107 protein-coding genes, 2 other RNA genes, 3 pseudogenes and 1 riboswitch (2 of these 113 only partly in view) are annotated in these 110,526 nt (G+C 67.8%); of the genes and pseudogenes, 47 read left to right on the top strand and 65 right to left on the bottom strand.

Annotation, left to right across the window (positions count from 1 at the left end; genetic code table 11):
* The 10 genes from addA to FHS98_RS09670 form a co-directional block, all read right to left on the bottom strand.
* Window positions 1–1,802, bottom strand: partial view of a double-strand break repair helicase AddA gene (gene addA, locus FHS98_RS09715; protein WP_167103626.1) — the 5' portion only. 1,612 nt of this gene lie to the left of the window's left edge; 1,802 of the gene's 3,414 nt are visible here — the first part of the coding sequence; its start codon is at window positions 1,800–1,802; its stop codon lies beyond the left edge, outside the window.
* The gene (gene addB / locus FHS98_RS09710; protein WP_167103623.1) at window positions 1,799–4,747 is read right to left on the bottom strand and encodes a double-strand break repair protein AddB; all 2,949 of its coding nucleotides are present in this window, start codon (window positions 4,745–4,747) and stop codon (window positions 1,799–1,801) included. Before addB ends, addA begins: the two co-directional genes overlap by 4 nt.
* Window positions 4,740–5,507: a nucleotidyltransferase family protein gene (locus tag FHS98_RS09705; protein WP_167103620.1), complete on the bottom strand. Its 768-nt coding sequence runs from the start codon at window positions 5,505–5,507 to the stop codon at window positions 4,740–4,742. Before FHS98_RS09705 ends, addB begins: the two co-directional genes overlap by 8 nt.
* Complete coding sequence (locus FHS98_RS09700; protein WP_167103617.1) at window positions 5,504–6,508, bottom strand: aminoglycoside phosphotransferase family protein; 1,005 nt, start codon at window positions 6,506–6,508, stop codon at window positions 5,504–5,506. The genes FHS98_RS09705 and FHS98_RS09700 overlap by 4 nt, the downstream gene beginning before the upstream one ends.
* Window positions 6,493–6,954 carry a tRNA (adenosine(37)-N6)-threonylcarbamoyltransferase complex ATPase subunit type 1 TsaE gene (gene tsaE / locus FHS98_RS09695; protein ID WP_167103614.1) on the bottom strand — a complete coding sequence of 154 codons (462 nt, stop codon included), beginning with the start codon at window positions 6,952–6,954 and terminating at the stop codon, window positions 6,493–6,495. The genes FHS98_RS09700 and tsaE overlap by 16 nt, the downstream gene beginning before the upstream one ends.
* Entirely contained in the window at window positions 6,951–9,299 is a 2,349-nt protein-coding gene (locus FHS98_RS09690; protein WP_167103611.1) for a sensor histidine kinase, read from the bottom strand. Before FHS98_RS09690 ends, tsaE begins: the two co-directional genes overlap by 4 nt.
* 181 nt (window positions 9,300–9,480) lie before the next feature.
* On the bottom strand, window positions 9,481–10,446 hold the full coding sequence (locus FHS98_RS09685) for a 2OG-Fe(II) oxygenase (RefSeq protein ID WP_167103608.1): 966 nt from the start codon (window positions 10,444–10,446) through the stop codon (window positions 9,481–9,483).
* 48 nt (window positions 10,447–10,494) lie between these two features.
* Window positions 10,495–13,671 carry a TonB-dependent receptor domain-containing protein gene (locus tag FHS98_RS09680; protein WP_243847952.1) on the bottom strand — a complete coding sequence of 1,059 codons (3,177 nt, stop codon included), beginning with the start codon at window positions 13,669–13,671 and terminating at the stop codon, window positions 10,495–10,497.
* A 295-nt stretch (window positions 13,672–13,966) separates the two neighbouring features.
* A complete protein-coding gene (gene ahcY, locus FHS98_RS09675; RefSeq protein WP_167103605.1) occupies window positions 13,967–15,376 on the bottom strand; it encodes an adenosylhomocysteinase in 1,410 nt (469 codons plus the stop codon).
* Between the two features lie 121 nt (window positions 15,377–15,497).
* On the bottom strand, window positions 15,498–16,058 hold the full coding sequence (locus tag FHS98_RS09670; protein ID WP_167103602.1) for a YqgE/AlgH family protein: 561 nt from the start codon (window positions 16,056–16,058) through the stop codon (window positions 15,498–15,500).
* Between the two features lie 97 nt (window positions 16,059–16,155).
* Here FHS98_RS09670 and FHS98_RS09665 point away from each other — a divergent pair, with 97 nt between their 5' ends.
* Both FHS98_RS09665 and FHS98_RS09660 read left to right on the top strand, forming a co-directional pair.
* Window positions 16,156–17,118: a glycosyltransferase family 2 protein gene (locus tag FHS98_RS09665; RefSeq protein ID WP_167103599.1), complete on the top strand. Its 963-nt coding sequence runs from the start codon at window positions 16,156–16,158 to the stop codon at window positions 17,116–17,118.
* 77 nt (window positions 17,119–17,195) lie between these two features.
* A complete protein-coding gene (locus FHS98_RS09660; protein WP_167103596.1) occupies window positions 17,196–17,672 on the top strand; it encodes a peroxiredoxin in 477 nt (158 codons plus the stop codon).
* Window positions 17,673–17,710: 38 nt separating this feature from the next.
* Here FHS98_RS09660 and FHS98_RS09655 read toward each other — a convergent pair whose 3' ends face one another.
* The 3 genes from FHS98_RS09655 to FHS98_RS09645 all read right to left on the bottom strand — a co-directional run bounded on the left by FHS98_RS09655 (window position 17,711) and on the right by FHS98_RS09645 (window position 20,181).
* Window positions 17,711–18,919 carry a GGDEF domain-containing protein gene (locus tag FHS98_RS09655; protein WP_167103593.1) on the bottom strand — a complete coding sequence of 403 codons (1,209 nt, stop codon included), beginning with the start codon at window positions 18,917–18,919 and terminating at the stop codon, window positions 17,711–17,713.
* A gap of 67 nt (window positions 18,920–18,986) precedes the next feature.
* Window positions 18,987–19,754: an alpha/beta fold hydrolase gene (locus tag FHS98_RS09650; RefSeq protein ID WP_167103589.1), complete on the bottom strand. Its 768-nt coding sequence runs from the start codon at window positions 19,752–19,754 to the stop codon at window positions 18,987–18,989.
* Entirely contained in the window at window positions 19,735–20,181 is a 447-nt protein-coding gene (locus FHS98_RS09645) for a GFA family protein (RefSeq protein ID WP_167103587.1), read from the bottom strand. Before FHS98_RS09645 ends, FHS98_RS09650 begins: the two co-directional genes overlap by 20 nt.
* A 77-nt stretch (window positions 20,182–20,258) precedes the next feature.
* Here FHS98_RS09645 and FHS98_RS09640 point away from each other — a divergent pair, with 77 nt between their 5' ends.
* The 3 genes from FHS98_RS09640 to FHS98_RS09630 all read left to right on the top strand — a co-directional run bounded on the left by FHS98_RS09640 (window position 20,259) and on the right by FHS98_RS09630 (window position 23,779).
* A complete protein-coding gene (locus FHS98_RS09640) occupies window positions 20,259–20,672 on the top strand; it encodes a VOC family protein (RefSeq protein WP_167103584.1) in 414 nt (137 codons plus the stop codon).
* A 184-nt stretch (window positions 20,673–20,856) separates the two neighbouring features.
* Entirely contained in the window at window positions 20,857–22,047 is a 1,191-nt protein-coding gene (locus tag FHS98_RS09635; protein WP_167103581.1) for an MFS transporter, read from the top strand.
* 130 nt (window positions 22,048–22,177) lie between these two features.
* Window positions 22,178–23,779, top strand: a complete 1,602-nt coding sequence (locus tag FHS98_RS09630; RefSeq protein ID WP_167103578.1) for an inorganic phosphate transporter — start codon at window positions 22,178–22,180, stop codon at window positions 23,777–23,779.
* A gap of 63 nt (window positions 23,780–23,842) precedes the next feature.
* On the opposite strand, the gene FHS98_RS09625 is transcribed toward FHS98_RS09630, so the two are convergent.
* The 3 genes from FHS98_RS09625 to FHS98_RS09615 all read right to left on the bottom strand — a co-directional run bounded on the left by FHS98_RS09625 (window position 23,843) and on the right by FHS98_RS09615 (window position 28,377).
* Window positions 23,843–26,476, bottom strand: coding sequence for a glycoside hydrolase family 3 C-terminal domain-containing protein (locus FHS98_RS09625; RefSeq protein WP_243847951.1), 2,634 nt, complete (start codon window positions 26,474–26,476; stop codon window positions 23,843–23,845).
* Window positions 26,477–26,680: 204 nt separating this feature from the next.
* The gene (locus FHS98_RS09620; RefSeq protein ID WP_167103575.1) at window positions 26,681–27,457 is read right to left on the bottom strand and encodes an ABC transporter permease; all 777 of its coding nucleotides are present in this window, start codon (window positions 27,455–27,457) and stop codon (window positions 26,681–26,683) included.
* On the bottom strand, window positions 27,454–28,377 hold the full coding sequence (locus FHS98_RS09615; protein WP_167103572.1) for an ABC transporter ATP-binding protein: 924 nt from the start codon (window positions 28,375–28,377) through the stop codon (window positions 27,454–27,456). The genes FHS98_RS09620 and FHS98_RS09615 overlap by 4 nt, the downstream gene beginning before the upstream one ends.
* Before the next feature lie 141 nt (window positions 28,378–28,518).
* A riboswitch (cobalamin riboswitch) is annotated at window positions 28,519–28,734 on the top strand.
* A gap of 112 nt (window positions 28,735–28,846) precedes the next feature.
* Between FHS98_RS09615 and FHS98_RS09610 the strand changes: the two genes are divergently transcribed.
* Genes FHS98_RS09610 through cobJ form a run of 4 tightly spaced genes read left to right on the top strand, consistent with a single transcriptional unit; the run spans window position 28,847 to window position 32,098 of the window.
* Window positions 28,847–30,001: a cobalamin biosynthesis protein CobG gene (locus FHS98_RS09610; RefSeq protein ID WP_341786047.1), complete on the top strand. Its 1,155-nt coding sequence runs from the start codon at window positions 28,847–28,849 to the stop codon at window positions 29,999–30,001.
* Window positions 30,001–30,630 carry a precorrin-8X methylmutase gene (locus tag FHS98_RS09605; protein WP_167103569.1) on the top strand — a complete coding sequence of 210 codons (630 nt, stop codon included), beginning with the start codon at window positions 30,001–30,003 and terminating at the stop codon, window positions 30,628–30,630. The genes FHS98_RS09610 and FHS98_RS09605 overlap by 1 nt, the downstream gene beginning before the upstream one ends.
* Entirely contained in the window at window positions 30,627–31,352 is a 726-nt protein-coding gene (gene cobI, locus FHS98_RS09600; RefSeq protein WP_167103566.1) for a precorrin-2 C(20)-methyltransferase, read from the top strand. Before FHS98_RS09605 ends, cobI begins: the two co-directional genes overlap by 4 nt.
* Window positions 31,349–32,098 (top strand): precorrin-3B C(17)-methyltransferase, encoded by a 750-nt coding sequence (gene cobJ, locus FHS98_RS09595; protein WP_167103563.1) that lies wholly within the window; start codon window positions 31,349–31,351, stop codon window positions 32,096–32,098. Before cobI ends, cobJ begins: the two co-directional genes overlap by 4 nt.
* On the opposite strand, the gene FHS98_RS09590 is transcribed toward cobJ, so the two are convergent.
* Window positions 32,074–32,823: a cobalt-precorrin-6A reductase gene (locus FHS98_RS09590; protein WP_167103560.1), complete on the bottom strand. Its 750-nt coding sequence runs from the start codon at window positions 32,821–32,823 to the stop codon at window positions 32,074–32,076. The two genes, cobJ and FHS98_RS09590, sit on opposite strands and share 25 nt — an antisense overlap.
* Here FHS98_RS09590 and cbiE point away from each other — a divergent pair.
* Genes cbiE through cobF form a run of 5 tightly spaced genes read left to right on the top strand, consistent with a single transcriptional unit; the run spans window position 32,822 to window position 37,248 of the window.
* The gene (gene cbiE / locus FHS98_RS09585; RefSeq protein WP_167103557.1) at window positions 32,822–34,024 is read left to right on the top strand and encodes a precorrin-6y C5,15-methyltransferase (decarboxylating) subunit CbiE; all 1,203 of its coding nucleotides are present in this window, start codon (window positions 32,822–32,824) and stop codon (window positions 34,022–34,024) included. The genes FHS98_RS09590 and cbiE overlap by 2 nt on opposite strands.
* Window positions 34,021–34,386 carry a cobalamin biosynthesis protein gene (locus FHS98_RS09580; RefSeq protein WP_167103554.1) on the top strand — a complete coding sequence of 122 codons (366 nt, stop codon included), beginning with the start codon at window positions 34,021–34,023 and terminating at the stop codon, window positions 34,384–34,386. The genes cbiE and FHS98_RS09580 overlap by 4 nt, the downstream gene beginning before the upstream one ends.
* The gene (gene cobM, locus FHS98_RS09575; RefSeq protein ID WP_167103551.1) at window positions 34,383–35,174 is read left to right on the top strand and encodes a precorrin-4 C(11)-methyltransferase; all 792 of its coding nucleotides are present in this window, start codon (window positions 34,383–34,385) and stop codon (window positions 35,172–35,174) included. Before FHS98_RS09580 ends, cobM begins: the two co-directional genes overlap by 4 nt.
* The gene (locus FHS98_RS09570; protein ID WP_167103548.1) at window positions 35,171–36,481 is read left to right on the top strand and encodes a cobyrinic acid a,c-diamide synthase CobB; all 1,311 of its coding nucleotides are present in this window, start codon (window positions 35,171–35,173) and stop codon (window positions 36,479–36,481) included. Before cobM ends, FHS98_RS09570 begins: the two co-directional genes overlap by 4 nt.
* Entirely contained in the window at window positions 36,478–37,248 is a 771-nt protein-coding gene (gene cobF, locus FHS98_RS09565; RefSeq protein WP_167103545.1) for a precorrin-6A synthase (deacetylating), read from the top strand. Before FHS98_RS09570 ends, cobF begins: the two co-directional genes overlap by 4 nt.
* Here cobF and FHS98_RS09560 read toward each other — a convergent pair.
* The 7 genes from FHS98_RS09560 to FHS98_RS09530 all read right to left on the bottom strand — a co-directional run bounded on the left by FHS98_RS09560 (window position 37,223) and on the right by FHS98_RS09530 (window position 41,816).
* Window positions 37,223–37,582 (bottom strand): hypothetical protein, encoded by a 360-nt coding sequence (locus FHS98_RS09560; protein WP_167103543.1) that lies wholly within the window; start codon window positions 37,580–37,582, stop codon window positions 37,223–37,225. The two genes, cobF and FHS98_RS09560, sit on opposite strands and share 26 nt — an antisense overlap.
* A 107-nt stretch (window positions 37,583–37,689) precedes the next feature.
* Window positions 37,690–39,102, bottom strand: coding sequence for an MFS transporter (locus FHS98_RS18815; RefSeq protein WP_167103540.1), 1,413 nt, complete (start codon window positions 39,100–39,102; stop codon window positions 37,690–37,692).
* Window positions 39,103–39,263: 161 nt separating this feature from the next.
* Window positions 39,264–39,743: a helix-turn-helix domain-containing protein gene (locus FHS98_RS18810; RefSeq protein ID WP_167103537.1), complete on the bottom strand. Its 480-nt coding sequence runs from the start codon at window positions 39,741–39,743 to the stop codon at window positions 39,264–39,266.
* Between the two features lie 93 nt (window positions 39,744–39,836).
* Window positions 39,837–40,301: a JAB domain-containing protein gene (locus tag FHS98_RS09545; RefSeq protein WP_167103534.1), complete on the bottom strand. Its 465-nt coding sequence runs from the start codon at window positions 40,299–40,301 to the stop codon at window positions 39,837–39,839.
* A gap of 56 nt (window positions 40,302–40,357) precedes the next feature.
* A complete protein-coding gene (locus FHS98_RS09540) occupies window positions 40,358–40,831 on the bottom strand; it encodes a hypothetical protein (RefSeq protein ID WP_167103531.1) in 474 nt (157 codons plus the stop codon).
* Between the two features lie 51 nt (window positions 40,832–40,882).
* On the bottom strand, window positions 40,883–41,188 hold the full coding sequence (locus FHS98_RS09535) for a hypothetical protein (RefSeq protein ID WP_167103528.1): 306 nt from the start codon (window positions 41,186–41,188) through the stop codon (window positions 40,883–40,885).
* Between the two features lie 76 nt (window positions 41,189–41,264).
* Entirely contained in the window at window positions 41,265–41,816 is a 552-nt protein-coding gene (locus FHS98_RS09530) for a helix-turn-helix domain-containing protein (protein WP_167103525.1), read from the bottom strand.
* Window positions 41,817–42,153: 337 nt separating this feature from the next.
* Here FHS98_RS09530 and katG point away from each other — a divergent pair, with 337 nt between their 5' ends.
* Window positions 42,154–44,328, top strand: coding sequence for a catalase/peroxidase HPI (gene katG / locus FHS98_RS09525; RefSeq protein WP_167103522.1), 2,175 nt, complete (start codon window positions 42,154–42,156; stop codon window positions 44,326–44,328).
* Between the two features lie 115 nt (window positions 44,329–44,443).
* Window positions 44,444–44,938: a methylated-DNA--[protein]-cysteine S-methyltransferase gene (locus tag FHS98_RS09520; protein ID WP_167103520.1), complete on the top strand. Its 495-nt coding sequence runs from the start codon at window positions 44,444–44,446 to the stop codon at window positions 44,936–44,938.
* Between the two features lie 42 nt (window positions 44,939–44,980).
* On the opposite strand, the gene FHS98_RS09515 is transcribed toward FHS98_RS09520, so the two are convergent.
* Together FHS98_RS09515 and FHS98_RS09510 are read right to left on the bottom strand one after the other, a co-directional pair.
* Window positions 44,981–46,033 (bottom strand): NAD(P)-dependent alcohol dehydrogenase, encoded by a 1,053-nt coding sequence (locus tag FHS98_RS09515; protein ID WP_167103517.1) that lies wholly within the window; start codon window positions 46,031–46,033, stop codon window positions 44,981–44,983.
* A gap of 77 nt (window positions 46,034–46,110) precedes the next feature.
* The gene (locus FHS98_RS09510) at window positions 46,111–46,869 is read right to left on the bottom strand and encodes a GNAT family N-acetyltransferase (RefSeq protein ID WP_243847950.1); all 759 of its coding nucleotides are present in this window, start codon (window positions 46,867–46,869) and stop codon (window positions 46,111–46,113) included.
* 420 nt (window positions 46,870–47,289) lie between these two features.
* Here FHS98_RS09510 and FHS98_RS09505 point away from each other — a divergent pair, with 420 nt between their 5' ends.
* The gene (locus FHS98_RS09505) at window positions 47,290–49,737 is read left to right on the top strand and encodes a TonB-dependent receptor (RefSeq protein WP_243847949.1); all 2,448 of its coding nucleotides are present in this window, start codon (window positions 47,290–47,292) and stop codon (window positions 49,735–49,737) included.
* A gap of 110 nt (window positions 49,738–49,847) precedes the next feature.
* Complete coding sequence (locus FHS98_RS09500; RefSeq protein ID WP_167103511.1) at window positions 49,848–50,000, top strand: hypothetical protein; 153 nt, start codon at window positions 49,848–49,850, stop codon at window positions 49,998–50,000.
* Window positions 50,001–50,036: 36 nt separating this feature from the next.
* Here the strand turns inward: FHS98_RS09500 and FHS98_RS09495 are convergent, their stop codons facing one another.
* Window positions 50,037–51,506: a CYTH and CHAD domain-containing protein gene (locus FHS98_RS09495; RefSeq protein WP_167103508.1), complete on the bottom strand. Its 1,470-nt coding sequence runs from the start codon at window positions 51,504–51,506 to the stop codon at window positions 50,037–50,039.
* Window positions 51,507–51,705: 199 nt separating this feature from the next.
* On the opposite strand from FHS98_RS09495, the gene FHS98_RS09490 reads away from it, so the two are divergent.
* The 4 genes and pseudogenes from FHS98_RS09490 to FHS98_RS19150 form a co-directional block, all read left to right on the top strand.
* Window positions 51,706–52,452 (top strand): 4'-phosphopantetheinyl transferase family protein, encoded by a 747-nt coding sequence (locus tag FHS98_RS09490; protein WP_167103505.1) that lies wholly within the window; start codon window positions 51,706–51,708, stop codon window positions 52,450–52,452.
* A 168-nt stretch (window positions 52,453–52,620) separates the two neighbouring features.
* On the top strand, window positions 52,621–52,923 hold the full coding sequence (locus FHS98_RS09485; RefSeq protein WP_167103502.1) for a DUF6072 family protein: 303 nt from the start codon (window positions 52,621–52,623) through the stop codon (window positions 52,921–52,923).
* Between the two features lie 187 nt (window positions 52,924–53,110).
* Window positions 53,111–54,769: a type I polyketide synthase gene (locus tag FHS98_RS09480; RefSeq protein WP_167103498.1), complete on the top strand. Its 1,659-nt coding sequence runs from the start codon at window positions 53,111–53,113 to the stop codon at window positions 54,767–54,769.
* Window positions 54,711–54,962 (top strand): annotated as a pseudogene (locus FHS98_RS19150) (AMP-binding protein); the annotation flags it as partial. The gene FHS98_RS09480 and the pseudogene FHS98_RS19150, both read left to right, overlap by 59 nt.
* A 141-nt stretch (window positions 54,963–55,103) precedes the next feature.
* Here the strand turns inward: FHS98_RS19150 and FHS98_RS19145 are convergent.
* The 4 genes and pseudogenes from FHS98_RS19145 to FHS98_RS09465 form a co-directional block, all read right to left on the bottom strand.
* Window positions 55,104–55,289: pseudogene (locus FHS98_RS19145) on the bottom strand (CurL C-terminal domain-containing protein); the annotation flags it as partial.
* 58 nt (window positions 55,290–55,347) lie between these two features.
* Window positions 55,348–55,680: pseudogene (locus FHS98_RS19140) on the bottom strand (beta-ketoacyl synthase N-terminal-like domain-containing protein); the annotation flags it as partial.
* 226 nt (window positions 55,681–55,906) lie between these two features.
* Window positions 55,907–56,188 carry a hypothetical protein gene (locus tag FHS98_RS09470; protein WP_208402166.1) on the bottom strand — a complete coding sequence of 94 codons (282 nt, stop codon included), beginning with the start codon at window positions 56,186–56,188 and terminating at the stop codon, window positions 55,907–55,909.
* 65 nt (window positions 56,189–56,253) lie between these two features.
* A complete protein-coding gene (locus FHS98_RS09465; RefSeq protein WP_167103490.1) occupies window positions 56,254–58,734 on the bottom strand; it encodes a sulfite reductase flavoprotein subunit alpha in 2,481 nt (826 codons plus the stop codon).
* Between the two features lie 81 nt (window positions 58,735–58,815).
* Between FHS98_RS09465 and FHS98_RS09460 the strand changes: the two genes are divergently transcribed.
* Complete coding sequence (locus FHS98_RS09460; protein WP_167103487.1) at window positions 58,816–60,918, top strand: TonB-dependent receptor; 2,103 nt, start codon at window positions 58,816–58,818, stop codon at window positions 60,916–60,918.
* 15 nt (window positions 60,919–60,933) lie between these two features.
* Here the strand turns inward: FHS98_RS09460 and FHS98_RS09455 are convergent, their stop codons facing one another.
* Window positions 60,934–63,123, bottom strand: a complete 2,190-nt coding sequence (locus FHS98_RS09455) for a penicillin acylase family protein (protein WP_167103484.1) — start codon at window positions 63,121–63,123, stop codon at window positions 60,934–60,936.
* Window positions 63,124–63,175: 52 nt separating this feature from the next.
* On the opposite strand from FHS98_RS09455, the gene FHS98_RS09450 reads away from it, so the two are divergent.
* Window positions 63,176–64,432, top strand: coding sequence for a metal-dependent hydrolase family protein (locus FHS98_RS09450; RefSeq protein WP_167103481.1), 1,257 nt, complete (start codon window positions 63,176–63,178; stop codon window positions 64,430–64,432).
* On the opposite strand, the gene FHS98_RS09445 is transcribed toward FHS98_RS09450, so the two are convergent.
* Both FHS98_RS09445 and FHS98_RS09440 read right to left on the bottom strand, forming a co-directional pair.
* Window positions 64,429–64,863 carry a GFA family protein gene (locus FHS98_RS09445; protein WP_167103479.1) on the bottom strand — a complete coding sequence of 145 codons (435 nt, stop codon included), beginning with the start codon at window positions 64,861–64,863 and terminating at the stop codon, window positions 64,429–64,431. The genes FHS98_RS09450 and FHS98_RS09445 overlap by 4 nt on opposite strands.
* Before the next feature lie 4 nt (window positions 64,864–64,867).
* Complete coding sequence (locus tag FHS98_RS09440; RefSeq protein ID WP_167103476.1) at window positions 64,868–65,896, bottom strand: aspartate-semialdehyde dehydrogenase; 1,029 nt, start codon at window positions 65,894–65,896, stop codon at window positions 64,868–64,870.
* Between the two features lie 176 nt (window positions 65,897–66,072).
* On the opposite strand from FHS98_RS09440, the gene FHS98_RS09435 reads away from it, so the two are divergent.
* Complete coding sequence (locus FHS98_RS09435; RefSeq protein ID WP_167103473.1) at window positions 66,073–66,888, top strand: DUF2189 domain-containing protein; 816 nt, start codon at window positions 66,073–66,075, stop codon at window positions 66,886–66,888.
* A gap of 21 nt (window positions 66,889–66,909) precedes the next feature.
* Here FHS98_RS09435 and FHS98_RS09430 read toward each other — a convergent pair whose 3' ends face one another.
* Complete coding sequence (locus FHS98_RS09430) at window positions 66,910–69,153, bottom strand: S9 family peptidase (RefSeq protein ID WP_167103470.1); 2,244 nt, start codon at window positions 69,151–69,153, stop codon at window positions 66,910–66,912.
* A gap of 139 nt (window positions 69,154–69,292) precedes the next feature.
* Here FHS98_RS09430 and FHS98_RS09425 point away from each other — a divergent pair, with 139 nt between their 5' ends.
* Window positions 69,293–70,186: an MBL fold metallo-hydrolase gene (locus tag FHS98_RS09425; protein WP_167103467.1), complete on the top strand. Its 894-nt coding sequence runs from the start codon at window positions 69,293–69,295 to the stop codon at window positions 70,184–70,186.
* A gap of 73 nt (window positions 70,187–70,259) precedes the next feature.
* Here FHS98_RS09425 and rplS read toward each other — a convergent pair whose 3' ends face one another.
* The 6 genes from rplS to ffh all read right to left on the bottom strand — a co-directional run bounded on the left by rplS (window position 70,260) and on the right by ffh (window position 74,395).
* Window positions 70,260–70,634 carry a 50S ribosomal protein L19 gene (gene rplS / locus FHS98_RS09420; RefSeq protein WP_167103464.1) on the bottom strand — a complete coding sequence of 125 codons (375 nt, stop codon included), beginning with the start codon at window positions 70,632–70,634 and terminating at the stop codon, window positions 70,260–70,262.
* A complete protein-coding gene (gene trmD, locus FHS98_RS09415) occupies window positions 70,631–71,377 on the bottom strand; it encodes a tRNA (guanosine(37)-N1)-methyltransferase TrmD (RefSeq protein WP_167104212.1) in 747 nt (248 codons plus the stop codon). Before trmD ends, rplS begins: the two co-directional genes overlap by 4 nt.
* The gene (locus FHS98_RS09410) at window positions 71,374–71,688 is read right to left on the bottom strand and encodes a hypothetical protein (RefSeq protein ID WP_167103461.1); all 315 of its coding nucleotides are present in this window, start codon (window positions 71,686–71,688) and stop codon (window positions 71,374–71,376) included. Before FHS98_RS09410 ends, trmD begins: the two co-directional genes overlap by 4 nt.
* Before the next feature lie 133 nt (window positions 71,689–71,821).
* Window positions 71,822–72,298: a ribosome maturation factor RimM gene (gene rimM, locus FHS98_RS09405; protein ID WP_167103457.1), complete on the bottom strand. Its 477-nt coding sequence runs from the start codon at window positions 72,296–72,298 to the stop codon at window positions 71,822–71,824.
* Between the two features lie 135 nt (window positions 72,299–72,433).
* Window positions 72,434–72,856: a 30S ribosomal protein S16 gene (rpsP, locus tag FHS98_RS09400; RefSeq protein WP_167103454.1), complete on the bottom strand. Its 423-nt coding sequence runs from the start codon at window positions 72,854–72,856 to the stop codon at window positions 72,434–72,436.
* A 48-nt stretch (window positions 72,857–72,904) separates the two neighbouring features.
* The gene (ffh, locus tag FHS98_RS09395; protein WP_167103451.1) at window positions 72,905–74,395 is read right to left on the bottom strand and encodes a signal recognition particle protein; all 1,491 of its coding nucleotides are present in this window, start codon (window positions 74,393–74,395) and stop codon (window positions 72,905–72,907) included.
* Between the two features lie 257 nt (window positions 74,396–74,652).
* On the opposite strand from ffh, the gene FHS98_RS09390 reads away from it, so the two are divergent.
* The 5 genes from FHS98_RS09390 to FHS98_RS09370 all read left to right on the top strand — a co-directional run bounded on the left by FHS98_RS09390 (window position 74,653) and on the right by FHS98_RS09370 (window position 80,250).
* A complete protein-coding gene (locus FHS98_RS09390) occupies window positions 74,653–76,302 on the top strand; it encodes a putative bifunctional diguanylate cyclase/phosphodiesterase (protein ID WP_167103448.1) in 1,650 nt (549 codons plus the stop codon).
* Between the two features lie 45 nt (window positions 76,303–76,347).
* Complete coding sequence (gene dapF, locus FHS98_RS09385; RefSeq protein ID WP_167103445.1) at window positions 76,348–77,166, top strand: diaminopimelate epimerase; 819 nt, start codon at window positions 76,348–76,350, stop codon at window positions 77,164–77,166.
* Entirely contained in the window at window positions 77,163–78,560 is a 1,398-nt protein-coding gene (gene mtaB / locus FHS98_RS09380; protein WP_167103442.1) for a tRNA (N(6)-L-threonylcarbamoyladenosine(37)-C(2))-methylthiotransferase MtaB, read from the top strand. The genes dapF and mtaB overlap by 4 nt, the downstream gene beginning before the upstream one ends.
* Window positions 78,557–79,498, top strand: a complete 942-nt coding sequence (ftsY, locus tag FHS98_RS09375) for a signal recognition particle-docking protein FtsY (RefSeq protein WP_167103439.1) — start codon at window positions 78,557–78,559, stop codon at window positions 79,496–79,498. Before mtaB ends, ftsY begins: the two co-directional genes overlap by 4 nt.
* A gap of 128 nt (window positions 79,499–79,626) precedes the next feature.
* Complete coding sequence (locus FHS98_RS09370; RefSeq protein WP_243847947.1) at window positions 79,627–80,250, top strand: inner membrane-spanning protein YciB; 624 nt, start codon at window positions 79,627–79,629, stop codon at window positions 80,248–80,250.
* An 82-nt stretch (window positions 80,251–80,332) separates the two neighbouring features.
* On the opposite strand, the gene FHS98_RS09365 is transcribed toward FHS98_RS09370, so the two are convergent.
* Complete coding sequence (locus FHS98_RS09365; protein WP_167103437.1) at window positions 80,333–80,959, bottom strand: superoxide dismutase; 627 nt, start codon at window positions 80,957–80,959, stop codon at window positions 80,333–80,335.
* A 124-nt stretch (window positions 80,960–81,083) separates the two neighbouring features.
* Window positions 81,084–82,109 carry a phage shock protein operon transcriptional activator gene (gene pspF / locus FHS98_RS09360; RefSeq protein ID WP_167103434.1) on the bottom strand — a complete coding sequence of 342 codons (1,026 nt, stop codon included), beginning with the start codon at window positions 82,107–82,109 and terminating at the stop codon, window positions 81,084–81,086.
* 360 nt (window positions 82,110–82,469) lie between these two features.
* Here pspF and pspA point away from each other — a divergent pair, with 360 nt between their 5' ends.
* The 8 genes from pspA to FHS98_RS09320 are packed head-to-tail and all read left to right on the top strand — an operon-like array spanning window position 82,470 to window position 85,579.
* A complete protein-coding gene (gene pspA, locus FHS98_RS09355; RefSeq protein ID WP_167103431.1) occupies window positions 82,470–83,147 on the top strand; it encodes a phage shock protein PspA in 678 nt (225 codons plus the stop codon).
* 4 nt (window positions 83,148–83,151) lie between these two features.
* Window positions 83,152–83,433, top strand: a complete 282-nt coding sequence (pspB, locus tag FHS98_RS09350; protein ID WP_019833006.1) for an envelope stress response membrane protein PspB — start codon at window positions 83,152–83,154, stop codon at window positions 83,431–83,433.
* 31 nt (window positions 83,434–83,464) lie between these two features.
* The gene (gene pspC, locus FHS98_RS09345; protein ID WP_167103428.1) at window positions 83,465–83,848 is read left to right on the top strand and encodes an envelope stress response membrane protein PspC; all 384 of its coding nucleotides are present in this window, start codon (window positions 83,465–83,467) and stop codon (window positions 83,846–83,848) included.
* A 27-nt stretch (window positions 83,849–83,875) separates the two neighbouring features.
* The gene (locus FHS98_RS09340) at window positions 83,876–84,133 is read left to right on the top strand and encodes a hypothetical protein (RefSeq protein ID WP_167103425.1); all 258 of its coding nucleotides are present in this window, start codon (window positions 83,876–83,878) and stop codon (window positions 84,131–84,133) included.
* Window positions 84,134–84,166: 33 nt separating this feature from the next.
* Window positions 84,167–84,421: a hypothetical protein gene (locus tag FHS98_RS09335; protein ID WP_167103422.1), complete on the top strand. Its 255-nt coding sequence runs from the start codon at window positions 84,167–84,169 to the stop codon at window positions 84,419–84,421.
* A gap of 31 nt (window positions 84,422–84,452) precedes the next feature.
* The gene (locus tag FHS98_RS09330) at window positions 84,453–84,686 is read left to right on the top strand and encodes a hypothetical protein (RefSeq protein WP_167103419.1); all 234 of its coding nucleotides are present in this window, start codon (window positions 84,453–84,455) and stop codon (window positions 84,684–84,686) included.
* 60 nt (window positions 84,687–84,746) lie between these two features.
* Window positions 84,747–85,160: a SufE family protein gene (locus FHS98_RS09325; protein ID WP_167103416.1), complete on the top strand. Its 414-nt coding sequence runs from the start codon at window positions 84,747–84,749 to the stop codon at window positions 85,158–85,160.
* The gene (locus FHS98_RS09320; protein WP_167103413.1) at window positions 85,157–85,579 is read left to right on the top strand and encodes a hypothetical protein; all 423 of its coding nucleotides are present in this window, start codon (window positions 85,157–85,159) and stop codon (window positions 85,577–85,579) included. Before FHS98_RS09325 ends, FHS98_RS09320 begins: the two co-directional genes overlap by 4 nt.
* A gap of 3 nt (window positions 85,580–85,582) precedes the next feature.
* On the opposite strand, the gene FHS98_RS09315 is transcribed toward FHS98_RS09320, so the two are convergent.
* From FHS98_RS09315 to FHS98_RS09260, 12 genes are all read right to left on the bottom strand, one after another.
* Window positions 85,583–85,909 (bottom strand): hypothetical protein, encoded by a 327-nt coding sequence (locus FHS98_RS09315; protein WP_167103411.1) that lies wholly within the window; start codon window positions 85,907–85,909, stop codon window positions 85,583–85,585.
* Complete coding sequence (locus tag FHS98_RS09310) at window positions 85,906–86,439, bottom strand: J domain-containing protein (protein ID WP_167103407.1); 534 nt, start codon at window positions 86,437–86,439, stop codon at window positions 85,906–85,908. Before FHS98_RS09310 ends, FHS98_RS09315 begins: the two co-directional genes overlap by 4 nt.
* 52 nt (window positions 86,440–86,491) lie before the next feature.
* Window positions 86,492–87,139 (bottom strand): YoaK family protein, encoded by a 648-nt coding sequence (locus FHS98_RS09305; protein ID WP_167103405.1) that lies wholly within the window; start codon window positions 87,137–87,139, stop codon window positions 86,492–86,494.
* 30 nt (window positions 87,140–87,169) lie between these two features.
* Window positions 87,170–87,538: RNase P RNA component class A (gene rnpB, locus FHS98_RS09300), an RNA gene on the bottom strand.
* 43 nt (window positions 87,539–87,581) lie between these two features.
* Window positions 87,582–88,292, bottom strand: coding sequence for an N-acetylmuramoyl-L-alanine amidase (locus FHS98_RS09295; RefSeq protein WP_167103402.1), 711 nt, complete (start codon window positions 88,290–88,292; stop codon window positions 87,582–87,584).
* A 40-nt stretch (window positions 88,293–88,332) separates the two neighbouring features.
* Window positions 88,333–89,187, bottom strand: coding sequence for a CheR family methyltransferase (locus FHS98_RS09290; protein WP_341786046.1), 855 nt, complete (start codon window positions 89,185–89,187; stop codon window positions 88,333–88,335).
* A complete protein-coding gene (gene cheB, locus FHS98_RS09285; RefSeq protein ID WP_341786045.1) occupies window positions 89,178–90,317 on the bottom strand; it encodes a chemotaxis-specific protein-glutamate methyltransferase CheB in 1,140 nt (379 codons plus the stop codon). Before cheB ends, FHS98_RS09290 begins: the two co-directional genes overlap by 10 nt.
* Window positions 90,310–90,675: a response regulator gene (locus FHS98_RS09280; RefSeq protein WP_167104201.1), complete on the bottom strand. Its 366-nt coding sequence runs from the start codon at window positions 90,673–90,675 to the stop codon at window positions 90,310–90,312. Before FHS98_RS09280 ends, cheB begins: the two co-directional genes overlap by 8 nt.
* A 72-nt stretch (window positions 90,676–90,747) precedes the next feature.
* Window positions 90,748–91,182, bottom strand: a complete 435-nt coding sequence (locus FHS98_RS09275) for a chemotaxis protein CheW (protein WP_167103400.1) — start codon at window positions 91,180–91,182, stop codon at window positions 90,748–90,750.
* 4 nt (window positions 91,183–91,186) lie between these two features.
* Window positions 91,187–93,538 (bottom strand): chemotaxis protein CheA, encoded by a 2,352-nt coding sequence (locus FHS98_RS09270; protein WP_167103398.1) that lies wholly within the window; start codon window positions 93,536–93,538, stop codon window positions 91,187–91,189.
* A 57-nt stretch (window positions 93,539–93,595) separates the two neighbouring features.
* A complete protein-coding gene (locus tag FHS98_RS09265) occupies window positions 93,596–94,243 on the bottom strand; it encodes a histidine phosphotransferase family protein (RefSeq protein ID WP_167103397.1) in 648 nt (215 codons plus the stop codon).
* A gap of 82 nt (window positions 94,244–94,325) precedes the next feature.
* Complete coding sequence (locus tag FHS98_RS09260; protein WP_167103395.1) at window positions 94,326–94,730, bottom strand: M67 family metallopeptidase; 405 nt, start codon at window positions 94,728–94,730, stop codon at window positions 94,326–94,328.
* Between the two features lie 18 nt (window positions 94,731–94,748).
* On the opposite strand from FHS98_RS09260, the gene FHS98_RS09255 reads away from it, so the two are divergent.
* The 4 genes from FHS98_RS09255 (at window position 94,749) to FHS98_RS09240 (ending at window position 98,276) form a co-directional block, all read left to right on the top strand.
* Window positions 94,749–95,705 (top strand): RluA family pseudouridine synthase, encoded by a 957-nt coding sequence (locus FHS98_RS09255; RefSeq protein ID WP_167103393.1) that lies wholly within the window; start codon window positions 94,749–94,751, stop codon window positions 95,703–95,705.
* 59 nt (window positions 95,706–95,764) lie between these two features.
* On the top strand, window positions 95,765–96,673 hold the full coding sequence (rpoH, locus tag FHS98_RS09250) for an RNA polymerase sigma factor RpoH (protein WP_167103391.1): 909 nt from the start codon (window positions 95,765–95,767) through the stop codon (window positions 96,671–96,673).
* Between the two features lie 109 nt (window positions 96,674–96,782).
* Window positions 96,783–97,490: a monofunctional biosynthetic peptidoglycan transglycosylase gene (gene mtgA, locus FHS98_RS09245; RefSeq protein ID WP_167103389.1), complete on the top strand. Its 708-nt coding sequence runs from the start codon at window positions 96,783–96,785 to the stop codon at window positions 97,488–97,490.
* A 39-nt stretch (window positions 97,491–97,529) separates the two neighbouring features.
* A complete protein-coding gene (locus tag FHS98_RS09240; protein WP_167103387.1) occupies window positions 97,530–98,276 on the top strand; it encodes a class I SAM-dependent methyltransferase in 747 nt (248 codons plus the stop codon).
* 52 nt (window positions 98,277–98,328) lie between these two features.
* Here the strand turns inward: FHS98_RS09240 and FHS98_RS09235 are convergent, their stop codons facing one another.
* The 3 genes from FHS98_RS09235 to ffs all read right to left on the bottom strand — a co-directional run bounded on the left by FHS98_RS09235 (window position 98,329) and on the right by ffs (window position 100,512).
* Complete coding sequence (locus FHS98_RS09235; protein WP_167103385.1) at window positions 98,329–98,649, bottom strand: YbaB/EbfC family nucleoid-associated protein; 321 nt, start codon at window positions 98,647–98,649, stop codon at window positions 98,329–98,331.
* Entirely contained in the window at window positions 98,646–100,259 is a 1,614-nt protein-coding gene (locus FHS98_RS09230) for a DNA polymerase III subunit gamma/tau (protein WP_167103383.1), read from the bottom strand. Before FHS98_RS09230 ends, FHS98_RS09235 begins: the two co-directional genes overlap by 4 nt.
* 155 nt (window positions 100,260–100,414) lie before the next feature.
* Window positions 100,415–100,512, bottom strand: an RNA gene (gene ffs, locus FHS98_RS09225) — signal recognition particle sRNA small type.
* A gap of 63 nt (window positions 100,513–100,575) precedes the next feature.
* Here ffs and FHS98_RS09220 point away from each other — a divergent pair.
* Complete coding sequence (locus FHS98_RS09220; protein WP_167103381.1) at window positions 100,576–100,974, top strand: GFA family protein; 399 nt, start codon at window positions 100,576–100,578, stop codon at window positions 100,972–100,974.
* Here the strand turns inward: FHS98_RS09220 and FHS98_RS09215 are convergent.
* Genes FHS98_RS09215 through FHS98_RS09205 form a run of 3 tightly spaced genes read right to left on the bottom strand, consistent with a single transcriptional unit; the run spans window position 100,971 to window position 103,491 of the window.
* Window positions 100,971–101,306, bottom strand: coding sequence for a 2Fe-2S iron-sulfur cluster-binding protein (locus FHS98_RS09215; RefSeq protein ID WP_167103379.1), 336 nt, complete (start codon window positions 101,304–101,306; stop codon window positions 100,971–100,973). The two genes, FHS98_RS09220 and FHS98_RS09215, sit on opposite strands and share 4 nt — an antisense overlap.
* Window positions 101,303–102,421 (bottom strand): cysteine desulfurase family protein, encoded by a 1,119-nt coding sequence (locus FHS98_RS09210; protein ID WP_167103377.1) that lies wholly within the window; start codon window positions 102,419–102,421, stop codon window positions 101,303–101,305. The genes FHS98_RS09215 and FHS98_RS09210 overlap by 4 nt, the downstream gene beginning before the upstream one ends.
* Window positions 102,421–103,491 carry a cysteine desulfurase family protein gene (locus FHS98_RS09205; RefSeq protein WP_167103375.1) on the bottom strand — a complete coding sequence of 357 codons (1,071 nt, stop codon included), beginning with the start codon at window positions 103,489–103,491 and terminating at the stop codon, window positions 102,421–102,423. The genes FHS98_RS09210 and FHS98_RS09205 overlap by 1 nt, the downstream gene beginning before the upstream one ends.
* 111 nt (window positions 103,492–103,602) lie before the next feature.
* Between FHS98_RS09205 and FHS98_RS09200 the strand changes: the two genes are divergently transcribed.
* Window positions 103,603–104,244 carry an alpha/beta hydrolase gene (locus FHS98_RS09200; RefSeq protein ID WP_167103373.1) on the top strand — a complete coding sequence of 214 codons (642 nt, stop codon included), beginning with the start codon at window positions 103,603–103,605 and terminating at the stop codon, window positions 104,242–104,244.
* 119 nt (window positions 104,245–104,363) lie between these two features.
* Here FHS98_RS09200 and FHS98_RS09195 read toward each other — a convergent pair whose 3' ends face one another.
* Together FHS98_RS09195 and FHS98_RS09190 are read right to left on the bottom strand one after the other, a co-directional pair.
* Window positions 104,364–104,543, bottom strand: coding sequence for a hypothetical protein (locus FHS98_RS09195; protein WP_167103370.1), 180 nt, complete (start codon window positions 104,541–104,543; stop codon window positions 104,364–104,366).
* Window positions 104,540–105,442: a threonine ammonia-lyase gene (locus FHS98_RS09190; RefSeq protein WP_208402185.1), complete on the bottom strand. Its 903-nt coding sequence runs from the start codon at window positions 105,440–105,442 to the stop codon at window positions 104,540–104,542. Before FHS98_RS09190 ends, FHS98_RS09195 begins: the two co-directional genes overlap by 4 nt.
* 232 nt (window positions 105,443–105,674) lie before the next feature.
* Between FHS98_RS09190 and FHS98_RS09185 the strand changes: the two genes are divergently transcribed.
* Together FHS98_RS09185 and FHS98_RS09180 are read left to right on the top strand one after the other, a co-directional pair.
* Window positions 105,675–106,865 carry a type III PLP-dependent enzyme domain-containing protein gene (locus FHS98_RS09185; protein ID WP_167103367.1) on the top strand — a complete coding sequence of 397 codons (1,191 nt, stop codon included), beginning with the start codon at window positions 105,675–105,677 and terminating at the stop codon, window positions 106,863–106,865.
* Between the two features lie 83 nt (window positions 106,866–106,948).
* Window positions 106,949–108,010, top strand: coding sequence for a 1,9-bis(guanidino)-5-aza-nonane synthase (locus tag FHS98_RS09180; RefSeq protein ID WP_167103364.1), 1,062 nt, complete (start codon window positions 106,949–106,951; stop codon window positions 108,008–108,010).
* Between the two features lie 237 nt (window positions 108,011–108,247).
* Here FHS98_RS09180 and FHS98_RS09175 read toward each other — a convergent pair whose 3' ends face one another.
* A complete protein-coding gene (locus tag FHS98_RS09175) occupies window positions 108,248–109,441 on the bottom strand; it encodes a class I SAM-dependent RNA methyltransferase (RefSeq protein ID WP_167103361.1) in 1,194 nt (397 codons plus the stop codon).
* Between the two features lie 43 nt (window positions 109,442–109,484).
* On the bottom strand, window positions 109,485–110,526 hold the 3' portion of the coding sequence (locus FHS98_RS09170; RefSeq protein ID WP_167103358.1) for an NAD(P)H-hydrate dehydratase. The gene runs 341 nt beyond the window's last position; only the last 1,042 of its 1,383 coding nucleotides appear in the window; the start codon falls outside the window, past its right edge; it ends in the stop codon at window positions 109,485–109,487.

Below are 110,526 nucleotides of genomic sequence, written 5' to 3'. Positions count from 1 at the left end.
AGCCGGGCGACGATCAGCGAGGCGAGATCGCCGCGCTTGCGGACGAGGATCATCACATCCTCGGGGCGCAGCGTCCGCCCGCGCGTGCCGATCCAGGGGGCGGCGTCGATCCACGCCTTCACCTGCCGCGCGAGCCGGTCCGCGAAGAGGCGGGTGGCATCGTCGAGCCAGCCTTCCTCCCCGGTCGCGACATCCTCGGCCTGCTCGGCCGAGACGGGAGGCCAGAGCATCACGCGCCCCGCGCCCGTCTTCGCCGCCTCGTGCGGGGGCACGTCGTCGACGAGGCCCAGCGCGCCCGCGCCGAGATGCGCGATCATCTTGTCCACCACCGCCAGCACCGGCGGCGTCGAGCGGAAGGAACGGTCGAGCGAGAGGCGCTGGATCGCGCGATCGCCCACCGTCGCGCGATAGGAAAATGCCTGCGCAGCGGCCTCGAACGCCAGCGGATCGGTGCCCTGAAAGCCGAAGATCGCCTGCTTGAAATCGCCGACGGTGAAGATGGTCCTGATCGCCTCGGCCGGCTCGCGTTCGTGAGCGAAGAACTCGCTCGCGAGCGCCGCCACGATCGACCATTGGTGCGCATTGGTATCCTGCGCCTCGTCGACGAGGATATGATCCGTGCGCTGATCGAGCTTGTAGCGGACCCACTCGCCCATGCCCTCGGCATTGAGCAGGCGGACGGTGGTGCGGATCAGATCGTCGAAATCGACCGCGCCCGCCGCGCGTTTCGCCTGCGCATAGGCCCGCGCATAGGCCTGCCCCGCGCGTAAGCCGGCCGCCAGCACCGCCGCATAGGCCGCCTTCACCCGCAGCGCGAGCAGATCGCCGCACAGGCCATGGAGACGCATCGCGTCCTCGGCATAGCCATCGTCCTGCGGCGCCTGTCCCTTGGCGAAGGAGCGCGGCTCGCCCGCCTTGGTCGCCCAGACCTCATGGAGCGCCTGAAGCCCCTCCGCGCGCGCCTCCACCGATCCGGCGAGCCAGCGGGCGATCGCGTCCGCCCGGTCCAGCCCTCGCGCCGTCGCCCAGCTCGCGTTGGCGGCCGCGACCCGTTGCAGCGTGCGGAGATCGAAGCGATCGTCGGCACAGGCTTCGGCAATGGCGCGCTCGATATCGCCATCCGGCACGTCCATCGCGCGGCGAAGCTTCGCCTCGATGCCGACGCCCAGCGCCTCCATCGCGTCCGGCGCGCGGGCGCATTGGCGGAGGAAGCCCTCGGCGCCCTGCTCGCCCAGCCGGCGGCTCAGCGTCTGCACGTCGCGGACCAGCCCGAGATCGCCGCCCCGCTCGGCCGATGTCAGCATCTCGGCGAGCGTCGCATAGCCCAGCGCCTGCTCCTCGCGATCCTCCAGCGGACGGAAGCCGGGCACCAACCCCGCCTCGGACGGGAAGCCCGCCAGCAGCGTCTGGCAGAAGGCATGGATCGTCTGGATGCGCAGGCCCCCGCCCGTCGCATCGAGCACGCGGGCGAACAGCGTGCGGGCATTCCCGACCGCCTCGTCGTCATGCCTCTCGCCCAGCGCGAACAGCTCGTGGCTCAGATGGTTGGGCTTCATCCGCACCCAGCTCGCGAGGCGGGCATGGATGCGGTCCGCCATCTCGGCCGCGCCCGCCTTGGTGAAGGTGAGGCAGAGGATCGACGCCGGATCGTTCCCCGCCAGCAGCAGGCGGATCACGCGCGCGGTCAGGACGTGCGTCTTGCCCGTCCCCGCGGAGGCCGACAGCCAGACCAGCCGCTCGGGGTGCGAGGCTTCGGCCTGCGCGCCTTCCAGCGGCTTCAGCGGCGAGATGCGGCCGCTCATGCCCCCTCCTCCGCTTGCTCGTCCCCCTGACGGCCATACCATTCGTCGAGGCGCATCAACTGGTCATAATCCGCATAAGGCGCCAGCTCCGGGTGGAGCTTGGCGAGGAAGGGTTCGTCGCCTGTCAGCCACTTGGCGGCGGCGTCCGCGAAATTGCGATAGGCGAGCGCGGTGAACTCGGCCGGATCGATGCCGGCGCGCTTGCCGGTGGCCGGCGCGACATAGCCGAGCTTGCCGTCCTTCTGCGCCAGCGACCAATATTCGAAGGCGCCGGCCTTGCCCGACACCTCCTTGAAACCGCCATTCTCCGCGATCAGGCCCAGCAGGCCGAGCTGCATCGCATAGCCCGCCGCGACCTGTTTCGTGCCCGGCGGCTGGCCGGTCTTGTAATCGACGATGGCGAGGCTGCCGTCGGGCATCCGGTCGATCCGGTCGACCTTGCCATAGAGGCGGATGCCGTCGATCTCGCGTTCGCCGAACACCTCGGCGACAAGCGGCTTCCGCCCCGTCGCCATCGCGGCCAGCATCTCATCGGCGATCCATGCGATGGATTCCCGCAGGCGCGGCGCCCAGAGCGCCTTCAGCACCGGATGCGCGGTGATGCCGTCGAGCATCGCCTCGGCGCGAGCGGCAAGTTTGGAGGGATCGCACTGATCCTCCTTGGCCCATGCCTCCAGCACCGCGTGGACGGCGCTGCCCCGCCAGGCCGGGCTGGGCTCGGCATCGACGGGATCGAGGCTGACGAGCTTCAGCATCTCCTGCGCGTAGAAGGCATAGGGGTCCGCCTTCAGCCGATCGAGCCGCGTGACGGCCAGCTTGCGCGGGCGCTGGTCGGCCGGCGGGGCGGGACGCGGGCGGTCGGCGGGGGCGAAGGCATCCGGCCGGTCGATCGCGGCGCTCCATCGCCGGAAATGCGGCGCACGGGCGATGCCGCCGGTCATCGCCTCCAGCCGCAGCCAGAAGCGCGAGGCGACGGCCGGCGCGCGCGCATCCCGCCGCGCGCGGGTGACGAGCACGCTGGGCGAACCCAGCAGGCTCGCGAAATCATGCGCGGCGATGCCGATCCGCCACTCCAGCCCCGGCAGGCCCAGCGCCCGCCGCACGCGCGGGCTGAGCCACGGATCGGGGCTCGGCAAGGCCGGCCATACGCCCTCGTTGAGCCCGGCCGCCACGGCGAAATCGGCGTGCTGGAGTCGCTGCTCGATCAGGCCCCAGATCGAGACGCGCGGATGCCCACCCTGCGGCGGGCGCACCGATACCTCTTCCATCAGCCGTGCCAGCATCGGCCCCGCGGCGGCGGACGCCAGTTCGGACGGCCCGAGCGGCGCGGAGCCTTCCAGCGCCTCGAACAGCTCGGCGGCGGCGCGCCCGGCGGGGCCGGCCCATGCCTCGTCCTGCGTGAGCGCCGACGCCGCCTCACGGATCGCGGCGAGCATCGCGGGCAGCGTCACGCGGCCGGAGAAGGCGGTCTCCAGCGGCTGGAGCATGTCCAGCACGCCATTCCACCATGTCGCGTCCAGCCTGTTACCGGGATCGCGGACCAGCGCGGACACCCCCGCCAGACCGGGCGCCGGCCTCGGCCCCCGGAGCGCGAGGTCCAGCGAACGGACGGCCGCCAGCCACTGCCAGCGCTCGACGCCTCCCTTCACCAGGGGATGCTTGAGGAGGGTCAGCAGCTCCACCGGCGCGAAGCCGCTGGCCGCCGCCTCGGCGATCGCGGTGAGCAGCGTGCCCGACGGCATCGCGGACAAGGGCCGGCCGGCGGAATCGTCCACCACGATCCCCCAGCGCCAGAGATGCGCGGCCACCCGGCGCGCGAGCGTGCGATCCGGCGTCACCAGCGCGGCGGTTCGGCCCGGCGTCTCGATCGCCTGACGCAGCGCGATGGCGATCGCCTGCGCCTCCTCGGCCGGCGTCGCGCATTCGAGCGCGCGGACGCCCGACAGGCGCCGCTCGGCGGGGGGAAGCTCCTGCCATTTGCCGGTGAAGGCCGCCGGCTTCATCGCGTTGGCGATCGCCCGTCCCCGTGCCGCGGAGGACGCCGCCGCCTCGGCGCCGCCGCCCCAGCCCCAGCGCTCCGCCTCGCTGCGCGCCAGCCCCATGCGATCGAGCAGGCGCTTCAGGTGGAACTGGGGATGCGTCTCGATCGCGCGGCCATCCTCGTCGGGGCCGAGCGCGTCCCACTCCTCCTGCGGCATGGAGAGATCGAGGCCGGGGAGCACCACCTTGCCCTCCGGCATCCACGCGATGGTCCGCAGCAGCCGGGCCACCGCCGGCGCCGTATCGATGATGCCCGCCGCGACGACGAAGCCCTGCGCGGCCCCCTCCCGCCATGTGCGCGCGGCGCGATCCAGCAACCGGTTGCGGCGATCCGCCTGATCGATCCGCCCCATCGCCAGAAGCTCGCCCGGCCAGCGCGCCAGCACCGCCGTCAGCACGCCGAGCGCGCGCTGCCAATGTTCGGAAAGGTCCGCCTCCACGTCCAGCTCGGCCAGCGCGCGGATCGGCTTCTCCTCGACCATCATCTGGTCGAGCGTGCGGGCCAGCGCCTGCGCCAGCCGCACGGCCTCGGCGGCGTCGACCGGCTCGCCGATCTTCGCCCGCTCCTCGGAGACCAGCCGCGCCAGCACCATGCGGCGGACCATCGGATCGACGGCGGGCGGCACCGGCTCCGCATCGGCGGGATCGAGCGCATGGCCCGGCCCGTCGCCCAGCTCCAGATCGCCGATCGCGACCAGACGCGGCAGCAGCAGGCCATGCTCGGCCCGGCGGACGAAGGCGTCGCTGACCGCCCGCGCGGCGCGGTTGTTGGGCACGAGGATGAGGCCCCGCGCCAGCGCCAGCCGGTCGCCGCCCGTCTGCGCGATCAGGCCGGCGGCCAGCGCATCGGTGAAAGGACGATGCGCCGGGACGGTGAACAGCGCCGGCGTGGCGCGCTCAGCCACGCCGCAACATGCTCTCGGCGACGGGGATGGCGGCGGGCGTGCCGACGTCGCACCACAGCCCCTGATGCACGACGCCGAACACGCGCCCCTCCTGCATCGCCCGGTTCCACAGGATGTTCATCGAGAAAGGCCCTCCCGGCGCATCGCGGAACAGGCGCGGCGAGACGAGCTGGATGCCCGTATAGACGAAGGGGGCCACGCGGCGCGGCTCCCGGCGGCGAAGGTGGCCGGCGGCGTCCATATGGAAATCACCCTGCCCGCCATGCGCCGTCGCATGGGCGAGCGGAACCACGAGCAGCAGCGCGTCCATCCGCTCGTCGTCCCAGCCGTTCGCCAGCAGGCGGAGCGTATCGACCGGGCCGTCCACCCACAGATTGTCGGTGTTGACGACATAGAAGGGCTGGTCGCCCAGCAACGGCAGCGCATGGACGACCCCGCCGCCCGTCTCCAGCAACTGGGCGCGCTCGTTCGAGACGAGGATTTCGAGGCCGTCCGCATGGTTGCGCAGATGCGCCTCCAGCGCGTCGGCGAGATAATGGACGTTGACCACCGCGCGCCGCACGCCGCCGGCCCGCACCCGATCCAGCGCATGATCGAGCAGCGAGCGCCCCGCCACCTCGACCAGCGGCTTGGGCCGGGTGGCGGTCAATGGCCGCATCCGCTTGCCGAGGCCGGCGGCGAGCAGCATCACCGTCTCGGGCTGGGCTCGCGCGGCGTGGGGATCGGGGCGGAGTGCCAGCGGCTTGGAGAATTTCTTCATGCCGTGAACCCCGTCCAGAAGGCCGCCCGCAGCCCGGCGGGCACGTTCCGATCGAACCATTCCGCCACCGGCGCCAGCACCGGATGAGCGAGATTGCGCTCCAGATAACCCCATACGCGGGGCTGCATCGGCAGATAGGTCTGCTTGCCGTCCCGCTTCCAAAGGCGGGTGAAGATGCCGAGAATCTTGGTGTTCCGCTGCGCGCCGAGGATCTCGTAATCCGCGCGGAAGGTCTCGATATCCTCGATCCCCGCTTCGATCGCGTAGGCCTCCAACATCTCGGCCTCCAGCGCGGGCGACACGTCGCGGCGCGCATCCTGGAGCAGCGAGACCAGATCATAGGCCGGATGCCCCGCCAGCGCGTCCTGGAAATCGAGCAGGCCGAGGCGCTTCAGGCCGGAACGCTCCAGCAGGATGATGTTGTCGACATGATAGTCCCGCAGCACCAGCACAGGCGGCTTCGGCGAGGCGACGCGCGGCAGCACGGCCTCCCACGCCTTGTCCCAGCCCTCCTGGTCGAGATCGAGGCCGACGGCGGGTGCGTACCATTCGGGGAACAGCCCGACCTCACGGCGCATCACCGCCATGTCATAGGGCGGCAGCCCCTCCGGCACCGGCTGCTCACCAAGGCGCGCCAGCAGCGTGATGGCGTCGCGATAGATCGTGGTTTCCTGATCCGTCTCGCCACGGCGCAGCAGCGGGCCGACCAGCCGGTCCCCGAAATCCTCCAGCAACAGCAGGCCGCCCTCGCGGTCCACCGCATAGCTTTGCGGCGAGGACAGGCCGAGCCGCCCCAGATGCTCCGCGATCGCGATGAAGGGGCCGAGATCCTCATGCGTCGGCGGCGCGTCCATCAGGACGGCGGTGCGCCCCTCATGGACGACGCGGAAATAGCGCCGGAACGAGGCATCGCCGGCGAGCGGCAGGATCGCGGCGCCCTCCCAGCCGTTCGCGGCCAGGAATGCGGGGGCATGGGCGGGCGGAATCATCGGGGTGGCCATCGCGCCTCCCATGGCGCGGGCGCGGTCCAAGTCAAGCGACGGCCGCCGTTTCCGTCGGGCTCGATCGCCAGACGCAGCGCCTCCGGCCATAGCGCCGCGCCGAGCCGTTCCGGCCATTCGATCAGCAGAACGCCGTCCTCCAGCAATTCGTCGAGGCCGAGTTCCTCCGCATCCTCCGGCTCGTCCAGCCGATAGAGATCGACATGCGCGACCGGGAGCGACACTTCGGGCGGCGCATAGGGCTGGACGATCGCGAAGGTCGGGCTCGGTGCTTCCTCGGCGAGGCCCAGCGCCGCCAGCACGCCCCGCGCGAGGCTGGTCTTGCCCGCGCCGAGATCGCCGAACAGCGCCACCACGTCCCCCGCACGGAGCAGCGGCGCCAGCGCGCGGCCCAGCGCCTCGGTGGCGTGGGCATCGGCGAGGGGAATGGTTCCGGTACGGGTCATGCGGTCGTCCTGGGGAGGCGGATCGACACCGTCGTGCCGCTGCCGGGCTCGGATTCGAGCCAGACGCTGCCTCCATGTGCCTCGATATAATGACGGGTGAGCGGCAGGCCGAGGCCGATCGAGCCCTCACGCCGATCGCCTTTCACGGTGGTGCGGTGGAAGGGATCGAAGATGCGCTGGCGCTCCTCCGCATCGATGCCGCGGCCATTGTCGGAGACGATGATCGTCGCCTGCTCGGCATCCCCGCTGGCATGGAAGAAGACGCGGCCGCCCTCCGGCGTATAGTCGACGGCGTTGCGCAGCACATGGTCGATCGCCTGGCGCAGGCGCCGGACGTCGCCGGATACCTGCCCGACATCCTTCTCGACCGCGACGATCAGCTCCAGCTTGCGCGCCCGCGCCGCATCGGCCAGCCCCTCGACGGCCGAGCGGCAGATCGCGCCCAGCTCGATCGGCACATGCTCCAGATCGAGATGCCCGGCGGCGCTGCGCGTCAGGTCCAGCACCTCGTCGACAAGCTGCCCCAGCCGCGCCGAGGCCGCGATGATCGAGCCGACATAATCCCTGGCCCGGTCGCTCAGCGGGCCGGCGAACCCGGCGGACAGCATCTCCGCGAAGCCGCCGATCGAGGTGAGCGGCGTGCGCAGCTCATAGCTCATCGTCGCGACGAAGGCGGACTTGACCCGATCCCCCTCCTCCAGCGCGGCGGCGCGATCGCGCAGCGCCTGCTCCGCGCGCAGGCTGTCGGTGATGTCGAGCAGCGTGAACAGCGCGTTGCCGTCCGGCAGCGGCACCGCCGCGAACTGGAAATGCCGCCCGTCGGCGAAGGCGATGCGGCCGACCCGGCTCTGCCGGTCGGTCGTCGCGAGGCGGACCAGCTCGCGGATCAGGCCGCCGCGTGCCGGGTTGGCGAGGCGCGGGCTCACCATCTGCACCAGCGCGTCGACACGGGGATGGCGGGCGAGTTCCTCCTCCTCCAGCTCCCACACCTCGCGGAAGCGGTTGTTCCAGAGATGGAGCCGCCCGTCCGCCGCGAACACGCCGACCGCCTCGTAGAGATTGTTGAACGTCGCCGTCCGCACGCGCAGCAGCGTATCGGCCTCGACACGGAGGCGGACCTGCTCGGTGCGATCCTCGAAGATCATGAGCATACCGCCGTCGGGCAGCGGCTGGCCAACGACGCGCAAGTGCGTGCCGGAAGGAAGCTGCCACGCCTCCTCCTGCGCCGTCTCGGAGAGGAACCAGCGCCGCCGCTCGGCCTTCCAGCCGGGGAAGTCGCGGCTTTCGGGCAGGCGATCGGCCTCGCGCATCCGCTCCAGCACGCGGTCGAACTCCGGCCGGTCGGCCAGCCATTCGGGCAGCATCGCGAACAGCCGCTGGAAGGCGGAATTGGAGAAGACCAGATGCCGGTCCGCCGCGAACTGGGCGACGCCGGCGGAGAGGCGATCGAGCATGTCGCGCTGCGCATCCTCGAAGCGGACCAGATCGGCCTTGGCCTGCTCCACCTCCTCGACATCCACCGCGTAGCCGGCGATGCCGCTCGGCCCCAGCGGCACGTCGACGACGCGCAGCGTGCGCCGCTCGCCGCCGATCGTGGCGGGCACGGTGCGGACCGACATCTCGCCCTCGTCGCGCGCGGCGGCGGCGGTGGCGATCGGGCTGCCGGGGCCATGGCCTTCGATCAGCTCCAGCCCGCGCTCGATGACGCCATGCGCGTCCACCCCGTCCACCGCGCGGACATAGGCCGAATTGACGAGGCTCAGGCGCAGGTCCGGCCCGCGATGCCACATCGGGATGGGGGCGGCCTCGATCAGCCCGGCGAGCGCGTCCAGCGCGTCGGTCAGCCGGCCGCGCTCGCTGTCGAGGCGGTCGATCTCCTCCTCGCTTTCGGTCGCGTCGAACAGCCAAAGCAGCGCCGCGCCCTCCCCCAGCGCTCCCGCAGCGGGCCGGCCACGCACCATCAGCACGCGCCCCGCGCCGACCGGACGGACGGCGCGCGCGAACGCCGCCCCGCCCTTCTGCGCGGTCAGCACGTCCCTGGTCAGCGCTTCGGCATCCAGCGGGTCCAGCCGGGCGGCGAGATCGGGCAGCGAGCGAGGCGATCGTTCCAGCCCGAACCAGTCGGCCACTCGCTCATGGGCACGGACACGCCCGTCTGCGGTCACCAGCATCGGCAGCACCGGCGCGCCCGCCAGCATCATGCGCAACCGCGCGAGTTCCGCGACCGCCGCTTTCGCCGAATGCCCCCGCTGCCACCCGAAGATGACCGCAACGACCGCCGCCGCCAACCAGATCGCGACGATCAACCCCGCCAGTGTCGCGTGAAGAGGATCGATCTCGATCATTTACGCGCCAACGACTTGTGCCCCCGCCCCGGCGCCCTTCACGCCTGCATTCCGCTCCACCCTAGGCATTGCATGGCGTGGTGAACAGGGGAAACCGTCGGCACATTTCCCAAGCCTCCCAAACGCCGCGGGAAATCCTACGGCCCGGAAGCTTCGGCGATCGGAAGCCGGAAAAGGCCGGTTACAGCGCGATAGGCCTGGCCCGAATCCATCTCGACGCGACAAATTTGATCCCCGATGTCACCGGTTCGCCGGCATGTCGGGATGTCATATCGGGGCGGCCGGACCCATCGACATTCCGAAAGAGGATCGCATCGCCGATACCGGCCTTCACCCGCAACCCGGAATGGAGGAAGCAGGTTTCTCCCCCCAGATAGTCCGCATTCAGATAGACCAGCATGGTCCATTCTCTTTGATTATCGCCGTGCGGCAGGGCGTCCACATGCGGGCGATACTGCTGTCCGGGCGCGTATCGCAAAATCGTCAGGGGCTCGCCTCCCCGAACGTTCGTGCCGCTCGCCGCCGCTATCCGCAGATTGAGCGCGCGGACGACCGGATCTTCGAGAGCCAGCGGGAAGCTGGCCACATCGGATGAACGGATGGGGTCGCTGATCTGCCGCCCGCTCGATGGATCGAAGACAGTCGCTCGCCGGAAGCGCCCCTCGGAGGAGGAGGTGAGGTAAACGCATTCATCCGCCGCGAAAAATCCCCGGAAGACGATCACCCGTGGCCGATCGCCGAGGGTCTCCCCACCGGGAACCACGCGCGGCCCGCCCTCCTCATCAAGATCCATCCCTTCGAGAAGACGCAATTGCCGATCGATCGGCGGGCTTCCCGCAGCCGCTTGCAACAATTGGATCGCCTGCCTCCAATCCGGCGGAGCGCCCGTCCCGTTTGCCACGAAAGCGCGGTGAATAGCGGCCGCGTCGGCTCGGCCAGACCGGCCGGCCGCCTCGAAGAGCGCGCGCGAGCGAGAAAGATCGCGGGAAACTTGCCGGCCGGCCAGAAGCCAGCTCGCCAGTTTCACCATCGCATCGACATGCCCCGCAAGCGCCAGCGCCTCGAGAAGCTGCAACGCATCGGCGATGCGTCCCATGCCGGCCAGGGCATCGACGCGATCCAGGGACGGTTCCGAGTTCGTTGTCATCGCGCCAAAGAAATGGGGCCGACGTTTCCATCGGCCCCATCCAACATGTCAGAACTTCGCAGTCGCACCGATATAGAAGAAGCGACCGCGGTTATCGTAGATGCCGCTGCCGCCACCAACGCCGGTGAGGCCATAGGGCGGAAGCTTGTTGGTGACGTTATCGATGCCGCCGTAGAAATTGAACTTCTCGGTCGCATCGAGCGACAGCCGGATATTGTGGTACCAGACCGCCTTGTAGAAATCGAAGTTCGTATAATCGGCATTCTGCGGCGGGCGCCCGCCGACCGAACGAATGTCCTCGATCGCATCCGGCACCATCTTTCCGATATAGCGGACTTCATAACCGAAGGTCACCGACCCCTTCTTGAGGTCGATATTCAGGTCGCCCTGCCACTTCGGATAGGACAGCTCATAGAGCAACTGATCGGGCCGGGACGGATCGTCCGGGAACAGATACTGATTGTTCTCGATATTGTACGAAACGGTCCCGCGAAGGGTCATCTGGAGGCCATTGCCGAAGCGATGGTTATAATCGAGCTGCATGTCGATGCCGGACGACTTCAGCTTCGCATAGTTGAGCAACGTCTGCTGAAGCGTGCCGTCGGCGACGGAATAGCTGATATCCTGGCCGCCGACGATCGTTCCGGCCGGGTTGCGCTGGAACAGGCCGCAGAACTGATTATTCAAACTTGCCGCGTCATAGCAGGCATTGACGATATCCTGGGCCTCCGGCGCGGAGATGACCTTGTTGACCGTGATATTGTAATAATCGACGCTCAGGCTCAGGCCCGGAACGAAGCGCGGCTGAAGCAAGGCACCAAACGAATAGGAATCCGAGGTTTCCGCCTTCAGATTGGGATTGCCGCCGCTCAGGATCTCCAGCGAGGCGTCATAAGTGTAGTTGTAGGACGTCGGAATGCCTGCCGCCGCGCAATTGGCAGCGCGGGTCGACGTGCCCTCGCCGATATGATCGGCGGCACAGGGATCTTCGAATCCCGGCGCGAAGTTCTGCGTCTGGACACCATAGGCCTCGGTCAGCGCCGGTGCGCGCACCGCCCGCGAATAGTTTCCGCGGAAGGTGATGTCCTTGATCGGCGACCACTGACCGCCGCCATTATAGGCCCACACCGTGCCCGCCGCGCCCTTATAGTCCGAAACGCGGAAGGCACCGTTCAGGAGCAGCTTGTTGAAGAACGGCCGATCCCTGAGGATCGGAACCTCGACCTCGCCGAACGCTTCCTTCACTTCGAACGCGGGCGGATCGAAGGTCGGGATGGCGTTCAGGAAGGTGACGCCCGACTGCACATATTGATCGAACGCCTGATACTGCGTCTCGCGGCGATATTCGCCGCCAAGAGCGAAGCCGATCGGCCCGCCGGGCAGTTCGAACCACTTGCTCGAGTCGCCGCTGATCGAGCCCGTGATGTCAAGCTGATCGGCACTCGCGACCGAATAGGTCCGCGGCGTCACATAGGCCTTGGCCGCCGCGCTCATGGCGTTGGCGCCGAACAGGTTCAGCGGAACGCACTTGGCGATGTCGTCGGCCAGGAAGGATTCTCCTCCCGGCACCGCCGTCGCCGAACTCGGGTCCAGCGTCGAGCGGCACACGATATTGCCGCTCGTCGGATCACGCACGGCGTCGATCGCCAGCAGATAGCGCTGAACGTTCAGATTGCCGCGATTGACGTTGTGTTCCTTGAAGTGGCCGTAATTGACCGAGAAGTCGTACGAGAATCCACTGCCCAGATCGCCCCGGACACCACCGACGATGCGATAGAGATCACGCTTCGTATCGTCGACGCGGCTGCCGAGATCGACATTGTTGCGATTGAGATAGAAGCCATATTCATCGGCATCATTGATGCCGTCGCCGTTATCGAGCGTGCCATCCGTATAGATTGACCGGATGACGCCACGCGCCTGATCCGTCAAGAACGGGTTGTTAATCGAGAAGATATCGGTGTCGCCAAGACTGCCGCGCGCCATGAAGCTCGGCCCCGACTGCCCGCCGATCACATGATTGTGGACATATTTCGCCTCGATATAGGGGACGAAGGCGTCGCTCACCTCATAATGGCCGAGGAAGTTGGCGATGATGCGCGACTGGCTCGGCACCAGATAGAGCTGGTCGCCATCGCGGAAGGTCGAGCCGTTGCCCCCCTGGAAACTGTTGTGGGAAAGCCCGACGCGCGTGCCCGTTTGCGGGATGAGCTGCCCATCCGGCGTAAAGATGTAAGGCGTGATGACCGAGGTGTTGAAATTCTCGACCGTGCCGCCGTTGCTGTAGATCGCCGACCGGAGATCCGAGAAATACTGATAGTCCGGGATGCCGTCGCTGCCGTTCACGGCGGATGCCGGATCGCTGTCGACCTGCACGAAGCCGCCACGATGCGAATAATGCGCGCGATCGGATGCCAGAACGGGATCCTGCTTCGCATATTCGACGTTCAGCGCGACGTTGCCGCGATCATCGGAGAAATTCTTGCCGGCAAGGGCGCTGACATAATAGCTGCCGCCGTCCTTATACTGGCTGAGGCCGCCCTGCCCGCGCACCTGGAAGCCATCATAATTCTGCTTCAGGACAAAATTGACGACGCCGGCAATCGCGTCCGAACCATAAACGGAAGACGTGCCGCCGGTTTCGACGTCCACGCGCTCTATCAGATCGGTCGGGATCGTATTCAGGTCGACTTCGGTGCCGGTCGAAAGCAGCGCGGAAGTAACCTGGCGGCGACCATTGATGAGCACCAGCGTGCGATTCGTCCCCAGGCCGCGAAGATCGGCGAGGTTCAGACCCTGCGTGCCGATAAAGCGAGTCGAGTTCGAACTGTTGAACGTGCTGTGCAACTGCGGGAGCTTGTTCAGCACGTCGCCCAGATTGACGTTGCCCGTCTGGAAGAACTCAGCCCCGCTGATCGACGTGATTGGCGCGGGAGAATCGATATTCGGCCGCTTGATACGCGATCCGGTGACGATAATGCCGGATCCTTCGACGGCCGCGACCCGCGTCGCGGTCACGCATCCTGCCAGCGAAGGATTCTTGGCGCATTCCTCTTGCGATGGAGCGGCGGCCGTCGTCGCGCCCGCCTTTGCGTCAGCCGCCGCGTTGGCAGCCTGATCCACCTGCGTTTCCTGTGCGAACACAGGCGTCGCAACGGCCATCGCCAACCCCAGCACCATCGCCGAACGCAGCGAAGTCTCATGCAAAAGCCGACTTTTACGCATAGCCACCCCCTTGGCTTGACAATTTCCCCTGAGAGCAAGGCTAGCGCGAGTGCTTCCGCAAAACAGCCGTAGTGAAACATGGTTCTTCACATTGGAAACAACCTGTTACCGATCAGCAACAGAACGGACATAAGGCTGTTTGATATGACAATAAGCGGGACTGGCGATGCTGACTGCCGCCCCATCATGTCACAGGCGAAACGTATCCGATTTCGCGCGTGGACAAACAAAAAGGGGCGGCCTTGACGGCCACCCCTTCCCGGCTCGAAGAGCCCTATTCGTCTGAGAGACGGTCTCAGTAGCGATAATGGTCCGGCTTGAACGGGCCTTCGGTCGTCACGCCGATGTAAGCGGCCTGCTTCTCGGTGAGCTTCGAGAGCTTCACGCCCAGCTTGTCGAGGTGAAGGCGCGCCACCTTCTCGTCGAGATGCTTCGGCAGGACGTAGACCTGCTTGGCATACTGGTCGCCGCGCGTGAACAGCTCGATCTGCGCGATCGTCTGGTTGGTGAAGCTCGCCGACATCACGAAGGACGGGTGACCGGTGGCGTTGCCGAGGTTCACCAGGCGGCCCTTCGACAGGACGATGATCTTCTTGCCATCCGGGAACTCGACCTCGTCGACCTGCGGCTTGATCTCGGTCCACTTCATGTTGCTGAGGCCGCCGATCTGGATCTCGCTGTCGAAGTGGCCGATGTTGCACACGATCGCCATGTTCTTCATCGCGCGCATGTGGTCGACGGTGATGACGTCGGCATTGCCGGTCGCGGTGACGAAGATATCGGCGCGCTTGGCGGCCTCTTCCATCGTCACGACCTCATAGCCTTCCATCGCGGCCTGGAGCGCGCAGATCGGATCGATCTCGGTCACCAGAACGCGCGCGCCGCCGTTGCGGAGCGATGCGGCCGAGCCCTTGCCCACGTCGCCGAAGCCGGCGACGGCGGCCACCTTGCCGGCGAGCATCACGTCGGTGCCGCGACGGATCGCGTCGACCAGCGATTCCTTGCAGCCATAGAGGTTGTCGAACTTCGACTTGGTCACCGAGTCGTTGACGTTGATCGCCGGGAAGAGCAGTTCGCCCTTCTTCGCGATCTCATAGAGGCGGTGGACGCCGGTGGTCGTCTCTTCCGACACGCCCTTGATGGTGGCGGCGGTGCGGGTGAGGTAGCCCGGCTTCGCGGCGATGAACGCCTTCAGCGCGCGCTGGAACTCGATCTCTTCCTCGTTCTCGGGCGGCGGCAGCGTGGCGCCGGCCTCGATCTTCGCGCCCCAGAGCACGAACATCGTGGCGTCGCCGCCATCGTCGAGGATCATGTTGCAGGGCTCGTCACCCCAATCGAAGATGCGGCCGACATAATCCCAATATTCGGCCAGCGTCTCGCCCTTGATGGCGAAGACCGGCACGCCCGACTGCGCGATGGCGGCGGCGGCGTGATCCTGGGTCGAATAGATGTTGCAGGTCGCCCAGCGGACCTCGGCGCCGAGCGCGGTCAGCGTCTCGATCAGCACGGCGGTCTGGATGGTCATGTGCAGCGAGCCGGTGATGCGCGCGCCCTTGAGCGGCTGCGACGCGCCATATTCTTCGCGAAGCGCCATCAGGCCGGGCATCTCGGTCTCGGCGATCTCGATCTCCTTGCGGCCGAAAGCGGCAAGCGAGAGGTCGCGGACGACATAATCGGCGATGGGCTGAACGGAGGCAGTAGCCACGGAAAAAGCTCCCGGAGTCTGGGGCCGGCCCAGCGACGTGCGGCCGGCAGCAACCCGGCCACTAATGCCTGACCGGCGGGGACGCAAATATAAAGATGTCTTTATATGTGTAACGAGCCCGTCATGCGCGGCCCGAGCTGCTCGACAGCAGACGGACGTCCACGCCCGCCGAGGCGAAGCCCGCGCTCCACCGGCGCGATGCCTCGCCTTCGAAAATGAGCCGTTCGTCACCGCGCACGTCGAACCAGCCATTGGCGGCCACCTCGTCGTCGAGCTGCCCCGCGCCCCAACCCGCATAGCCAAGCGCCGCCAGCCAGCGCGACGGCCCGCGCCCTTCGGCCAGCGCCTTCAGCACGTCGAGCGTCGCGGTCAGCCGCCAGCGGCCGGCGACATCGACGCTGCCCTCCCCAGCCCAATCGTCGCTGTGGATGACGAAGCCGCGATTGGGCTCGACCGGTCCGCCCGCGTGCAGCGGCGCATCCGGGGCCTCGCCCGGATCGAGATCGAGCTGGCGCATCAGCGCATGGAGCCCGATGCCCGGAACATAGGCGCCGATGCCGATCCCCAGCGCGCCGCCCTCATCGTGCGAGCACATCGCGATCACCGCATGTTCGAAACGCGGATCGCCGATCCCCGGCATCGCGAGCAGAAGCTGGCCGACAAGAAAGCGCGGATTATCCATGCTCCATGCTCTACCGCGATGAGACAGTTCGGTCCACGCCACGCGCGGATGACAGCTTGTTCACGAGGCGGAACGACCTATCGGTGCTAAACCGAGAATGACCATGAACGCCCCCCCTCCCGCCGTATCGGTGATCGTCCCCGCCTGGGGAGTCGCGCATCTTGTGGGCGAAGCGCTGACTTCGCTCCAGGCCCAGTCCTTTGGCGACTGGGAAGCGATCGTCATCGACGACGGCGCCCCCGACGACGTTGCCGGCGCGGTGGCTCCGTTCGTGGCCGCCGATCCCCGTATCCGCTTCCTCGCGACCGGGAACGGAGGCCTCTCCGCGGCGCGCAACCGGGCGATCGCCGCGTCCCGCGCACCGCTGATCGCTCTTCTCGACGGCGACGACCAGTATGCCCCGGACTATCTGGAGCACATGGTCGCGGCGATCCGTGCCGCGCCCGATATCGGCATCATATCCTGCGATGCGATCTATTCGGGCCAGCCATCGCGCGAGGGGCGCCGCTTCTCCGAATATCACGGGCAGGCAAAGCCGCCGACGCTGGCGGGCCTGCTCGATCGCAGCTTCAATGTGTTCGTCGCCGCGATCATGCGACGGGAGGCGTTCGACGCGACCGGCGGCTTCGACGAAAGCCTGCCCGCCGCCGAGGATTTCGACTTGTGGCTCCGCATCGTCGAACAGGGCTGGCGCATCGCGCAGGTGCCGGAGCCGCTGGCGATCTATCGGCGCCGGCCGGGCTCGCTCTCCTCGGCGACGCGCCAACTCCGGCTGGCGACGGCAAGGGTCTATGAGAAAGCGGCCGCGCGCCTCGCCGGGCGGCCCGAAGCCGCCATCGCCACGGCAATGATGGAGCAGATGCGCCGCGAGGCCGGTTGGGCGGAGGGCGAGGAACTCGTCCTGACCGGGCGTACGTCGGCGGGGCTCAGCCTCCTCCATCGCCACCGGGCGGGCGGGCGCTCCCCCCGTTGGCGGGTGATGATGGGGCTGTTCCGTGCCGTGCCTCCGCTGGCCGGGCCGGTGCTCCGCTGGCGGCGTCGGCGCGAAGGCGATATCTGAGCTTGGCGACCGTCCGCGCGCTGCGCTAGGCGGAGGCGGTTTCGCCGCACTTGCGGCCCAATGAGAGGACGCTCCCCATGACGATCCAGATCGGCGACACGCTGCCCGACGCCAGCTTCTCCACCATGACCGCCGATGGCCCAGAGCCGATCGGCCGCGACTTCTTCGAGGGCCGGACGGTCGCCCTCTTCGCCGTTCCGGGCGCCTTCACGCCGACCTGCTCGGCGCGCCACCTCCCCGGCTTCCTCGACAAGGCGGCCGATCTCAAGGCCAAGGGCGTGGACGCCATCGCCTGCACCTCGGTGAACGACGTGTTCGTCATGGGCGCCTGGGGCAAGGCCAACGACGCCGAGGCGGTGACCATGCTCGCCGACGGCAATGGCGATTTCGCCAAGGCGGTGGGCCTCACCATGGACGGCTCGAAATATGGCATGGGCACGCGCAGCCAGCGTTACTCGATGCTGATCGAGAATGGCGTGGTGAAGCAACTCAACGTCGAGGCGCCGGGCGAGTTCAAGGTCAGCACGGCGGACCATCTGCTCGGCCAGCTCTGAACGTCAGGGCGCGGCCGGGTCTCGCCGATCCGGCCGCGTCAGCCGACGGCCTTGCGGAGCTCTTCGGCCGTCCACTGCTCGTATCGCGCGGTCTTACCCGCCGGAGTCCGCGGGCAGAGCGTGATCCGGTCCCGCCCGTCCATCTTGGAACGATAGAGCGCCTCGTCCGCGCGCTGGATCATCTCGCGCAGCGTCTCCCCCCGCCACAGAGACGCGATACCGAAGCTCGCCGTCACGCTGCCGATCGACAGAAGATCATGCACCGCCGGGGCAAGGCCGCCGCGCGCCGTCTCCATCACGGCCACCGCCTCATTCCCGTCCGTATCGGGGAGCAGCAGGACGAACTCTTCCCCGCCCAGCCGTCCGAACAGGTCGCCCGGCCGGAGCATCGCCGACATATGCGCCGCGAAGCGCTGGAGGACGAGATCGCCCACCGCATGGCCGAAGCGGTCGTTGACCGTCTTGAAGCGGTCGATATCGGCGATCACCACCGCCAGCGGACGCCCATCTTCCGTGCAGCACGCAAGAAGCGGCATAGCCGCCTCCTCGAACCCGCGCCTGTTGAGGATGCCGGTCAGCGGATCGCTTGCGGCGATCTGCCGCATCCCCTCGGCCAGATCCGCCGCCAGCAGGAACATGGCGAAGAGCCCGACCCCGAACAGGCCGGTCGGCACGCCGGTCAGGAACAGCAGGCGATAGAGATCATCGCCCGCGTTGCCGCCGAACAGCGCGAGCAGCCCGAGCCCCGTGGCATAGGCCGCGAACAGCGCCAGCATCCAGAACGCCGCGCCGCCCGTCGCGCGGCGGCCATCATGGCCGGACTTGCGCAGCGACATCGCGGAAACGACCATCATGGCCGCGCAGAACAGCAGCACCGCCGAACGCTGCACGCCGGAGCTGGCAGCCTCCCACATGGCAAATCCGACGAACAGGATGGTGATCGCTGCCGCCACCATCATCGCGTCCAGCCGCAACGGCAGCCCCGCCCTCCGCCGGAAGCCCAGCGCGATGAGCGCGAAGCTGCCCACCGAGCAGACCGCCGACATCAGGGTCAGGCTAGATCCCGCAGGCAGGAGCCATATCTTCAGCAGATTGGCCGTCCAGTTCGCTGCCGACAGCCCATAAGCCAGCGACCAGAATGCCGCATGAGCCTCCTGGCCGAAGCGCCGCCACGCGACCGCGAGCGCGATGCACAGCAGCAGACTCGTCGCGCTAAGGCTGAACAGGATGACCCCGGCCGATTCCATCGGCGACCTATCGGGCCGGGCCGGTGAAGGAATCGCTAATCTTTCGCCGGCCCGCCCGGAGAGAGGATCATTCCGACAGGAACTCCGCGATGGCGATGCCAAGCTCGGGCCGGGTGACCGCGCTCATATGGTTACCGGGGATGACGCCGTGCCGCCCATGCGGGAGCAGATCCGCCAGCGCCTCGGCCGAGCCATTGTCGTCATCATCCTTTCCGGCCACGATCAGCACCGGCATGGCAATGGCCTCCACGGCCTCGCGCGGCGTGTCGGCGAAGGTGTCGAGCACGTTGAGCAGCGCCACCGGATCGCCCTGCACCGTCTTGAGGAAGGCTTCCGTCAGCCATTCGGGCGTGCCGCGTTCGAAGCTGCCGAGGTTGGTCAGCACACGGCGGAAATAGCCGCCCCGCCCAGCGGTGTTGAGGATGCCGTCCAGCCCCATGCCGGCGACGATCGCCCGACCCGGCTTCGCGCCCCGCGCCAGCATCCGCATCGCGGTTCGCCCGCCCAGCGAATAGCCGCCAAGATCATAGTCGGTCAGCCCGAGATGCTCGATCAGCGCAAAGCCGTCGTCGGCCAGCGCATCATGCGGATAGGCGGCGGGGTCGTGCGGCCTGGCGCTGTCGCCATGGCCGCGCAGGTCCGGCATGATGACCCGATAGCCCCTGTCCGCGATCTTCCCGGCATGGCCGTAGCGCACCCAGTTCACCATCGCGGTCGAGAAATAGCCGTGGATCAGCACCAGCGGCCGGCCCTCGCCCATCTCGCGATAGGCCAGCTCGACGCCGTCGAAGCTGTTGAAACGGTGGATGGGAAGTTCAGTCGGGGAGCTTGCCAATGGCCTTGATCCAGCGGTCGACGGCAGGCGCATGTTCGTCGAGGCGCTTGCCGGGAAGTTGCGAGGCATCCATCCACGCCGGCAGCGCCGTCTCGATCGAGAAGTTCGAGGTCGGGCGGAAGCGGGATGGATCGTCGAACGAGCCGACGGTGAGGTCCATATTCTCGCCGTCGAGGAATTGGAAGCCGAGCGGCGTGCCGCAGGCCGAACAGAAAGGCCGTCGCGCGATCGGCGAGGACTGATACCAGTCCGGCGGACTCGCGGTCCACATCACGTCGGCGAAGCGGACATTCTTGAAGGCGATCGACACCCCGCCCGTCGCGCGCCTGCAATAGTTGCAATGGCACAGATAGGCCTCGTCGGAGTCGATGGGCACCGCATAGCGCACCCGCCCGCACTGGCATCCGCCGGTCATGATTTCAGGCATCGGCTTTCGCCCTCCGAACGCTAAGATGATGCCGCGCAAGCGATGGCCACCCAAGCGGCCGCCACAAGGAGCAGGATATGAGCAAGCTCATCTTCATCAACCTTCCCGTCACCGATCTCGACCGGTCGAAGGCCTTTTACGAGGCGGTCGGCGCCACCAACAACCCCGGCTTCACCGACGAGACCGCCGCGTGCATGGTGCTCTCCGAAACGATCCACGTCATGCTTCTGACCCATGACAAGTGGCGCCAGTTCACGGATCGCCCGATCGTGGACGCACGCCAACAGGCGCAGGTGCTGCTCTGCGTGTCGGAAGAAAGCCGCGAGGCCGTCATCGCCAAGGTCGACAAAGCGGCGGCGGCCGGCGGCCAGCCCGATCCCACGCCGTCGCAGGATTATGGCTTCATGTTTGGCCGCAGCTTCGAAGACCCGGACGGCCATATCTGGGAGGTAATGTGGATGGACCCGAACGCCGCGCCCCCGCACGCCTGATCCACGGAAGCTGCGCGGAGTCCCTGCGCTTCTATGCGAAGACGCCGGGCGGCACGCCCAAGCATCTCGGCCGCATCCTGCACGCGCGTCTCGAACGGGACGGACGGGCTTCGTAACGCCCGCGAACCGGATCGGGCATTTTTGCCATGGCGCTCGCCCGTCCGCCCGGAATAGGGGGAGCGCCATGCAGAATGCGTGGAGTCGGATCGTCGGTTTGTGGCTGGTCGGCGTGCTGGCCGCGGCCCAGCTTGCCAAGATGTCATCGCTGGCGCCGATCCTGCGCGAAAGCTACGGCCTCACCCTGCCGCAGACGGGGCTGCTGATCTCGCTGCTGGAGGTGGGCGGCGGCCTGTTCGGCTTCGTGGCGGGGCTGGCGCTGGGCCGGGTGGGCACGCGGCGCTTCCTGCTCGCGGGGCTGGGGCTGCTCGCCGCTTCCGGGATGCTGGAAGGCATCGCCGTCAACGCGGCGCTTCTTTTCTCCGCCCGCGCGGTCGAGGGCATCGGCTATCTGCTGGTCGTGACCGCCGCGCCGACGATGATCGCCGCCATCGCCAGCGACGCCCAGCGCGGCACCGCGCTGGCGCTGTGGAGCAGCTTCGTGCCGGTGGGCGTGGCGTTCGGCAGCGCGGTCACCGGCCTCGCGCTGGAGCTGACATCCCCGCGCATCATCATGCTGGGCTGGGCGCTGGTGCCCGCGGGCATCGTCGTCGCGCTGCTTTCGCGAAAGGCAGAACGTGCGGGCGCCCGCCCCCGGCTGGAACTGCCGGCGCTGAGCGGCTGGGTGTCGACGCTGAGCTTCGGTTTCTACACGACTTATATCTGCGCCTTCTCCATGCTGCTGCCGACCTTCCTGATCGAGCGGATGAGCGTGCCCGTCAGCGTCGCGGCGGCGATCACGGGCGCCGCCTCGCTGTCCGCGCTGGCGGGATCGGCCTATGCGGCGCGGCGGCTCCATCGCGGGCTGGAGGACATGCGCACGGTGCTGCTGCTGATCGCCGCCAGCCTCGTCGCGAGCTGCCTGCTGGCGCTCATCGTCTTCGCGCCGCCGCTCGCCAGGCTTCCCGGCGCGGCGATCCTCAGCGGTGCGGCGGCGATGGCCTGCATGGTGGCGAGCGGGATCGCGCCGCCCCTGATCTTCGCGCGGCTCCCCCGGATGGCCGGCGCCGAGACCGCCGACAGCCCCCGCATCGCCACCGTCAACGGCCTCCTCACGCAATTCGGCGCCGGCGGCGCGCTGATCGGGCCTCCGCTCGGCGGGCTGGTGGTGACGCGCTGGGGCTGGCCGGCGCTGGGCGAGGCCATGACGCTCCTGGCGTTCGGGATGCTGGTGACGGGCGTGCTGGCCGAACTGCTGGGACAGCGGACCCGCCGATAGGGAATGGGCTACGGCGTCCATCGGGAACAACATCCCAAAACACGACGCGCCACCCAAGGTTAACATCGACCGCCAAACTGTCACATCGCCGCATTAGCGATAACCCGGAGAACTCTGGGGAGACAGCGTCATGGCGACGATGGCGGAGACTCGGGTGTCTTCGAGACCCGATCTTGAAAAGGGCCTGGGAACAGCCGGGGGAATTGGTTTCGGTGCTGCGGTCCTCGCGGCGATCCTGTTCGTGGCGTACAGCGTCTACACGGACGCGGCGGCGGCCGGGGTTCAGGCGCGCGCGGTGCTGCCATTCGTGATGCTGTTCATCGCGCTGCTGATCGCGCTCGGCTTCGAGTTCGTGAACGGCTTCCACGACACCGCCAACGCCGTCGCCACGGTGATCTACACCAATTCGATGCCGGCACATGTCGCCGTGGTGTGGTCGGGCTTCTTCAACTTCCTCGGCGTGTTGCTGTCGACCGGCGCGGTGGCGTTCGGCATCGTCTCGCTGCTGCCCGTCGAGCTGATCCTTCAGGTCGGATCGGATGCCGGCTTCGCGATGGTGTTCTCGCTGCTGATCGCGGCGATCATCTGGAACCTCGCGACCTGGTATCTTGGCATCCCGTCCTCCAGTTCCCACACGCTCATCGGCTCGATCATCGGCGTGGGCGTGGCCAACGCCCTGCTGCACGGGCGGGGCGGCACCTCCGGCGTCGAATGGGGTCAGGCGCAGAACATCGGCTGGGCGCTGCTGCTTTCGCCGCTGATCGGCTTCATCGCATCCGCGCTGCTGTTCTTCGTGGCGCGCGGGACGATCCGCAACAAGGAGCTTTATAGCGAGCCCAGGGACGGCCTGCCGCCGCCGTGGTGGATCCGCATCCTTCTGGTCTTCACCTGCACGGGCGTCAGCTTCGCGCACGGTTCGAACGACGGGCAGAAGGGCATGGGCCTCATCATGCTGATCCTGATCGGCACGGTGCCCACCGCCTATGCGCTGAACCGCGCGGTTCCGGCACATTATGAAGCGCAATTCCACACCAGCTCGGTGGATGCCCAGAAGGCGCTGACCGCCCGTGCCGGCGGCGTCGCCCCGGCGGCGGACGCGCGTGCGGCCGTGACCAACTTCATCGCCAACAGGACGCAGACGCCGGATACCGTCCCTTCGCTCGCGGCACTCGTCGGCGATATCGACCGGCAGGTGACGGGCTACGGCACGATCGCCCATGTGCCGAGCACGCAGTCCAAGAACATGCGCAACGACATGTATCTGGCGTCGGAGGCGATCAAGCGCGTCTCCGCGAACAAGAGCGCGGGCTTCAGCGAGGCCGAAGGCAAGGCGCTGACGGCTTACAAGGGCTCGCTCGACAAGGCGACGCGCTTCATCCCGACCTGGGTGAAGATCGCGGTGGCCTTCGCGCTCGGCCTCGGCACGATGATCGGCTGGAAGCGGATCGTGGTGACGGTGGGCGAGAAGATCGGCAAGTCGCACCTCACCTATGCGCAGGGCGCCTCGGCCGAGCTGGTGGCGATGGCGACGATCGGCCTTGCGGACACGTTCGGCCTGCCGGTTTCCACCACCCACGTCCTGTCCTCGGGCGTGGCCGGGACGATGGCGGCCAACCGCTCCGGGCTCCAGATGTCGACGATCCGCAATCTGGTGCTGGCCTGGGTGCTGACGCTGCCCGTCTCGATCCTGCTGTCGGGCACGCTTTATGTGATCCTGTCGCGGATCTTCTGAGCCTCAGGCCATGGACAAGAGAAAGGGGCGGTGGCCGAAACCACCGCCCCTTTTTCGCGCGTCTTATTCGGCCAGCTTGCTCGTGCCTTCGATGGCGAACATCGCGGTGGCGCCGGCCGCGCCCGTGCCCGGCTGGCCCCCGCCGATCGTCAGCGTATAGCCGCCCGCCGCGACCACCCGGTCACCCGCTTCCGTCACGCTCGACAGGTCGCGGGGCGAAAGGTCGAAATGGACGCTCCTGCTCTCGCCCGGCGCGAGGTGGACGCGGGTGAAGCCACGCATCGCCCGGATCGGCGCGCCCGGCACCTTCGGGAAGCCGAGATAGAGCTGCACCACCTCGTCGCCCGCCACCGCACCGGCATTGCGCACGGTCGCATCGACGCCCAGCGTGCCGCCCGCCTTGAGCTTGGCCGTCGACAGCTTCGGCGTCGCATAGGCGAAGCGCGTGTAGCTGAGGCCATGCCCGAAGGCGTAGAGCGGCTTGCCCGTGAAATAGCGGTAGGTCCGCCCCTTCATCGAATAATCTTCGAACGGCGGAAGCTCGCCGACCCCGGTGTAGAAGGTCACCGGCAGGCGACCCGACGGGTTGTTCACGCCCGCCAGCGTCTGGCCGATCGCGGTGCCGCCCTGCTCGCCCGGATACCAGGCATCGATGATCGCATCGACATTGGCGGCAGCCCAGTTCACCGACAGCGCCGAGCCGTTCATCAGCACCAGCGCCATCGGCTTGCCGGTGGCCTTCACCGCCTTCAGGAGATTTTCCTCGTCGGCCGGCATATCGAGGCTGGTGCGGTCGCCGCCCTGGAAGCCGGGCACGTCGACCTTCATCTCCTCGCCTTCCAGCGCGGAGCTGATGCCCGCCACCGCAACGACGAGATCGGCGTTCTTCGCCGCCTCCACCGCACGGTTGAGCGGGTTCTGCACCACCGGCTCCCACACCAGGTGGATCACCGGCCCCTTGCCCGGCGCCTGATCGATGCGGATGGCGTAGCGGTGGCCCTTCTCGAAGTGCATCGCCTTCATTTGAGGCGTCCGCTGCCGCTCGCCATTCTCGACCATCAGATTGCCGTCGACCCAGAGCTTCGCATCGGAGCCGCTCAGGCCGATGTTGAACTCTCCCGTCTCCGGCGCGGTGACGAAGCCCGTCCAGCGCGAGGACATGGTGTGGCTGTCCAGCACGGGGGACATATCGCGGTCGAGATTGACGATGGCGTCGGTGCGCGTCACCTGCGGCGCGCCGGCGAAATCGGGCTTGGCCCAGAACTCCGCCTTGAGGCCCGGCTGGCCGTCCGGCCCGCTGAGCGCCGTCGCCGGGACGGTCGTCGCGACACGCAGGAAGTTGGTGCCCGGCTCGAAGACGATCTTCGCGTTCGGGAAGGCGGCGCGGATGCCGTCCAGCGCCGTCACCGGATGGATCGGCTGGCCATTATAATTGCCGAGCAGCACGTCCACCTGATCGGCGAGCGGGCCGATCACCGCGATCGTCTTCACCGAAGGCTTCACCGGCAGCACGCCGTTGTTCTTCAGCAGCACCATCGACTCGTTGGCGAGCTTCAGCGCCAGCGCGCGGTGGGCGGGCGAGTTGAGCTGGTCGTCCGACACCTGCGCATAGCGCACGCTCGCGGCCGGATCGAACAGGCCGAGCCGCATCCGAGCGGTGAACAGCCGGCGCAGCGTGGTGTCGACCTCCTGCTGCGTGACGAGCCCTTCCTTCATCGCGTCGTGATAGAGTGCATAGTCGGCCGGGACGTCGGGCGGGCTGTTATACTGGGTGCAATCATTGTCGACGCCGTGCTTCAGCGAGACGGCCGCCGCCTCCGCCAGCGTCTTGGTGAAGTGGTGGCCGCGCTGGATATCGGCGATGGCATCGCAATCCGACACGACATAGCCGGTAAAGCCCCAGCGGTTGCGGAGCTGATCGGTCAGCAGGAAGTCGCTGGCGCAGGCCGGCTGCCCGTTGATGCGGTTGTAGGCGCACATCACCGAGGCGACCTTGCCCTCCGTCACCAGCTCGCGGAAGGCGGGGAGATAGGTGTCCTCCTCGTCATGCTTGCTGACCTTCACGTCCACCTCATGACGCGTCGATTCCGGCCCGCTGTGGACGGCGTAATGCTTGGCGGTGGCGATCACCCGGTAATAGCGCGGATCGTCGCCCTGCATCCCCTGCACGAAGGCGGTGCCCATCTTGCCGGTGAGATAGGGATCTTCGCCATAGGTCTCCTGCCCGCGCCCCCAGCGCGGATCGCGGAAGATGTTGATGTTGGGGGACCAGAAATCGAGGCCCTGATAGATATGATGCTCACTGCCCGAGCGCTCGACCATGTTGAACTTGACGCGCGCCTCGGTGCCGATGGCGACGCCCATGTCCTTGATCGCGGCCGGATCGAAGGTGGCGGCGAGGCCCACCGGCTCGGGGAAGACGGTGGCATAGCCGTTGCGGGCGACACCGTGCAGCGCCTCGTTCCACCAGTTATAGGCCGGCACGCCGAGCCTCGGGATCGCGCGCGACTGGTTGGTGAGCTGCGACGCTTTCTCCTCCGGCGTCATGCGGGAGATGAGATCGTCGACCCGCTTCTCCACCGGCAGCGAGGGATCGAGCCAGGGCGCCTTGGCCGGCCCCTGCGCATGAGCCACCCCGGCGCAGGCCAGAAGCGACAATGTGGTCAGGAAAGAAGACCCCAGTAACGAACGGCGCATCGCCACCTCCCCATTATTGATATGCGTATCGGCCATGCCGGCCGGATCAGGCCAGCGCGCAGACGTGGGAGACCGGATCGCCATCGCGATCGGCCGGTGCATTCGCCCGGTTCGTTGGGACTTCCATGGCCCCTCTCCACACGTCTGTTAGCGTTATCATACCTGCATAGGCCGATCCGGCCGCCGGGGGCAAGACGCTGCGTGTCAGGGCTTGAGGCGATAGCCGGTTCGGAAGATCCAGACGAGCAGGCCAAGGCACAGGCCGATGAACAGGATGGTGAAGATCAGGCTCTTCTCCACGCCCACGTCGCCCAGCCCGTAGAAGCTCCAGCGGAAGCCGCTGACCAGATAGACGACGGGGTTGAACAGGCTCACCGTCCGCCATGGCTGGGGCAGCATGTCGATCGAATAGAAGGCCCCGCCCAGAAAGGTGAGCGGCGTGATGACCAGCGACGGCACGATCGCGAGCTGCTCGAAATTCTCCGCCCAGATGCCGATGATGAAGCCGAACAGCGCGAAGGCGACCGCCGTCAGCACCAGGAAGGCGATCATCCAGAGCGGATGCTGAATTTCGAGATGCACGAAGAAGGTGGCGGTCACGAGGATGATGAGCGCCAGGATGATCGACTTGGTCGCCGCCGCGCCGACATAAGCAAGCACCGCCTCCCCCGGCGAGATCGGCGCGGAGAGGATCTCAAACACCGTCCGCGTGAATTTCGGGAAGTAGATGGCGATCGACGCGTTCGAGATGCTCTGGGTCAGCAGGGACAGCATCACGAGCCCCGGCACGATGAACGCGCCATAGCCGACGCCGCCGACATGCTGCATCCGCGAGCCGATCGCGCCGCCGAAGACGATGAAATAGAGCGCCGTGGTGATGACCGGCGTGGCGATGCTCTGCCAGACGGTGCGCACCATGCGCGCCATCTCGGTGCGATAGATCGACCAGACGCCGACCGCGTTGAAGCCGCGCGCGCTCATGCCTGCTGCTCCACGAGGCCGACGAAGATGTCTTCGAGCGAACTCCGGCTCGTGTCGAGGTCGGAGAAGCCGATGCCCAGTTCGTCCAGTCGCTTGAGCAGGGCCGGCATTCCATTGTCCTCCGCGTGGCTGTCGAAGCTGTAGACGAGCCTGTTGCCCCCGTCCGCCAGCTCCAGCGGCCAGTCGGCGAGCGCCGCCGGAACCGCCTCCAGCGGCGACGGAAGCGAGAGGGTGAGCTGTCGCTTGCCGAGCTTGTGCATCAGGTCTTCGGTCCGCTCGACCAGCATCAGGCGCCCCTTGTCGATCACGCCGACGCGATCGGCCATCTCCTCGGCCTCCTCGATATAATGGGTGGTGAGGATGATGGTCGTGCCCTTGTCGCGCAGCTTGCGGACCAGCGCCCACATGTCGCGCCGGAGCGAGACGTCCACACCGGCGGTCGGCTCGTCGAGGAAGAGGATGTCGGGCTCGTGGCTCAGCGCCTTGGCGATCATCACGCGCCGCTTCATGCCGCCGGACAGCTCGATCACCTTGGCGTCGCGCTTGTCCCACAGCGAAAGATCGCGGAGCAACTGTTCCAGATAGGCTGGATCGGCCGCGCGCCCGAACAGCCCCCGGCTCAACCGCACCGAGTTCCAGACGGTCATGAAGATATCGAGCGAGATTTCCTGCGGCACCAGCCCGATCATCGAACGCGCGGCGCGATAGTCGCGGCGGATGTCGTGCCCGTCGACCAGCGCCTCGCCTCCGCTCGCCGTCACCGTGCCGCACACGATGCTGATGAGCGTCGTCTTGCCGGCACCGTTCGGCCCCAGCAGGGCGAAGATCTCGCCCTTCTCGATATCCAGATCGGTGGGCTGGAGGGCGACATGGCCCGTCCGGTAGGTCTTGGCGAGGCCCTTCAACGAGATGATCGGCATGGTGTCTTCCGGGCAGCGAATGAACGTGACGGCGCCGAACCTAGGCGGGCTTGCCGCCCTCGAACAACCGATTTCGAGCAGAGCGTCTTTCCAGACCCTCGTTCAGCCTTTATGGCTCACGACCGGAAGCGGGCATCGCCCGCCTCCATCGATCGCGACGGTGCCCCTCGGGGCTTAATAGGGAATATGGTGCGGGTTTCGGCCCAACTCCATGGCTGTCCCTGCAACTGTAAGCGGCGAGCGAGATGCATGAGACCCGTCGGCCATGGCGGGTCAGCCACTGGAGCCTGCTCCGGGAAGGTATGCATCGAGCGACGACCCGTGAGCCAGGAGACCTGCCGCCGCAAGGGTCGCTCCGCCTTGATCCAGGGAGAGATCGAGGCTCGGTTTTCCGCATGAGCGACGGTTTGCCGCAAGGGCGCGTGGTGTCGGCCGCGTGTCCGCCGGGCGACGTGTGGAAGGCGAAGGCGTGCGAGATCCATCCGAGCATCCCCCGCAGAGGATCGGCGGTCATCTGATCCGCGGCTGGTGTCCCACCGCGTGGCGGCCGATGGAGGCCGGCGACGGCTGGCTGATCCGCATCCGTCCCCCGCTCGGCCGGCTCGATCGTGCGCAAGCGATGGCGCTGCATCATGCGGTGACACGGTACGGCAATGGCCGGATCGATCTCACCAACCGCGCCGCGCTCCAGATCCGGGGCGTGGCCGAAGCGAACTGGCAACCGCTGATCGAACTGCTGGTCGCGACCAGCCTCGTCGATCCGGCACCGGAACGCGAGGCCCGACGGAATGTCATGCTGAACCCCGACTGGCGGGAAGGCGACGACACCCACCGGATCGCGATCGCGCTGCTGGAACGGATCGACGAGGTGCCGGGGCTTCCGGCGAAGATGGGCGTCGCCATCGATGCGGGAGTGGCACCCGCCTTGTCGAACGCATCGGCGGATTTCCGGTTCGAACGGGGGGCCAACGGCGGATTGATCCTGCGCGCCGACGGGCGCGCAGAGGGCATTCCGGTCGAGGCCGGCACCGAGGTCGACGCGCTGGTGGCGCTCGCGCGCTGGTTCGTCGCCACCGGCGGGCCGATCTCCGGCCGCATGGCGCGCCACGCCGCTCCCCCGCCGATCATGGGCACGGCCGTCGCGCCCCTGCCTCCCCGCTCGCGCGGCGAGACGATCCGTGCCGCAGACGGCCTCTTCAGGGGTGCATCTTTCGGTCAGATCGAGGCTGGGGAACTGGCTTCCTGCCTGTCGGACAGCGACGTCCGGGCCATCCGCCTGACGCCGTGGCGCGGGCTGATCCTGGAGGGCGCCCGTCCCGCCGCCCATCCCTTCGCCGATCCCGACGATCCGCTGCTCCGGGTGGACGCCTGCCCCGGCTCCCCCGACTGCCCGCAGGCGACCGTCGCCACCCGGCCACTCGCCCTCCGGCTGGCTCCGCATGTCGAGGGCCATCTGCATGTCTCGGGATGCGGCAAGGGCTGCGCCTGCCCCGGCGCGGCGGATGTCGTCCTCACCGGGCGCCACGGCCGCTTCGACCTCGCACGCCAGGCCCGCGCCGGAGCGCCGCCGCTCCGCGAAGGGCTCGCACCCGACCAGATATCCGCCCTCTTCGGAGCCTCCTGATGCCCTATGCCTATGAAACCGACGGGGCCGCCATCTATCGCCAGTCGTTCCGCACCATCCGCGCGGAGGCCGATCTCGGCGGCTTCGCGGGCGCGGAAGAGCGCGTCGCCGTCCGCATGATCCACGCCGCCGGCATGGTGGAACTGGCGGCGCATATCCGCTTTTCACCCGGCTTCGCGGAGGCTGCGATCGCGGCGCTGGAAGGCGGCGCGCCGATCCTGTGCGATGCGCGCATGGTGTCCGAAGGCATCACCCGCGCGCGCCTGCCCGCCGCCAATCCGATCCTCTGCACGCTGAACGACCCGGCGGTGCCCGAACTGTCGCGCACCCTCGGCACCACGCGCTCGGCCGCCGCCGTCGAGCTGTGGCGGCCGCATCTGGAAGGTGCGCTGGTCGCCATCGGCAATGCGCCGACCGCGCTGTTCCATCTGCTCACCATGCTGGAAGACCCAGCCTGCCCACGCCCGGCGGCGATCATCGGCTGCCCGGTGGGCTTCGTCGGCGCGGCGGAATCCAAAGATGCGCTGTGGGAGGCGCTCCCCGCCCCGAGCTGCATCGTCGCCGGACGGCTCGGCGGAAGCGCGATCACCGTCGCCGCCGTCAACGCCCTGGCGAGCCCCCTCGAATGAGCATGGGCACCATCCACGGCGTCGGGCTGGGGCCGGGCGCGCAGGATCTCATGAGCGTCCGCGCCGATCGCCTCGTCCGGGCGACGCGGCACATCGCCTATTTCCGCAAGGCCGGGCGACAGGGCCATGCCCGCCGGATCGTCGAGGGGATGCTCCACCCGGACGCCGTCGAGTTCGCGATGGACTATCCGGTGACGACCGAAATCCCTTTCTCCGATCCACGCTATATCGCCCTGCTCTCCGCCTTTTACGAAGACTGCACGGCCCACCTCGCCACCCTGGCGGCTTCCGGTGAGGATGTCGTCGTGCTGTGCGAGGGCGATCCCTTCTTCTACGGCTCCTTCATGCACCTCCACAGCCGGGTGTCGGGATTGGCGCCGGTCAAGATCGTGCCGGGGATCACCGGCCTGTCCGGCGCCTGGACGGCGAGCGGCACCCCGATCAGTTGGGGCGACGACGTGCTGACCGTCCTCATGGCGACGTTGCCCGAACAGGAACTCGCCCGCCGCATCCGCGACACCGACGCGCTGGCGGTGATGAAGATCGGCCGCAATCTCGCCAAGCTCCGCCGTGCGGTGGAGGCGGCGGGGAAGCAGGATGCCGCCTGGCTCGTGGAATATGCCACAATGGCGGAGCAGCGCGTCACGCAGCTCGCGGAAGCGGATGAAGTCGCCGCCTATTTCTCGATCCTGCTGATCCACGGACAGGGGCGACGGCCATGAGCGGCTGGGTCGCGGTCACGGGGCTCGGCCCCGGTGGCGAGGCACTGATCACACCTGAGGTTTCCGCCACGCTGGCGGAGGCGACCGACATCGTCGGCTATGGCCCCTATGTGGCGCGGATCACGCCGCGCGAGGGGCTGACGCTCCACGCTTCGGACAATCGCGTGGAGCTGGAGCGCGCGGCCTTCGCGCTCGGGCTCGCGGCGGAGGGGCGGCGTGTGGCGGTGGTATCTTCGGGCGATCCGGGGGTGTTCGCCATGGCATCCGCCCTGTTCGAGGCTCTGGAGGCCGGCCCCGACCATTGGCGCACGCTCAACATCCGCGTGCTGCCGGGGATCACCGCGATGCTCGCCGCCGCCGCGCGAGCCGGCGCGCCGCTGGGGCATGATTTTTGCGCGATCAACCTTTCCGACAATCTGAAGCCCTGGCCGCTGATCGAGCGGCGCCTGAGGCTGGCGGCACAGGCGGATTTCGCGATGGCTTTCTACAACCCGCGCTCCCGCGCCCGGCCGGAGGGGTTCGCCCGCGCCCTCGCGGTGCTGCGCGAGGAGTGCGGGGATGCGCGCCTCATCCTCTTCGCGCGCGCCGTCTCGACGCCGGAGGAGGCGCTGCGCATCGTGACGCTGGGTGAGGCCATGCCCGATATGGCGGACATGCGGACGATGGTGATCGTCGGCTCCAGCCGCACGCGTCTGATCGCGCGGCCCGGAGCGCCGATCCTCTACACGCCGAGGTCGGCCGGATGATCCAGCCAGTCGAGCACCGCGTCGACCTTGTGGACGATCCGTGCCGCGGGCATCGACGGGCGATCGATCAACAGCACCGGCAGGCCGAGCCTGCGTGCCGCGATCAGCTTCGCTTCCGCCCCGCCGCCGCCCGCATTCTTGCAGAGCAGCAGATCGATCGCCTGCTCACGCATCAGGCGAAGATCGCCCTCGACGCTGAACGGCCCCCGATCGATGACGAGGCTGTGACGCGGCAAGGCCGGCGGGACGTCCGGCTCATCGACGAAGCGCAGCAGATAATGATGCTGCGGCCGGGCGGCGAAGGCCTCGACGTGCATCCGCCCCAGCGCGAGCATCACGCGACGCGGCGGCCCCGCAAGCGCGGCGACGGCGGCAGCGATGTCGGGCACGGACCTCCAGCGATCGCCCGCGACGGGCGTCCATGCCGGGCGCGTCAGGAGGATGTGGCCCACGCCCGCCTCCCGCGCCGCCGCGACGACGTTGGCGCTCATCGTCACGGCGAAGGGGTGGGTCGCATCGACGAGATGCGTGATCCGCTCCTGCCGCAGGAAATCCGCCAGCCCGGCCACCCCGCCGAAGCCGCCGACGCGGATCGGCACCGGCTGCGCGCGCGGACGCCCGATCCGCCCCGCATAGCTCAGCAGCGCACGCTCGCCCCGTTCCGCCAGGGCGGCGGCCAGCGCGCTGGCCTCGGTGGTTCCTCCCAGGATCAGGATGTTGCGCATGTCCATGTCTCCTGAAGGCCCGTGGCTCACCATCGTCGGCATCGGGGAGGACGGCATGGATGGCCTCTCCCGCGCGGCGCGTGAAGCGCTGGAACAAGCCGCGTTCGTCACCGGAGCCCCCCGCCATCTGGCCCTGTTGCCGCCCCTTAGGGCCGGGCTTCACCCTTGGCCAGCGCCTTTCGAGGACGGCATTCCCGCCCTGCTGGCGCGGCGGGGGCACCCCACCGTGCTGCTCGCTTCGGGTGACCCCTTCTGGTTCGGGGCCGGCACGACCCTCACGCGTCATCTCGATCGGGGGGAATGGATCGCCCATCCGAACATCTCCACCTTCGCGCTCGCCGCCGCGCGGCTCGGCTGGCCGCTTGCCGAGACGGAATGCCATGGCCTCCACGCCGCTCCTCTGGCGCGACTGCGGCCGAGCATGGCCACCGGACGGCGCGCGATCGTGCTGGTGAGGGACGGTGCGGCGGTGGCCGCGCTCTCCGATTATCTCGTCGAGCAAGGCTTCGGCGCATCGGAACTCCATGTGATGGAGGCGCTCGGCGGCCCTCGCGAACGGGTGCGTGCCGCGACAGCCAAAATGCTGGCGTTCGACGATATCGCCCATCCCGTCGCGGTCGGCATCGCCTTCGCGGGCGAAGGCCGGGTGATGCCGCGCGCTTCGGGGCTGGCCGACGACTGGTTCGAGCATGACCAGCAGATATCCAAACGCCCGATCCGCGCGCTGACGCTCTCCGCTCTCGCGCCACGACCGGGCGAGATGCTGTGGGACATCGGCACCGGATCGGGATCGGTCGCGATCGAATGGCTGCTCGCTTATTCCTCGACGCAGGCGATCGGCATCGAGGCCGATCCCGTCCGCGCCGCCCGCGCGCGCGCCAATGCGGCGCGGCTGGGGGTCGACCGGCTCCGGGTGATCGAAGCGCGCGCGCCGGATGGCCTCGCGGACCTTCCGAAGCCGGATGCGATCTTCATCGGCGGCGGTCTCGGCGAGCCGTTGCTCGAAGCGCTCCGAACGATGTCTGGAACGCGGCTGGTGGCCAACGCCGTCACGCTGGAATCCGAAGCGTTGCTGGCGTCGTGGCACGCCCGCAAAGGCGGAGAATTGCTGCGCATCGAACTGGCCACCGCGAGCCCGCTCGGGGCGAAGCGCGGATGGCGATCCTCCTATCCCATCACGCAATGGAGCGTGACGCTGTGATCGTTGCCGGCTTCGGCTATCGCTCGGGCGCGGACATCGCTTCCCTGCGCACGGCGCTGGCGGTGGCATCGGCACAGGCAGGGGCCATCGACGCGCTGGCCGGCCCGCGCTCGAAAGCCCCGCTTCTCATCCTGCTGGCCGAAGCGCTGGGCCTCCCCTTCATCCCGCTGGAGCCCGAAGCGCTCGCCGGCGTGGCGACGCCCACCCGCTCCCTCCGCAGTCTCACCGCCCATAGCACCGGCAGCGTCGCCGAAGCGTCCGCGCTCGTGGCGGCCGGTTCCGGCGCCCGTCTCCTCTCCTCCCGCCACATCTCGCCGGATCGCCTGGCGACATGCGCGCTTGCCGAAGGACTTCCCGCATGACCGTCCACTTCATCGGCGCCGGCCCCGGCGCGCCCGACCTGCTGACGCTGCGCGGCCGAGACCTGATCGCACGATGCCCCGTCTGCCTCTATGCGGGGTCGCTGGTGCCCGAGGCGGTGCTCGGCCATTGCCCGCCCGGCGCGCATATCGTGAACACCGCCCCGCTCACGCTCAATGACATCATCGCGCTCTGCCGCGAGGCCGATGACGCCGGACAGGATGTCGCGCGGCTCCATTCGGGCGATCTTTCGGTCTGGTCCGCGATGGGCGAGCAGATCCGGCGTCTTCGCGCGGAGGGGATCGCCTTCACGGTGACGCCGGGCGTCCCCTCCTTCGCGGCCGCCGCCGCGACGCTCGGCGTCGAGCTGACGCTGCCCGAGCTGGCGCAGTCCGTCATCCTCACCCGCACCCCCGGACGCGCCAGCACCATGCCGCCACGAGAGACGCTGGCCGCCTTCGGCGCAACCGGCGCGACGCTCGCCATCCATCTCTCGATTCACAATCTGGCGCAGGTGGCCCGCGATCTCCTGCCCGCCTATGGCGCGGAATGCCCCGTCGCGATCGTGTGGCGCGCGAGTTGGCCGGACGAGCGGATCATCCGCGCCACGCTCGGCACGATGGAGGCCGCCTGCGCCGGGGCCGGCGCGCCGGAACGCACGGCGCTGATCCTGATCGGCCCGGCGCTCGATGCGGAGGGGTTCGCCGAGAGCAGCCTCTACGCCCCCGGCTATGACCGCCGTTTCCGCCCGGCGACGGCGGACTCGCGCTTCGCCGGATCGGGGGAATGACCGGGCTGGTCATCGCCGCGCCGCGATCGGGCTCCGGCAAGACGATGCTATCGCTCGGGCTGATGCGCGCCTTCACGCGGGCCGGGCTCCGGGTACAGCCCTTCAAGACCGGCCCCGACTATATCGACACCGCCTTCCACGCCGCCGCCTGCGGGCGCCTAGCCTTCAATCTCGATGGATGGGCGATGGGAGCCCCTCTCCTCGATGCGATCGCCGGACAGGCGGGCGGAGCGGATTTCGCGATCGCGGAGGGCGCCATGGGCCTGTTCGACGGCGCGGCGGCGCCCGGCGAGACGGGCCATGGCGCAACCGCCGACATCGCCGCGCAACTCGGCTGGCCGATGCTGCTGGTGATGGACGTCTCCGGCCAGAGCCAGTCCGCCGCCGCCGTCGCGCAGGGCCTGCGGGGCTTCCGCCCGGACGTCCATGTCGCGGGCGTCATCCTCAATCGGGTCGCAAGCGAACGGCACGAGCGCCTGATCCGGGGCGCGATGGAGCAGACGGGCATCGCCGTGCTGGGCGCCATTCCCCGCCTGCCCGACATCCGGTTGCCGGAGCGGCATCTCGGGTTGGTGCAGGCCGCCGAGCATCCCGATCTCGGCCAGTGGCTCGATCGGCTCGCGGATATCGTGACCGCCCATGTCGATCTGCCCGCCGTCCAGGCCCTCACGCAGGCCGAATGCACGGAAGCGCCGCCGCTTCACTGCACGCCGCCCGGACAGCGGATCGCGCTGGCGCAGGACGTCGCCTTCTCCTTCGTTTATGCCCATCTGCTGGAAGGCTGGCGCGCGGCGGGAGCGGAGATCCTGCCCTTCTCCCCGCTGGCCGACGAGGCGCCGGCTCGCGATGCGGATATCGTCTGGCTGCCCGGCGGCTATCCCGAGCTTCATGCCGGCCGCATCGCCGCCGCGGTGCGCTTCCTGACGGGGCTGCGCGATCATGCCATGCGCAAGCCGGTCCATGGCGAGTGCGGCGGTTATATGGTGCTCGGTGCCGCGCTCATCGATGCGCAGGGTGAAAGCCATAGGATGGCGGGGCTGCTGGGCCTCGTCTCCAGCCATGCGGAACGGCGCCTCCATCTCGGCTACAGGAGAGCGCGCCTCCATACCCCGGTCGGCGCGATCGCCGCCGGCACCGTGCTGCGCGGGCACGAGTTTCGCTACGCCGGCATCATCGAGCAGCCCGACGAACCCCTTGCCGACGTCACCGACGCGGAAGGCCAGGCCGTCTCCGCCGGCGGCTCCCGGCGAGGCCACGTCACCGGCACATTCTTCCACCTCGTTGCGACGGGGGGAGCCCCGGCATGATCCGGCTTGCGCTCATCGGCATCGGCACGGGCCATCCCGATCATCTCACGCTCGCCGCGATCAAGGCGATGAATGCGGCCGACCTCATCCTGCTCCCCCGCAAGGGAGATGCGAAATCGGACCTGCTCGACCTGCGCCGGACGATCTGCGCCGAGATACTGACCGGCCCGACCCATGTGGCGGAGTTCGACATGCCCGAACGCGCCGCGACGCTCCCCTATCTCGACGCCGTGGACGCCTGGCACGACGCCATCGCCGCGATCTGGATGCGGGAGATCGGGCGGCATCTGCCCGATGGAGGATCGGTCGCCCTGCTCGTCTGGGGCGATCCCTCGCTCTACGACAGCAGCCTGCGCATCGCGGCCCGGCTAGGCTCCGTCGCAATCCACGTCGTACCGGGCATCACCAGCATTCAGGCACTGACCGCCGCCCATGGCATCTGCCTCAACGAACTGGCCCGGCCGGTGCTCATCACCACGGGGCGGCAACTCCGCGAACGGGGCTGGCCGGACGAAGCGGACAGCGTCGTGGTGATGCTGGACGGAGGCTGTGCCTTTCAGGGCCTCGCGGCCGACGGGATGTCCATCTGGTGGGGCGCCTATCTCGCCATGCCGCAACAAGTGCTGATCCGGGGACCGCTCGCCACGGCAGGCCCCGAGATCATGGCGCGCCGGGCCGAGCTTCGGCAGGCGCACGGCTGGATCATGGACACCTACCTGCTCCGCCGGGAGCGAGCCGCCATCAGCCGCGACGCACCCACCTCGTAGCGAACACGCCGGCCGCAAGCGCCGCGATGCCCGCCCCGATCCACGGGAGGCCGCCTACAAGAGACTGCATCCGTGCCCGCCGCCTGAGGATCGCCTGTTCCGAAGCCTCGTCATAGCCCGATGAGGGGGCGGGCTCGCTCGATCCGGCATGGACCTGCGAAGGCGTGTCCGACGTCGGGAAGCTCTCGTCGAGGCCGATGTCGAGCTTGGCGTCCTCGTTCGAGGGATCGGCCTTGAGCGTGCCATGACTGTCCGCGTCCAGCGCTTCCCGGACATCGCCGAGCCCGCCATGCTCGTCCCTGTCTGTGCGGCGAGGCGAATGCTTGTCGACCATGAAGGCTCCTCCTCTTCCGCTCATAACCGACAGGCAGGCCGCCCCGTTCCAGCACCATGCGCCGCTAGAGGGCGATATCCCACGGGCTGTCGCTTTCCCGCCCGCGATCACCGCTCCGCCGGGCCGAGCGTCAGGAAAGCGATGATCCCCGAAGCGATGGCGAGCACCGCCGCCACCACGGCGGCCGCGTGGAAAGCATATAGAAGCTGCGTGCCGGCCGCGGCGATCACCGCTCCCGCCAGGGCGGTCGCGATCAGGCCGCCGGTCCGGGCGATGGCGCTGTTGAAGCCCGAGGCCGTGCCCGTGTGGCGGCGGTCCACCGAGGAGAGGACGGCCGTCGTCAGCGGGGCGACCGCGCCCGCCATACCCGCCGCGATCACCGCGATGGCCGGCAGGATGCTCGTCCAGTAGCTCGCCCGTGGATCGGCCCGCAGCATCAGCGCGAAACCGATGCCGGTGACAAGCGGCCCGATCGACAAAGGCCAGCGCGGCCCCAGCCGCCCCGTCAGCCTCCCCGCGAGCCGGGACACCGTGCCGATCACGATCGAGAAGGGCAGCAACGCGAAGCCCGCCTGCAAGGGGCTGTATCCACCGCCGACGATCAACAGATAGGGCAACAGCACCAGCAGCCCCCCGAGCGCGCCGTAAAGCAGCAGCGTCAGCGCGGTCAGCCCCACGAACGGGCGCGATCCGAACAGCGTCAGCGGCATCATGGCACGCTCGCCGAGCCGATGCTCGACCAGCAGGAAGAGCAGCAGCAGGACGATCCCGCCGAGCAGCCCCACCCAGGAGCTGACCGACGCCCCGTGATGGCTTGACCAGAGCGTCAGCCCCCAGGTCAGCGCGCCGAGCGCCGCCGTCGCCAGCAACGCGCCGATCCAGTCGAGCCCGCCCTCACCCTCGGCGCTCTCCTCCAGAGCGAGCAAGGCGATCAGGATCGCGGCGGCGGCGACCGGCACGTTCAGATAGAAGATCGCGCGCCAGCCCACCGTCTCCACCAGCCAGCCGCCCATCGGCGGACCGATCGCGCTGGCGATGGCCCCGGCCGACGCCCAGGTGCCCACCGCCCGGCCACGCGCCTCCCCTTCGAACGAGCTGCCGAGAATGCCGAGGCTGTTGGGCATGAGGATCGCCGCGCCGACGCCCTGCATCATCCGCGCCGCGAGCAGCGCCTCCGTGGAACGAGCCAGCGCGCAGCCGATCGAGGCTAGCGTGAACAGCGCGATGCCGCCGATCAGCACACGCCGTCGCCCGAAATGGTCCCCCGCCGCGCCGCCGAGCAGCAGCAGCGCGGAAAGTGGCAGCAGATAGGCGCTGATGATCCACGGCAGGTTGGCCGGGCCGGCCTGGAGATCGTGTCCGATCGCGGGCAGCGCGACGTTGGTCACCGAGCCGTCGATGAAGGCGAGGCTGGAGGCCAGCATCGTCGCCGCGATCGTCCAGTTGGGGTGCCGCACCGATCCGCCGGAGGCCGCCTCGGCCTGTCCGCGATCGCAGGGTGTGGAAAGCGCAGTACTCACAAGGCCTCGCCGTGAAACATGTCGAGCCCTGCGATAGCTTTTTCCCGGCAGGCCCAAAAGCGATCCTGTTCCGCAGAATGCTTCTTCGAGTTCCCCTGCGCATGGTCGCTTCCGGCCACATCTCGCCCGCGATGTGCAGGCCGGCGATCCGCGAAAGACGGTCAGAGCCTCGCCGGCACGGGTGAGCCCGGCTCCGTCTCGAGCAGGCGACGCACGGTGTCGAGCGAACGGCTCGACAGGGTGACCCAGCTCCGCCGGCCGTCGCAGATGTCGGGCGAACGATTGAGCAGCCCTGCTTCGACCATCCGCGACACCATGCGCAGCCCCGAACTGGGCGCCCCCCCGGCCGCCAGCGAGGCCGCCGTCACCGACACGCGCCGCCCCTCCGCCGCCGCGACATAGAGATCGAGCAGGACGTACCAGGGCAGATCGAGCCCGAACTCCCGCCCGAGAAGCTCCTCCCGTCGCCGCCGGGCCTTGAGCGTCCTGCGGGCCAGATCGATCTCCGATGCCGGAAAGCCCTGAACGGCCCCCTCGCCGCTCGCCGGACGATCCGACAACATGGTGCCGAACATCGCTGCGATCGTGCCGAGATCCTCGGCCCTGTTCTCGCCGCGAGGCGTGATAACGCTTTCTGACATGTGCAATATCCATTGCCTGTATCGGGTGGCGGCCAACAGACACGCGCCCCACCCCTGGGAAGGAAGGAAATCCAGTTCAGTCGCGCCGGTCGTTCACAGCAGCCCCTCCGCCTTGAAGCTCAGCCAGCCCGATCGGGTCACCACCAGATGATCCTTGATCGGCACGTCCACCTCCGCGGCGATCGCCATGAGGCGCCGCGTCAGGTCCAGATCGGCCTTGCTCGGCCGCGGATCGCCGCTCGGGTGGCTGTGTACGAGGATCATCGCCGCCGCCTTCAGCTCGAAGGCCCTGCGGAATATCTCCCGCGGATAGGCCGGCGCTTCCCGAATGGTGCCCATGCCCAGCATCTCGTCGCGGATCAGCCAGAGCCGCGCGTCGAGATAGAGCACGCGGAACAGCTCGCGCGGCTCATGCGCCATGGTCATGGTGAGATAGTCGATCAGGGCGTCGCCCTGCTCCAGCGGCGGCCCCCGCATCGCCGTCTGCCGGACCGCGTAGCGCATCGTCGAGCGCGCCGCCTCCAGCACCTGCGCCGCCTCCGGCTCGTCCTCCAGCATCCCCGCCAGCAGGGATGGGTCCGCCGCCAGAACGTCCCCTACGCTCTCGAAACGGATCAGGAGCCGGTCGGCGATCCGGTCCGCTCGTTCTCCGCAGGCCCCTCGGACCAGTTGCGCGATGAGCCGCGCCCCTTCGAGGTCGCGTCGTGCCGCAGAGAAACGACGACGATCAGCACCACGATCCCCCATGACCACACCTGCTCCGCGTAGGCGTAGGCCAGATTGTCGGGTGCCAGCGCCTCCGCCGTCATGCAGATGATGGAGAGCATCTGGAGCCCCGCTGCCCAGATCGGCCAGAACCGACGGCTCGCTCGCGCTAGCGCGACGAAGGCCAGCAGCGTCGCCATATCGATCGTCAGCAAGTCCAGCCGCACCCCCTGGAAGCGGATGCGAAGCGGGCTGCTGACGACGGTCAGGACCGTGGCGAGAATACATAAAGCCGCACCCAATCGCTCGATGGTGCCGCCTCTCCAGATCGCCGCGATCAGTGCGATCAGGAGGAGCGTGTCGAAAATGAGGGCGATGACCATGCGGGAGGAAGGCCATGTCCCTCCCGCCGGGTCAAGATCGTCCGCGTGGCGTCAGGCGGCGACCCGAAGGCTGCCGTTGGGCGCCACCTGATCCGGGCAGCCGTCCCCACTGCCGAAACCGGTCGGCATACGCAGTTCGCGCGCCATGTCGGCGAAGGCCGCGTGCGCCGCCAGGAACTCGGTACGCGCCTGCACCGTGGCCGAGAGCGCCGCCGTCATCCGCTCAAGCGCGGAATGGCAGATCGCCGCCGGCAACCCCGCCTCGATCCGAGCCCGTGAAGTGCGGCCGATCAGCGAGCACTGAAGCTCGATCGCCTCATCGAAGGCGCGTTCGTTGGTGACGACCATCTCCGCCACGTCCGAGGCGGAGGAAAAAAGAGCTTGCCGTTTAACCACGAGTTCTCTCCCGGGCGGACGCCCGGGAGCGCCGCCATCATGAATGGATAAGCCTGATGAAACGAGCGGCGCTCTCGAGGACGGCGAGCCCGATACTGACCAGGCCCAGGCCGACAACCCCGCACAGGATCGCCGCGATCACGATTGCGACCACGATTTCCGCCATGCTCAGGTCATTCTCCGGTCTCCCCGTCGTGGGGAACGGCCAGCCCTTGATCTTCCGGGACAATCTGACGGGCGGGATATAGAGCGCCAGCTCCTCCTGCATCCGATTGCCCCGGTCCGTCTCCTGCTGCCGAACCCATGTCGTGTCCGGCTCGGCATGGCCCGGCGAGGGCGGAATGTCCGCATATGGCGGCTCGTATACGAGCGGCTCGTATGTGGTTTCCTCAAAGGCGGAGAGCTGCCGGGCGGCCTCCTTGCGGCCGGTCGCGCCCAATATGCGGACGGCGCGCGTGACCCGCGTGTCCACCGCATAGGGGCTGATCCCCAGAATGCGAGCGATCTCCTTCGACTCGAATCCGCGCGCGACAAGCCGCAAAGCCTCGCGCTGGGGCTCGGTAAGGCGGTCAAATGCAGCGTCGCTCATGGGGCGGCATTAGTGGCCGAGACGGATGTCTAATCAAGAGGAGGATTCGCATTTCCCTCATCTGATTGCGCGGCAAAGCGCCAGCGGCCCGCCAATACAACGGGCTTATCGCCCGGCGGAGCGCGTTTCATGCCGCCTCTCCTCGCACGAGGCCCATCCTTCTTTCTTCCGGTCATCGGCGTGTCTTGCCCGCATGGCGGACCATGCGGGCCATTCGTATACGAACCGGCTGGACGTCGGATTCGATCATTGTGACCGATTTAAACGATTGGACAGGCCGGCGGTGGGGCACAACCATCCACGCCGAACCGGGGGAAGCACCGGAGGAGAGGATATCATGAACGTCGAAGCCAAATGCCCGATGGGCAACACGGTTCGCGGGAACGCCGTACTCTTCGAGATGACCAACCGGCTATGGTGGCCCAACCAGCTCGACATCTCGCTCCTCCACCAGAACCCGCCCGCCGGCGACCCGATGGGCCAGGGCTACGACTATGCCAGGGAGTTCCAGAAGCTCGATCTCGCGGCGGTGAAGCAGGACATCTTCGCGCTGATGACCGAGTCGCAGGATTGGTGGCCAGCCGACTTCGGCCATTACGGCCCGCTCTTCATCCGCATGGCGTGGCACGCGGCGGGCACCTATCGCATCGGCGACGGCCGTGGCGGCGCCGGCACCGGCCAGCAGCGCTTCGCCCCGCTCAACAGTTGGCCGGACAACGCCAATCTCGACAAGGCGCGCATCCTCCTCTGGCCGATCAAGCAGAAATATGGCCGCAAGCTCTCCTGGGCGGACCTGCTGGTGCTGGCCGGCAATTGCGCGCTGGAATCGATGGGCTTCAAGACCGCAGGCTTCGGCGGCGGCCGCCCCGACGTCTGGGAGCCGGAGAACGACACCTATTGGGGGCCGGAGCGCGAATGGCTCGGCGACGAGCGCTATAGCGGCGAACGTGATCTGGCGCACCCGCTGGCGGCCGTCCAGATGGGCCTGATCTACGTCAACCCGGAAGGGCCGAACGGCAATCCCGATCCGTTGAAGGCCGCGGTCGACATCCGCGAGACTTTCGCGCGCATGGCGATGAACGACGAGGAGACGGTCGCGCTGATCGCCGGCGGCCACACCTTCGGCAAGACGCATGGCGCGGCCGATCCTTCGCAATATGTCGGGCCGGAGCCGGAAGGCGCGGGCATCGAGATGCAGGGGCTCGGCTGGTCCAACAGCCACGGCTCGGGCAATGCCGGTGACACCATCACCAGCGGCATCGAGGTGATCTGGACGCAGGAGCCGACCCGATGGTCCAACCTCTTCTTCAAGAATCTGTTCGAACACGAATGGGAACTGACCAAGAGCCCCGCCGGCGCCCACCAGTGGATCGCCAAGGATGCGCCCGAGGATGTGCCCGACGCGCATGATCCATCGAAGAAGCACCGGCCGACGATGCTGACCACCGATCTCGCGTTGCGTTTCGATCCGATCTACGGCCCGATCTCCCGTCGTTTCTACGAGGATCAGCATCTGTTCGCCCATGCCTTCGCCGAGGCGTGGTACAAGCTCACCCATCGCGACATGGGGCCGCATATCCGCCTGCTGGGGCCGGAAGTGCCGGCCGAGCCGCGCCTCTGGCAGGATCCGCTGCCCAAGGCCGAAGGCGCGCCGCTCGGCGAGGCGGACGTTGCCGGGCTCAAGCAGGTGATCCTCGCATCCGGCCTGCCCATCTCGCGGCTGGTGGCGACGGCCTGGGCGTCGGCCTCGACCTTCCGCGGCTCGGACAAGCGCGGCGGCGCCAATGGCGCGCGCATCCGCATCGCGCCGCAGAAGGACTGGCCGGTCAACGAACCGGCGGAACTCGCCGGCGCGCTCGCGACGCTCGATCATGTCCGCAACGCATCGGGCAAGACCATCAGCCTCGCCGACATGATCGTGCTCGGCGGCTGCGCGGCGGTCGAGGCGGCGGCGAGAAAGGCCGGCCATGATGTGACCGTGCCCTTCACCCCCGGCCGCGTCGACGCCAGCCAGGCGCAGACCGACCCCGAATCCTTCGATCCGCTGGAGCCCACGATCGACGGCTTCCGCAACTATGTCGGCGAGGAGACGAGCATCTCGCCCGAGGAGCTGCTGGTCAACCGCGCCAACCTGCTGACGCTGACGGCGCCGGAGATGACGGTGCTGATCGCCGGCCTGCGCGTGCTGGGCGCGAATGTCGGCGGATCGAAGCACGGTGTTTTCACCGACCGGCCGGAGACGCTGAGCAACGATTTCCTCGTCAACCTGCTCAAGACCAGCACGAGCATGAAATGGGAAGCGAGGGACGACGGCACCTTCGCCGCCTCGGATCGCAAGGGCGGCGACACGAAGTGGACCGGCACGCGTGTCGATCTCATCTTCGGCTCGAACTCGCAGCTCCGCGCGCTGGCGGAGGCCTATGCGGCGGCGGACGCCGAGCGCGCCTTCGTCGATGCCTTCGTGGCGGCGTGGGCGAAGGTGATGAACCTCGATCGCTTCGACATCGCCTGACGGCGGGAGACGGCTCCCGGCATCGTCCGGGGGCTGCCCATCGCGCAAAGGGGATGTCGGCGGCCCGGCACATTCGCTATCCGGCCCGGACGGAGTGACGGCTCGGGAGAAGCGTATGGCCTATGCATACAAGACGATGGCGTCGCCGGTCGGCACGCTGACGCTTGTCGCCAGCGACAAGGGCCTCGTCGCGATCCTGTGGGAGAATGACGATCCCCGGCGCGTGCCCCTGCCCGAGCTGGTCGAGGCGCCGGACCATGCCGTCCTCTGCGAGGCGGGAAGCCAGCTCGGCGAATATTTCACGGGCAAACGGACGCGGTTCACCGTGCCGCTCGATTTCCACGGCACGGATTTCCAGAAGAGCGTCTGGGCCGCGCTGCTCCAGATCCCCTTCGGCGAGACGCGCAGCTATGCCGAGATCGCCCATGCTATCGGCAACCCGGCGGCGATCCGGGCGGTCGGCGCCGCGAACGGGCGCAACCCCATCTCGATCATCGCGCCCTGCCATCGCGTGATCGGATCGAACGGAGCGCTGACGGGCTTCGCGGGCGGCCTGCCCGCCAAGCAACATCTGCTCGCGCTGGAGAACCCGCAGCGCTCCTTGCTCTAACGAACGGGCGCCGGCCTTCGGAAGGAGCCGGCGCCCGATCCCTCACGCCGCGAGCGTCGCGTTGTCGATCACGAAGCGATATTTCACGTCGCTCTTCTGCATCCGGTCATAGGCTTCGTCGATCTGCTGGATGCGGATCATCTCGATATCCGAGACGATGCCCTTCTCCGCGCAGAAATCGAGCATCTCCTGCGTCTCCGCGATACCGCCGATCAGCGAGCCCGCGATGGCACGGCGCTTGAAGATCAGCGCGGCGACGTTGGGCGAAGGGTGCGCATGTTCCGGCACGCCGACCAGCGTCATCGTCCCGTCACGCTTCAGGAGCGCGGTGAACGCGTCCAGATCGTGGCTCGCCGCGACCGTGTTGAGGATGAAGTCGAAGCTGTTGGCATGGGCCTGCATCTCCTCCGCGTTGCGCGAGACGACCACCTCGTCCGCGCCGAGCGCATGGGCGTCGGCACGCTTGCTATCCGACGTGGTGAAGGCCACGACATGCGCGCCCAGCGCATGGGCGAGCTTCACGCCCATATGGCCGAGGCCGCCGATACCGACGATGCCGACTTTCTTGCCCGGCCCTGCCTTCCAGTGGCGCAGCGGCGACCAGGTGGTGATGCCCGCGCACAGCAGCGGCGCCGCGGCGGCGAGTTGCTCCTCGGGGTGCGTGATCTTCAGCACGAACTTGTCGGAGACGACGATCCGCTGCGAATAGCCGCCGAGCGTGTGACCCGGCGCATCCGGCGTCGCACCGTTATAGGTGCCGACGAGGCCGTTCTCGCAATATTGCTCCTCTCCGTCCGCGCAGGAAGCGCAATGCTGGCAGCTATCCACCATGCAACCGACGCCGACGGTATCGCCGACCTTGAACTTGGTGACCTCGCCGCCGACCGCGCTCACATGACCGACGATCTCGTGGCCCGGCACGCAGGGGTAGAGCGTGCCGCCCCACTCGGACCGGACGGTGTGGAGATCCGAGTGACAGACGCCGCAATAGGCGATCTCGATCTGGACATCATGAGGGCCGGGGGCACGGCGCTCGATATCGATCGACTCAAGGGGACGATCGGCGACATGAGCGCCGTAAGCTTTCGTGACCATCTGGAATTCCTTGCGGAGAGGGGATCGCCAAGTTGGCGTCTCCTCCGGGCTCGTGCAAGCCGCCGCCGGACATATTCCTATCGCGTGGCTTTTGACGCTTCCGGTCGGGGGACGACTCCGGCTTGGGGGGCGCCGGCGTCCGCAACGGCGGGCTCGGCGAGGGCGAGGACCGTCATGCGGATCGGGGCGCGGATCGCGAAGCCGAGCGTCTCGTAAAGCGCGATGGCGCCGGTGTTGCTGGCATAGACATGGAGGAAGGGCGTCTCGCCGCGCTCCAAGATGCGCTCGGCCACCGCGCGCATCAGGCCGCCGGCATAGCCCTTGCCGCGATGATCCGGGTGGGTGCAGACGCCGCTCACCTCGGTGAAGCCGTCCGGCCGCATCCGCTCGCCCGCCATCGCGATCAGCCGCCCGCCCCGCTTCACGCCGACGAACTCGCCGAGGCGGTGGGTATGATGGCTGAACGGGCCGGGTTCGGTGAGGAGCGCCAGCGCCAGCATCTCCGGCGCATCCTCCTCGGTCAGCGCCACCATCTCGAACGATCGGGGGGCCGGCCGGATCGCCTCCGCCGTCATCTGGAACAGCGGCGCCGTGCGCAGCACCATCGTGCCGGGCGGCGTCGGCATCTCGTCGGCCTCGACGATCCAGACCGGCTTGTCATCCGTCAGCAACGCCACGAGCGCCGCCTGGCTTTCGGGGGACGCATCGGCCATCGCGGCGAAGGGGCCGTAATCGGGCACCACCCGCAACGCACCTTCGCTGTGCCGCGCCAGCGCCACCTGCCGGGTGGTGAAGGCGCTCCATACGGGGCGATCGAGCGGATGCCGGGGTGCCATTCCGCTCTCCTAGGCCTCCAGCGGCGGCGGTGGCAATCTCGACGGCCGGGAAGCGTGACCCCACGGGCACAGATGCGCCCGGAACGATGGCACCGCCTTGACATCATACCGACCGCAACTCATCCCCGACACACCGCCATCGACAAGGCGGACAAGCATTGGGGGATGAGGCATGGCCTTTCATCGCCGTGCAGTCGAGGCGCAGCCGGTCTGCGCTTCCCGTCGTTCCAACCGACCCGCGCGGAAGCCCGCGCCCTGCCCTGCGGCTACCCCCGATCCCTTCCTGCCGAAGCCCGCGAGACGCCCTCACGCTCTTGGCGAGCCCGGCATGTCCCGCCCGCCGGAACGACCCGGATCAGGCGAACCACAGAAGAACCGAGGGGTACACTCATGAAGACGATGCATCGCCGGAATGCCCGGATGACCGCGCTTCTGCTTTTGTCGGGCACCGCGCTCGGCTGGTCCGGCGCCGCGCTCGCGCAGGATCAGGCCCCTCCGGCCTCCGCCCCTGCCGCCGATGCCGCGCAGCAAGGCGATACGGCCGCCGCCGCCACGCCCGACCAGTCGCAGGTGATCGTCGTCACGGGCAACCCCAACCGCCTCGGCCTGCGCAAGCTGGACGCGAGCTATTCCATCTCCACCGCCACGGCCGAGCAGATCCGCGAGGTCCAGCCGATCTCGACCGCCGACCTGCTCAAGATCGTCCCCGGCGTCTGGACGGAGACGTCGGGCGGCGAGACGGGCGCCAACGTCTTCATCCGCGGCTTCCCGTCGACCGGCGACGCGCCCTTCCTCACCATCGAGATGAACGGCTCGCCGATCTTCGCGCCTTCCTCCCTCTCCTTCCTGGAGGACAGCTCGCTGTTCCGTATCGACGACACGGTGGACCATGTCGAAGTGCTGCGCGGCGGCCCGAGCCCGATCTTCGCCAACGGACAGCCCGGCGCCACCACTAACTTCATCCTGAAGGAAGGCACCGCCGATCCGCACCTCTCGATGCGCGTCACCTACGGCACCGAGGGCATGTATCGCGGCGACGTCGTGGCGCAGGGGCCGATCACCGACGACACCACCTATATGATCGGCGGCTTCTATCGCTACTCGAAGGGGCTGCGCCATACGGGCTTCGCCGGCGATCTCGGCGGTCAGGTGACGGGCAGCATCACGCACAAGGTCGATAACGGCAAGGTGACGCTCTACGCCCGCTATCTCGACGACAAGAACGCCTTCTACACGCCGATGCCGCTTCTTGAGACGAACGGCAAGTTCCACACCTTCCCCGGCTTTGACGCGCGGGACGATACGCTCGTCGGTCAGGAGATCGAGAATACCCAGATCGAGGTCGGGCCGAGCATCAACGGCGGCCCGACGCAGAAGAAGGATATCGATCTTTCCAAGGGGCGCGGCGCGCGCATCTACACGCTGGGCAGCACCTTCAGCTATGATTTCGGCGTCTTCCAGCTCCAGAACGCCATCAATTTCACCAAGGGACAGGCGAACACCTACGCCGTCTTCACCGGCAGCAATCCACAGACGGTCGCGGACTATCTGGCCGGCGCCGGCGGCCCCGGCACCGTCACCTATGCCGACAGCGGCCTTGCGCTGACCCCGGATCAGCAGACGATCCAGGCGGGCATCTGGGCCGTCGAGAAGCATATCAAGAGCTTCACCGACGAACTCAAGCTCTCCAGGGAATTGTTCGAGGGCAATACGCTGACGCTCGGCGGCTATTACGCCCATGTCACCGATCATGACGTGTGGGATCTGGGCAATAACGTGCTGCTCGCGCTCGAACCGCAGGCGCGCGTCCTCAACGCCTCGCTGGACGACGGCACCATCCTCACCCGCGACGGCTTCACCTCGCCCACCAACACGGCGATCAACAATTATTATCGCAGCAACAACATCGCCGGCTATGCCAGCGACGAATGGAAGATCGGCAAGCTCCGGCTCGATGCCGGCGTGCGCGTAGAGCACACCAAGATCCATGGCGTGCTCGAGAACAGCACCAGCGGCGTCGACCTCGATGGCGACCCACTGACCGCATACAACAATAACGCCACCGTGCTGAACGGCACCTTCGAGACGATCAATTACCACAAGACGCAGGTATCGTGGACGGCCGGCGCCGATTTCGCCTTCACCAACCATCTGAACGGCTTCCTGCGCGCCAATGGCGGCGCGCTGCTGCCGCAGTTCGACGATCTGCGCGGCAACGCAGCCGATCCTGAGAACATCAAGCCGCAGAAGGTGAAGCAATATGAGGTCGGCCTGAAGACCTCGACCCATTATTACGACGTCTTCCTCACCGGCTTCTACAACCGCTTCCACAACCTGCTCTTCCAGGACATCGTGCTCGATGCCAACGGCAATCCGGTCAACCGGGTGCTGTTCGGCGGCTCGCGCGCCTATGGGCTGGAATTCGAGGGCGCCGTCCGTCCGGTCGAGGGGCTCCAGATCGGCACGCGCGGCGTGATCCAGAACGGCAAGCTCAAGGATTTCGGCGCCAATACGGGCAATGATGTCGCCCGCCAGCCGAAATTCCTGATCGCGGTGACGCCGTCCTACACGTTCCGCACCTCCTGGGGGCAGGCACGCGTCTTCGGCACCTACACCCATGTCGGCAATCGCTATGCCGACATCCAGAACCAGCAGCCGCTCGGCAAATATGACACGGTGGATCTGGGCGCCTCGATCGATCTCAACCAGCGCTTCTCGATCCAGGCGACCGTCGAGAACGTCACCAACAAGCTGGCCTTGACCGAGGGCAATATCCGCGCCGTGGGTTCGGGCAACACCAACGGCTTCTTCCTCGGCCGCCCGATCTTCGGCCGACACGCCACGATCACGGCGGCCTACAAGTTCTGAGGACGGCGGCGCCGGCCGGGAGCGGTCCTCCCGGCCGGGCCTTGCTGGCCGATGCCCATGGTCGTGCGTTATGCTATCCGCCAGCCAGACTCTCGCGGACGGACAGCATCATGGCTTCTCTCGACGATACGATCATCGACACGCCCGAAGGGCCGATGACCTGGGCTCAGTGGAAAAAGAAGAACCCCGTCCAGCTCCCGTCGCGGCGGACCAAGGGCAAGGATCTGCCCAACAAGGTGAAGCGCACCACCGACGAGCGTTGATCCCCCGCCACAGCCTCCACATAAGTGGCACCCACCCTAACGCCAGAAGCGCTTCACATCGATGAGCGTCTCATAAGCCTCCTCGGCCCGGTCGATCAGCCGCGCCTGTTCCCGTCGGCTCAGCCCGGACAGCTTCGCATCGAGGCCCAGCCGGGCCAGCACCGCGGCCCCCGTGGCGTGATCGTTGAGATCGCCGAGATGGTCCTGCAACGCTTCCAGCGCGTCCAGAAACGCCCTGTGCCGCCGCCCGGCTCTGCGGTCGACATAGAGGCCCGCGAAGAATTCCGAGGCATAGCGCAGCTTCTTCGCTTCGATCCGCACGCGATGGCGATGCTCGTCGTCCAGTTCGGCAAGCTTGCGTCCCTGACGCTTCAGGCGCTTGCGATGCAGATCGAGCACGTCACCGGCAAAGAGCGCGGCAGGCTGGTGAAGCAGTTCCGGGTCCGCCGGACGGGCGCGCCAGTCGCCCAGCGCCAGCCATTCGGCGAGATCGATCATCAACAGCCGGGCACGCGGCGACATCAGCGCGGCACGGACCTCTTCGAACATCCGCGCCCGCTCTGCGACGAGCCGCCGGCTGACATCCTTCTCCCCGATGCGCGGGATAAGCACGTCGATATTGCGAACCTCGCCCAATGCCGCCGCCAGCCAGCGCAATTCTTCCTTCAGCCGCCGGACACGGCTGTCCATCGCCAGCAGCCGCCGGTGCAGCGAAAAGGCGGAGCGCAACCGCCGCAGGCCCACGCGCGCCTGATGCAGCGGCTCCTTATCGCCCGTTTCGAGAAGCAGCGCTTCGTTCAGCCGGAATTGCCGCATACAGGCCCGCGCGATCGCCTGGAACGCGGCTTGCGCATCGCAATCCGGTTCGAGGCGGATGGGCTCGGTCTTCACCGACTTCTCCACGCGCCCGGATGCGAGATCATAGCCGCGCTCCGACTTGGAGCGCACACCGAGGCGAAGCGGCACCTCCGCATCGATCTCCCGCGCGAGATCGAACAGGGCCTGCGCCGGCCCCTCTTCCAGCTCCAGCTCGACCTCGCAGAGCGGCGCCCGGCGGGCGCCTGCGCGAATTTCGCCACGATCGACCGCCAGCTCGATCCGGCTGCCTCCTTGCGCGACCGCGCGCGCCGTCCGATGAACCTCGGTGACGAACAGCGGCGCAAGACGCGCGATCGCCTCCTCCCCCAGAAGCTGGGTCAGCGGCCCGCTGGTCTCGTCCAGCACGGGCAGATCGCCGTCTATCGATCGCTCCCATTCGGGTCGGACGAACAGGCCGGCGGCGGCCTCGCTGTCCGCCTTCACGGTCTGCACCCGCCCTTTCCCCGTGCGGCGCACCCTCAGCGAATAGCCGGCATCGAGCAGATGCAGGCCCGGCGTGTCGAAATAGGTCGAGAGGAGATGATCGGTCTTGCCCGAACCGTCCGCGAGCAGCGGCAGCGCGTTCAATCTCTCCCGATCCTCGAACGCGACTTCGAGCTTGAGTTCGATTTCGAGCGGGTCCGCCATGCTCATCTCCGCCCGGTTCGATCGCGTTGCGCGCCCTGACCGGCCCATCTCGCAAGCTGCCATCAAGGCGACGGCGCGACAAGTCCGCGCTCCGGGGAAGCGCGCGCCTTTACGACACGGCACTATGGCGCGGGGGCCGGCCCCGCCTATACATCCGAGCGGAACGAAAGCCGGGGGAGAGGCTGTGCGCTTCGTGGAGATGAGAGGGACGTTCCGGCCGGAGGGTGACATCGCCACACCGGAATTGTCGCCAGGCGAGGCGCATGTCTGGATCGTGCGACTGGATGCGCTCCACGGCCATGCCGAGGCCGCCGCCGACATCCTCGACGAGGCGGAACGTGCGCGCGCCCGGAACTTTCGCTTCGATCGGGACCGGCTGCTCTACAGGCTCGGCCGCGCGACATTGCGGCGGCTTCTCTCCGCCTATCTCGGCATCGAGCCGGCCGACGTGCCGCTTCGGACGGGTCTTCATGGAAAGCCCGAGCTGGGAGCGCCTTTCGACACGCCCCCTTTGCATTTCAACGTCTCGCATTCGGGCGATCTGGCGCTCTATGCCGTCACGCGGGACGGCCCGGTCGGGATCGACGTCGAGCAGATGCGTCCGATCCCCGATCTCCAGGGCGTCGCAGAGCTGGTGTTGAGCCCGCTGGAAAGAACCACCTTCTCGTCGCTCGACACGGGGCGCCGGCAGGCCTTCTTCCATGAGGCCTGGGCACGCAAGGAGGCCTATCTGAAAGCGCTGGGCGACGGGCTGATGCGCCCGCCGACATCGATCGAGTTCGGCGCCCTGCTCGGCGAGCCCGGCGAGGCGATCCGCGATCGGGAGGATGAAGCCGCCTCCCGCCGCTGGCGCGTGACGGCGTGGCAGCCGGAGCCGGGATATTGGGCCGCGCTGGCAGCGCCGGCTTTCACCGAAAGCATTGCGCTCTTCGAAAGCGTCGAGTGATCCGGCAATGAAACGACGCATTCGCGCCGGATAATCCCTGTCTTGTCCAAAACAGACCAGTCCGTCGTCTGGGCCGTGCCTCTCCATGATATGCCCTATCCCCGGTGACCATTGCGGTTGCCCGATCCTGAGACACGGCACGTCTTCCTTGTGGAAAGGACAACACAGATGAGCAACGCGCTTGCTGACAACAATAGCGTGATTGGGCGCACCGCGATGGTGGCCGGCGAAGTTCTGCTTCCCGGCGCCAGCAGCCTGATCCGCGGCGAGATCGGCACCGGTGTCGGCACCTTCGTCGCGGCCGGTCTGGCGGCCGCCGTGCTGGCACCGTCCATGCCGATCATGGCGACGCTGGCGGCCATCGGCCTCCGCGCCAATTCCTACAAGGTCGCCACCACGGGCACCAATCTGCTCACCAGCGTGGCGGACATCCTGCCCCAGAAGCCGGCCACGACCGCCAAGGCGGCCTGACGCCTTCGCCGCCTGACCGGGCAAACTCCTCCGGTCAGGCGGCCTTTCTCCCTCACCGTCAGACGGCAGGTCCGCTTGCCGCAACCGCCACTTGCTGTCGGCGGCCGTACCGTCGCGTCTCCTATCATGCGTGGCGGCCGCTCCTCAGCCTGATCCCAGCCCCTCTGCGGGAGCCGCGCGCGCCACCATGGAACCGACAGGCGAACCCCGACTGGCCGATGCCCTGCGCAAGGCCTCCGCGCAGATCCGCGCGTTGCGGGACGAGAATGCGGCGCTTGCCGCACGGAGGCCGATCGCCGTCATCGGCATGGGATGCCGCTTTCCGGGCGGTGCGATCGATCCGGGGCGTTTCTGGCGACTCCTCGAAGGCGGGCGCGACGCCGTCGCCGAAATCCCGCCCGATCGCTTCGATCTCGATCGCTGGTGGGATGCCGATCCCGACGCGGCGGGGCGCCTCTATGTGCGCGAGGCGGCGCTGCTGGACGATGTGCGGGGCTTCGACGCCGCCTTCTTCGGCATCACCCCCGCGGAAGCCGAGGCGATGGACCCGCAGCAGCGCCTGCTTCTGGAGGTGAGCTGGGAAGCGTTCGAGGACGCCCGGCTCGATCCGAAACGGCTCGCGCGGAGCCGCACGGGCCTGTTCCTCGGCCTCTCCAACTATGATTATATCCAGGCCCACATCCATTCCGGCGATCCGGCGCGGATCACTCCACAGGCCGGCAGCGGCGTGATGTTCAGCACGGCGGCGGGCCGGCTTTCCTATTTCTACGATCTGCGCGGGCCGTGCGTGACGCTCGACACCGCCTGCTCCTCATCGCTGGTCGCGTTGGACGCGGCGATCAAGGCGCTCCGGCGGCGGGAGTGCGACACCGCGCTCGCGGGCGGGGTGAGCCTGCTGCTCTCGCCGGACAGCATGGTGGCGCTGTGCAAGGTGCGCGCGCTCGCCGCCGACGGGCGCAGCCGGGCCTTCGACGAGAGCGCATCCGGCTACGGCCGGGGAGAAGGCTGCGGTCTCGTCCTCCTCAAGCGGCTCGACGATGCGATCCGCGACGGCAATCCCGTCCACGCGGTGCTGGCCGGCTCGGCGGTCAATCATGACGGGCGCAGCAACGGGCTGACCGCCCCCAACGGCCTTGCCCAGCAGGCCGTGATCCGCGCCGCTCTGGAGGACGCCCGCCTCGCCCCCGACATGATCGACTATATCGAGGCGCACGGCACCGGCACGCCGCTCGGCGACCCGATCGAGTTCGGCGCGCTCGACGCCGTGTTCGGCCGCCGGCCGGCGGGGCGCACGCTGCGGCTCGGCTCGGTCAAGACCAACATCGGCCACACCGAGGCGGCGGCCGGCATCGCAGGGGTGATGAAGGTCATCCTCGCGATGCGCCACGGGATCATCCCGGCGAGCCTCCATTTCGAGACACCCAATCGCCACATCGACTGGAAAGGCTCCTCCATCGCGGTGACGGGCGCGGCGTCGCCATGGGAAGCCGGCGAACGGCCCCGCGCAGCCGGGGTCAGCTCCTTCGGGCTCAGCGGCACCAACGCGCACATCGTCGTAACCGCGCCACCCGTTACAAACCCACCGCTCTCCGAGCCGCGCACGGTGCTCGCGCTGCCGATCTCGGCGGCGACCCCGAAGGCGCTCGCGGCCTCCGCCGGCCGCTGGCGTGCCCGGATCGAAACCGCCGACGATGCGGAACTGGCCGATCTCTGCGCCGTCGCCGCACGGCGGAGTCCGCTGCGCGAGCGCATGGTCGCCGTCGGATCGTGGCGGGAGGCTCGTCGCGCTGCTCGGCATCCTGAAGGCCGGTGCCGTCCATCTGTCGATCAGCCCTGCGCTTCCTGACCAGCGGATCACGATGATGCTCGACGATTCAGGCCGCGTCCGGGTGCTCGCCGACGCTGGCAGGTTCGCGCGCCTCGAGGCATTGCGACCAGGCCTCGCCGCCGCCATCCCGGCTTCGTCCGCCGAAGGGCGCCAGCCTTGCCCGGCCATGGCAGGCGACCTCGCCTATATCATCTACACCTCCGGCTCGACCGGTCGGCCCAAGGGCGTCGCCGTCGAGCATGGCGGCTTCGTCAACATGATCCTCGCGCAGATCGACGGCTTCGGCAGCCTCCCACGCAACCACGAGGTTCGCGAGGCGCCCCTCCCCGGTCGCCTTCGCATCCCCTCGCAAGGCACGCGCGAGAGCCTTGGCCTCCGCCCCGACAACCGCACGCCTGTGCGGGAAGGCCGTCCGCCCGATGCCCAGCGTGTAGGTGACGTCGCGAAGGTCGCGCGGGGCCGCCACCAGCCAGTCGGCCAGAGCGCGAGATGCCTTTTCGAGTGCCTCCGGCGTGCGGGCCGACAGCGACAGGACCACCACGCTTTCCGGGCGCCTCGCGCGAGGTTCGTCCCGCACCCGGATCGAGCGCGATGCCCGCGCCCTCCAGCGCTCGCCAGCCCACTTCGAGCAGCAGGCGTTGCTGCGGATCGAGCGCGATCGCCTCGGCCGGCGCCATGTCGAAAAAGGCCGCGTCGAATGCCTGCGGGAAAGGCGGCTCCAGAAAGCCTCCGACCCTGTTCCATCCGGGCCAGCGCTCCGGCGGCGCAGCGCGGAACCCAGTCCGGCCACGCTTCATCATCTCCCAAAACGCATCCGGGCTGTCGCAGCCGCCGGGATAGCGGCAGGCGGCGGAGACGATCGCCACGACGTCGGCATCCCGGCGGGTGCCGCGCGTAACCTCATAGGTCGATGACGGATGGCAGTTCATGACCCCCGACCGGAAAGACATCAGTCGGATTCGTGTATTGTTATCGGCCGCTACTGTGCAGCGACGACATGGTCATAATGGAGCAAAATCAATAAAAACGCCAAACCATGGGCGTTTTCTGATTCATCCAAAACGGATCACCATTCCCCCGCTATGCAGCGGGAGTTCCGGCGGCGAATATTTCTCCGCCGGAACACATCGGAATGAATCCATTCGGCATTTCGCTTCAATAAAGGACGAACACCGCCAAAAGCCCGGCCAACATCAGCACCAGGGCAATCAGGATCAGGTCCGTCCGGGAAAAGCGGGGCCGGCGCCCGTCGCTATATTCCGCGTGCCGATAGGTTTCCCATGCGGACGGCTCCGTCGCGTCGTCGTCTTCATCCGGCACGGCCGAGCGGGCATGAGTCTGGAGATAGCGCCTGATGTCGATCAGGTTGCTCTCAATATCCGCGTCTTCTGGCGGTTTGCGCTCGCGCACGGTCACTCCGGTTCCTTCTGCGGCCATCCAAGCTACTCCGCCGTGCGCGGAAGTCGAGAGGCCGCGACCGAAACCGGCCTGAGCAAGGACGGTCAGTAGATGTCGCGCCGGTAGCGCCCCTCCGCCGCCAGCAGTTCCAGCCGCTCGTCGCCCAGCGCCTGCCGCAAAGCGGCATCCACCGCCGGAGCCATGCCCGCGAGGCTGCCGCAGACCATGATGACCGCACCCGCCTCGACCCATTCGACGATCGCTTCGCCATGCCGCTCGACAAGATGCTGGACATAGCGCGCCTCGCCCGCATCGCGGGACCAGGCCTGATCGAGACGCGTCAGCACGCCCCTGGCCTGAAGCGTGGCGAGTTCCTCCGCATGGAGCCTATCATGCGCGCGGTTGCGCTCGCCATGGATCATCCAGACCTTGCCGCCGCCCGTCCGCGCCCGCTCGCGCAAATGCGCGAGAAGACCCGCCATGCCCGTGCCGTTGCCGATCAGGATGAGCGGCGTGGCGGCATCCTCCGGCCCGGCGAAACCGGGATTGTCGCGGACGCGGAGCTGCACGGTCACGCCCTCGCCCAGCGCGTCCGTCAGGAAGCCCGAGGCCACCCCCATGCGTCCGTCCGGGAAGACATGGCGGCGGATGAGCAACTCGACCCGTCCGCTCTCCGCCAGCGAGGCGACGGAATATTCGCGATGCGCCAAAGGACGGAATGCCGTCAGCAATTCGCCATCGGCTTCCTCGGCCAGCGGCAGGATGGCCGTGGTGAGGCTCTCCCGCTCCTCCTCGGTTGCAGCGATGCCCGCCTGCCGGAGCCACTCATCGACATAAGCCCGGTCATGGCGCGGCATGATCTCGGCGATCGCCCCCGGACGCCACTCGCGTCGCATCAGCGGATCGACGGGTTCGAGCAGAAGGCGATAGACACCCTCGCCGACACTGCCCGGATTGAGCCGCTCGCGCCCGGCCAGCCGCCAGTCCTGATAGGCCGCCGGTTCCCAGTCCGGCGCCTCGGGATGCGCGCCCAGCATGGCGAGCTGCTGCTGCCAGTGGCGTTGGGCGTCCGCATCCTCGCCGTCCATCGCAATCAGATCGAACAGACGCCGGCCGCCGCTCTCATGCAGCCACGCGTCGACAGAATGGCCGAAGGCGCAAAAATCGGGATATTCCCGGTCCCCCAACGCCAGCACGGCATAGTCCAGCCCCGTCGCCGCCGCGGGCGTCGCCATGGCGCGCCGAACGAAGACACGGCAATCGTCCGGCGCTTCGCCCTCGCCATAGGTGCTGACCACGAAGAAGGCCCGGCGGACCTGCCCCAGCTCCGCCGGGTCGAGCCGCGCCATCGGCACCAGCCGCGCGCCGCCCAGCATCGCCGCCGTCCTCCGCGCCAGCCGCTCCGCCGTACCGGACTGGCTGGCGTAGACGACCAGCGCATCGCCCGCCTCCTGCCCCGCGAGGCTCTCCTCCTCGGCCGGGATCGCCCGCTTGCGGCGGCGGCGCGAGAGATAGAGCAGCAACCCCGTCACCGTGAACAGCGGCATGGTGAGACTGGTCGTGAACATCACGATCCGCCCCGGCCAGCCGAAGAAGGCGCCCCGGTGGATCTCGAACATGCTGGTGAGGATCGTGCGCCCGAGACGACGGGTGGCGTAGCGATCCACCCACAGCGGCTTTCCCGTGGCGCCATCGATCGAGACGAGATCGTCCGCCCGATTGTGCCGCGCGCCATAGGGCAGAGCGCGGAACTGCACGGCCGCGCCCTTCCTGGGCAGGATCATCAGCACGCGCTCATAGGTCGAGCCCGCCGTCGCCCGGTCGAAGCCCTGCCAGGCGAGGTCGAAGGACGGCTTGCCCTTGGCCTTCACCTTCTCCACCCGCTCGCCGCCCAGCATCGACTGGAGTCCGCCGCGATACCAGTCATAGGACCACCAGAGGCCGGTGAGCGCGCTCGTCAGGTAGAAGATCAGCACCCAGCCGCCGATCACTGCATGAAGTTCCCGGTAAAGGTTGCGCCCGGTCTTGCGCCCGTCGAGCGCCAGCCATGCACGCCAGTTCAACGGCCGGCGCGGCCAGCGCATATAGAGGCCGGACAGCGCGAAATAGATTAGCGAGAAGGCTGCGAAGCCGGTGATCTGGCGACCGAAGCCATTGCCGTTGCCGGGCAGCGCCATCCAGCGATGGAGATGGTTGAGCGTATCGAACAACGCGCCCGCCGGCAGCGGACCGAGAATGCGCCCCGTGCCGCGATCGACCAGAAACGTGTCGCGGCCCTCGTCCTCTTCCGAAGAGAAGCTGATCCGCGCGGGCACGGTCGGGTCATGGTCCACCAGCAGGCGGACGACCTTGCCGCCATGCTCGGCGACGGCGCGCTGCATCAGCTCGGCCGGCGCCAGCGCCTGCTGACCGGGGACCAGCCCGACATGGCCGACCAGCGCCACCTGTATCTCGTCCTGGAACGCCATCGAGGCGCCCGTCACTCCCATGACGGCGAGCACGAGCCCGGCGGTGATGCCGAGCAGCCAGTGAAGCTGGAAAATGAGCCACCGCGCCGTGACGGGCGCCTTTGTCGATTCCCTCATGCGCCATCAATGTTGCGAAGCGATATCAATAGCAATAGGTGACGCGCACGGCTCCGCGAGTGAGTCGCGGAAAGGGCTTTCATGACCATGCTTCTCCTCGCCGCCGCGGTTGCCGCCGCGCCTGCTGCGATCGCCGACGTTCCGGCGAGCACCGATGATCCGCGCATCGAACGCAGCCTCGACGAGGAGATCGTCGTCACCGGCCAGCATGAGGCCCCGTTCCGGGCCGAGGTCGTGCAGGTCGGCGCGTTCCGCAACCAGTCGATCATGGATACGCCGGCCAGCATCGCGGTGATGACGCGCTCGCTGCTCGACGATCAGGGCGCGCAGGGTCTGGAGGAGGCGCTCCGCAACACGCCGGGCGTGACGCAGCAATCCACCAGCCCCACCACGAGCAACAATTTCGTCTCGCGCGGCGTGCTGATGAACGCACGCACCAACTATCGCCTCAACGGCGCGCTCCAGATCATCAATCTCGGCCCGATCCCGATCGAGAACAAGCAGCGCGTCGAGCTTCTGAAGGGCGTTTCCGCGCTCTATTACGGGATCAGCACGCCGTCGGGCATCGTCAACGTCGTCACCAAGCGCGCGGGCGCGAAGCCGGTGACCAGCCTCTATGTGAACGGCGACGACGAAGGCGGCATCGGCGGCGGCATCGACATCGGGCGGCAATTCGGCCCGGACAAGCAGTTCGGCGCGCGGATCAACGCCTATGGCGCGCACATCGAAACCCCGATCGATGGCGTCCGCGGCTATCGCTACGTCGTCAGCGGCGCGTTCGACTGGAAGGCGACCGACCGCCTCTCCTTGAAGCTGGACGTCGAACATTATCGCCGCGCCACCGACGAGCCGGGCGGCATCACCCTGCCGACCGCCGTGAACGGCCACATCACGCTGCCGGACATCCCGAACCCGCATCACCGCTATGCGCCGGTCAATGCGCCTTATCGCACCTGGGTGACCAACGCGCTCGGCCGCGCCGACTATGCGCTCTCGGACGACTGGTCGGTCCGCGCCGAGGCCGGCTATGCCCGCACGCGCCGCCAGCGGATGATCGCCAACATCGGCAAGATCAACCTCGACACCGGCGCGGGCACGATCACCGCCAGCTACACGCCCGATCAGGAATATTCGAACCTCTACTGGCGCACCGAGATCGCCGGCAAGGTCGATACCTTCGGCATCAAGCACGATCTCCTGTTCGGCTATGCGCGCAACCGGCAGGTGCAGGAGGATCAGCACCAGCAGAGCTATGCGGCCGTCGCGCAGAATCTCTATGACCCGCTCGATATCCCGTTGAGCGCGCTCCGTCCCACGACCAACCGCTTCCTCGCGGGCACCACCAATGTCGACACGGGCCTCTACGCGCTCGACCTCGCGCACATCACGGACCGCGTGCTGGTGATCGGCGGCATCCGCCATGTCGACTATGAGACCAAGACCAGCGGCGCCGACTACAGCATCAAGACCTGGACGCCGACCGGCGGCCTCGTCGTCCGTCCGACCAAGAAGACGAGCGTCTACTTCACCTATATCGAGGGACTGGAGAGCGCGGGCGTCGCCCCCGACGGCACCGCCAACGAAGGCGACGTGCTGGCTCCCATCAAGAGCCGCCAGATCGAGGTGGGCGCGCGGGCAGAGTTCCTCGGCGCGCTGATGTCGGTGGCGTGGTTCCACATCAATCGCGGGCTGACCTATACCGATCTCGCCACCAACATCTTCCTGGTGAACGGACGCGAGATCAACAAGGGCGTCGAGGCGAGCGTGCAGGGCAACCTCACCAAAAGCCTCTCAGTGGTGCTCTCCGGCCAGTATCTCACCGCGATCCAGAAGCAGACCGGCAACGTCGATCAGGACGGCAAGTTCATCGACAGCACCCCGCGCTGGTCGGGCTCGGCCTTCGCGGAATATCATCCGCCCGTGCTGCCGGCGCTGGGCCTGAACGCGGGCGTCTACTACACCGGCAAGCGCTTCACCGATGCGCTCGATCAGGGCGTGCTGCCGGCCTATGCGACTCTCAGCCTCGGCACGAGCTACAGGATGCCGACGGCGAACGGCCACGCGATCACCTTCCGGGTGAACGCCGACAACGTCACCGACAAGCGCTATTGGTCCACCGGCGGCACGACGCTCTATGTCGGCCTGGCCCGCACCGTCCGGGCATCCGCGACGTTCGACTTCTAAGCGAAGAGCGGCGCCTCAGCCTCCGGGCTGGTAGCGCCGCTCGACATGGGCCTCGAGTTCGTCCGGCCAGAAATAGACCGGGCGGAGATTGCCGGTCGCATAGCGCTCGGCCTGATCGTCGAAATGGCGCGAGGCGGGATCGCCGCTCTCCCCGCCCGCCGTCACCGCCCAGCCCTCGACGCGCGGCCCGAACTCGACGATGGCGACGAAGCTGTTGCCGCTCGTGCCGTAATAGCGCTTCGTGTTCGGATAAGGCCGCGCGCCGAAGGAGGCGAGCGAGCCCCACTGCGCCGAGGTGAACGCGACGGGGATGCTCGGCTTGGCATCGTCGAAATGGGGAACGATGCTGTCGTCCAGCCGCTGGAAGCGGTTGATCCGGCCCCACGGCACCTTCCAGCCGCCGAAGTCGCGCGTCAGCCGCTCCACCGCCTGCTGGAGCACCGCGAGCTTCGCCTCGGGCGGGACGCGGGTGGCGATATAGTCGGGGACGTTGATCCGCTCCTGCCTGGCGAAGGGGCCGACCTGCGCCCACAGCGTATCGCCCCAGAAGACGGCGAGCGATGTCGCTTCGGAATCGATCCCCCACCGATCGTCCCAGCCGCGCAGCAGCGCGATCGGCCCGGCCAGCGCCGCGCGACGCGGATCGCTCTCCGGCAGCGCGTCATAAGCCGCCGCCAGCATCGGCAGCAGGCGCGCGAAGGCCGGCAGATAGCTGTCGAACGCGGCGGCACGCAGGCTCTCATGGGTAAAGCCGTGCTGGCTGGTCAGCAGCCGCATCGCGTGGCGGCCGCGATCATTCTCGCCGACCTGATCCATATAGCGCGGGAAGTCGGCCTTCTTGGGGCTGTCCGGCCCGGCGGCGCCCCATGGCTCGTTGTTGGTGTTGAAGGCCCAGCCGGTCGCGGGGTTCACCGCCTGCGGCAACGAGGCGAGGCTGTGCAGCCCCTTCCAGTCGGTCGCGGGATCGGCGCCGTCGACCGGGCGGGTATAATCGAAGCGATCGTCGCGGATCGGCACGAATTGCGGATGGAGATAGGCGATCTCACCCTTCTGGTCGGCGAAGAGCGTGTCGTTCGAGCTGTTCGCCTGAAGCCCGGCGATCTTCATGTAGGAAGCGAGATCGCTCTGCTTGGTGCGCAGGAAGCTCTGCTCCAGCGCCGGGATCGGCCGCCACATCAGCGCCTCTGCGATCCACTTGCCGCCCTCCGCGCGGACGATCGGGCCGTGGTGCGTGCGGTAGGCGATAACGCGGAACTCACCCAGGCTGCCATCTGGCTTGCGATAGCCGATGTTGGTGGGGAACATTTCCACGGGACGGAGTTGCTTGCCGTAGCGGTAGAAGGGCTTGCCGTCCTTCATGACGATCGTCTCGGCGAACTCATCGACATTGTCGACGCCCGACGAGGTGTGCATCCATCCCGTCTTCTCGTTCCACCCCTGATAGATGAAGAACTGCCCCCAGGTGACCGCACCATAGGCGTTGAGCCCCTCCCGGCTCGTCATCTGGAGTTCCGAGCGGAAATAGAAGCTCGTATGCGGGTTGATGAGCAACAGGGCGTGGCCGTTCGCGCTGTCCTTGGGCGCGATGGCGATGCCGTTGGAGCCCTTGGGCTCGCGCGGGCGGGCGCCGGTCTCCTCGGGCGAAGGCGGCGTCGGGGCGGCGCCGTAGAAGCTCTCGACGCCGGAGAGCGGGATACGCTCGATATCGCCGCCGATGCTTCCTTCGGAAAAGCTCAGCGCCATCCACGGTTCGAAGCGCGTCAGCACTTTGGGATGCACCGCCGGATGGGTGGCGAGGTAGAAATTGAGCCCGTCCGCCCAGGCGTCCATCAGCCTGCGCAGCCAGTCCGGGCTCTCGCGATATTGCCGCTGGAGTTCGGCCGGATCGACATAAAGGCGCTGGCGGAGATCCTGCCAGATCGCCTTCTCCCCCTCCGCCTCGGCGGTGCGGCCGAGCGCGGTCAGATAATTCGCCTCGATACGACCGAAATCATCCTCCGCCTGCGCATAGATCATGCCGAACACCGCATCCGCGTCGGTCCGCCCCGCGACATGCGCGATGCCCCAGTCATCGCGGGTGATGGAGACAGCCGCAGCTTCGGCCTTCCAGCGCGCCTGCTCGGCGGGCGTCGCGGCGTGGAGGGCCGCAGGGAAAAGGGTGGCGAGCAGAAGGCTTTTCGCGGCGAGGCGGGTCGGTCTATCCATGCGATCAAGGGCTACCGACAGCCCGGCCTGCCCGCAAGGAGCCTTCCCGGCCATGAAATGGATCGCCGTCGCCGCCGCCTCATTGCTCATCACCGGACCGGCCCTGGCCGAAACGATCCTGCTCAAGCCTGCGCAGGTCTTCGACGGAGTGGATGGGAAGCTCCATCCCGGCTGGCAGGTGCTGGTCGAAGGCGACAGGATCACGGCGGTCGGCCCCTCGCTCCCCGTCCCTGCCGGCGCGCGGGTGATCGAGCTAGCGGGCGAGACGCTCCTCCCCGGCCTGATCGAGGGGCACAGCCACCTCTTCCTCCATCCCTATAACGAGCGTTCGTGGGACGATCAGGTGCTCCACGAGCCGCTGGCGCTGCGGACCGCCCGCGCCGTCGTCCATGCCCGCGACACGCTGATGGCGGGCTTCACCAGCGAGCGCGATCTCGGCACCGAGGGCGCGGGCTTCGCCGATGTCGGGCTGAAGCAGGCGATCGATCAAGGGATCGTGCCGGGGCCGCGCCTGCTCGTCGCGACCAGGGCGATCGTCGCGGAGGGCGCCTACGGCCCCAAGGGCTTCGAGCCCGGCCTCCATGTGCCCCAGGGCGCGCAGGAGGTGAGCGGCGTCGACGACATCGTCCGCGCCGTCCGCGACCAGATCGCCGCAGGTGCCGACATCGTGAAGCTCTACGCCGACTATCATTATCAGGGCGGCGAAGGCAGCAGGCCTACCCTCTCCGAAGCCGAGATGACGGCGGCCACCGCCACCGCGCATGACGCCGGCCGCATCGTCGCCGTCCACGCCGCGACCGCCGAGGGGATGCGCCGCGCCATCGCGGCCGGGGTCGACACGATCGAGCATGGCTATGGCGGCACGCCCGTCCTCTTCAAGGCGATGCACGACAAGGGGATCGCGCTCTGCACCACGCTGGCGGCATCCGACGCGACCTCGCACTATCGCGGCTGGAACGGTCAGGAGCCCGCGCCCGAGGCCGTGCAGCAGAACCGCCGCTCCTTCCGCATGGCGATGGCGGCGGGCGTGCCGATCTGCGTCGGCGGCGACGTCGGCGTGTTCGCGCACGGCACCAACGTTCGCGAGATGGAACTGATGCAGGCGGACGGGATGCCGGCCGTGCAGGTGCTGATGGCGGCGACCTCGGGGAACGCCCGCATCTTCCACATCGACGGCAAGGTGGGCAGCGTGAAGCCCGGCTTGTTTGCCGATCTGGTCGCGGTCGATGGCGATCCGACCAGCGATGTCGCGGTGCTGCGCCATGTGAAGTTCGTGATGAAGGGCGGCGCCGTGGTGAAGGGGCTCTAGCCCATCAGCAAGGGGAGAAAATCCTCCGGCGGCGCGCTTTCCGGCCAGCTCGGCACGCCCTCGGGCACGATCAGCCAGGGCTGCTTCCGCTTCACCCAGATATGGGCAACCACGTCGAGCCGATCAGAATCATCGAGCGTCCCGGCGCGCATCACCGCGATGCCGGGGCGGCGCGTGTTCGTGTTGTAGAGGCGCGTGTGGCAAATGCCGCACATGCGCTGGTGCGAGGTGCGGTCGCCGGTGGTGCGATCATAGAACACCACAGGGCCGCTGATATGCACCGCCTCTTCGGGAAGCAGCGCCTGCTGGCTGAAGGTGCTCCCGCTCCATGTCTGGCAATCGAGACAATGGCAGGCATAGGTCGGCGGCAGATGGTCGATCGAGAGCGTGTAGCGCACCGCGCTGCAGCGGCACCCGCCCTCGATCGACATAGGATCAGGCCGCCTTCTTGAGATGGCGACGGCCGAGCAGCTCCGCGATCTGCACGGCATTGAGCGCCGCGCCCTTGCGGAGGTTGTCGGACACGCACCAGATCACGAGGCCGTTCTCGACGGTCGGGTCTTCGCGGACGCGGCTGACGAAGGTGGCGAACTCGCCCACGCACTCGATCGGAGTCGTGTAGCCGCCGTCCTCGCGCTTATCGATCAGCATGATGCCCGGCGCCTCGCGCAGGATGTCCTGCGCTTCCTTGGCGGAGATCTCGTTCTCGAATTCGATGTTGATCGCTTCCGAGTGGCCAACGAACACCGGCACACGCACGCAGGTGGCGACCACCTTCACCTTCGGATCGAGGATCTTCTTGGTCTCGACGACCATCTTCCACTCTTCCTTGGTGAAGCCGTCATCGAGGAAGCTGTCGATGTGCGGGATCACGTTGAAGGCGATCTGCTTGGTGAACTTCTTCGGCTCGGCCGCATCGCCGACGAAGATGTTGCGGCTCTGCTCGAACAGCTCGTCCATGCCCGACTTGCCCGCGCCGGAGACCGACTGGTAGGTCGAGACGACGACGCGCTTGATCTTCGCCGCATCATGCAGCGGCTTCAGCGCGACGACCATCTGCGCGGTCGAGCAGTTGGGGTTCGCGATGATGTTCTTGCGGGTATAGCCGTCGATCGCCTCGGGGTTCACCTCGGGCACGATCAGCGGCACGTCGGGGTCCATGCGGTAGAGCGACGAGTTGTCGATCACCGTGCAGCCCGCCGCCGCCGCGATGGGGGCATATTTCTTCGTCGCCTCGGAGCCGATCGCGAACAGCGCGATGTCCCAGCCCGTCCAGTCGAAATGCTCTATGTTTTTGATCGTGAGCATCTTGCCCGTGTCGCCGAACTCCACCTGATCGCCGGTAGAGCGCGAGGAGGCCAGCACCGCGATATCGGCGATCGGGAATTCGCGCTCGGCGAGAATGGCGAGCATCTCACGCCCGACATTGCCCGTGGCCCCTGCGACGACAACCCGATAACCCATCTTACGACTCCGTGACGTTAAGAAATTGCGTGGGCGGCATAGCGCTGCGACATGTTTTGTCCAGCGCCGCTCCCTATGGTAAAACTTGAGTGCGGCAAAGATGCCGTACACGATCGCCGACGGCGATGCCGTCCCCGACCGATGGAGTGTTGATAGAGCATCTTAGGAGAGTAGTCATGGTGGCAGTATCCGCGCAGCCCCCTGCATCCGCCCCGGCGATCCCGATCCGGCGGATAAGCTCCGAAGACATTCGTTTCGCGCTCCGGGAAGGCTGGGCCGACTTCCGCGAGAAGCGTGGCGACATCGTGGTGATCGCGATCATCTATCCGCTGTTCAGCCTTTCGGTCGCCTTCGCCTCGCTCGGCGGGGTGCCACTGGTGCTGTTTTTCCCGATGGCGGCGGGGCTTTCGCTGCTGGGGCCGCTGGTCGCGGTCGGCTTCTACGAGCTGGCGCGCCGGCGCGAGGCCGGGCTGGACTCGAGCTGGCAGCATTTCTTCGACATCCGCCACAGCCCATCCCTGGGATCGCTGATCGGCGTCGCGGTACTGATGATTATGCTGTTCGGATCGTGGGTGTGGGTCGGCGGCGCGATCCATGATGCGTTTCTCGGCAACGTGCCGCCCAGGTCGGTCGGGGAGTTTCTCCACCAGCTCTTCGGCACGGCGGCCGGATGGCAGATGATGATCGTCGGCAACCTCGTCGGGCTGGCCTACGCCGTCGTGGCGCTGGGGCTGACCTGGACGACGATCCCGATGCTGGTCGATCGCCCGGTCGATGGCGGGACGGCGATCTCCACCTCGTTCCGCGCCGTCTCGGCCAATCCGGGCATGGCGGCGCGCTGGGGCCTGATCGTGGCCGCGCTGCTGGTGGCAGGCTCGATCCCGACCTTCATCGGGCTGGCAATCGTGATCCCGTGGCTCGGCTATGCGACGTGGCACCTCTACACGCGCGTCGTCGATCGCGGCGCGCTGCCTCCCATCCCGATCCGCTGAACGGGAGGCAGCGGCGCACGCTCACTTCTGGTCGAGCACCTTTTCGTCGAGGAATGTCTCGATCGTGTGCTGAACGTGCGCCTGACGGCCCTCGCCCGCGATATGATGCGTCTGGCCGACATAAAGCATCATGTCGAAGGGCGTATCCGTCTCCTGAAGCCGGTTGATGAGCGCGGCCGAGTTCTCGAACACGACATTGTCGTCCGAAAGGCCGTGCATCAGCAGCATCGGCGTCTTGATCGACGGCGCGTCGGCCACCGCGTCGGAGGCCTCATAGGTCTTCGGGTCGGTCGCCGGGTTGCCCAGATAGCGCTCGGTATAGTGGGTGTCGTACATCTCCCACTTCGTCACCGGCGCGCCCGAGACGCCCGCCGCGTAGAGGCCCGGCGGCGCCTTCTCCAGCATCTTGAGCGTCATGTAGCCGCCATAGGACCAGCCGAAGATCGCGATCTTCTTCGGGTCCACGAAGCTTTGCTGCTGGAGCCAGCGCGCGCCCGTCGCCTGATCGGCGACCTCGACCGTGCCCATCGCGTGATAGATCTGGTCCTCGAACGCCGTGCCGCGATTGGCCGAGCCGCGATTGTCGATCTGGAAGTAGATCCAGCCCTTCGACACCCAATATTGCGCCATCGGGCTCATCCACGCGCGCTTCACCTGCTGCGCGCCGGGGCCGCCATAATGCTCGAAGAACACCGGGTAGCGCTTACCCGCCTCCAGCTTCGGCGTAATCATCTCATAATAGAGCGTGCTGCCGTCCTCGGCCTTGAGCGTGCCGTACTGCACCGGGCGGTGCGCCGCGAGGAAGGGCGCGTAGGGGTGTTTGGCGTCGAGCCTGTTCTCCTCGATCCACGCCAGCCGCTTGCCGGTCGCGTCCGCCAGATAGACCTGCGGCGGCTGCGACGGACTGGACCGCGAGACGAGCATGTGCGTGCCCGCCTGATCCATCACCGCGTCGTTCCAGTAGCCGCTCTCGGTGAGGCGCTTGGGTTCTTGCGGGTCGAGATAGTCGATCGTGTAGATCTGGCTTTCGAGCACGCTGTCCTTGTTGGCGGCGAAGAACAGGCGGTGGTGCGCCTCGTCGACGCCGATCAGGCCGGTGTGGCTGGACTGGCCGTTGGTCTCGACCATCCAGTCGCCCTTGGTGAGCTGGGTCCACTGGCCGTTCACGAAGCGGTAGAGATGCATGAAGCCCGAACGCTGCGAGCCCCAGATCAGGCTGCCGTCCTTCAGCGGGCGGAAATCGTCGGTGAGCTTGATCCAGGTCTTGGACGTCTCAGTGAACAGCACCTTGGCCGCGCCCGTCGCCGGATCGACGGCGAGCATGTCGAGCGTCTTCTGGTCGCGGCTCTCGCGCTGGACGTAGAGCGTCCTGCCATCCGCCGACCAGTCGACGCGGGCAATGTAGATGTCCGGGTCCGCCCCAAGATCGACCTTCACCCGGTGCGAACCATCCGCCGACATCACCGACAGCGAGGAGATGACGTTGGGCGTGCCGGCGGCGGGATAGCGCTGGTCGAAGGTCTTGGTGCCGTCGGCGCCGATGGCGGCGCGGGTGACGATCTTCACCGGGGCTTCGTCATAGCATTCGACCGCGACATGGGCGTCACCCGGCGACCACCATGTGCCGGTGTCGCGATCCATTTCCTCCTGCGCGACGAATTCGGCGGTGCCGCAGGTGACGGTGTTGCCGCCTTCCCTGGTGAGCGCCCTCTCGGTGCCGGTCTTGAGATCGATCGCGTAGAGGTTCTGGTCGCGCACGAAGCTCACGAAGCCGCCGCCCGCCGAGACATGCGCGTCGATCTCGGACTGGGGCGTATTGGTCAACCGGCGGACCTTGCCGTCGAGGCCGGCTAGATAGAGATCGCCGTCGATCGGCACGAGGATGCTCTTGCCGTCCGGCGCCCAGGCATAATCGACGATGCCCTTGGTGCCGCCGACGCGGGCGCGCTCGCGGCGCATCTTCTCGGCTTCGGAGAGTTCGGCGCCGCTGCCGATCTTCTTGCTGTCCACCAGCATCCGCTCGGCGCCGGTCCTGGTATCGACCGCCCAGAGATCATAGCGCTCGCGCTCATCGGCGCGGGGCTTGAGCAGCGTCGCGAGCCTGCCGTCGGGCGACAGCTTCACGCCGCGCGGCGTCGGGCCGGAGAGCGACGGGCTCGCGAAGATGCGATCGATGGTCAGCGGCTTCTGCGGAACCGAGGGAACCGGAGCGGCAACGGCGGCGGTGGCGAGGAGCGAGACGCTCGCGAGGAAAGACAGACGCATGACGACTGTGTAGCCGCCCCTCACCGCCGGGCAAGCACCGCTGGGCGGAAAATCACTATGCTCGGGGCCAGCTTTCCCCGCCCCCCATCCGGGGCTAGCATCCCGTCAAAGCCAACGGATCATATGAAAGGGATGTGCCGTGTCGTTCCGAGTTCAACGCGCCATCGCGCCCCTCGCCTTCGCCCTCCTGGCCAGCCAGCCTCTGCTCGCGGCCCCTGCCCCGACACCCGCGGGCGCGACCGGCTTCAGGCTGGGCACGCTCCAGCTCTTCGCGCTGCGCGACATGGACAATGTCGTGCCCAATGACGGCAGCGTCTTCGGCGTCGGCGTGCCCAAGCCGGAGGTGTCGAAAGTGCTCCAGCAGGCCCACGCGCCGACCGACAGGATCAGCCTCTCGGTGGATGCGCTGCTGGTGCGGATGCCGGGGCACGTCGTGCTGCTCGACACGGGGCTCGGGCCGAAGATCGGCGGCTCTCTGATGGCAAGCCTCGCCGCCGCCCATGTCCGGCCCGAAGACGTGACCGACATCCTCATCACCCACAGCCATGGCGATCATGTCGGCGGGCTCGCGACCAGGGATGGCGCGCTCGCTTTCCCCAAGGCGACCATCCGCATGTCGGCGACGGAATGGAGCTACATGCAGGCCAAGGGCAGCAAGGCGCTGGTCGAGACGATCCGTGCGAAGGTCCAGCCTTTCAAGCCGGGTGCCGAGGTCGTGCCCGGCATCACCTCCGTGCCGCTCCCGGGGCACACGCCGGGGCATAGCGGCTATGAGATCCGCTCCGGCAACGCCCGCCTGCTCGACATCGGCGACAGCGCGCACAGCTCGATCATCTCACTCGCCAGGCCGGACTGGACGATCGAGTATGACGGTAATGGCGCGCAGGGCCGTGCCAACCGCAAGGCGCTGCTGGCGAAGCTCGCCGCCGATCATGAGCGCATCTTCGCGCCGCACTTCCCCTATCCGGGCGTCGGCTTCGTGGAGAAGACCGGCGAGGGTTCCTATCGCTGGGCACCCGCGCTGCCTCGCTGAAAGAGAAAGGGCGCCGACAGCCTTGAAGCTGCCGACGCCCTTCCCTGTAGCGTCGCGAAGGACGCGCGAGGCCTCAAGCCTGCGCGCGGGTGTCCTTGCGCTCGGCGATACGGGCAGACTTGCCGGTACGGCCACGCAGATAATAGAGCTTCGCGCGACGGACGACGCCGCGGCGCACAACCTCGATCGAGTCGACGTTGGGCGAGTAGAGCGGGAAGACGCGCTCGACGCCTTCGCCGAACGAGATCTTGCGGACGGTGAAGCTGCTGCCCATGCCCTTGTTGGCGCGAGCGATGCAGACGCCCTCGAACGCCTGGACGCGCGAACGGTCGCCTTCGACGACCTTCACGCCGACGCGCAGCGTGTCGCCCGGACGGAATTCGGGGATCTTCTTCGACTCATTGAACTGCGCGATGGCTTCCGCCTCGAGCTGCTGGATGAGGTTCATGACTTTACGTCCTCGTCTTTTCGCCGCGCGCCAGAGGGCGACTGGACCGGAACGCCACCGTGGCGCTCCAAAAGGTCCGGCCGCCTTAGCCGTGTGATGGTCTCGGCCTCGGCATGACGCCAGGCCTTGATCCTCGCATGATCCCCCGATCGCAGCACTTCAGGGATCGTGCGCCCTTCCCACTCAGCGGGTCGGGTATAATGCGGATATTCGAGAAGCCCCGTTTCGAAGCTCTCTTCATCTCCGCTCGAAGCGGCGCCCATTACGCCGGGAAGCAGCCGAACGCAAGCATCGAGCAGCGTCAGCGCCGCCATCTCGCCGCCCGAGAGGATATAATCGCCGATCGAGACTTCCTCGATCGCGCGCGCGTCGAACAGGCGCTGGTCGATCCCCTCGAAGCGGCCGCACAGGATGATCGCCCCCGGCCCCTCGGCAAGCTGGCGGACACGAGCCTGCGTGAGCGGCGCTCCACGCGGCGTCATCGCCAGCACGGGGACGCCCGGATGGCGGGCCGTCGCGTCGTCGAGCGCGCGGGCGAGGATGTCGGCGCGCATCACCATGCCGGCACCGCCGCCGGCGGGCGTGTCGTCGACGGAGCGATGCTTGTCGGTCGTGAAGTCGCGGATCTGCACCGCCTCCAGCGACCATTTTCCCTCGGCGAGCGCCCGGCCCGCGAGGCTGATGCCCAGCGGCCCCGGAAACATCTCGGGATAGAGGGTGAGGATCGACGCCTGGAAGCTCATCGACGGCGTGTCCAGCGGATCAGCATCGTCGCCCACAGCACGCCGACCAGCCACAGGATGCCGTAGCCCAGGAAGAAGCGGACGACCGGCTCGTAGGAAATCATGTCCTGCGGCAGACCCATCTCGCGGCGGGACTGGAGATAGGCGAGGCTCGCCATGCCCCATAGCAGGATCGGCAAGGCGGCGGGCGCCACAAAGCGATAGAGCCTCAATCGCGCCGGAAAGCGCCGGCCGACCAGCAGCACCAGCGCCGCGACGAACACCGCCTGCAATGCCAGCACCACGAAGAAAAAGGCAGCCGCGGGGTTCATCAGGCCTTAGTCCTATTCGTCATGCCGGTTCCCCCGTTCGTCATGCCAGCGAAGGCTGGCATCTCCCGGAGGCTCGCACAGCACCCGCCACCCGAGACCCCGGCCTTCGCCGGGATGACGAAGAGCTTGATGCTCATGCTTCCACGAACTCGGCATGGACACGGATCGGCGGCCCAAGCTGCTCGACGCCCGCGCCCACCGGCACGAGGAAGCGGCGGCCATTCTCCCGTTCGATCTCGATCAGATCGCCCGCGCCGAAATTCTCGACGGCGACGATGCGGCCGAGCGCCTCACCCGCCGTGGAGACGGCGTCCTGCCCGAGCAGATCGGCATGATAATATTCGCCCTCCTCCAGCGGAGGCAGCGACGAGCGCGGCACCGTGAGTTCCGTACCCCGCAGCGCCTCGGCGGCGTTGCGGTCGGTCACTTCGGCGAAGCGGGCCACGGCGCCGTTGGGGCCGGGGCGGATGGATTTGAGCGTATAGCTGCTCGCACCGGCACTGAGCGACGGATAGCGCTTCAGATCGCCGGTAAAGAGCTTAAGGCGCACCTCTCCGGTGACGCCATGCGCGCCGATGATGGCGGCGAGGACGACGGGCCGATCAGACAAGCCCTCTACTCCGTTCGTCCTGAGCAAAGTCGAAGGACGTGCGGCAGGCGCCGCATTCAGGGCACGTGCTTCGACTACGCTCAGCACGAACGGATGGGTTCGGTGCCCCGCGTCGAGGCACCGAACCCATGATCATTACGCCTCGGTGGTTTCCTCGGCGGCCGGAGCCTCCTCGGCCGGGGCCGGAGCGGCAGCGGCTTCCGCAGCGGCTTCGGCGAGGGCGGCGGCCTTCGCAGCACGCTCCTCGGCGCGCTCCTTGGCCTTCTCGCCCGGCTCGGCCTTCTTCGGGTTGTTGCGCGCGGCGCGCTCACGGATGCCGGCGGCATCCAGGAAACGGGCGACGCGATCGGTCGGCTGCGCGCCCACCGAGAGCCAGTGCTTGGCACGCTCGCCGTCGAGGATCACGCGCTTCTCGTCATCCTTCGAGAGCATCGGGTTGTAGGTGCCGATCTTCTCGATGAAGGCGCCGTCGCGCGGCGCGGTCGAGTTGGCGACGACGATGCGGTAATACGGGCGCTTCTTGGAGCCACCGCGCGAGAGACGGATCGAAACAGCCATTCTAGTCTTCCTTCTATCAAATCGAAGCCACCCTTCTGGGTGACGAACTCACTTCTTCTTCAGGAAATTCTGGAAGCCGGGGGGAAGCCCCTGCGCTCCTCCAGGAAGTCCCGGAAGCCCTCCGAGGCCACCGGCCCCGCCGGCACCGGGCGGCATTCCGCCGCCGGCACCACCAAGGCCGCCCAAACCGCCCATGCCGCCGCCCTTTCCGAACAGCCCGGCAAGGCCCTTCAGGCCGCCCATTTTCTTGATCTTCTTCATGGCGGTCGCCATTTCCTGATGCATCTTCAGGATCTTGTTGACCTCCTGGACGGTGCGGCCGGCGCCCTTCGCGATGCGAATCTTGCGCTTCGCGTTGATGAGCTCCGGCTTGGCGCGCTCCTTGGGCGTCATCGAGCCGATGATCGCGTCCATGTGGATCAGAATCTTGTCGTCGACATTGCCGGCCGCCATGGCGTTCTTCACCTTGGCGACACCCGGCAGCATCGAGGCGAGTGCGCCGAGGCCGCCCATGCGGCGCATCTGGCCGAGCTGATTGCGCAGGTCGTTCAGGTCGAACTGCCCCTTCGACATGCGCTCGGCGAGCTGTTCGGCCTCTTCCTGCTTGATCGTCTCGGCGGCGCGCTCGACAAGGCTGACGACGTCGCCCATGCCCAGAATGCGGCCGGCGACGCGCGACGGCTGGAAGAGTTCGAGGCCATCCAGCTTCTCGCCCGTGCCGACGAACTTGATCGGCTTGCCGGTGACGGCGCGCATCGAGAGCGCCGCGCCACCGCGCGCATCGCCGTCCATGCGGGTGAGCACCACACCGGTCAGGGGCACCTGCTCGGAGAACGACTTCGCGACGTTGACCGCGTCCTGACCGGTCAGCGAGTCGACGACGAGGAGGATTTCGTCCGGCGTCGCGACATCGGCGACCGCCTTCATCTCGTCCATCAGCGCCTGATCGACGTGGAGACGGCCGGCGGTGTCGAGCATCAGCACGTCGAAGCCCTGGAGCTTCGCGGCGCTCAACGCGCGCTTGGCGATATCGACAGGCTGCTGGCCCTGCACGATCGGCAGCGTCGCCACTTCGGCCTGCGTGCCGAGGACCGCGAGCTGCTCCTGCGCGGCCGGACGATTGACGTCCAGCGAGGCCATCATGACCTTCTTCGCGCCCTTCTGCTTCAGGCGGCGGGCGATCTTGGCGGTGCTGGTGGTCTTGCCCGAACCCTGAAGGCCGACCATCATGATGATCGCGGGCGGGGTAACGTCGAGCTGGAGATCGGACGCTTCGGCACCCAGCATCTCGACCAGCGCGTCGTTGACGATCTTGACGACCTGCTGGCCCGGCGTGATCGACTTCAGGACGGACTGGCCGACGGCCGCTTCCGTCACCTTGTCGACGAACTCGCGCACCACCGGCAGCGCCACGTCGGCTTCGAGCAGCGCGATGCGCACTTCGCGCATCGCCGCGCGCACGTCGGCTTCGTTGAGCGCACCACGGCCACGCAGGCGATCGAAAACACCGCCCAGCCTTTCGCTCAAACTCTCGAACATGCGCCCAAACTCCTTTGCCGAACGATTCGCGACAGCCCAACGCACGAAGCGCCGGCGGGCGAAACTCGCCGGCCGGCGTACACCCGACTTCTGAGCCGCGTGCTTGGAGCCATCACGTTCGTCACGGAACGATGGCCGGCCCGATAGACGAAGCCCTCCCCGAAGGCAAGTCGAAGCGCGGCGAACGGCCTTCCGCCTTTACCGCTTCTATACCCTTTGGTCGCATGACGGGCTGCCGGAAAAGGAAAGTGGCCTCAATGTCGGATCAACAGGGCGAACTGCACAGCGCCGACGGGGCCATGATCCGCGCGCGCCGCGATCTTGTGGTGGGTGGCGTGCTGGTCGCCGCGATACTGGTGCTGGTGCTGAGCGGCTGGCGCTTCATCGGGTTCGCCCAGCGGCTGCTGGGCCATGGCAACGATGCCACCCAACTGGCGGCCGGCGACCGGCTGCTGCTGTCGGGCCTGCTCCTCAATCTCGCGCTGATCCTGTTCGGCTGGCGCCGCTATCGCGATCTCGCCGCCGCCACCACCCAGCACGATCTCGCGGCCGCCCGCGCCATGACGCTGGCGCGCATCGACGAGCTGACCGGCTTCCTCAACCGCCGCGCCATGGCATCGGACGGCGAAGCCCTGATTACGCAGGCCCGCCGGCAGGGCAAGGCGACCGCGCTGCTCACCATCGATCTCGACCATTTCAAGGCCGTGAACGAAGTCCATGGCCATCTCGCCGGCGACACGGTGCTGCGCGCCGCGACGGACATCATCCGTCGCGCGCTGCCCGCATCCGCCGTGGCCGGCCGGCTCGACGGCGACGAGTTCGCCGCCCTCCTGCCCTTCGATCCGCGCCATGCCGGCGCCATCGATTCGATCGCGGACTATATCGTGAGCGCGCTCGCCCAGCCGCTGATCGCGCGCGGCGTCACCGCGCATATCGGCGCGTCGATCGGCATCGCCCGCTCCGACGAGGATTGCCAGACGGTGGAAGCGCTGCTCCGCCGCGCCAATATCGCGATGCAGGCGGCCAAGGGCTCCGGCCGCGGCCGCCATGCATGGTTCGATACCTCGATGGAGCGCGAGTTGATCTCCCGCAACATGATCGAGGCCGGCCTGCGCGAAGGCATCCCGATCGGCCAGTTCGTCCCCTATTACGAGCCGCAGGTCGATCTGGAGACGAATGCGCTGCTCGGCTTCGAGGTATTGGCCCGCTGGGAGCATCCGACGCGCGGCGTGATCGCGCCGGACAATTTCATCCCCGTCGCCGAGGAATGCGGCCTCATCAGCGAGCTTTCGATCGCCGTGATGCGCCGCGCCTTCATCGAGGGGCGCGACTGGTCGCCATCGCTCTCGCTTTCGGTCAACATCTCCCCGGCGCAGCTCCGCGACCCGTGGCTGGCGCAGAAGATCGTCAAGCTGCTGGTCGAGACGGGTTTCCCCGCCAACCGGCTGGAGATCGAGATCACCGAAAGCTCGCTGTTCCAGAACCTGCCGCTTGCGCAGTCGATCGTCGGCAGCCTGAAGAACCAGGGCATCCGCCTCGCGCTCGACGATTTCGGCACCGGCTATTCGTCGCTGGCGCACCTGCGCGCGCTGCCCTTCGACCGGATCAAGATCGACCGCAGCTTCGTCACCTCAATCAACAAAGACCCGGAGTCCGCCGCGATCGTCAACGCCATCTCGAAGCTCGGCGAGAGCCTCAACCTGCCGATCACGGCGGAGGGCATCGAGGATGGCGACATCCGCGACCGGCTGCGCGCCATGGGCTGCCACAAGGGCCAGGGCTGGCACTTCGGCAAGCCGATGACGGTGACGGCCACGCGCCGGATGCTGGCCGAGCGCGGTCTGCTGCCGACCGCGCGGGGATCGCAGCCGATCGACGACCACGGCCTTTCCGCGCGCCGCGCCTGACGGCTTGTGTGGACTTGAGGGCGCACACTCCCTAGATCGCGCGCGATGGCGCACCGTTTCCACAAGATGCACGGCCTCGGCAACGACTTCGTCGTGTTCGACGCCCGCGAGCAGGCTCTCACCATGACCCCGGCGCGCGCCCGCGCGATCGCGGATCGTCATACCGGCGTCGGCTGCGACCAGCTCATTGTCGTCGAGCCCTCCGACGCGGCCACCGCCCGGATGCGGATCTTCAACAATGACGGCGGCGAGGTCGAAGCCTGCGGCAACGCGACGCGCTGCGTGGCGAGCCTGCTCGGCGGCCAGCCGACCATCGAGACGCTGGGCGGCATCCTCGTCAGCGAACTCACCGCCGGCGGCGCCAGCGTCGACATGGGCGCGCCCCGCTTCGACTGGGACGCGGTGCCGCTCGCCTACCCCATGGACACGAGCGCCCTCCCGCTTGCCTGGGACGGGCTAGAGCCGATCGCCCCGCCGATGGCGCTGAGCATCGGCAACCCGCACGTCATCTTCTTCGTGCCCGACACCGATGCGCTGGACCTTGCGACCAGCGGCCCGGTCGTCGAGCATGATCCGATCTTCCCCGAGCGCGTCAACGTCAACGTCGCCACCATCGAGAGCCGCAGCCGCATCCGGCTTCGCGTCTGGGAGCGTGGCGCGGGCCTGACGCTCGCCTGCGGGACGGGCGCCTGCGCCACCGCCGTCGCGGCGATCAAGTCGGGCCGGGTGGACAGCGGCGTCACCGTCGCGCTGCCGGGCGGCGAACTCGTGATCGACTGGCAGCCCGGCGGCCATATCCGCATGACCGGCCCCGCCACCCACGTCTTCACCGGCGAACTCGACCTGGAGGCCTTCGCCCCGTGAACGGCCCGGAGATCCTGACGCTGGGCTGCCGGCTCAACGCGACCGAGAGCGAAGCGATGCGCCAGCTCGCGGCCGGTCAGGACGATCTCGTCATCATCAATAGCTGCGCGGTGACGGCCGAGGCGGTGAAGCAGGCCCGACAGGAAATCCGCCGTGCCCGTCGCCGCCGCCCCGATGCGCGCATTATCGTGACGGGCTGCGCGGCGCAGATCGAGCCCGATGCCTTCGCGGCGATGCCCGAGGTGACGGCCGTCATCGGCAACCGCGAGAAGCGCGAGGCGACGGCCTTCCTTTCGCCCTCTTCCGTCATCCCGGCGAAGGCCGGGATCCAGAGCCATGAAACGCAACGCTTGCAGCCCTGGACCCCGGCCTTCGCCGGGGTGACGAAGAAGGGGTGGGATGACGAAGGCGAACCCGCTGGCGACACACGCACCAAAATCCACGTCTCCGACATCATGACGCTCCACGAGGCCGCGCCGCCCGCCGACCTTGGCGAACGCAACCGTGCCCGCGCCTTCGTCGAGGTGCAGAATGGCTGCGACCATCGCTGCACCTTCTGCATCATCCCCTTCGGCCGTGGCCCGAGCCGCTCCGTCCCCGCCGGCGCGGTGGTCGAGCGGATCAAAGCGTTGGTGGATGAGGGCTATAACGAGGTCGTCCTCACCGGCGTCGACACCACCAGCTATGGCCCGGACCTGCCCGGCGATCAGTCGCTGGGGATGCTGATCGAGCGCATCCTGAAGCTGGTGCCGGGCCTCAACCGCCTCCGCCTCTCCTCGCTCGACTCCGTCGAGATCGACGAGCGCCTGTTCGAGCTGGTGACGCAGGAGACGCGCATCCAGCCGCATCTCCACCTCTCGCTCCAGTCGGGCGACGACCTCATCCTCAAACGCATGAAGCGCCGCCACAGCCGCGCCCAGTCGGTCGCGATGGTCGAGCGCCTCAAGGCCGCCCGACCCGACATCGCGATCGGCGCGGACCTCATCGCCGGCTTCCCGACCGAGACGGAGGAGATGGCGGGCAACACGCTGAAACTGCTCGACGATTGCGACATTGTGATGGGGCATATCTTCCCCTTCTCGCCCCGCGCCGGCACGCCCGCCGCGAAGATGCCGCAGCTCGACACCGCCACCGTCCGCGCCCGTGCCAGGCGCCTGCGCGAAACCGCCGACGCCCGCCGCGCGCGCTGGCTGGAGACGCTGGTCGGCACCACCCAATCCGTGCTGGTCGAGGGCCTGAGCGGCCGCGGTCATGCCGGGAACTACGCCCCCGCCCGCCTTGCCTCCGGCGCGGCCAAGCGCGGCACACCCACCAACGGCGTCGTCATCGGCGATGTCGTCACCCTGCACATGACCCATATCGAGGACGGAATGCTGGTCGGAGAGACCCTGTGAGCGACACCCCTAGCGCATGGCATGAGAAGCTGGTCGCCGGCTTCCGCCGCACGTCCGAACGGCTGGGCGACAATCTCCAGAGCCTCTTCACCAAGGAGAAGCTCGATCGCGAGACTTTGGACGAGATCGAGGAGGCGCTGATCGCGTCCGACCTCGGCCCGACGACGGCCGCCCGCGTCCGCGCCCGCCTGGAGGACGAGCGCTACGAGAAGGGTCTCGACGAGGCCGCCTTGCGCGCCATCGTCGCCGAGGAAGTGGCCAAGATCCTCCGCCCCGTCGCCAAGCCGCTGGAGATCGAGGCCTTCCCGCGTCCGCAGGTGATCCTCGTCATCGGCGTCAACGGATCGGGCAAGACGACCACCATCGCCAAGCTCGCCCATCTGCTCCAGGAGCAGGACTATCAGGTGATGCTCGTCGCGGGCGACACCTTCCGCGCGGCGGCGATCGGCCAGCTCAAGGTGTGGGCGGATCGTATCGGCGTTCCGATCATCTCCGGCGCCGAAGGCGGGGACGCCGCCAGCCTCGTCTGGGAAGGCGTGAAGCAGGGCACCGCGATCGGCACCGACGTGCTGATCGTCGACACCGCCGGCCGCCTCCAGAACAAGGCGGGCCTGATGGACGAACTGTCCAAGATCCGCCGCGTGCTCGGCCGTCTCAATCCCGCCGCGCCGCACGATGTGGTGCTGGTGCTCGACGCCACCACCGGCCAGAACGCGCTCAACCAGATCGAGGTGTTCGGCAAGGAAGCCGGCGTCACCGGCCTCGTCATGACCAAGCTCGACGGCACCGCCAAGGGGGGCGTCCTCGTCGCGGCGGCGGAGAAGTTCGGCCTGCCCATCCATGCCATCGGCGTGGGCGAGACGCTCGACGACTTCCGCCCCTTCGATCCCGACGAGGTGGCGAGCCTCATCGCCCGTTCCAAGGATCGGGTGGACTAAGCCACATTTCCCCGCGCGCCATCGCGGGGGATATCCATCCCGCCGAAGCGTTCATCAACCGTCAGGGCGATTTCCGCTATAGTGACGGAATGGCCCGACTGGCACGGGCAAGAGACGAGAGGATCGAGTTGACCACCACCACCGCCGCCGCCGCGAAGCCGGAAGCCGGACCGATGCTGCGCCTCGCGCTCGATCTGGGGCCGCTGGTCGTCTATTTCGTCGCCTATTCGCTGACGGCGAAGAATATCTATGCGTCGACCGGCATCTTCATGGCGGCGACGGGGGCGGCGATGCTCATCTCGCTGGTGCGCTTCGGCCGCATCTCCCCGATGCAGTGGTTTTCGAGCGCCATGGTGCTGATCCTCGGCGGCCTCACCATCTGGCTGCACAAGGACTGGATCATCAAGATCAAGCCGACGCTCTATTACCTGATGGTGTCGGGCATCCTCTTCTTCGGCCTCTTCACCGGCAAGCCGACGCTCCGCCTCGCGCTGGGCAACGCCTATCCGGGGCTGAACGAGCGCGGCTGGGTGATCCTGTCGCGGAACTGGGCGTTGTTCTTCGTCGTGATGGCCGTCGCCAACGAGATCGTCTGGCGGAATTTCAGCACGGGCGTGTGGGTCGGCTACAAGCTATGGGGCGCGATCCCGGCGACGATGCTCTTCGCGCTCGCCAACATCCCGATGTTGATGAAGCATGGCCTCGGCGAGAGCGCCATGGCGGCCATCGCCGACTGTCCGCCCGAGGAATGAAGGAAGCCCGCGCGAGCGGTGAGGCTCGCGCGGGCTCCTGTCCGGCCCTCCCCTTACGGAGAGGGCCGTATTTGCGACCGGCTCAGGCCGGCTGCTGATCGGCGCGGCTGACGCCCTCGCCGTCGAGGTTCTGCGACACGAAGTCCCAGTTCACGACGTTCTTCAGCACCTTCTCGGCGAAGTCCGGGCGGGCGTTGCGATAGTCGATGTAATAGGCGTGTTCCCACACATCGAGCGTGAGCAGCGGCTTCATGCCCTCATAGACCACCGGGGTGTCGGCGTCGTGCAGCGACGTCACCTTGAGCGCGCCGCCGTCGAGCACCAGCCACGCCCAGCCGCTCGCGAAGTGGCCGACGGCCTCTTCCTTGAGCTTGGCGATCAGGGCGTCCTGGCCGCCGAAATCGTCGATCAGCTTGGCGAGCTTCTCGGACGGCTTGGTCGAGCCGGCCGGCGCGAGGCACTGCCAGAAGAAGCTGTGGTTCCAGATCTGGGCGGCGTTGTTGAACAGGCCCTTGTCGCCCTTGTCCTTGGCGAGCTTGGTCACTTCGACCAGCGTCTTGCCCGCGAGGCCCTTTTCGGCCTCCCAGCCATTGACCTTCTGCACATAAGCGTTGTGATGCTTGCCGTGATGATAATCGAAGGTCTCGGCCGACATGATCGGGTCGAGCGCGGTCTTCTCGAACGGAAGCGGGGGGAGGATGAAGGCCATCAGGCGTCTCCTTGGTTGGGAATCCGGTTTGGCTCCCCTAACGCCTCCGCCCGCCAAAAGTGCAGCGAAAACGCCTGTTGCGAAGCATTCTCATGGAACGGACGCGAAACGGACGGCCCCCGGCTCAGGCGCCGGTGCGATCGAGCAGATTATGACGCCTCAAAGCATGGCGAAGCTGGTCATAGGTGAGCGCCAGCGCCGCCGCCGTGGTCCGCTGGTTGAAGCGGCAGCGCTTGAGCGCGGCTTCCAGCAGCTTCTTCTCATAGGCGTCGCAGGCGGCGCGGAAATCGCCGACCTCAGCCTCCTCGACCACCACCGTCTGCGCCGGGCGCGGCTCCGCCGTCATCGCCGGCCGCGCCGCCTGCCCCTGCGGGCGCCAGGGCGAGGCGAAAGGATCGAACTCGATCGCGTCGATCGGCCTGGCGGGCTCGTCCCAGCGATAGACGGCACGCTCGATCACGTTGCGCAGCTCGCGGACGTTGCCCGGCCATTCGTAGCCGACCAGCGTCGCCAGCGCCTTGGGCGAAAACCCCTTCCAGTCGGTCCAGCCCAGCTCGAAGGCCATGCGCTGCCCGAAATAATCGACCAGCACCGGCACATCCCCCTCGCGATGACGCAGCGGCGGCAAGGTCACCACCTCGAAGGAGAGGCGATCGAGCAGATCGGCGCGGAACCGCCCTGCATCGACCAGCGAGGGCAGATGCTCGTTGGTGGCCGCCACGATGCGGACGTCCACCCGCACGGGACGCGAGGAGCCGATCCGCGTGACCTCGCCATATTCCACCGCGCGCAGCAACCGCTCCTGCGCGCCGGACGACAGCGTCGCCAGCTCGTCGAGGAACAACGTGCCGCCGTCCGCCTCCTCGAAGCGGCCCGCGCGCGCCTTGGTGGCGCCGGTGAAGGCGCCCGCCTCATGGCCGAACAATTCCGCCTCGATCAACGTCTCGGGCAGCGCCGCGCAGTTGAGCGTCACCAGCGGGCCGGACCAGCGCGGCGACAGGTGGTGGAGGCGCTCGGCGATCAGCTCCTTGCCGGTGCCCCGCTCGCCGATCACCAGCACCGGACGGTTGAGCCCGGCGGCCCGACTGGCGCGTTCGATCGCATCGAGGAAGGCGGTCGATTCGCCGATGAATTTGATGTCGCGATCCATGACCGCGAAGTTGGTGCAATTCACCAAAGTTTGGCAAGCCCCACACGGCGTATTATTTGCGCGATACACCCGAAACGCCCGGAAATGGGGACTTATGGAATTGGCACGGCTCCTGCATTGATCTTCACGTCACCGCCGAGCGCGGTTCACGGGATCAGGTTGGAGAAGCATCATGGTTCACTTCGACGTTATCGTGAGCAGCCGGATCGCCACCGCGCTCGTCACCCTTTTCGCGACGGCCGCCGCCAGCATCGTCTGTCTGGCCGCCGCGGTCGGTCCGGCGGCTGCCTGACCGATCGGGCCGGGCGGGTATCCCCTTTCCCGCCCGGTCATACCCACTTTCCACGAGGAGCAGTTTCTATGGGCATCTTTTCCCGCACCAGGGACATCATCGCCGCCAACGTCACCGATCTGCTCGATCGGGCGGAGGATCCGGCGAAGATGATCCGTATGATTATCATGGAGATGGAAGAGACGCTGATCGAGGTTCGCGCCTCGGCCGCCCGCACCATCGCCGACCAGAAGGAGATGCGCCGCCACATCGCCAAGCTCGACAAGCTCCAGGAAAGCTGGACCGAGAAGGCCGAGCTGGCGCTCAGCAAGGGCCGCGAGGATCTCGCCAAGGCCGCCCTGCTCGAAAAGCAGAAGGCCGGCGACATGGCGGAGCGCCTGCGTGAGGAAATCTCCGCGCTCGACGAGACGCTTCAGGCCTCTGAAGCGGACATCACCAAGCTCCAGAACAAGCTGCGCGAGGCGCGTGCCCGCCAGAACTCGATCGTCGCCCGTCTGGAGAGCGCGCAGAACCGCGCCCGCCTGCGCGAGATGACCAACGGCCCCAAGATCGACGAGGCGTTCAGCCGCTTCGAAACGCTGGAGCGCCGCGTCGACTTCGCGGAGGGCCGCGCCGAGGCCGCCGGCATGGGCACAGCGCCCAAGTCGCTGGAGGAGGAGATCGCCGATCTCCGCTCGTCCGAGAAGGTCGACGCCGAGCTGGAGGCCCTGAAGGCCCGCCTCGGCCGGACCGGCCAGGAGGGCTGAGGCCATGGAGGACGTCTTCCTGCCGATCGTGATCGTCGGTATGCTCTTCATCGGGCTGCCGTGGATCATCTTCCACTATGTCACCCAATGGAAGCGCGCCCGCGGCCTCTCGATCGAGGATGAGAACCTGCTCGACGGCCTGCACGATCTCGCCCGCCGGCTCGACGAGCGGCTCGCCACGATCGAGCGGATCGTCGCCGCCGACAATCCCAACTGGCGCCCCACCGCCGGCGAGCGCGTCGAACGCCCCCTGCGCGACAGCGACGACTGGCAGGGCCGCGCCTGAGCCGAAATCCTTCATCCGAAAGGGTAAAACCATGTCCGCCCGTCACACGAAATTCTATCTCGACAAGCGGAATGCCAAGTGGCTCGGCGTCTGCTCCGGCATCGCCGACTATACCGGGCTCGACGTCACGCTGGTGCGTGTCGGGCTGGTGGTCCTCACCTTCATCGGCGGCTTCCCGTGGACGCTGCTGGCCTACTGGATCACCGCCTGGCTCGCCAGCGACAAGCCGGTCGAGTTCGAGGATATGAGCCGGGAGGACCAGCGCTTCTGGCAGGGCGTGCGCGCCAAGCCGGGCAACTCCGTCCGCGACGTTCGCAGCCGCTTCCGCGATATCGACCGCCGCCTGTCGGACCTCGAAGTCTACTACACCAGCCACAACCGCCGGCTGGCCGACGAGATCGACAGCCTGCGCTGAGATCGGCCTGACAAAAGGACGCACAAGATGTTCTTCAGCCCCTTCATCATCCCCGTCACCGCGATCCTGGTCTTCGGGCTCGGCGGCATCCTCAAGATGTGGATCAGGTTCAAGGAGCGGCAGCTCGAATTCATGTCCACCCAGACCGCCGAGAAGGCCGCGCAATACGCCGCCAAGACCGAAAGGCTGGAACAGCGCATGGCGGTTCTGGAGCGCATCATCACCGATCGCTCCACCAAACTCGCCGACGAGATCGAGCATCTGCGCGATCAGCCGCTCAACTGAACAATCCCGCCCGAAAACAGGGGAGAGTAAAAGATGAACCCATTCGAGATGGTCGTGGCGATCGTCGCCATCGGAGCGGTCGCCAGCGTGCTCAGGGCCAAATATGGCGTGGTGCGCCGCTGGAAGGGCGAAGAGATGGTCGCCCGCCCCGGCCCGGATCCCGAGGCTCAGGCGCTCCGCGAGGAAATCCGCCAGCTCAAGGCGCGCGTCGCCACGCTGGAGCGGATCGCCACCGACAGTTCGAGTTCGCTCGATCGCGAGATCGAGTCCCTGCGCGACCGGCCGTGAACGGCCCCGCGCACATCCAAGGACAGTAGCGATGACTGAGACCCTCTCCATCATCACGCTTTCGATCGCGGGCCTCGGTGGTCTCGCAATGCTCACCGCGGCGGGGCTCAGCGGCTGGCGCGGCTGGCTGGATCTCCAGCGCCTCTCCATCGCCAACGAGCGCGAACTGACCACGCCGCCGCCCGCCGGCGCCCGCATCGAGCTGGCCGACCTCAAGGAGCGCATCCGCAAGCTCGAAGCCATTGCCGCCGGGATCGATCTCTGATCCCGGCGCCTTTTTCCTCTCACTCTTTTTCGGGGCGTCCGGGCCTGCTAACCGCCTCCCATGACTGCGACGCTCGATGATGTCCGCGAGGAATATGCCTTCCTCGATGCCGACGACCGCTACCGCCTCCTGATCGATCTGGGCCGCGCGCTGGAGCCCATGCCCGACGCGCTCAAGACCGACGCCACGCTGGTCCGGGGTTGCTCGGCTTCGGTGTGGGTCTATCCCACCCAGCCGGAGGACGGGCGGCTGCATTTCCTCGCCGACTCGAACGCCGCGATCACCAAGGGCATCATCGCGCTCGTGCTGCTGACCGTGCAGGACAAGCCGGCCGGCGCGATCGCGGAGATGGACATCGCGGCGGCCCTCGCGCCGTTCGACCTCAAGAACCAGCTCAGTTCGAACCGGACGCAAGGCATCCCCAACATGATCGCGTTGATCCGCGAGACTGCCGCGCGCTATGCCAAGGCATGATGATCGCGCGTAAACGCCTCTTCCTCGCTCTCGGCGCGGCGCTGCTGCTGACGGGCAGCGCCTCGGCGGCGGCCGTGGTGAAGGCCAAGGCCTATCCGACCGGCGTATTCACCGCCGCCGGCCACCAGATCGCGGCGAAGGACGTGCTCGACGCGCGCGCCATCCCGGACATCGCGGGCAAGCCCTCGCTGATGATTACGCTGACCCCGGCGGCGGCCGCCGCGATCCATGTCGCACAGGGCGCGCGGGTGCCCTGCACGCTGGACGGCAAGCCGCTCGGCGAGAGCCCGTCCGACTCGCTCGGCAGCGAGCATGTGCTCCAGCTTTCGGGCGACTTCGGGGACTATACGGCAACGTCCGCGCTCGCCCGCCGCATCTCGGGGCGCGATCCGGTGCCCGACAGCGAGAGCGACGAGTAAGCCTCAGTCCTTGGGCCTGGCCGGGAGGCCCAGCCGCTCGGCGACCTCCTCCACCGGCGTTCCCTCGCGCACCAGCAGCCATTCGCCGGGCTCGGCCCCGTCGACCAACACCACCGCGCGGCGGGGGCAGATGCCGAGGCAGCCGGTCTCGATCACGCCGTAAGGGAGCTTGCGCTTCTTGCCCTTGCCGCCCCGCTTGCGGAGCGCCTTGGCGAGCGAGGTCTTGCCCTTTCCCCCAAAGCCGCCACCGATCTTCTTCGAGCATTTGCCGCAGACGAGGATCGCCGCGGACCATTCCGTCCGCACGCTGTCGCGCGGAGGCTTGCTCATGCCTTCTGCCGCCGTTCCTCCGCGACGCGCAGCACGTCCCACGCCGCCTGCGCCTTGCGGAAGCGCTCGGCGGCGGCGGCATCACCGGGGTTCACGTCGGGGTGATTGGCTTTGGCGAGGCGGCGCCATGCGGCCTTGATGTCCTCGATATCGGCATCCGTCTCGAGTTCGAGTACCTCCAGCGCGCGCATCTCGTCGCGGCTGCGGCGGCCGTCTCCCGCCCCGCCCCAGCCATGATGCGCGGACTGGGTGTAGCCGTTCGCCGTCCGCCGCTCGTTGCGTTCGCGCTCGGCGGCCTCCTCGGCGGAGAGGCCCTGAAAATAGTCCCAGTTCCGGTTATATTCGGCGGCGTGGTTCTCGCAGAACCACCAGCGATCCGGGCTGTTGGGCGATTTCGGCGCCGGGCGATCCCCCGGCTGGTCGCAGCCGTCGCGGTCGCACATGCGGACCTGCGTGGCGCCACGCTCGCTGCCATAGCCGCGCCAGCGTGGGAAGCCCCAGTCGTTCGATCGGATCTGCCGTCGTGCCATGCCGTCCATGTAAGGGCAGAGCGCGGTTTTCGCGACCGCGAAGACGGAAATTTTACGCGCGCGGCCGTCGCAGGGCGAAACCCTCGACCAACCCTATCAGCACCAGCGCCGTGACCGGCGCGAGCAGCACCGTTCCGCCGAAGCGGACATAACCGATCCCGCCAAGCACCACACCGCCGACCAGCGAGAGCCACAGCAGGATGTCGAGCAACAGCGCCCGCCCCCTTCCCGGCGTGCCGAGCGCCGCGAGCCCCGTGCCGATCCGCACCAGCGTGCCCGTCATATAGGTGAGGCCGACGCGGACACCGCCCTCGCCCAGCAGGAAGGCGTTGGAGAGCCCCATGGCCGGCGGCAGCATCGCGGCGCCGATCAGCGGCCTCGGCCCGTCCAGCAGCGCAGCGGCCGTCGCCAGCATCAGCGCCTCGACAAGCAGGATCGCGGCGGCCCCGGCCCGGCCCGCGCGATCGACGATCAGCGCGCCCGCCGCCGCCCCGCCGACGAACAGCGCGACGAGGCCGAAGGTGAACAGCGCAGGCCGCCATTCGTGCGCGGCGATATGCAGGCCGAGCCGGGTGGAATTGCCGCTCATGAAGGATACGAAATAGCCGCCCAGTTCCGTGAAGCCGACTGCGTCCACACAGCCTGCGATGGCGGCGAGGAGAATGGCGGCGGCAAGTCGTTCCAGCGGCAGGGTCTGCATCGTGGCCTTTGCTAAGGCCTCGCAAACGAAATCGCCAGAGGGTCTGTAAGCCGGGTTCTGTCCACCGATCGAGATCGGATGGGCGACCATTCCTCTAGGGCCGGGATCGCTCCCGGCCTCCAGCAACCAACCCGGATCGCGAGGCGGAAGCAGCCCCATGTGCGATCCCTATTCGGTCTTGCTCCCGGTGGGGTTTGCCGTGCCGTTCCCATTGCTGGGAACGCGGTGCGCTCTTACCGCACCCTTTCGCCCTTACCGCGCCGAAGCGTGGCGGTATCCTTTCTGTGGCACTTTCCCTGGGGTCACCCCCGCCGGGCGTTACCCGGCACCGTGCTTTCCGTGGAGCCCGGACTTTCCTCGCCCCCGCATATGCGGGGCCGCGGCCGCCCGACCCTCTGGCGGCGGGCTCGATAGCCCGTCCCGCGCCGTCACGAAAGCGAAATCAATGCTGCCCGTTGCGAAGGGCGGCTGCCTTGTCCCCGCCGGTCAGCAGCGAGAGCAGGATGGCGCGGCATTCCCCGTCGATCACCCCGTCCAGATTCTCCGGGCGGAAGCGGCGCTGGAAGGCGCGCACCGCCGCCTCCGGCTCGACGATATCGTAGCCGAAGCGCTCCAGCGCCAGCAGGAAGCCGCTGTCGCTCCAGTGCGGATCGGTGAGGAAAGTGCGCGGGCGCGGCAGGGCGAGCCGGAGCCTGGCCAGCCGCTCCCAGTCGAACAGCTCGCCCGGATCTTCCTTGCGGGCGGGCGCGACGTCCGAATGGCCGACGATATTGCCCCGCGTGATCCGGTATCGCGGCACGATGCCCATCATCAGCGTGACGAGCGCCGCCATCTGCTCATCCGGGAAGGGGCGATATCCCCATTCATGCCCCGGATTGACCAGCTCGATCCCGATGCTCGCCGAATTGACGTCGGCGATGCCCCGCCAATAGCTCTTGCCGGCGTGCCAGGCGCGCTTGTCCTCCTCGACGAGGCGGATGACCTGCCCGTCCTCGGAGATCATGTAATGGGCGGAAACCTTGGCCTCCGGGTCGGTCAGCCGGCGGAAGGCCGAGGCGGCGTCCTGCATCCCGGTATAGTGCAGCACGACCATCGAGATGGGCAGTGTCCGCTCGTCATAATTGGGCGAAGGGCAATCGATGATACCGGCCATGGCGGGAGACCTTGCGCGCCCTCCGCCCGCCGTCAAGGCTTCACCGCGCGGCGCACTCCACCGGCGGCCGTAACGGCGCGTGGATGCGCTTCCGATACAGCCCCCGGCATTCGTAATCCGAAACGAAATGATCGGTATGGCCCATCACGGTCTCGCCCGCGCCCAGCATCAGAACGCCGTCCTCCGGCATCGCGCTGGCGATCCGCCCGAACACCAGACCGCGCACCTCCGCCGAGAAATAGAGCAGCACGTTGCGGCACAGGACGACGTCGAACATGCCGGGGGGCGGCGACGACAGCAGGTTATGGGTTCGGAAACTCACCATCGCGCGCAGATCGTCGGAGACCTGCCATTCGCGCTCGATCTGGTCGAACCGACGGAGCATCTGGACGACGGGCAGGCCGCGCTGGATCTCGAACTGGGAATAGCGCCCTTCCCGCGCCCGTTCGATGGCCTGCGCCGAAAGATCGGTGCCGACGATGTCGATCGACCAGCCCCGCCAGCGCTCCCGCTGATCCGCGATCAGCATCGCGAGCGTATAGACCTCCTGCCCGGTCGAGCAGCCCGCCGACCAGATGCGCAGCCGCCGGGTAGCCTCCCGCGCCACACGGATGCGCTCCAGCCCCTGCGTGTCGAGCAGGCGGAAGGAGGCGATATCGCGGAAGAAGAAGGTCTCATGGTTGAGCAGCGCGTCGATCGCCCGATCGGACAGGCGCGCATTCTCGCCCGAGACGATCTTGCTTATCAGCGCGTCCATCGAAACCGCCTGCAATTCCGCCATCAGCGGGCGCAGGGCCGCCTCGATCCGCCAGTGTCGCGCGTGGGCGAGTTGCTGCCCCGTGCGCGCCTCCAGCAAGGCGGCCAGAATGCGAACCGAACCGTCGCTTATCTCCACGGAGGCCGACGCAGGCTGCGCCCCCCCATGCGCTCGACGATACGCGCGGCGATGCCGGTGGGGGAGGCGACCGTCGAGGCGAGGCCCGCGCTCGCCACGCTACCGGGCATTCCCCAGATGACCGAGCTAGCCTGATCCTGCGCGGCGATCTCGCCACCGCTCTCGACGATCCGCCGGGCGCCGATCGAGCCGTCCCGCCCCATGCCGCTCAGGATCACGGCGAGGGCGCGTTCCTGGAAATGCTCGGCTATCGCCTCCAGCATCGGATCGACCGACGGCAGACAGCCCGATGGCGCCGGCTCATGGGTGAGCAGCACGCGCGGCAAGCCGCCGATCGAACGGAGCGTGAGATGCGCGTCGCCCGGAGCCACGAGGATCTGCCCCGGCAGCAGATTGATGCCATCCCGCGCGACGGTGGCCGGGCGGCCCGCGATCTCCGTCATCTGCGCGGCGAAATAGGGCATGAAGGATGCCGGCAGATGCTGCGTGATGAGGATCGGCGCGTCGCATTCCGAAGGCAGAGCCGCGAACAGCTCGGAAAGGGCGTGCAGCCCCCCCGTCGAGGCACCGATGGCGAGGCAGTCGATCCGCTCGGTGACGGGCGGCCGCAAGGCGATCGGAACGGGCAGCGGCGCGGTGCGCGTCGGCTCGGGGTGATCGTCTCGATCCGTAAGACGCGCGTCGCCTCCGATCCGGCGCAGCTTGTCGATCAGCCCTTCGCGGAAATTGCCGCCGAACGAGCCCGCAGACGGCTTTTCCAGCGTGTCGGCGGCGCCCAGCGTCAGCGCGCGGACACAGGCATCCGCCCCCGCCCCCGCCGACGCCGAGACGATCAGCACTCGTGCGCCCTCGCCCCGCCGGATGATCTCGGGCAGCGCCGTGAAGCCGTCCATGCCCGGCATGGCGAGATCGAGCAGCACCACGTCCACGGTGGTGGCGTCGAGCTGCGACAAGGCCTGATCGGCCGTGCTCGCCGTCGCGACGATCTGGAATTCGGGATGAGGGGCGAGAATGGTCTGGAAAACGGATCGGGCGACGATGGAATCGTCGACGATCATCAGCCGGATCGGCCGCGCGCCAGCCTTTCGTCCATAAGGTTGTCGCACCGCCATGCCACAGCGATCAGGCAACGCCGACGAGCTGGAACTTGCTCTCGAGCGTCTCGCGATCGAACGGCTTCATCACATATTCGTCCGCGCCCGCGTCGATGGCCGCGCGGATGTGAGCGATGCCGTTCTCCGTGGTGCAGAAGATCACCTTGGGGCGATGGTCCAGCGCTTCCTGCCCAAGCGCACGCAGGAATTCGATGCCGCTCATCACCGGCATGTTCCAGTCGAGCAGCACCACGTCCGGCGAATCGGCGCGGCAGCGATCGAGCGCCTCCTGCCCGTCCCCCGCCTCGGTGACGGTGAACTCCAGCGTCTCGAGGATATGCCGGGCGACCTTTCGGATCACTTTCGAGTCGTCCACAACGAGACAGGTCTTCATCATTACTTCCTCGGACTACACCGTGTGTTTCGACGAATTTAGGCCATTCAGGTAATTGGCTCGTTAACGCCGTCAGGCGGCAAGCGCCGACGATCCCGCCACGATCCGCGCCGGATCGAGGAGCAGCAGGGCATGATCCTCATGCTCGACGAGGCCCAGCGCCGCATGTGCCCAGCCGCGCGACAGGCCGGCATGGACAGGCTCGGGATCGCCGACGATGGCGGCGACATCCACCACCTCGTCGACCAGCAGGCCGTAGAGATGGTTGTCGATCGTCACCACGATCGCCTGAAGGATGCCCTCGCGCGGCGAGCGGCCGATCTCCAGCGCGGCATAGCTGTCGATGATCGTCAGCACCCGGCTGCGCAGCGCCGCGAGCCCCGCGATGTGCGGCGCGGCCAGCGGCACCGGGGTGATCGCCTCGACCTCGACCACCGATTCCACGGTGTCGGCGGAGATCGCCACCTGCTGATCCGCGATGCGGGCGATGAGCTTCAGCGCTTCCATGTCGTCAACTCCGCCCCTGCGCCGCAGCCAGCGCGGCGATGAGGCCATGGCGGTCATAACGATAGATGCTACCGGCCGATGACAAGGTTTCGTCCGCCGTCGCGCGGAGGCGCACCACGCGGGCGCCGGGTGCCGGCGGATGCTCGGGCGCGCGCTCCGCGGACAGGATCGTCACCGCGGGCACGGCCTCCCCGCTCTCGCCGTCATAGGCGACCCGATAGCCCGCCTGCTCGACGATCGGCCGAAGCACGTCGCGCATCCACGGATCGGACTTGTCGAGCAGGCAGAGCGGGCGCTCCCCCGGCCCGATCAGCGTCCCCGCCTGCCCGAACAGCCAGAAGCAGTCGATCAGCTCGACCTGGATGCCGTCCACCAGCATCACGCCGGCGACAGGCCCCGGCTCGGCCGCCGGCACCATCTCCGGCGACAGGTCGTGGATGTCGATCACCTCGTTGATCGCATAGGCGATCTCGTTCTCGCCATCGCCGAGCAGCAGCACGCGGATGCGGCCATGCTTGTCGGGCACCACCTCCTCACAGCCGAACAGCGGCAGGATGCGGCCGTCGTGCGAGAGGCGGAGACGCCCGCCCGCCCGCGCCACCGAGCCCGCCGCGACATCCTCGATCCGCTCGACCAGGCTGAGCCGGATCGCACGCACCGCGCCGTCCACCGCCCGGAAGAGCAGGGTCGGCACCGTCTCGGCGACATCCTCGGCATTGTCGTTGGAACGCGCGGGCAGCGCCGCGTCGGGCGCGCGGACACCCGCCACATGGGCCACGCCCGCCGGATTGATAAGCAGCATCGGCCGGCCGTTGTCGGGCAGCGTCGTGCCCGCATAGACGCCCGTCGCCATGATCGCGGGCGCGGCGGGCTTCACGACCAGCTCCTCATGATCCTGCACGCTGTCGACCGCCAGCGCATAGCGCTCGCCGCTCGACGCGCGGACCACGACGAGGATGGCGCGGAACCTCTCGGACGTGTCCAGCCCCAGCAGCCTGCCGAGATCGACCACCGGCACGCGCTCGCCGCGGATGCGGGCGACCGGCGCGCTGCCGACCGTCTCGACCTCGACCGAACCGCCGCGCGATCGCACGATCTCGTCGATCGCGGCGCGCGGGATGGCGAACAGTTCGGTGCCGACCGAGAAGGTCAGCGCCGGAATGATCGTCAGCGTCATCGGCACGCGCAGCGTCAGGCGGCAGCCCCGGCCGACCTGCGTATCCACCTCGACCGTGCCGCCGATCCGCTCGACATTGGCGCGGACCACATCCATGCCGACGCCCCGTCCCGAAATGGCGGTCACCTCGCGCGCGGTGGAAAGCCCGGCGGCGAACACCAGCTCCAGCCGTTCGTTGCGCGTCATGGTCGTGGCGCGCTCACGGGTGATGATGCCGGCGGTGATCGCCCTGGCGACCAGCTTCTCGTCGTCGATGCCGCGCCCGTCGTCCGCCACCTCGATCAGGATCTGGTTGCCCGACTGGCGCGCATCGACGCGCAGCGTGCCCGACACGGGCTTGCCGGCGGACTGGCGCGCGGAAGGTTCCTCGATGCCATGATCGATCGCATTGCGGACGATGTGGGTCAGCGGATCGCGGATCATCTCGATCATCTCGCGGTCCAACTCGACGTCGCCGCCGTCGATCACGAGATGGACCTGCTTGGAAAGCTCGGCCGAGAGATCGCGCACCATGCGCGGCAGCGCGGAGAAGAGCCCGTCGATCCGCTGCATCCGGGTGCGCGTGATCGACTCGCGCATCTCGGCGACGCAGGTGGAGAGGCGCTCGAAGGCGGCGTCCACCATCGCATCGCCGCCCTGCTCGCGCAGGCGGCGGGAGAGTTCGTTGCGGGCCAGCACCATGTCGGAAACGCCCGCCATCATCCGATCGAGCAGTTCCACCGGCAGGCGGATGCTGCGCGCGGGCGCACGCGGAGTCGGCGCCGGATGCGGCATGACGGGGGCGGATGACGGCGCGGTTTCCTCGACCAGATCGACATGATCGAGCGCGAGGATCAGCCCCTCGTCGCCATCTTCGGGATAGGCTTCGCCGGCGGCCAGCGCCTCGACCAGCTCACCGATGCGATCGATGATCGCGAGCACGGCGCTCACCAGCGTCCGGTCAGGCGTGCGCGCTCCGTCGCGGACTTCGGCCAGCGCGTTCTCCGCCGCATGGCTCAGCCGCTCGAGCCGAGGGAGATCGAGGAAGCCGCAGCTCCCCTTCACCGTATGGACGAAGCGGAAGATCGCATCGAGCCGCGCCCGATCGGCAGGCGTCGCTTCCCACGCGACGATCTCACCGGCCAGCGGCTCCAGCGTCTCGCGCGTTTCCGCGATGAATTCGGCCAGCAGTTCGTCCATCGGCTCCGGTCCAAGACTGTACCGGGCCGCTATCCCCCGCTTCTGGTAAAAAAGGCGTTAGCCGCCCGCAGGAAGCGCAGCTCCCAGCATCAGGACACCATCCTCGGGCTCGGAGATCATGATCGAGCCGCCGCGCTCGTTGGCGACATGCCAGACCAGCCACGCCGCCGACGCGCGCGGAGTGAGCGCCTCCTGCGAGGTGCCGCCGGTGAGCGCAGTGCGCAATTCCGGGTCCAGCACGATGCGCGCGCCCTCTGCGCGGATCACGATCTCGGTCGAGCCGCTGCCATTCTCCACGCCGATATCGAGTCGGCCGCCACGCACCAGCGCGTCGCCCGCGATCAGCGCGAGGTTGAGCAGAACCTTGATCGCGCCCTTGCCCAGCGTGGCGTCGCCGACCATCCAGCCAACCTGGATACGGCGATCGCCGCCGAACAGCCCCTCGATCGCGGCACGCACTTCGCGCGTATCCACCGAGTCGCCGAAGCCGCCCGCCGCGCCGAAGGCGAGACGGAAGAATTTGAGCTTGTTGGCCGATGCCCGCGCGCTTTCGGCCAGCAGATCGAGGCAGCGGGCGCGCATCTCGGGATCATGCTCGTCGGCGAGCAGCTCGATGCCGTTGTTCAGCGCGCCGACCGGCGAGAGCAGGTCGTGACACAAGCGGGAACAGAGCAGGCTCGCAAATTCGATGCCGTCCGCCGCCATGTCCTGTATCCTTCCTTCCACGCCGATCCACGAAGGCGGCCCTTGTGGCGACTGGAATCCCCAAGCGCAACCGCCATTCCCATCAATCGACGACGAGACGGACGGGTTCGAAGGCACCCTGCACCGGCCCGCCCGGTACGGCCCGCCACACCAACGCCTCACCGCCTCCGAGGATCAACCAGAGCCGTCCGGCATCGAAGGCCGCCGCCGCATCCTGGGCGGACGGCATCGCCACGCCGCTCGGGTGCGAATGATAATGGCCGAGAAGCCGCGGCCCGCCGGCCCTTTCCGCCCGAATCGCGGCGAACAGCGCGACAGGGTCCACCTCGAACCAGCGGGCGGGATCGGCGGCGACGTTGGCGGCGGGCTCGGTCGCCTCGATCCGCTCGTCCGTACCGAACAGGAGACCGCAAATCTCGCGCGCCGGGTCGGCGGCGGCTTCCACCAAAAGACGATCGTATAACGCTCTTGAAATTCGGATCGCCATCGCCACATCCGCTAGCGGATGTCTTCAGGTTTTTCCAACATCGAAGCCCTTGTTCCCCCGGCCTCCGACGGCTGGCGCCTTGATCGCGCGCTCGCCGCCGCCTTGCCGCAGCTTTCGCGCGAGCGGCTGAAGGTGCTCATCTCGGCCGGATCGGTGACGGCGGAGGGCGGCGTCCTCATCCGCGACCCGGCCACCAAGATCAAGGGCGGCACGAACTTCACCGTCTCGATCCCCGATCCCCGCCCCGCGCACAACGAGGCGCAGGATATCCCGCTCGTCGTCGCCTATGAGGACGAACATCTGATCGTGGTCGACAAGCCGGCCGGGCTGGTGGTTCACCCGGCCTGCGGCAATCTCGACGGCACGCTGGTGAACGCGCTGCTCCATCATTGCGCGGGGCAGCTCTCGGGCATCGGCGGCGTGGCGCGGCCCGGCATCGTCCACCGCATCGACAAGGACACCTCCGGCCTGCTCGTGGTTGCAAAACACGACCGCGCGCATGAAGGGCTTGCAGTCCAGTTCGCGCGGCATACGATCGACCGACGCTATAAGGCCATTGTCGGCGGGGTTCCGTTGCGGCTGGCGGGGACGGTGGATGCCCCGCTCGCCCGATCACCCCACGATCGCAAGAAGATGGCGATCGTCAACGCACAACATGCCAAGCGGGCTGTAACCCACTGGCGACTGGAGACGAAACTGAAGGACGCGGCGCTCGTGGAGTGTCGGCTGGAGACGGGCCGGACCCATCAGGTCCGCGTCCACATGGCCTCGATCGGCCATGCCCTGCTCGGCGATCCGGTCTATGGCCGGGGCCATTCGGGGCACTCCAGGCTGTTGAAGGAGTTGGGTTTTTCAAGGCAGGCGCTGCACGCGGCCCATCTGGGCTTCGTCCATCCGATCACAAGCCAGACTTTGGAACTGGAAAGCACAATTCCGCCCGATATGCACAATCTGTTCAGCCAGCTTCGTGTATAAGGGTTGCAAGTCAGGACTGATTTCCGAGTCGGTCCTTTAGGTTCTGGGAGACAGTAAACATGGCCAGCAACGGCAAAGTCCCCGCGACCATCCCCGCTCTCGGCGGTGAGCAGAGTCTCAACCGCTATCTGTCGGAGATCCGCCGCTTCCCCATCCTGAGCGCCGAGGAAGAGTATATGCTCGCCAAGCGCTTCCAGGAGCATGGCGACACCGAGGCCGCCGGCAAGCTCGTGACCTCGCATCTGCGCCTCGTGGCGAAGATCGCGATGGGCTATCGCGGCTATGGTCTGCCCACGTCCGAACTCATCTCCGAAGGCAATATCGGGCTGATGCAGGGCGTGAAGAAGTTCGAGCCCGAAAGGGGCTTCCGCCTCGCGACCTATGCGATGTGGTGGATCCGCGCCTCGATCCAGGAGTACATCCTGCGGTCGTGGAGCCTCGTGAAGATGGGCACAACCGCCGCGCAGAAGAAGCTGTTCTTCAACCTGCGCCGGATGAAGAGCCGCCTCGACGCGTTCGAGGAAGGCGATCTCCATCCCGAGCATCTCGCCAAGATCGCCAAGGATCTCGGCGTGACCGAGGATGAGGTCAACTCCATGAACCGGCGCATGGCGCTGGGCGGCGACTCGTCGCTCAACGCGCCGATGCGCGAGGATGGCGAGGGCCAGTGGCAGGATTGGCTGGTCGACAACGATCCGCTCCAGGACGAGCGCCTCGCCGAAAGCGAGGAAGGCGAAGTCCGCCACGACATGCTGGTCGAGGCGATGGGCGATCTGAACGACCGCGAGAAGCACATCCTCGCCGAGCGCCGCCTCTCGGACGATCCCAAGACGCTGGAGGAACTCTCCCAGGTCTATGGCGTCAGCCGCGAGCGCGTCCGCCAGATCGAGGTGCGCGCGTTCGACAAGCTCCAGAAGGCGATGCTGCGGCTCGCCGGTGGCCGGGGGCTTCTGCCCGCCGCCGCCTGAGCCGATCGGGCCTGACATCGAAGGGGGCGTCCGTCGCGAGGCGGGCGCCCCTTTCTCGTATCGCGATCCCGCTTGTCGAGCCGGCCCCGAGCCCGCTAACGCAAGCGTCATGCACGACACCACGTCCCGCTCCTCGCTCTCGCTCGGCCGGATCGCCCGGTGGATCTTCAAGGCGATCCTGTGGTTCGTCGGCCTGTCGGTGCTGTGGGTGGCGGTCTATCGCTTCGTTCCCCCGCCCGTCACGGTCACCATGCTGACCAATGCGCTGGATGGTCGCGGGATCACGAAGGATTGGATGCCGATCTCGAAGATCGATCCGAACATGGCCCGCGCCGCCATCGGGGCCGAGGATTCGGGCTTCTGCCGCCACCACGGCTTCGACTTCACCGCCATCCAGAAGGCGATGGAGCATAACGAGGACAGCAAGCGCATCCGCGGCGGCTCCACGATCAGCCAGCAGACCGCCAAGAACGTCTTCCTCTGGCAGGGCCGCTCCTATGTCCGCAAGGGGCTGGAGGCGTGGTTCACCGTGCTGATCGAGGCGATCTGGGGCAAGCGCCGGATCATGGAGATGTATCTCAACGTCGCCGAGACGGGCATCGGCACCTATGGCGTCAATGCCGGCTCCCAGCGTTACTTCCACCATGACGCGAGCCGCATGACGCCCGTGGAGGCCGCTCGCATCGCCGCCGTCCTGCCGCTGCCCAAGGTGCGCGGCGCGGTGGCGCCGGTGGGCTTCGTCCGCCGCTATGGCAACAGGATCGCGGCGCGCATCGCCACGGTGCGCCAGGGAGGTTATGACGCCTGCGTCCGTTGAGACGCATCAAGATCATAAGCCGATGAGGAGAATGATGTCATGACGTCACGCCCGCTCCTGCTTGCAGCGCTGCTCCTTCCCCTCACGCCGGCCGTCGCCGTTCCGCCGGGCATCACCGCGGCCATCTCCGATCCCGGCCGCCCCGCCGCCGACAGGGATCGCGACGCGAACCGCAAGCCCGCCGCGATGCTGATGTTCGCGCAGGTGAAGCCCGGCCAGTCCGTGATCGATTATCTTCCGGGCAAGGGCTATTTCACGCGCCTGTTCAGCGCGGCGGTAGGCCCCAAGGGCAGCGTCTATGCCGCGCAGCCGCAAATCTATCTCGATCGGGTCGCGGCGGCAGGCAGGCCGAAGCCGCCCTCCGTCGCGGGCGAGACGGGTCGGGGCAATGTCCATGACACGATCGCGAACAGCGGCTCGCTGGGCGCGCCCGAGCCGGTCGATCTCGTCTGGACCTCGCAGAATTATCACGACATCCACATCTGGGGCGGCGCGCAGGGGACGGCGGCGCTCAACAAGGCCGCATTCGAGGCTCTGAAGCCCGGTGGCGTCTATGTCGTCGAGGATCATGCCGGGCCGGCCGGCCTCGACGATGCCGGTATGGGCAAGCTGCACCGCATCGACGAGGCGCTGGTGAAGAGGGAAGTGCTCGCCGCCGGCTTCAAGCTCGACGGGGAGTCGACCGTGCTGCGCAACCCGGCCGATCCGCGCACGGCCAACGTCTTCGATCCCTCGATCCGGGGGAAGACGGACCAGTTCGTCCTGCGTTTCCGCAAGCCGCGCTGAGAATCGAAAAAGGCGGCCCCGCCGACCAGCGGAGCCGCCCTTTCGCAACGACTTAGAAGGGGAGCTTGAAACCCGGCGGCAGCGGCAGGCCGGCGGTCATCTTGCTCATCTCCTGCTGGCTGACGGTATCGGCCTTGGCCCGCGCATCGTTGAAGGCGGCGGCGATCAGGTCTTCCAGCATCTGCTTCTCGGACGGAGCGAGCAGGCTCTCGTCGATATCGATGCCGACGATGCGCCCCTTGGCCGTCGCCTTCACCTTCACCAGGCCGCCGCCGGCAACGCCGTCCACCTCGACATGATCGAGCGTGTCCTGCGCCTTGCTGAGCTGGTCCTGCACATTCTGCGCAGCCTTCATAAGGTCTTCGAGATTCATGCTACACTCCGTTGATCTTCAATCAGTTCTGCGCCCGGAAAGGCGGCGGTCACGGCCGCCACCATCGGGCTGTCGAGAATGGCGCGGCGGGCCGCCTCGGCCGCCGCAAGCTCCTGCTCCCGCAGCGTCGGCTCGCCCGCCTGCTCGCGCAGGGACACCTGCCAGCCGATCGGGAACGCCTCGTCCAGCGCCTTGGCAATGTTGCCGTCGATCGGGCGGCGCGGATGGAGGATCAGTTCCGGCGGCGCATAGGTCACGAGGCTCGCATAATCATGAAGCTGCTGCGACAGATGCGGGTGGCGGGACGAAATCGCCTCGACCAGATCGGCGAAGCTCCCCGGCGCGGCGGGTTTCGGCGGGGCGGCAGGCGCGGGCTCCATCGTCGCGGCGGGCGCGGGCATCGAAGCGGGGACCGGCGCAGCGGCATCCGCCACCGGCATCGGCTCGCCCGACTGGAGCCGGCGCAGCAACTCGCCCGGATCGGGAAGCTGGCTCGCATGGACGATACGGAGCAGCGCCATCTCGGCGGCCTCCATCGGCATGGCGGTCGTCTCGACCTCGCCCAGCCCCTTGAGCAGGAGCTGCCAGAGCCGATGCAGCGTCGCATGGCCGAGGCGCCCGGCCCATTCGGCCATCGCCTCGCGCTCCTCGATCGACTGGGCCGGATCGGGCATCCCGCCCGCCTTGGCGCGGGTGATGCCGTGGACCGCCTCCAGCAGCCCGCGGAACAGCGCCGACGGCTCGACGCCCAGCGCGTGCTGGTCCGCCAGCGCCGCGAGCACCGCCGGCGCGTCGCCCGCCAGCAGCAGCGCGAACAGACGCCGCACCGCGCCACGATCGGACAGGCCCAGCATCTCGCGCACCTGCGCAGCGGAGACGCCGGTGACGTCCGTGCCGGCATGGGCGATCGCCTGATCGAGGATCGAGAGGCCGTCGCGCGCCGACCCTTCCGCCGCCCGCGCGATCAGCGCCAGCGCCTCGGGCTCGGCCGTCACGCCCTCGGCATCGACGACATGCTGGAAATGCTCGGCCAGCAGCGTCGAGGGGATACGCCGCAGATCGAAGCGCTGGCAGCGCGACAGCACCGTGATCGGCACCTTGTTCACCTCGGTCGTGGCGAACAAAAACTTAACGTGCGCAGGGGGTTCTTCCAGAGTCTTCAGAAGCGCGTTGAATGCGTTCTTCGACAGCATATGGACTTCGTCGATGATGTAGATCTTGTAGCGCGCCGAGACGGCCGCATAGCGCACCGCCTCGATGATCTCGCGCACATCGTCGACGCCGGTGTGGGAGGCGGCGTCCATCTCGACCACGTCGATATGGCGGCCTTCCGCGATCGCCTTGCAGGGCTCGCATTCGCCGCAGGGATCGATGGTCGGCCCGCTTTGCCCGTCCGGGCCGATGCAGTTGAGCGCCTTGGCGATCAGGCGGGCGGTGGAGGTCTTCCCCACGCCGCGCACGCCGGTCATCAGGAACGCATGGGCAAGCCGACCGCGACGGATCGCGTTGCCGAGCGTCTGCACCATGGCATCCTGTCCGATCAGCTCGGAAAAGCGCTGCGGCCGATATTTGCGAGCGAGGACGCGATAGGGTGCGGGGGATTCGGACATCGTCTCAATCTATCCGCGAGGGTGCGATGAAGTCGAGGGCGGCCGATCACCCTTCGGCCCATGATTTGCGATGGAGAAATGCGGCCCCTGCGCCTGCTTTGCGGGCTTGGGATTTTCATGGCCGCCCGTCCCCCGGACGGGCTCTTCGCCATGAAAATGGTGGGAGCCGGAACGACCCGATACGAAATCGTTGCGGCTGCTTCCTTCCGGACCTGACCGGGTTGGCGACGGCACCGTCCGCCCGACTCCCGCGGCGCATATGGTCGAAGCAGGCCGCGCTGGCAAGGGGCTGCGCGCTGGCCTATCCTCCCCTCCCATGACGATCCGAACCGCCACCTGCCAATGCGGCGCGCTCACGGCCCGATGCGAGGGCGAGCCGGTGCGCGTCTCCGCCTGCCATTGCCTCGAATGCCAGCGGCGTTCGGGGAGCGCCTTCGCGGCGCAGGCGCGCTTCCGGGCCGGGCAGGTCACGACCCACGGCGACACAAGCGAATGGAGCCGCACCGGCGACGAAGGCACCACCGCCCATTTCCGCTTCTGCCCGACCTGCGGCTCGACCGTGTTCTACACGATGGAGGCCGAGCCGGATATGATTGCCGTGGCGATCGGCGCGTTCGCCGATCCCGATTTCCCGGCCCCCACCCGCTCGGTCTATGAGGGGCGACGGCACCGCTGGACCGGCATATCCGGCGATCATGTCGAACGCTGGGATTAACGCCCCATCATATTGCGCGAGGCTCCGGGCATCCGCACCGTCAGCGTCGACAGAGCGTCGCTCAGCCATATCTGGCAGGACAGGCGCGAAGTCCGCGTCACATGCGCGGCGAGATCGAGCATATCCTCCTCCATCTCCGACGCCGGGGGCAGGCCCGCGAAATCGGCGGGATCGATCACGACATGGCAGGTGGAGCAGGCCATCTGCCCCTCGCAGGTGCCCTCCAGAGGCTGACCGGCCGCCTGCGCGACGTCGAGCAGCCGCTCACCCGCCGCCGCCTGCACTTCCGCCGACAGCTCGCCGCGGGGATCGAGGAAACGGACCAGCGTCATGCCACCGCCCGGCGCTGCGCTTCGGCGGCTTCGCGAATCTGGGTCATGGCGCGGTCGATCTCCTCGCTCGTGGTATAACGGCCGAAGCCGAGGCGGATGCTGGAGCGGGCCTCACCATCGCCGAGGCCGATCGCCTTCAGCACATGGCTCGGCCGTCCCGAACCGCTCGCACAGGCGGAGCCGGCTGAAAAGGCCACATCGCGCAAATCCGACATCAGCCGCGCCACGTCGAGCCCCGCGCGCCGCACGTTGAGATTGCCCCGCCAGCGATGCTCCGCCGAGCCGTTCAAGACCCAACCCTCGCCCAGCACGGCGCGCGCCTGCCGCCAGAGCGCCTCGACATGGGCCGTGTCCGCCTCCATCCGCTCGAAGGCGATCCGAGCCGCCACGCCGAAGCCCGCACACAATGCCGGGGCCAGCGTGCCGGAGCGGATACCCCCTTCCTGGCCGCCACCATGCATCAGCGGGGTCGGCGCCACGCCGTCCCGCAGCCAGAGCGCACCGATGCCCTTCGGCCCGTGAATCTTGTGGCCCGAGATGGCGACGAGATCGCACGCCTCGACGGGGAGCGGCACGCGGCCATAGCCTTGCACGGCGTCGCACAGCATGACCGCCCCCGCACCGCGCGCCATGGCGCCCAGTTCGGCGATGGGCTGCACCGTGCCGATCTCGTTGTTGACCAGCATCGTCGCGACCAGCGCCGTCCGCCCGTCGATCGCCCGCCGTGCCGCGTCGAGATCGACGATGCCGTCCGCGCCCACGGGCAGGCGGATCACCTCGGCCCCACGCCCCTCCAGCCATTCGAGCGTGTCCAGAACGGCGGCATGTTCGATCGCGGTCGTCACGATGCGGGGGCGCTCCGGCCCGGCCTGATCGGCGATGCCCTTGATCGCCCAGTTGAGCGCCTCGGTCGCCCCTCCGGTGAAGAGCAGGCGCCCGCCCGGCCCGAACGGCGCGGCGATCCGATCCCGCGCCAGTTCCACGGCGGCCCTCGCGGCCCGTCCCATGCGGTGCGGCGAATGGGGATTGCCGAACCCTTCCTCCAGCAGCGGCAGCATCGCGGCGCGGGCTTCGGGTGCGAGCGGGGTGGTCGCCTGATAGTCGAGATAGATCATCACACGCGCGCCTTCGCATCGTCCGCGATCAGCCGCCACTGGTCGGCGAAGCGCCAGACATCCTCGCGGCGGGTGGTGCGGCCGAAGCTGACGCGGATCACCTCGCCCGCCGCCGTCTCGTCCAGCCCCATCGCGGCCAGCACATGGCTGGGCCTGAGGCTCCCCGAAGAGCAGGCGCTCCCCGCGGACACCGCGAAGCCCGCCATGTCGAAGCGGATGAGCTGCGCCGCCGCCGCCATGCCGGGCATCCTGTAGGAGGCGATCGTCGCCAGCCGCTCGGCCCCGCGCGCGATCACCTCGCCGCCCGCCTCCGCGATCACGCTGTCGCAATGGGCGCGCAGTTCGACGGCACGCTCCATCCAGCCGGCGCCTTCCTCCAGCGCCGCGGCCATGCCGGCGACGGCGGGCCAGTTCTCGGTGCCGCCGCGATAGCCCTGTTCCTGCCCGCCCGTCGGGGGCAGCGTCGCGAGATCGCGCACCAGCAGCGCGCCGACGCCCACCGGCCCACCGAACTTGTGGGCGGAGAAGGCGATGAAGTCCGCATCCGGCAGCGCCATCTTGCCCACCGCCTGCGTCGCATCGCACAGCCACAGGCCGCCCGCCGCGCGCACCGCCTCGCCGATCGTCTCGGCCGGCTGGATCACCCCCGTCTCGCTGTTGACGAGCTGGACGGCGACGAGCGGCCGCTCGCCGGCCTGCTCGAACGCCAGCGCCAGAGTGACGTCCGTGACGCGCCCGTTCTGGTCGACCATGAGGGGGACGGTGCCCTCGCCCCGCCGGCGCACCGCGTCATGCTCCACCGTCGAGACGATGCGGCGTCCGGCCTTCGCGCCGGCCATCGCCATCGCCAGCCCCTCGCTCGCGCCGCTGGTGAAGAGCACCGCGCCGCGCCAGCCGGTCTGCTCCGCGATCCGGCGGCGCGCATCCTCCAGCGCGGCGCGGGCGGCACGGCCCTCGCCATGCGGGGAGGAGGGATTCGCCCAACCGTCATAGGCCTCCAGCATCGCAGCGCGCGCCGCCGGTCTCAGCGGCGTCGTCGCGGCGTGATCGAGATAGATGCGAGCGGCCATCGTGTCCGTTCTAGCTCCAAGATTGCACGAAAGGGTCGCCCTTCTATATAGGACAGCGTTCACGCGGCCATAGCCGGCCGATCCCATTCGCTCGTCCGCAGCAGGTGCCAGTTGCCCGAAGTCATCTTTCCCGGCCCCGAGGGGCGCCTTGAAGGCCGTTTCAGCCCCGGTCCGCGTCCGCGCGCGCCCGTCGCGCTGATCCTCCATCCGCACCCGCAGGCCGGGGGCACGATGAACAACCGCATCGTGCAGGCGCTGTACCAGACGTTCGTGCGCCGCGGCTTCGCGACGCTGCGCTTCAATTTCCGCGGCGTCGGCAAGTCGCAGGGCGTGTTCGACAACGGCATCGGCGAGCTTTCGGACGCGGCCTCCGCGCTCGACTGGGTCCAGTCGATCCACCCGGAAGCGACGCAGACCTGGATCGCCGGCTTCTCCTTCGGCGCGTGGATCGGGATGCAGCTCCTGATGCGCCGGCCGGAAGTGCGCGGCTTCATCTCGATCGCGCCGCCGGCGAACCTCTACGACTTCAGCTTCCTCGCGCCCTGCCCCTCGTCGGGCATCATCATCCAGGGCGACGCGGACGAGGTGGCGACGCCGCCCGCCACGCAGAAGCTGGTCGACAAGCTGCGCACGCAGAAGCACATCACCATCCACCACGACACCATCCCGCACGCGAACCATTTCTTCGCGGACGAGATGACCGAGCTGATGGCCTCGGTGGACGGCTATCTGGACATGCGCCTGAACGGCTGACCGCAAACCGCCTTTCGTCATCCTGACGCAGGTCAGGATCCATTCACGCTACGCCAACGGATCGAGCGGAGCGGAAATGGACCCTGAACCAAGTTCAGGGTGACGAAAGAAGCTTCGGTTCAGGGCCAGATCCAGATCAGCACGTTCAGCACCAGCACCACGCTGACCCCGATCATCAACAGGCCGCGCTGACGCTCCTTCCGTTTCACGATCAGCATCACCCCGGCGATGGCGAGCGCGAACGCCGCCAGCATCGCGAGACTCAGCGCGAAGCTGAAGAGGCCTCCACCGAGCGTCACGCCGTCAGCTCCCGGAAGCGCGCCGGATCGACATTCCCGCCCGACACCAGCAGCACGGTGCCCTGAAGCGGCACCTTGCCCGCCAGCGCCGCCGCCAGCGCCACCGCGCCGCCGGGCTCCGCCACGATCTTGAGCCGCTCGAAGGCGAAGCGCATCGCCGTCGCCACCTCGGCCTCGCTCACGGCCACGCCAATCGCGCCACGCCCCTCCAGGATGCCGAAGGTCAGCGGCGCCACGCGCAGCGTCTGGAGCGCGTCGCACGCGGTGGCCGGCGGGTTCGGCCCGACCGGCACGATCTCGCCCCGACGAAGCGACGCACCCATATCGTCCCAGCCCTCGGGCTCCACCACCACGATCTCCGCGTCCGGCGCACCGAGCGAGATGCCCGACGACAGCCCCCCGCCTCCGCAACAGACCGCGATCCGCTCGGCCTCGCGGCCGGTTGCCGCGCGATATTGCTCCACGATCTCCAGCCCCGCCGTGCCCTGCCCCTCGACGATCCACGGATCATCGAAGCTCGGCACCAGCACCGCGCCGCGTTCCTCCGCCAGCTTCGCGGCGATCGCCTCGCGGCTTTCGGTCAGCCGGTCATAGAAGACGATCTCCGCCCCGCTCGCGCGCGTGCCAGCGACCTTGGCCGCCGGAGCGTCGGCCGGCATCACGATCACCGCGGGCATCCCCAGCCTCTGTGCCGCCCACGCGACGCCCTGCGCATGATTGCCGGACGAGAAAGCCACCACGCCCGCCGCACGATCCGCCTCGGGAATGGAGGACAGGCGCCACCACGCGCCCCGCAGTTTGAAGCTCCCGGTGCGCTGGAGGCATTCGGCCTTGATGAAGACCGACTCGCCCCGGATTTCGGCCTGGATAAGCGGCGTTTTGACGCCCACGGGCGCCAGAGCGAGGGCGGCCGCGCGGATGCCCGAAATCGTCGGAAGCCGGGCGCCTTCAATCTTGGTGGATTCGTCGCGAAAAATGGCCGTTCTCCGGGGGTTTTCGAGGGGCTTCAGAGGGGACTTTACAGGGGGTTCCGTGATCCGTATATCGCGCCCCTCGCTGCCCCATGGGACTTCCAACCGCAAGGCAGCTTTTCGTCAACGTATGCCGTTAGGCACTTGGAGGTCCCTTGAATTGCACAAGCACCATAGCGCGCTGGGGGTAGCTTCGTCCCTCCGTCCGGTTCAGCCGGTCACGCTCGTTCGTCCGCACGCCGCCCAGCGTGCCGCCCGCTTCTTCACGGAGAAGTTTCCGGGTCGGTCGCTCTATGCGGTGAAGGCGAACCCCTCGCCCGATCTCCTTCTCAATCTGTGGGAAGGTGGAGTCACGCATTACGACGTGGCCTCGATCGCCGAGGTCCGGCTCGTGCATGACACGCTGCCGGAAGCGACGCTCTGCTTCATGCACCCGGTGAAGGCCGAGGAAGCCATCGCCGAGGCGTATTTCACGCATGGCGTGCGCACCTTCTCGCTCGATAGCCAGGAAGAGCTGGACAAGATCGTCCGCGCCACCAACGGCGCGACCGACCTGACGCTTTGCGTGCGTCTGCGCGTCTCCTCGGATCATTCGAAGCTCAGCCTCGCGTCGAAGTTCGGCGTCGATCTGGCCGATGCCGCCCCGCTCCTCATGGCGACCCGCCAGGTGGCCGATGCGCTCGGCATCTGCTTCCATGTCGGTTCGCAGGCGATGAGCCCGGCGGCCTATGCCGAGGCGCTCACCCGCGTCCGCGCGGCGATCGTGTCGGCGGCCGTCACCGTGGACGTCGTCGATGTCGGCGGCGGCTTCCCATCGGTCTATCCGGGCATGGAGCCGGTGGCGCTGGAACAGTATTTCCACGTCATCCACGAAGGCTTCGAGAGCCTGCCGGTGAGCTATTCGGCCGAGCTGTGGTGCGAGCCGGGCCGTGCTCTGTCGGCGGAATATGCCTCGGTGCTGGTCCGCGTCGAGCGTCGTCGTGGTGACGAACTCTACATCAACGATGGCGCCTATGGCGCGCTGTTCGATGCCGCGCATATCGGCTGGCGCTTTCCCGTCGCGCTGCTGCGCGAGCCGGAGAGCCACGCCAAGACGATCGGTTTCAGCTTCTACGGCCCGACCTGCGACGACATGGATCGCATGGCCGGCCCGTTCGAGCTGCCCGCCGACGTGCAGCCGGGCGACTATATCGAGATCGGTATGCTCGGCGCCTATGGCTCCGCCATGCGCACCGCGTTCAACGGCTTCACCAACGGCGAGACGGTGATCGTGGAGGACGAGCCGATGGCCAGCCTCTACATCGAGCTTGCCGAACCGGCGAAGCTGGCCGGGCGCGTCATCAAGCTGTAAGGGCTTCGGCCAACAATCATCCCTAACCCCGGCGCAGGCTTCGGCCCGCGCCGGGTTCTATGCATTCGCGGAGTGCCTCCCTCATGAACACCGAAAGCCCGATCAACGACACCCGCAAGGCGGAGCTGCTCTCCACCGTCGTGGAGCATGTCGACATCACGAGCTTCGACGCGCGCCCGATCGTCGATGCCATGAAGAAGATGAGCTTCACCTCGCGCGATCTCGGCCGTGCGACCGACATCTACAACCAGATGCTCGCCGACAAGGATTGCTCGGTCGTCCTCGTGATCGCGGGCTCCACCTCGGCCGGCGGCTGCATGGACCTCTATGCCGAGCTGATCCGCAACAACATGGTGGACGCGGTCGTCGCGACCGGCGCCACCATCGTCGACATGGATTTCTTCGAGGGCCTTGGCCACAAGCATTATCAGGCGAAGGAAATCCCCGACGACGACACGCTGCGCTCGCTCTACATCGATCGCATCTACGATACCTACATCGATGAGGTCGCGCTCCAGAACGTCGACCACACGATCTTCGAGATCGCCGAGAGCCTGCCGGTGAAGGCTTATTCGTCGCGCGCCTTCATCCGCGCGATGGGCAAGTATCTCGTCGAGCACGGCAAGAAGGAGAACAGCCTCGTCAAGCTCGCCTACGAGCATGACGTGCCGATCTTCTGCCCGGCCTTCACCGACTCGTCGGCCGGCTTCGGCCTCGTGAAGCACCAGGTCGACGCGATGAAGGCGGGCAAGCCCTACCTCACCATCGACTCGATCGCCGACTTCCGCGAACTGACCGATATCAAGATCAAGGCGGGCACCACCGGCCTGCTCATGATCGGCGGCGGCGTGCCGAAGAACTTCGTGCAGGATACCGTGGTCTGCGCCGAGATTCTCGGCCATGACGATGTCGAGGTCCACAAGTATGCGGTGCAGATCACCGTCGCCGACGTGCGTGACGGCGCCTGCTCCTCCTCGACGCTTCAGGAAGCGGCTTCGTGGGGCAAGGTTTCGACCGCGCTCGAGCAGATGGTCTATGCCGAGGCGACCTCGGTGATGCCGCTGCTGGCCTCCGACGCCTATCACCGCGGCCACTGGCGCAACCGCGAGAAGCGCGCCTTCTCGAAGATGTTCGCCGACGACTGATCGGTGAGCCCCTTCGCGGGGTACAAGAAAAGGGCGCCGACCGCGAGGCCGGCGCCTTTTTTCCGTGTGCCGTTGCCGTAATTGCCTGCCACCTTCTTCGTCATCCCGGCGGAGGCCGGGATCCATTCAGTGCTGCGCGTGCCGCATCACCGTCCAGTTTGTGCAGACACAGCATCCGGCCCCGAACGCTGCGCGTATGGATCCCGGCCTCCGCCGGGATGACGACCATGGCGTATCTCAGCGCGTGAAGGCGGAGGCCAGCTCCACATGCGTCGTCCAGCGGAACTGGCCGACGGGTTTCACCCACTCCAGCCGCCACCCACCATCCACCAGCATCCTCGCGTCACGCGCGAAGGTCGCAGGGTTGCAGGAGACATAGGCGATGCGCTTCGTCGTGGCCTTGGCGAGTTCGGCCGCCTGCTCTTTCGCCCCGGCACGCGGAGGATCGAGCACCACCGCGTCGAAGCGCGACAGTTCGGCCGCCGTATAGGGCCTGCGGAACAGATCGCGATGATCGGCGACGACCTGCCGTCCGGCCCGTCCAGCGGCAGCCTTGAGCGAGAGGATCGCATCGCGCGCGCCCTCCGCCGCCAGCACTCGCGCGGAGGCGGAGAGCGGCAGGGCAAAGGTGCCGAGCCCCGCGAAAAGATCGGCGATGATCTTCGCATCGCCCACGCCCTCGCGCACCGCCGCGAGCAACGCCGCCTCGCCATCCGCCGTCGCCTGGAGGAAGCCACCCGCCGGCAACCCTACCGCGACGCCGCCGAGCGTCACCGTCACCGGCTGCGGCTCCCACCGGGCTTCCGCGCCATAGCCGCTGTCGATCGAGACGCGCGCGAGGCGGTGCGTCTCGGCAAACGCGTTGATCGCCTCGATCGCGGCGAGCCCCTCGGCCTCGAAACCGCTGAGCAGCAGGTCGATGCCCTGATCGGTCAGCGCCAGCTCGACGCCTGCCGTCCGCTTGTCGGCGATGAACTTCGCCAGTAGGCCCCGCAGCGGCTGGAGCAGCGCGAACAGCTCGGGCGCCAAAATCCAGCACTCCGCCAGATCGACGACCTTGCGGCTCTGCCCCTCGTTGAAGCCGAGCAGGATCTTCCTGCCGAACCGTTCCGCCCTGAGCGACGCCCGCCGGCGCGTGCGCGGCGCGGAGAGATGGGGTGCCGCGATCTCTGCTTTCAGCCCCTGCGTCGCCAGCGCACCGGCCACGCGCTCGACCAGATAGGTCGTATAGGCCGCGTCGTCGACATGCTGGAGCGTGCAGCCGCCGCAGGTCGGGAAGTGGCGACAAGGCGGCGTCTGGTGATGCGGACCGGGTTCGATCGAACCGCCGGCCGACACACGATCGCCGGGGGCCGCGAAGGGGATGGTGCGGCCATCGGCGGTCATGCCGTCACCGCGCGCGGCGAGGCGGAGGATAAGATCGTCAGTCATAAGATGACGCGCGCTTTCCCCCATTTCGCCGTGCGCGGCAAGCTTAGAGGCAGTCTGCCACCACGCCCGGCAGATGCGCGATGAGGTCGTCCGCGATCAGCACCGGCCCCGCGCGCCGCGCCGCCTCGCTGTGCAGCCACACCGCGCCTTGCGCCGCTTCGAAGGGATCGTCCATCTGGGCAAGCAGCGTGCCGAGGATGCCCGCCAGCACGTCCCCCGTCCCCGCGCTCGCCAGCCAGGCCGGTGCCGGAGCCCCGATCGCCGCACGCCCATCGGGATGCGCGACGACCGTACACGCGCCCTTGAGCAGCAGCATCGCGCCGATCCGCCGCGCCCCCTCGCGCGCCTTGTCGAGCGCCGAGCCCGGCATATCGCCGAACAGCCGCTGGAATTCGCCGGCATGGGGCGTGAGCACCGCCGGGGCTCCCACCCGCTCCGCCCCCTGCCGCGCGAGCAGCGTCAGGGCGTCGGCGTCGAGCACCAGCGGTTTGCCCGTGTTGAGCGCGAGACGCAGCCGCCGCTCCGCCTCGGCATCGTTGCCCAGCCCCGGCCCGACGATCATCGCGCCGATCCGCTTGTCCCCCAGAGCCCCGTCGTCCCATGCGCGGCGGACCAGCGCGTGCGGCGGCGCCTCGCCGGGATTGCCGAGAAGCTCGACATAGCCCGCCCCCGCCCGCTGTGCCGCCATCGCGGAAAGCAGGGTCGCTCCCGGCATCGCGCCCGCGACGACCAGCACCTTGCCGCGACTATATTTGTGGCTCTCGAACCCCGGCTCGGGCAGGCGCGGCCGGGCGATCTCACATGGGGTATCTGCGTCGTGTGCGAGGTCGAGGCCGATATCCGCCACCGTCACCGCTCCGCACAGCGCCGCCGCCGGCATCAGCCGATGCGCCCGCTTGAGCGCCCCCAGCGCGACCGTCAGATGGGCGGCCGGCAACTCGGTCAGCACCGCGCCGTCATCCGTCCCGATCCCGCTCGGCAGGTCGACTGCGACCCGGTGACGCGCGGCTTCCATCAGCCGCCGGGCGGGCGAGGCGATCTCGTCGGCGAGCGCCCGCGTCAGGCCGGTGCCGAACAAGGCATCG

Origin of the sequence: Sphingomonas oligoaromativorans, from assembly GCF_011762195.1 — a bacterium.
Taxonomy (GTDB): domain Bacteria; phylum Pseudomonadota; class Alphaproteobacteria; order Sphingomonadales; family Sphingomonadaceae; genus Solisphingomonas; species Solisphingomonas oligoaromativorans.
Note: the sequence above shows the minus strand (reverse complement) of the source record. Positions and strands in the feature narration are given on the sequence as shown.

What these genes read in the sequence shown, in the direction of transcription:
- FHS98_RS09705 (WP_167103620.1), bottom strand. Translation starts at nt 5,507, where the DNA reads ATGAAGAAATTCTCCAAGCCGCTGGCACTCCGCCCCGATCCCCACGCC.
- FHS98_RS09700 (WP_167103617.1), bottom strand. Translation starts at nt 6,508, where the DNA reads ATGGCCACCCCGATGATTCCGCCCGCCCATGCCCCCGCATTCCTGGCC.
- tsaE (WP_167103614.1), bottom strand. Translation starts at nt 6,954, where the DNA reads ATGACCCGTACCGGAACCATTCCCCTCGCCGATGCCCACGCCACCGAG.
- FHS98_RS09690 (WP_167103611.1), bottom strand. Translation starts at nt 9,299, where the DNA reads ATGATCGAGATCGATCCTCTTCACGCGACACTGGCGGGGTTGATCGTC.
- FHS98_RS09685 (WP_167103608.1), bottom strand. Translation starts at nt 10,446, where the DNA reads ATGACAACGAACTCGGAACCGTCCCTGGATCGCGTCGATGCCCTGGCC.
- FHS98_RS09680 (WP_243847952.1), bottom strand. Translation starts at nt 13,671, where the DNA reads ATGCGTAAAAGTCGGCTTTTGCATGAGACTTCGCTGCGTTCGGCGATG.
- FHS98_RS09670 (WP_167103602.1), bottom strand. Translation starts at nt 16,058, where the DNA reads ATGGATAATCCGCGCTTTCTTGTCGGCCAGCTTCTGCTCGCGATGCCG.
- FHS98_RS09665 (WP_167103599.1), top strand. Translation starts at nt 16,156, where the DNA reads ATGACCATGAACGCCCCCCCTCCCGCCGTATCGGTGATCGTCCCCGCC.
- FHS98_RS09660 (WP_167103596.1), top strand. Translation starts at nt 17,196, where the DNA reads ATGACGATCCAGATCGGCGACACGCTGCCCGACGCCAGCTTCTCCACC.
- FHS98_RS09655 (WP_167103593.1), bottom strand. Translation starts at nt 18,919, where the DNA reads ATGGAATCGGCCGGGGTCATCCTGTTCAGCCTTAGCGCGACGAGTCTG.
- FHS98_RS09645 (WP_167103587.1), bottom strand. Translation starts at nt 20,181, where the DNA reads ATGCCTGAAATCATGACCGGCGGATGCCAGTGCGGGCGGGTGCGCTAT.
- FHS98_RS09640 (WP_167103584.1), top strand. Translation starts at nt 20,259, where the DNA reads ATGAGCAAGCTCATCTTCATCAACCTTCCCGTCACCGATCTCGACCGG.
- FHS98_RS09635 (WP_167103581.1), top strand. Translation starts at nt 20,857, where the DNA reads ATGCAGAATGCGTGGAGTCGGATCGTCGGTTTGTGGCTGGTCGGCGTG.
- FHS98_RS09630 (WP_167103578.1), top strand. Translation starts at nt 22,178, where the DNA reads ATGGCGACGATGGCGGAGACTCGGGTGTCTTCGAGACCCGATCTTGAA.
- FHS98_RS09625 (WP_243847951.1), bottom strand. Translation starts at nt 26,476, where the DNA reads ATGCGCCGTTCGTTACTGGGGTCTTCTTTCCTGACCACATTGTCGCTT.
- FHS98_RS09620 (WP_167103575.1), bottom strand. Translation starts at nt 27,457, where the DNA reads ATGAGCGCGCGCGGCTTCAACGCGGTCGGCGTCTGGTCGATCTATCGC.
- FHS98_RS09615 (WP_167103572.1), bottom strand. Translation starts at nt 28,377, where the DNA reads ATGCCGATCATCTCGTTGAAGGGCCTCGCCAAGACCTACCGGACGGGC.
- FHS98_RS09605 (WP_167103569.1), top strand. Translation starts at nt 30,001, where the DNA reads ATGCCCTATGCCTATGAAACCGACGGGGCCGCCATCTATCGCCAGTCG.
- cobI (WP_167103566.1), top strand. Translation starts at nt 30,627, where the DNA reads ATGAGCATGGGCACCATCCACGGCGTCGGGCTGGGGCCGGGCGCGCAG.
- cobJ (WP_167103563.1), top strand. Translation starts at nt 31,349, where the DNA reads ATGAGCGGCTGGGTCGCGGTCACGGGGCTCGGCCCCGGTGGCGAGGCA.
- cbiE (WP_167103557.1), top strand. Translation starts at nt 32,822, where the DNA reads ATGTCCATGTCTCCTGAAGGCCCGTGGCTCACCATCGTCGGCATCGGG.
- FHS98_RS09590 (WP_167103560.1), bottom strand. Translation starts at nt 32,823, where the DNA reads ATGCGCAACATCCTGATCCTGGGAGGAACCACCGAGGCCAGCGCGCTG.
- cobM (WP_167103551.1), top strand. Translation starts at nt 34,383, where the DNA reads ATGACCGTCCACTTCATCGGCGCCGGCCCCGGCGCGCCCGACCTGCTG.
- FHS98_RS09570 (WP_167103548.1), top strand. Translation starts at nt 35,171, where the DNA reads ATGACCGGGCTGGTCATCGCCGCGCCGCGATCGGGCTCCGGCAAGACG.
- cobF (WP_167103545.1), top strand. Translation starts at nt 36,478, where the DNA reads ATGATCCGGCTTGCGCTCATCGGCATCGGCACGGGCCATCCCGATCAT.
- FHS98_RS09560 (WP_167103543.1), bottom strand. Translation starts at nt 37,582, where the DNA reads ATGGTCGACAAGCATTCGCCTCGCCGCACAGACAGGGACGAGCATGGC.
- FHS98_RS18810 (WP_167103537.1), bottom strand. Translation starts at nt 39,743, where the DNA reads ATGTCAGAAAGCGTTATCACGCCTCGCGGCGAGAACAGGGCCGAGGAT.
- FHS98_RS09545 (WP_167103534.1), bottom strand. Translation starts at nt 40,301, where the DNA reads ATGCTGGAGGACGAGCCGGAGGCGGCGCAGGTGCTGGAGGCGGCGCGC.
- FHS98_RS09540 (WP_167103531.1), bottom strand. Translation starts at nt 40,831, where the DNA reads ATGGTCATCGCCCTCATTTTCGACACGCTCCTCCTGATCGCACTGATC.
- FHS98_RS09530 (WP_167103525.1), bottom strand. Translation starts at nt 41,816, where the DNA reads ATGAGCGACGCTGCATTTGACCGCCTTACCGAGCCCCAGCGCGAGGCT.
- katG (WP_167103522.1), top strand. Translation starts at nt 42,154, where the DNA reads ATGAACGTCGAAGCCAAATGCCCGATGGGCAACACGGTTCGCGGGAAC.
- FHS98_RS09520 (WP_167103520.1), top strand. Translation starts at nt 44,444, where the DNA reads ATGGCCTATGCATACAAGACGATGGCGTCGCCGGTCGGCACGCTGACG.
- FHS98_RS09515 (WP_167103517.1), bottom strand. Translation starts at nt 46,033, where the DNA reads ATGGTCACGAAAGCTTACGGCGCTCATGTCGCCGATCGTCCCCTTGAG.
- FHS98_RS09510 (WP_243847950.1), bottom strand. Translation starts at nt 46,869, where the DNA reads ATGGCACCCCGGCATCCGCTCGATCGCCCCGTATGGAGCGCCTTCACC.
- FHS98_RS09505 (WP_243847949.1), top strand. Translation starts at nt 47,290, where the DNA reads ATGACCGCGCTTCTGCTTTTGTCGGGCACCGCGCTCGGCTGGTCCGGC.
- FHS98_RS09500 (WP_167103511.1), top strand. Translation starts at nt 49,848, where the DNA reads ATGGCTTCTCTCGACGATACGATCATCGACACGCCCGAAGGGCCGATG.
- FHS98_RS09495 (WP_167103508.1), bottom strand. Translation starts at nt 51,506, where the DNA reads ATGGCGGACCCGCTCGAAATCGAACTCAAGCTCGAAGTCGCGTTCGAG.
- FHS98_RS09490 (WP_167103505.1), top strand. Translation starts at nt 51,706, where the DNA reads ATGAGAGGGACGTTCCGGCCGGAGGGTGACATCGCCACACCGGAATTG.
- FHS98_RS09485 (WP_167103502.1), top strand. Translation starts at nt 52,621, where the DNA reads ATGAGCAACGCGCTTGCTGACAACAATAGCGTGATTGGGCGCACCGCG.
- FHS98_RS09480 (WP_167103498.1), top strand. Translation starts at nt 53,111, where the DNA reads ATGGAACCGACAGGCGAACCCCGACTGGCCGATGCCCTGCGCAAGGCC.
- FHS98_RS09470 (WP_208402166.1), bottom strand. Translation starts at nt 56,188, where the DNA reads ATGGCCGCAGAAGGAACCGGAGTGACCGTGCGCGAGCGCAAACCGCCA.
- FHS98_RS09465 (WP_167103490.1), bottom strand. Translation starts at nt 58,734, where the DNA reads ATGAGGGAATCGACAAAGGCGCCCGTCACGGCGCGGTGGCTCATTTTC.
- FHS98_RS09460 (WP_167103487.1), top strand. Translation starts at nt 58,816, where the DNA reads ATGACCATGCTTCTCCTCGCCGCCGCGGTTGCCGCCGCGCCTGCTGCG.
- FHS98_RS09455 (WP_167103484.1), bottom strand. Translation starts at nt 63,123, where the DNA reads ATGGATAGACCGACCCGCCTCGCCGCGAAAAGCCTTCTGCTCGCCACC.
- FHS98_RS09450 (WP_167103481.1), top strand. Translation starts at nt 63,176, where the DNA reads ATGAAATGGATCGCCGTCGCCGCCGCCTCATTGCTCATCACCGGACCG.
- FHS98_RS09445 (WP_167103479.1), bottom strand. Translation starts at nt 64,863, where the DNA reads ATGTCGATCGAGGGCGGGTGCCGCTGCAGCGCGGTGCGCTACACGCTC.
- FHS98_RS09440 (WP_167103476.1), bottom strand. Translation starts at nt 65,896, where the DNA reads ATGGGTTATCGGGTTGTCGTCGCAGGGGCCACGGGCAATGTCGGGCGT.
- FHS98_RS09435 (WP_167103473.1), top strand. Translation starts at nt 66,073, where the DNA reads ATGGTGGCAGTATCCGCGCAGCCCCCTGCATCCGCCCCGGCGATCCCG.
- FHS98_RS09430 (WP_167103470.1), bottom strand. Translation starts at nt 69,153, where the DNA reads ATGCGTCTGTCTTTCCTCGCGAGCGTCTCGCTCCTCGCCACCGCCGCC.
- rplS (WP_167103464.1), bottom strand. Translation starts at nt 70,634, where the DNA reads ATGAACCTCATCCAGCAGCTCGAGGCGGAAGCCATCGCGCAGTTCAAT.
- trmD (WP_167104212.1), bottom strand. Translation starts at nt 71,377, where the DNA reads ATGAGCTTCCAGGCGTCGATCCTCACCCTCTATCCCGAGATGTTTCCG.
- FHS98_RS09410 (WP_167103461.1), bottom strand. Translation starts at nt 71,688, where the DNA reads ATGAACCCCGCGGCTGCCTTTTTCTTCGTGGTGCTGGCATTGCAGGCG.
- rpsP (WP_167103454.1), bottom strand. Translation starts at nt 72,856, where the DNA reads ATGGCTGTTTCGATCCGTCTCTCGCGCGGTGGCTCCAAGAAGCGCCCG.
- ffh (WP_167103451.1), bottom strand. Translation starts at nt 74,395, where the DNA reads ATGTTCGAGAGTTTGAGCGAAAGGCTGGGCGGTGTTTTCGATCGCCTG.
- FHS98_RS09390 (WP_167103448.1), top strand. Translation starts at nt 74,653, where the DNA reads ATGTCGGATCAACAGGGCGAACTGCACAGCGCCGACGGGGCCATGATC.
- dapF (WP_167103445.1), top strand. Translation starts at nt 76,348, where the DNA reads ATGGCGCACCGTTTCCACAAGATGCACGGCCTCGGCAACGACTTCGTC.
- FHS98_RS09365 (WP_167103437.1), bottom strand. Translation starts at nt 80,959, where the DNA reads ATGGCCTTCATCCTCCCCCCGCTTCCGTTCGAGAAGACCGCGCTCGAC.
- pspF (WP_167103434.1), bottom strand. Translation starts at nt 82,109, where the DNA reads ATGGATCGCGACATCAAATTCATCGGCGAATCGACCGCCTTCCTCGAT.
- pspA (WP_167103431.1), top strand. Translation starts at nt 82,470, where the DNA reads ATGGGCATCTTTTCCCGCACCAGGGACATCATCGCCGCCAACGTCACC.
- pspB (WP_019833006.1), top strand. Translation starts at nt 83,152, where the DNA reads ATGGAGGACGTCTTCCTGCCGATCGTGATCGTCGGTATGCTCTTCATC.
- pspC (WP_167103428.1), top strand. Translation starts at nt 83,465, where the DNA reads ATGTCCGCCCGTCACACGAAATTCTATCTCGACAAGCGGAATGCCAAG.
- FHS98_RS09340 (WP_167103425.1), top strand. Translation starts at nt 83,876, where the DNA reads ATGTTCTTCAGCCCCTTCATCATCCCCGTCACCGCGATCCTGGTCTTC.
- FHS98_RS09335 (WP_167103422.1), top strand. Translation starts at nt 84,167, where the DNA reads ATGAACCCATTCGAGATGGTCGTGGCGATCGTCGCCATCGGAGCGGTC.
- FHS98_RS09330 (WP_167103419.1), top strand. Translation starts at nt 84,453, where the DNA reads ATGACTGAGACCCTCTCCATCATCACGCTTTCGATCGCGGGCCTCGGT.
- FHS98_RS09325 (WP_167103416.1), top strand. Translation starts at nt 84,747, where the DNA reads ATGACTGCGACGCTCGATGATGTCCGCGAGGAATATGCCTTCCTCGAT.
- FHS98_RS09320 (WP_167103413.1), top strand. Translation starts at nt 85,157, where the DNA reads ATGATGATCGCGCGTAAACGCCTCTTCCTCGCTCTCGGCGCGGCGCTG.
- FHS98_RS09315 (WP_167103411.1), bottom strand. Translation starts at nt 85,909, where the DNA reads ATGAGCAAGCCTCCGCGCGACAGCGTGCGGACGGAATGGTCCGCGGCG.
- FHS98_RS09310 (WP_167103407.1), bottom strand. Translation starts at nt 86,439, where the DNA reads ATGGCACGACGGCAGATCCGATCGAACGACTGGGGCTTCCCACGCTGG.
- FHS98_RS09305 (WP_167103405.1), bottom strand. Translation starts at nt 87,139, where the DNA reads ATGCAGACCCTGCCGCTGGAACGACTTGCCGCCGCCATTCTCCTCGCC.
- FHS98_RS09295 (WP_167103402.1), bottom strand. Translation starts at nt 88,292, where the DNA reads ATGGCCGGTATCATCGATTGCCCTTCGCCCAATTATGACGAGCGGACA.
- FHS98_RS09280 (WP_167104201.1), bottom strand. Translation starts at nt 90,675, where the DNA reads ATGAAGACCTGTCTCGTTGTGGACGACTCGAAAGTGATCCGAAAGGTC.
- FHS98_RS09275 (WP_167103400.1), bottom strand. Translation starts at nt 91,182, where the DNA reads ATGGAAGCGCTGAAGCTCATCGCCCGCATCGCGGATCAGCAGGTGGCG.
- FHS98_RS09270 (WP_167103398.1), bottom strand. Translation starts at nt 93,538, where the DNA reads ATGGACGAACTGCTGGCCGAATTCATCGCGGAAACGCGCGAGACGCTG.
- FHS98_RS09265 (WP_167103397.1), bottom strand. Translation starts at nt 94,243, where the DNA reads ATGGCGGCGGACGGCATCGAATTTGCGAGCCTGCTCTGTTCCCGCTTG.
- FHS98_RS09260 (WP_167103395.1), bottom strand. Translation starts at nt 94,730, where the DNA reads ATGGCGATCCGAATTTCAAGAGCGTTATACGATCGTCTTTTGGTGGAA.
- FHS98_RS09255 (WP_167103393.1), top strand. Translation starts at nt 94,749, where the DNA reads ATGTCTTCAGGTTTTTCCAACATCGAAGCCCTTGTTCCCCCGGCCTCC.
- rpoH (WP_167103391.1), top strand. Translation starts at nt 95,765, where the DNA reads ATGGCCAGCAACGGCAAAGTCCCCGCGACCATCCCCGCTCTCGGCGGT.
- mtgA (WP_167103389.1), top strand. Translation starts at nt 96,783, where the DNA reads ATGCACGACACCACGTCCCGCTCCTCGCTCTCGCTCGGCCGGATCGCC.
- FHS98_RS09240 (WP_167103387.1), top strand. Translation starts at nt 97,530, where the DNA reads ATGACGTCACGCCCGCTCCTGCTTGCAGCGCTGCTCCTTCCCCTCACG.
- FHS98_RS09235 (WP_167103385.1), bottom strand. Translation starts at nt 98,649, where the DNA reads ATGAATCTCGAAGACCTTATGAAGGCTGCGCAGAATGTGCAGGACCAG.
- FHS98_RS09230 (WP_167103383.1), bottom strand. Translation starts at nt 100,259, where the DNA reads ATGTCCGAATCCCCCGCACCCTATCGCGTCCTCGCTCGCAAATATCGG.
- FHS98_RS09220 (WP_167103381.1), top strand. Translation starts at nt 100,576, where the DNA reads ATGACGATCCGAACCGCCACCTGCCAATGCGGCGCGCTCACGGCCCGA.
- FHS98_RS09215 (WP_167103379.1), bottom strand. Translation starts at nt 101,306, where the DNA reads ATGACGCTGGTCCGTTTCCTCGATCCCCGCGGCGAGCTGTCGGCGGAA.
- FHS98_RS09210 (WP_167103377.1), bottom strand. Translation starts at nt 102,421, where the DNA reads ATGATCTATCTCGACTATCAGGCGACCACCCCGCTCGCACCCGAAGCC.
- FHS98_RS09205 (WP_167103375.1), bottom strand. Translation starts at nt 103,491, where the DNA reads ATGGCCGCTCGCATCTATCTCGATCACGCCGCGACGACGCCGCTGAGA.
- FHS98_RS09180 (WP_167103364.1), top strand. Translation starts at nt 106,949, where the DNA reads ATGAACACCGAAAGCCCGATCAACGACACCCGCAAGGCGGAGCTGCTC.
- FHS98_RS09175 (WP_167103361.1), bottom strand. Translation starts at nt 109,441, where the DNA reads ATGACTGACGATCTTATCCTCCGCCTCGCCGCGCGCGGTGACGGCATG.